The following is a 115,343-nucleotide window of genomic DNA, read 5'->3' as shown; positions in this document are numbered from 1 at the left end:
CCATTTGCCAGTAGCGTTGTTTGTTGCACATTACGCAGCAACACCCATAACAGCAGCAGAAACAAAATTTCGTACAGTGCTACCGGGTGGCGCAATTGCCCATCGCCCAAGTTCATGCCGGTGGGCATCTGTGTGGGCAGGCCATAAGTTTCTTCGTACACGCCCATGCTAAAGCAACCCAGCCGGCCAATGCACAAGGCAAGGATCATGGGAAAAACAAAAAGATCACCGGATGCACGGCGTTCACCCATTCGCTTTTTGGCCAGCTCCACACCGGCTATTCCTCCCAAAAATCCACCGAGCACAGTTTTGTTGGCATACAGGTACAGCAGCGGGTTGGCCGACTGCCACCACAACTCCGGCTGCTCCAGTGCCCCCACAATGCGGGAGCCCAACAAGGCCCCAAATATGGCCCCAATGATGATGAACATCCGGCTTTCCGAACTAAACACATCGCCCTGCTTGCGGCGCAGGTGCAGGTAGTAGCGGAAGCCCGTAAAAAATGCGGCCGCTTCCAGCACTGCGTGCAGCGGCAGTTGCATGCCGCCAATTGGTATGGTCAGGGGAAATTGCATGATCTAAGATGACTGGTGGTTGTGACGGCACTCCGCCCGGCAATTGTTGTTACCGGCACGGTTTTGCTGGTACCCCAATGTATAAAAAATGTACTGCAATGTTCTTGTTTGAACCCGTGAAATTGAATTGCGCTACAGGATGTGTTTCGGATGCCCGTGTGCCGGTAAATTTTATTGACAATTGTATTGCTTGGATGCGCAGGTACGCTTTGGCTGGGCCGCTTGTGCAGGCAATGCGCAGCGTGTTTTTCCCAAAAAAAATTTAACTTGTTAGGCATTCGCTGCCATCCTTTCTACTGACACACGAGTTTTTATACCGATCATACCTGCCCGATATTTTTTTTGTTTGCCCTTCCGCCCTAAGATAACAGCCGTCCATAACCGCTTTTATTCTTAACCTTAAATCAAGATTCATGGCTATCAATCTCCTTGCCTCGGTTCGGGATTTATTTACGCCAGAAGTTACTGAGCGTGCAGCAACCCAGTTTGGCGAAAGTTCATCGGGTATCTCCAAAGCTTTGTCGGGTGTAGTGCCCACAGTGCTGGCGGGTTTTGTTCAGCGGGCCGAAACCGGCCATGCCGACGAACTGCTGCAGGATGCACGTGCAGCCGACGACAACAATGTTTTGGATAACTTGGGCGGTATGTTTAGCAGCGCTGCCGGCGGAGCAGCAGGCGCTTCATTGCTGGGCGGCATTCCGGGCTGGCTGTCGCAATTGTTTGGCGACCGCAACAATTCGGTAAATACCAATATTGCACAGTTTGCAGGTGTGCGGGAAGGCACCGTGCAATCGCTTATTGGCATGATTGCGCCGCTGGTGCTGAGTTTTTTAGGCAGGGAAGCCAAACAAAAATCCTGGACGGGTGCCGATCTGCGCGGCTATTTGTCCAACCAAAAAGCATCCATCATGGGTGCATTGCCAGCTGGCCTTTCGGTGGGCAACTGGTTCCGGTCGGATAGTACGGTGGCCGATCCCGTTATTGCCGAACGCACTGTAGCCGAACCCGTTACCCGCACCGAACACCGCGAAACCGTGGTAACGCCAACCCGCGATGTGGAGCCTGCCCGCAAATCGAACTGGGTGTTGCCGGTGCTGCTGGGCCTTGGCGCCATTGCACTGATTGCCTACCTGGTAAACCGCAACGACGACGATGATGACGATGATGAAGTAATGGCAACCACCACCATGACCGATACATCAACCGCCGCAGCGCGGCAACCGGCAGCAGCGGCCACAACCCGATCGTACACCAAGGTGCGCCTGCCCAACAATACCGAGCTGGATGCATACCAGGGCGGTGTGGAAGACCAACTGGTGGCCTGCCTCAACGATGCGGCCTGCGAAGCAAACAAAGACCGCTGGTTTGATTTCGACAACATCAATTTTGAAACCGGCAGCGCCCGGCTCACTGCCGAAAGCAATGCGCAGATTGCCAACATTGCGGCCATTTTAAAAGCTTACCCCGATGCCCGCATCAAGATTGGCGGCTACACTGATAAAGTGGGCAACGCCGAAGCCAATGAAGAGCTGAGCGAGGACCGCGCCGAAGCGGTGATGGCTGCGCTGAAAGCGGCTGGTGCCGATAAACAGGTAACGGATGCCGAAGGTTACGGATCGAAGTTTGCCACTATGCCTGAGACTGCTACCGACGAGGAGCGCCGGGTGGATCGCCGCATTGCCGTGCAACTGCACAAGAAATAATGATTTGTGTTTTTAGTAAATAAAAATACCCGCTGCGGCATGTTGCTGCAGCGGGTATTTTGTTATAAAAAACGGTAGTAATCAAACTGTCGTAATCGCCTTTTATAAAAAAAGCCAAGGATTCATTTCAACATCAATGATAAAAGGGCGCCATTACTGTTTTACCCACAATTGATCGGGTGCAACGCGGTACGCAACCAGCCCATAGCCTATTGCAAAATAAGCTTCATACACCCTTTGGTCCATGATGCTGGCCGTATCTACCTGTAGCAGGTAAACATTAAAGAACTCCCTATTCCCCAATGTGACGGATGGAAGCTGCCTTGTTTGCGTTGCGTAATTATTGATGCTGGCAGTGGTAAATTGCTCCTCTGCCTTTGTATTCAATTCAATGTATGATCCTTCTATGTGTATGTTTACCGATCGCATAATCGAGGCAGCATTGCTACCCTGTATAGATTTGGATAAATTGACACGTAAGGCAGGAATACCATCAGGATCTTTCTCGTCGGAGGTAAAATTCTTTCGACCGATGCACAAATTCCCCCAAAATCCTCCCGATTCTTGATTGGGCGGCGTAGTAAAAGTATTTCGAAGGGTGAACTTTTTTGTTTGCGCTGCCGACCGGAAAGTTAGCACGGTGACATCTTCATAAGGAAACCAAGCCGGTAACATTTCGTCGCTAAAGGCGGAGCAAGTATAAGTTGGACCACCTAACGATCCCAGGGTACAGGCGCTGCACAATGCGATGGCTGGCGCCACCAGAAAATATAATACAACCCTTTTCACTTCGGGCGATTTGTACAACAAAATATATCGAACAGGCCGGCATTCAAACCCACATCTGGCAAATTGGTAAAAGAGGCTTTATACGATAATGCAGCACATCAAAAACGTAGGATCCTTGTTATTCACTTTTAAAAAATACTGCTTGATAAGCCATTATTTCTGTCAGAAAAATTATTCTGAACCCAATAAACCGCGTCAGGTTTGTTAACAGTTTTGCTACTAAAATTTTTAGGAAAAAGGGGTTATCTTTACACGTCTGGCCGGCGCCTGAAAACAACACAATTCATTAGCCCTGCCAGTTCTTAATTTTGAAGCAGTTATGGCAAATCCAAATCTTCTTTCCGGCAAGGAAACCTTAACGGCCACCGAGAAGGAATTTGAAAACAATATTCGCCCACAGGGCATCGACGAATTTACCGGCCAGGCGCAGCTGATCGAGAACCTGGTCATTTTTATCCGTGCCGCAAAGTTGCGTGGCGAGGCCTTGGACCATGTGCTGTTTCACGGCCCTCCCGGCTTGGGTAAAACCACGCTTTCCCGCATTGTGGCCAACGAGCTGGGTGTAAGCATTAAAGAAACTTCGGGGCCGGTAATTGAAAAACCCGGCGACCTTGCCGGACTGCTCACCAGCCTCGGCCCGCGTGATGTGCTGTTTATCGATGAAATACACCGCCTGAGCACCGTGGTGGAAGAGTATCTATACTCGGCCATGGAGGACTACCGCATCGACATCATGATCGACAGCGGCCCATCGGCACGCAGCATCCAAATCAACCTCAACCCGTTTACGCTGGTGGGCGCTACCACCCGCAGCGGCTTACTTACAGCACCGTTACTGTCGCGTTTTGCCATTAAATCGAGGCTGGAATATTACAATGCCGAAACGTTGAAAAATATCCTGTTGCGGTCGGCCGAAATATTGAAAGCAGCAATCACAACCGAAGCGGCCGGCGAAATTGCCCGCCGTAGCCGTGGCACCCCGCGTATTGCCAACGGTTTGCTGCGCCGGGTTCGTGATTTTGCACAGGTGCTCAACGATTCGCAAATAGACATGGGCATTACCCAGCATGCGCTGCGGGCCCTGAACGTGGATGAACATGGGTTGGACGAAATGGACAACCGCATTCTTTCGGCCATCATTGAAAAATTCAAAGGCGGGCCGGTAGGCATCACCACTATTGCCACTTCGGTGGGCGAAGAGCCGGGAACTTTGGAAGAAGTGTACGAGCCGTTCCTGATTCAGGAAGGCTTTATCAAGCGTACGCCACGCGGCCGCGAGGTAACGGAAAAAGCTTATGCGCATTTGGGTAAAACACCGCCGATGCATGGGGCTACGAGAACGTTGTTTGGATTGACCTAATGCTCTTGTTTGTTCAATAGTTCCAGTTGTTCAAATAGCTGATTTAAGCCATGGAGACTTTGTCCTCTATGGCTTTTTCTTTTGATGCTTGTTGATGGATACGGATTCATTCTGGTTTGTCATGCAGAGCGCAGCGAAGCATCTGAGCTTTGTAAAGTGAGGAACTATTGAGTAAAAGGCAGACTACTTGTTATTTCTATGTTTGGGCTGGTGCAGGCTCAGATCCTTCGCTGTGCTCAGGATGACAAGGGCAAGAGCATGATTAGTGGGTAAAAGCATTGGAAGAAAAAATCACAATAACAGCGGTGGTGTAGGCCACTTATTACAATCGGTGTCTGTCATGCCGAACTTGTTTCGGCATCTCCTCCATCTCGCAGAGTTTACAAAAGCACAAGGAGATGCCGAAACAAGTTCGGCATGACATTGCCTTAAGGGCAACGGTTTACTGCAGGCGCATGAGGAAAGCACAATAGCAATACAGAACGTACAAGTGTGCGACGCAACAGCAGCCCAATAGCGATACTACAGCCGGCTACATAAAAAAAGCCACTCCGATGGGAGTGGCTTTGCAATTGAAAAAGTATCGTTCAATGCAATGTTGCTATTGAGGAAACCGGAATACCGTGAGCACTTACGCAGTAGCACCTGCATTCTGCACCACCAGCCGGAAGCCGTTGCCATGAATGTTCACGATCTCGATATTCGGATCGTCCTTCAGGTATTTGCGCAGCTTGGCAATGTATACGTCCATGGAGCGGCCGTTGAAATACGTGTCCGAACCCCAGATTTTTTTCAGCGCCTGTTCGCGGGGCAGCAGGTCGTTGAGGTGCTCGGCCAGCATTTTCAGCAATTCGTTTTCCTTGGGCGAAAGCGTTTGCGTTTTACCGTCGTGCGACAGTTGGCGCAGCTTGGGGTTGAAATGGTAAGAAGCCAGGTCAAACTCGCGGTTCTCGCTTTCTTTATTCAGTTCCTCGTTGCGTTTGAGGATGGCTTTGATCTTGTGCAACAGCACTTCCGAATCAAAAGGCTTGGTAATATAGTCGTCGGCGCCCAGTTTATAGCCCTGGATGATGTCTTCCTTCATGGTTTTGGCGCTGAGGAAAAACAGGGGAATATCGGGGTCCACATCGCGGATCTCTTCGGCCAGCGTAAAGCCGTCCATGTTCGGCATCATTACGTCGAGCAGGCAGAGGTCAAATTTTTCGCGCTGAAAAGCAGCCAGGCCCAGGCGGCCGTCCCGCTCCAGCGTTACGTCGTAATCGTTCAGTTCCAGGTAATTCTTCAGTACAGAGCCCAGGTTGGTATCATCTTCGCACAACAGGATTTTAGGTTTCTTTCCTTCCATGACGATTGGTTTAAAGTGGTTTAAAATTAGTGGTTTTGCCCCAACCGGCTAAGCCCTTGCAAATCTCTTTCCGTTTTGCTTGCCTTAAATTTGCGGCCCCGCCCCTACCGGGCGGCCAAACCTAAATATTTTGTTTTTATGCTGATCACTCCCGATAACAAACTCAAAAAACTCATCATCATTGGCGACCGGGTGCTGGTGCGCCCCTCCCGCCCTACCGACCGTACCGACAGCGGCTTGTACTTACCCCCAGGTGTAGGCGAAAAAGAGCGGGTGCAGCAAGGCACTATAATAAAAACCGGGCCGGGATACGCTATTCCTAACCATATTGAAGAAGAGCCTTGGAAGGCTGCCGAAGAGCAGGTAAAATATTTACCGCTGCAGGCACGTGAAGGCGATACCGCCATTTTCCTGGTAAACGGCGCCACCCAAATACAGTACGCCGGCGAAAAATTTTACATCGTGCCGCAAAGCGCCATCCTGATGCTGGAGCGGGAAGAGGAATTATAGCTTTTGGCAAAAAAGCAAAATAGTGTACATCTATTCCAGAATCGTGTACACATGTTGGTAGCCCCGGGCTGCATCTTTGTGGGGCAAGCGGGCCTGTTAAAAAACGGGAAAGATGCAGGCCGGGGCGCAAACATGCGTTTTGAATCTTAATTTTGTAAAAGAAATGAAAAAACTGTTGGTCATAATGCTGCTGTGTGTGTACGGATTTTCCGCCACCGGTGCTACCCTGCATTTTCATTTCTGCTGTGGCAAACTCGACGATATATCACTGGTGCCTGCCGGTGAGGCTGCCTGCAAAATGAAGGAAGCCGAGCCGCAAAAAGCGCATTGTGCTAAAATGGCCAAGCCCGCCGAGAAAAAGAATTGCTGCGATGAAAAGCAGGTTTCTTTTAAGGTAAAAGACGTCCATGCACACAGCCAGGCGCAGGCCGTAAAAATGCTGGCCGCCGCCTACACCGTTCCCAAACCACAAGCCGGCTTTGATGCCGTAACGGAGCCATTGGCTTCCAGCTACATCGAGCCCACCATTTTTGCCCCGCCGCCCCTGCCGCGGCCCCTCCACCAGTTGTACTGTACTTATCTTATTTGATTGGTAAACCTTTTTGCTTAGGCCACGGCGCGGCGTGCCCCGTTGTGTGCTATTTGATGTTGCATTATTAGCAAGGTTTACAATCAATGAACAATGAAACAGATTAGCTCCATTATACTGATGCTGCTGTGCATCGCGTTTACCCCAAGTTTTGCCCAAACTTCCACTGCCGACAGTTCCACCACGTTCAAGGTTTCCGGTGCCTGCGGCATGTGCAAACAGCGCATCGAAAAATCACTGAAGATAAAAGGCATTTCCAAAGCCAAATGGGATGTGCCTACCAATATGCTTTCGGTAACCTACAACCCCGAAGAGATTTCGCTGGGCGCCATCCATAAACATATTGCCGGCATTGGCCACGATACCGAAAAAGAAAAGGCCGACCAAAAAACGTACGAATCCTTACCCGACTGCTGCCGCTACCGCGACCTGCAAGGTACCCACGGCGAGGATGAAGGCGCCGACGAACATGCCGAAGAAGGCGCCCCTGCAGTGGTGCGGGGCGTGGTGCTGGAAGAAGACAGCAAAGGAAATTTTAAACCGCTGGAAGGCGCTACCGCCATGTGGCTGGGCACCACAAAAGGCGTGGCTACCAATGCCGAAGGCGTTTTTGCGCTGCCCTACGAGCCCGGCCAGGACAAGCTCGTTATTTCATACGCCGGCCGCAAAGCCGATACCCTGCAGGTGGACGACCATGGGCAGGTAAAAGTGGTAATGGCTTCGGGCAAGGAGTTGAAAGAAGTAAAAGTAACAGCGGGCCGCGCCTCCACTTATATCAACGGCTACAACCCGTTTCGCACCGCGGTAATGACGCAAAAAGAATTGTTTAAAGCCGCCTGCTGTAACCTCAGCGAAAGCTTTGAAACCAACCCTTCGGTCGACGTTTCGTACAGCGATGCGGTGACTGGTTCCAAACAAATACAGTTGCTGGGTCTTTCGGGTGTTTATACGCAGCTTACGGTTGAAAACCTGCCTGGTCCGCGTGGACTGGCCACTTCGCTGGGGCTCAACTCCATTGCCGGTCCATGGGTAGAATCTATTGAACTCACCAAAGGCATTGGCTCGGTGGTAAATGGCTATGAAAGCATTGCCGGCCAGATAAACGTGGAACTGAAAAAGCCCGCCAATACCGACCGCCTGCACGTGAATGGTTATGTCAATACCATGGGCAAATCGGACCTGAACCTGAACTATGCCCAAAAGCTGGGCTCCAAATGGAGCACCATGCTGCTGCTGCACGATGATTTTTTATACAATAAAGTTGACCAGAACAAGGATGGCTTTGTAGATCTGCCCACCGGCAACCTGTTCAGCGGCGTCAACCGCTGGCAGTACCAGGGCACCAATCTGATGGGCCAGTTTGGTGTAAAAGTGCTCACCGATAACCGCATTGGCGGCTCAATAAACTATGATGAATCGAAGCACAAAGGCGGCACCAACGAGTATGGCCTGGGCATTGATACCCGCCGCTACGAAGCCTTTGGCAAACTGGGTTATATTTTCCCGGAGAAAAAATACCAGAGCATTGGCCTGCAGCTCTCGGCATTCAACCACAAGCAGGATTCTTATTTTGGCCTGACGCAATACAACGGCCGCCAGCAGAATTTTTACGCCAACCTGATCTATCAATCCATTATTGGCAATACGGCGCACAAGTTTAAAACCGGCCTCAGCTTTTTGTACGATAAATACAATGAGCAGCTGAATACAGCGAACTACCAGCGCAGCGAAGCGGTGCCCGGCGGCTTTTTCGAATACACATTTGAGCCGGTAGATGAATTTACCGTGGTGGCCGGTATGCGTGCCGACCACAACAGCCTGTTTGGCGCTTTTGTTACGCCACGCCTCAACGTTCGGTACCAGCCGGTGAACAACACTACCATCCGGGCTTCGTTCGGCCGCGGCCAGCGCACCGCCAATATTTTTGCCGAAAATAATGGCGCACTGGTAAGTGCCCGCCAAGTGCAGATATTAAACCCGGCTGCCGGTGGCGCTTACGGCCTCGATCCGGAAGTAAGCTGGAACAAAGGCATCAGCGTGGACCAAAAGTTTATATTGTTTGGCCGCAACGCCAATGTGGGTATTGATTTTTACCGCAACGATTTTCAAAACCAGGTGGTGGTGGATTATGAAAACCCACGCCTGTTGAAGTTTTACAACCTGGAAGGGAAATCCTTTTCCAATTCGTTCCAGGCCGAAATATCGATGATGCCGGTTGCACGTTTGGAACTGCGCTTGGCCTATCGCTATTTTGATGTAAAAACTGAGTACAGCAACCAGTTGTTGCAAAAACCGCTCACCTCCAAACACCGGGCATTTGCCAATGCGGCCTATGAGGTTTCGGGTTGGAAGTTTGACTACACCTTTAACCTGATCGGGCCGAAGCGGCTGCCCTCCACCGAAGGCAACCCGCATCATTATATGCTCATGAACGAGTCGCCATCGTATGTGCTGATGAATGCGCAGGTAAGCAAAACATTGGGTAAATCGAAAGCTGTCGACCTGTACCTGGGCGGTGAAAATCTCACCAACTTTATGCAGCACGGCGCGGTGCTGGCTTCGGATCAACCCTTTGGGCCTTACTTCGATGCATCCATGATTTGGGGACCGGTAAACGGCCGCCAGATCTATGCGGGGTTTAGATATACGATTAAGTAGTTTTTAGCCACAAAGGCACTAAGACAGGAAGATGCACCAAGTAAATTCTTTGTGCCGCTTTGTGTCCTTGGTGTCTTTGTGGTTACAACTTACTAAGGCATTTTCTTCAACCCTTCCCACCGCACTTTCCATTGGCCGTTTTTAGGAAGACCGGGTAATGAATCAGTTGCACCATCATAACCGGCCACCATCATTGCTATGGCTGCTAACAGCCCGCCGTTGCCAGGCAGGTATAAACGCAAACGGCTATCCTGGTAATTGTGTCCATTGCGCAGAAAAGTGTTGGTTGTTACATCCATCAGCAGCGCATCGATGGCTCTACCGGGCATGCCTAACCGAGTCGCGGTCATGGCCGTCATGGGAAAATCCCAACCCCAGGTTTCGGGCCAGTGCCATTTTTCCCAAATAAGATCAAAAGTGCGGCGCATGGCAGCCGTATCTGTGATGCTCATGTGCGGCAACATACCCAGTGCACCCAACACAGCAGGATGATCGGTCATAAATTCTTTTCGGGTGTACGAATCTAGCGCAGACTCAGTGGCGAGGTAAACGCCATCCTGCACCGGCAACGGCGATAGCTTTTGCAGTACGGCATCCCATTTTCTATCCCGAGGCATTTTTAGCCGCAGGCGCCATTGCTGCGCGGTTTGTAATGCCCAGTGCCAATACGCCAGTTCAAATGTTGGATTGATTGTTTCTTCCGGCTTAAAACGTTCCTGTGCCGGTATCAATGCAGGCCCTAAAATGGAGCGGCCTTTTGCGCTGTCGAAACAGGCATAGGATGCCATAAAATCGGCGGTGGCAAATAATAGGTCTTTGTATTGATTTAATGTTGCGGCGGTGGGATTACTGCGGTACATCAGCTCCGCGAAATAAATAAAATGCGGTTGCTGCCAAATCAAAAAAGCACCGATGGAAGAAGGCCCCTCGCGGCCATCGTGATCGGTCATTTTTTGCCAGCGTATGCCATCGAAGGCTTGTCGTGCAGCCAGAGCTTTTGCTTCTGCTGCTGCGTGTTTGTACCAGCCCAAAGTGTTTTGCAACAACTGCGGCCGGCCCCACAATGCATAATGAACGCCATGCCACCAGTGCATTTCGAGGTGCGGCTTGCCAAACCAACTATTGTAGGTTAAGCCGGTTTCCTGTGGCGGAAAAGACCCCGCACATTGAATGCGGGTTAGGTATTGCGACAATACAATGCGGCGCTCCAATTCCGCAGCCCGCGGATCGGTGCTGCCCGAAAAATCAATGGCGCCGCCGCTTTGCCAAAACTGCTGCCATCCTTTTTTACTACTACTCATTGTTTGTTTAAACGACGGCGTAACAGCTGGTTTTCGCGAAGAAAAGGTGCAGCTAAAAGAAAACTGGTTGCTACCGGAATTGGGCTGCAGCAAAAAATAATATGGCTCTTTTGTATGCACCGCAACTTTTCCATTCCAGGCAAGTGTAACCGAATATTGCGTCGTATCCAGCTTGCGTTGTATCACTGCAGTGTTTGCAGTTTGCGGTATCAGCAACGATGTGTGTTGTTCTGCATGTGTGTAAGTCGTGCCGGCATCCGTCCATTCACCGGTAGGATAAGGAAACTGCAGAAAAACTTGCAGCCGGCCTTCAGCCAACAGGGGCGATTCGACGGAAGCTGCAATGGCATCGATATCAGGATGTGCTGCGGTAATTACTGCAACCGGAACGCCTTCAATTGTAAACTTACTGGTGATGAAGCCGGTCCATGGATTGAGTTGCTGCGTTATATTTTGCAAGTCGTTTAACCCGGCTGGTGCTCCATTTTCTTTCAACAACAAAAAACCAACATTGCCCAATTGCAGCCGGTGAGGATTTGCACGAAACCAATTGGCAGCAGCGTGCTTTCTGCCTTCCTCCGGCCATTGTATGGCATAAGCTACTTTGCGGCCCCCCTGGTTGTATGCCTTAAATGTTTCTTCGAGCCGGTAACCAGCAGTATCCAGAAAGCTGTGCCAGCCCCACTCGGATTGTGTGCCTAATGGAATGCCCATTTCATATGCCTCCGGAAAACTTTGCAGCCCGGTAATATCCACCGTAAACGCAAAGCGGCCATTGCCCACCGATAGCGCACCAAGGCTATCGAAGGAAGTGTTGGTAACAACATGCCGCTCTACCAACGCTTTGCGGTTGATGGGTTGTGCCGGTAATGTAACGGTAAGCAGCAAGCTGCAAATAATAAGAAAGAGGCGCATATGGCAGGCGGAAGGTTATGAGCAGTTTTCCCAATCAATCGGGTCTGTTCAGGAAATTAAACACCTAATGCCATTGCACCAAAATGTACATGTGTTCACGTGTACATATGTTCACGCATGTAGGGTAGCTATACCAGATGTATTGGTTCAATCACTACTTACTCAATTACCCAGCACCATTTTACCTAAATGCCGCATCATCCTTTAATTTCTTAGTGCTCCTCGGTGCCATTAGTGTCTTCGTGGTTCAAAAACCTACTCCGGGAAAACGCGAATTGTTTTTACAAAGCGGCCCCGGTAATATCCATTCAGTGGCGTTTCCGTTACCCCCATTGCCTTGCCCGATGTGGCATGAATAAACTTCAGCGTATCGGTTGCCGGCGCTATCACAATGCCCATATGACCCACATTTCGATCGGCGCTATCAGTGCCGGTAAATAAGATCAGGTCGCCGGGACGGGCGGCCGTTTCCGGCACTTCTTTACCCACGTTGGTAAAATCAATGGACGACCGCGGCACCGCAATGCCAAAATGATTGAATACATAAGTGATGAACCCCGAGCAGTCGAAACCAATGGTTGGATCGGTAGCACCGTATTTATAGGGCACACCCATCTGGGTTTGTGCAAAAGCCACCACCTGCTCGGGTTTTACGCCGCGGGTATCAATGGCCTGCCCGGGCTTGGGCTGCGGCAACACCACCGGTGCTTTGGCTGCAATGCTGTCGGCTGCAATGGCTGCACTTTCCTCACCGGCGTCGGCATAGGCCGCCGAGCTGTCCACGCTGATCAATCCCTCGTCTTTTTGTTCCAGTTGCAGGTTGCAGGCGGCCAAAAATAATGCGGCACCTGCGCCCCAACAGTATCGTAGCTTCCTCATTACAGGCTTTTTCCCTTTCCCTGCAATTTTGAAGCTAAATTTGCACCCCAAAACCCTTTTAGTATGGAGTTCAGGATTGAAAAAGATACCATGGGCGAAGTGAAAGTGCCTGCCAATGCTTATTTCGGCGCACAAACACAACGCAGCATCGACAATTTCAAGATTGCGCAGGACATCAACCGCATGCCCAAAGAAATCATCCGCGCCTTTGCTTATCTCAAAAAAGCGGCAGCCATCACCAACTCCGAAGCAGGCGTGCTGCCCAAAGAAAAATCGGACTTGATTGGCCGCGTTTGCGATGAGATCCTGGAAGGCAAATTGGATGATGCCTTTCCATTGGTAGTATGGCAAACCGGCAGCGGCACCCAAAGCAATATGAACGTAAACGAAGTGGTTGCCTACCGCGGGCATGTGCTCAACGGCGGCCAATTGGGCGATAAAGAAAAGTTCCTACATCCCAACGATGATGTAAATAAATCGCAGTCATCGAACGATACCTTTCCTACGGCCATGCACATTGCTGCGTACAAAATGCTGTTGGAAGTAACCATACCCGGTATTGAGCAATTGCGCAATACGCTGGCGCAAAAAAGCAAGGAGTTCATGCACGTGGTAAAAATTGGCCGTACCCATTTTATGGATGCCACACCGCTTACGCTGGGGCAGGAATTCAGCGGTTATGTATCGCAGTTAGATCATGGACTGCGTGCCATTAAAAACACGCTGCCCCACCTGAGCGAGCTGGCACTGGGCGGTACCGCAGTGGGCACAGGCATCAACACACCCGAAGGCTATTCGGAAAATGTTGCCAAACATATTGCTAACCTTACCGGGCTTCCTTTTGTTACGGCCGAAAATAAATTTGAATCGCTGGCAGCACATGATGCGATTGTAGAAGCACACGGCGCATTGAAAACTGTTGCCGTTAGCCTGATGAAAATTGCCAACGATATCCGCATGCTCTCCAGCGGACCGCGCAGCGGCATCGGTGAAATTTTTATTCCGGATAACGAACCAGGTTCTTCCATCATGCCGGGTAAAGTAAACCCCACACAATGCGAGGCGCTGACCATGATTGCTGCGCAGGTATTGGGCAACGACGTGGCCATCAATGTGGGCGGCTCCATGGGCCATTTTGAACTGAACGTGTTCAAGCCGGTAATGATCTACAACTTTTTGCACAGTGCCCGCCTCATCGGCGATGGCTGCGTAAGCTTTGATGAAAAATGCGCCGTGGGTATTGCGCCAATTGAAGCCAACATCAAAAAACATGTGGACAACTCGCTGATGCTGGTTACTTCGCTCAACACCAAGATCGGTTATTACAAAGCAGCCGAAATTGCGCAGAAAGCACATAAGGAAGGCACCACGCTGAAAGAGATGGCCGTGAAACTGGGTTATGTAACTGCAGAGGAATTTGACCAGTGGGTGATCCCAGCCAATATGGTGGGTAAGATCGATGCATGATTATATTTTAATTGATACAAAAAGAGCAGCTCAAGGGCTGCTCTTTTTATTTAATTGCCATTCAACAATACCGGCAACTACGAATGCAAATTCAGTTCAGAAATAGGACAACACATAACCTACAACAGCACCGCCAACAATGATAAAAGCAGTGTTCCATTTTTTAAAATAAAAGGTAACAGCAAAGCTGGCCAGTGCAATGACCATTGTACGCCAATCCAATAAAACAGAACGGCCCATTTCAATGATCACCGATAAAATAATAGCCACCGAAACGATGTTTACCGTATCCAAAAAAGCACGCATCGCGCTTGACTTTTGCACCAATGGCAGCAACGGGCGGAGCAGTGCCACAAAAAGAAATGCAGGCAGAAAAATGCCAATAGTGGCAGCAACGGCACCCATTGCGCCGCCTATTTGCCAACCAATGAATGTGGCGGACGAAAACACTGGGCCGGGTGTAAACTGGCCCACCGCAATGGCATCCACCAACTGCTGTTTGGTAAGCCAGCCTTTGCTTACAAGCTCCGCATCCAAAAAGGCAAACAACACATAACCGCTGCCATAAAGTATAGCGCCGATCTTCAGAAAAACCCAGAATATTTTTGATTCGGTCAAGGGAACGTAAGCATTAGCAGCCTGCCAAAAAATAAATGGTGCAAACCCATTCAACTGCTTACCTGGTGGCCTCAACCAGTGCAGAACAACACCTAAAAAACCAGCACCAAACAACACATAAATTTCATTGAAGCCGGCCAAAACTGCGACAGCAGCCAGCATGCCAATAACGCCCAGCGTCACCGTCTTCAAAGCTTTTCGGCCGAGGTCAATCATTAGCGCAACCACCACTGCAATGATCGCTGGTTTGATGCCATAAATAAAGGGCTGTACCTGTGGCAACTGCCCGTATTGCTGGTACAGCCAGGCAAAAACTGCGGTGATGACTACTGCCGGGATAATAAAGCAACAACCCGCCACCACCAGGCCTTTCCAGCCAGCACGTTCGTGCCCGATGTGCATGGTCATTTCAGTGGAGTTGGGGCCCGGTATCAGGTTGGTGGCACCCACCAGGTCCAGAAAACGCTGGTCGCTCATCCAGGCCCTTTTCTTCACCACTTCCTCCTGCATCATCGCAATGTGTACAGCAGGGCCCCCAAAACCAAGCACACCCAGTTTCAGAAACAGCCTCGCTAATTCCGCCAGACTTGTGCTCCTATTCAGCCCTGTTTCTTTCGGTGAATTTTCATCCATGCATTGATGCATCAAATTATAAAAAAAGCTTGCTGAACAAATCATCCGTCACTACACTTCACCCCAATATTGATGCGACAGATGGATCCATTTGTCACAGTCATTTTTGACCGCACAAAAGTAAATAAGAATGGGTCGACCAGCAGTTAAAGGGCATAAACGAATGTTGTAACCAAAGTCAACAACACCAAAGAGGCAGCTGTATCAAAAAAGTAATCGACTTACAAATTTTCATCGAAACGTTGTATGCTGATCATCATCAATGCGTCATCTCGTTTGTAGAACCTGAAACACAACTGTGTGCAAATCACACCAATCTTTTATACCAGAGCTTATACAGAAGCCACATGGCAAACGCCGCCGGTCTTAGGTCAAATCGAATCACTTAAGGCAATTTTTGTAATTACCCAACCGGGTTGGAACATGACCGTAATCCGAAATCCTCAATAGTAAATCGTCAATTTCCCCAAAACAATTTATGCTTGCCTGTTAGTACAGCACAGCGGTTGCCAGGGGCTGGTCCAATTTTTATAACAGTAAAAAAAACTTCCACTAAAACCAAAGTGTATGAAAAAAGTGTTTACTCGCTTGCTGTTTCTGATGCTGTGCTTTTCCGTAATGCTGCCGCAAACATTTGCAGCCAGCCTCCCCGCACCAGCACGGCCAGCAACGTCCACACCAGATGAAGCAACTGTACAGTCGGCCCTGACTGAGTTCCGCAACCTGTCGGCTAAAGAAAGAAAAGAGCGCCTGAAAGACGCCAAGAAAGTAGTAAAGCAAATGAAAGCGCAAAAAGGTGCCGACCCCATTGTTGATAACCAACTGCTGCTGGTGATCATCACCATTCTGCTGCCACCACTGGGTGTGTACCTGCACGAAGGTGAGATCAACACCCGCTTCTGGATCAGCTTGCTGCTTACCCTGCTGTTCTACATCCCCGGCCTGATCTACTCGCTGATCGTGGTACTGGGTGCCTAATAATCTTTGCAATCACACAAACAATAAAAAGCTCCCTGCATGGCAGGGAGCTTTTTATTTGCGGCCATTTTTTACAACAGTTACCGGTACAACAAATCGTTATCTTTTTCAACCCATTAAACTTTTGCCCCCATTCCCTTTTTAATTAATGTGGGCACTGCCAAAACTCAGCCGCCGTACTGACGGCAATACCCGCAAAACGGCTTAGGCATTATAGAAATTTGCACTGCCCGTTGCCCGCCACCAGCTAAAAATGGCGCCGGCGGCCAACTTTAAGACAAATTATTGATGAGTTAAATAAAATAACTGTACCTTAAGCATCCTATTTTTTTGAACACTAAAAGTTCCGTCCATGAAACAGAACAACACAACACCAGCAGTGGCCAACGAGCCAAAACTGCAACTGGTTTACTCCAGTAAGCACGAGCTGGCTGCCGTACACCTGATCACACCCAACGGTATTATCAGCTACGCCAGCCTGGGCACTGTGCCCAAGCCTAAAAAGCAGGCTTCTTAAGCTTGCTGGCAAACCAGTAACCGCACCGGAACCCCTGGTTCCGCATTTAATAAAACAAAACGCACAGTTCAACACTGTGCGTTTTTTTATTGGAAAAAATCATTGAAGAAAAAGGACTAACTAAAGCATTAGCCGCGGTTCAGCTCCGCTAAAATACGCTGCTGCACCTTTTGGAGTGCTTCGTCGGCAGCGCGGGGTTTTGATTGGGTAAAATTCAGGTCGTTCGAATTGTTGATGGGCACCAGGTGCACATGTGCATGCGGCACCTCGAGGCCGATAACCGAAATGCCGCAGCGGTTGCAGGCAAAGGCCCGCTCAATGGCCTTGGCAATGGGCTGCGCAAATGCGAGGATACCCGAAAGGTATTCGGGTTCCAGGTCAAACAGGTTATCTACTTCCACCTTGGGTACCACCAGCACATGCCCGGTGCGCAACGGAAACACATCGAGGAAAGCAAAGAACCGGTCGTCTTCCGCAATTTTATACGACGGAATTTCGCCGGCAATGATCTTGGAAAAAAGAGTCATGGGAGTGTGCTTTTGAAAATGAATGCGGAGCATTTACGATGTACGATTTTGGATTGACGATTGTTGGGCGTACCCCTTAAAGGGCTGCGAATCCTGAAATCGTCAATCGAAAATCCAAAATCGTAAATCCCAAATCCCTAGATTGAAATTTCTTCCACTTTAAACTTCAGCACGCCGGCAGGCGCCGTTACCTCGGCTACCTCACCTACGGATTTGCCTAACAGACCTTTGCCAATGGGCGAACCCACAGAAATTTTACCGGCTTTCAGGTCGGCTTCTTTTTCACTCACAATCTGGTAGGTTACCTGTTTTTTAGTGGCGAGGTTGGTCACTTTTACCTTGGTCAAAATAGAAACCTTGGAAGTATCGATGGTCGATTCGTCTACTATACGGGCCGTAGCAATCTGGCTTTCCAGCAGGGCTATGCGGGCTTCCAGCAGGCCCTGGGCCTCTTTAGCGGCATCGTACTCCGCGTTTTCGCGCAGGTCGCCTTTTTCGCGGGCCTCAGCAATAGCGCGGGAAGCCGCCGGACGGTCCACGCCACGCATCTGCTGCAGTTCGGCTTTCATTTGCTCAAGTGTTTCCTTAGTCACGTACTGAACACTGCTCATATGGATGGGCTTTTGGGGGTATAATAAAATAACCGGCACCTCCGAGGCACCGGCAGCTTATATGGTCTTCATTAAGTTGTGCCCCCAGAAAAAACCGTTGGGGCATACACGAAAAAATAGCAACGCCCCAGAATTAACCGAAGCGTTGCCAGGCCGTAAAGATAGAAAATATTCTTTGCGAAAGAAATTAGTTACACGGCATGCAAAATATTTTTAATGAGTAGCGCCGGATACCGATAGCTTTTGCACCAGCCGGCCCGTGGCCGTTTCGGCCACCACCACGTAGCTACCCGGCACCCACTGGCCCGCCTCTGCAATAACGATGCGGTTTTGCCCCGGCACCACCGGCACGGTTTGCTGCCACACCTCAGCTCCAGCCATGTTGAGCACCTTTACCCTTGCGCTGCCTTTTGCGGCCACGGCCAGCCACAGTTGCGCCTCGCTTTTTACCGGGTTGGGGTAAATGTGCAGGCCTTCCTCAAGCGGCATGTGCACCTGCGCCACGGCACTATAAATGGCGCCGGCATCCAAGTTTACCCGTACCCGGTAATACACTTTTTGGCCTTGCCCCGCTACGGTGCTGTCGGTAAAATAATAGGTGGCTGTGGTGCTGCCCCGGCGGTTGTTGGGCTGGCGGTGCACGGTCGTAAAATGCACCCCGTTGGTGCTGCGCTGTACCTCGTAATGCATTGCTGCCCTGTTTTCGGTGCAGGTCCATTGCAGCTTCGGCCTGCGCTCATACAAGGCAGCTTTTATGTCAATGTTCTGCACGGCAAGCGTCGAACATTTGGTATCGTGGGTAATGTAAACGGTGTCCTGCGCATAGTTGCTGCAGCCCGCCATCAATTTTTGCGTAACGATGTACATGCCGTCCAGTTCGCCGTACACTTCAGGTCCTTCGGTAGTGCCCAGGATGCTGCCATCGGGTGTGCTCCAGGTGTACACCGATGTGGGCACCGGGTTGATCACCGACAGGCGGCTGGCACTGCCCCGGCCGCAAATTTCGGGCACTTCGGCGGCGGCCTGTACCCGCTGCGCCAGGAAAAGGTCGGTAGGTGCTACAAAGTCTTTTAATTCGGCGGTAAACGAAGCGGAAGCCCTTGTTTTTACCACCATCCGGTTGAACGGCGTGCCGCATACATCCGTGCCAAAAACAGTAACCGGATCGAGGCCCAGCTTGGTAAGGTTTACCGAGAACTCCATGAACTGCCGTGCCGTGAAATTGGTGGCGATTGAGTTGTCTTGCAACACCAGCCCGAACGGGCCCGCCCATTCGCTGTTGCCGCATTGCAGGCCGGTGTAAAATGCGCCGTTTGTTTTGGGCAAAATGCTGGCGTAGCCGTAAGTGGCACCCGATCCCGCGCCATCAAATTTACCCGACCAGGTAAACGCCACCGGGTTAGTGTTGAGTGCATCTTTATGCACCCAAATGCGGGCTTCAATGCTGGTGAGCGAAGCGCTTTGATATTCGGCAGAAAAAATAATATCGCCCGGTGAAATGACCCTGCCGGCCGCGTCGAATTTCCAGCTGGTATGTCCTGCATCGGGGCCGTAGCCGTACCAGCGTGCCGATGCACGGTCGTAATAAATATCGGTCTGGTACATTTCAAAATCGAAGTAGCGGTTGCCGGTTACGTTGTCAAGCGCCAGCCCGCCAAACATCCACAAAGAGTCGGTGCTGCTGGGCCCCGATCGGCGCACATGCATGTACATATCCAGAATATCGTTCTTGTCGGGAATGCTTTGTATGCCACCCGACCAACTTGCGGGGCTCATGCCATTTTTATCCGAACCAGCCACAAATACGGTGGTGTCGTTGCCATGATAATCGCGTACAAAAAGCGCATCGAGCCACAGCCTGCTGTTGACTACACTAAATGCAGGCTTGCTCATGGTGCGGTAAAAAGAGGCCATGCGCTTGCGAAAAGGTGATACATCGGAAGCATAACTGGCACGTATAGCCGCAGCTCCTGTAGTATCAATTACGGCTTGCCCGGTGCCGGCAGTGCTGTTGTTAAACCAATCGTCGCCGGGTTGCAGTTGCCCGTTGTAAGAGTTGGCCCGCAGGTCGCCGTCAACGCCAAAGTTGGCCCGCATTACAGGTGTGGTAATTTGCGCCGCAACGGGCAGCAAACAACAGCAAGTAATAAGTAGGAGTAGAAATGTTTTCATAAGCATGGATGAGGGTAGGGATTATAAAAGCATTGCTATGACGGCGTGATGATTGAAAAGTTTAGCGGCGCATTTAAATAAACAACAACCGGTGGCACACTGCAACTGACTATCTATATAAAATGGATACAATACAACACAACACTGTGCAACAACAAACCTGCTGTTTAAAAACAGGAATCATTACCGGGCAGCAAGGCACCGCCCGGTAATGATTAGGGGTTAGCCACGCTTCATGATGCGCACATCGGCCACTGCCGAAAACAACACTGCACCGCTTACATCGATGGCCGATACACGGTATACAATGGTGCCGCCAAATGCAGTTACATCGCGGTAACGGTTGGTGCCAGCATGCGCCGGTGCTGTTGTTACGGGTTCAAAAAACTCGCCGCCGTCATAAGATTTTTCTACCAGGAAATGGTCAATACCAGCAGTAGGTGCCGCCCAGCTCAATGCTGCATCAGGGCCCTGGCGGTGCACCCGCAAAAAATCGAATGAAGTGGTTTGATCAGTGCTTACGACGGTTGGTAACGCAGGTTTGCTAAACGAAGAAAAGGCAACAGTTGCCAATGCCAAAAAGGCCATCGTACGAAGTTTCATAAGGGTAGATTTTGATGCACAAGTTATGTGGATGCACAACCTTGCACAAGAGCAAATCTACCATTGCGGGCACCTATTTTCCGGAGGTGTGGATGGGGCTTTTTACGAAGGGGTAATACCTTTTTTTAATATGGAATATCCAATTTATCCAACAACACCTCACCCATTTTGCGGTAACCTTCCACGCTGTAACCGGCTATGTGCGGAGTAATTAAAACATTGGGCTGGCTGGTTAAAAAATCAAGCTGTTGTTTTTCGGCATCGGTGTATGTCTGCAGCTTTTCATTTTCTAAAACATCCAATCCTGCACCTGAAATTTTGCCTCCCTGCAATGCGTCGATCAAAGCGGCCGTATCGGTTACGCCACCGCGGCAGGCAGTCAGGAAAACCGGTTGCTGCTGCAGGCTGCTGAAGAACGAAGCATTGGCCATATGCTTTGTTTCGTGGGTAAGCGGCACATGAAAAGAAACAACATGCGCCTGCGCTGCAATGGCTTCCAGGGTTGACTCCTCGATATAACCGCCACCAAAGCCGGTGCGGTATTTATCGTATGCCAGCACTTTTACACCAAAGCCTTGCAGCAGTCGGGCAAACGCCTCGCCGTTGTTGCCAAAGCCAACAATGCCCACGGTTTTGCCGCGCAATTCGACGCCGCGGTTTTCGGCGCGGCGCCATTTGCCCGCTTTTACTTCGTCGAAAGAAGACGCGATCTTATTCAAAAGGCACAACAACATGCCTAGGACATGTTCGGCTACGGCATTGCGGTTGCCCTCCGGTGTGCTGATGCAGCGGATGCCTTTTGCTTCGGCATAAGCCGCATCAATCAGTTCCATGCCACTGCCCAACCGGCCAATCCACTGCAATTGCTCTGCAGCGTTCAGCATTGCCTTATCAATGGGCAGCCTTGTGGTAACCACCAACCCGTTTGCACCGGGAATGCGTTGCAACAATTCGGCGTAAGTGATATCGGGTGCATACTCCACTGCATAGCCTTCGCTTTTAAACGCTGCAATCAACATTTCGTGCACCGGTGCAGTGATCAGAACGCGGGTTTGTTCGGTAGCCATAAGTGGGCAAAAATAGGGAATCGTGCAAAGCACATGGGCGACAGGGCATTACTGCATCCTGAAAGTAAGGGCCGCAAAATCGTGCACCGAAAGTTGCTCAGGCCGTTTGTTGAATATTTCGTCCTGCAAAGTAGCCGCATCAAACAAGCCGCGGCAGGCATTGCGCAGGGTTTTGCGGCGCTGCTGGAATGCTGTTTTTACCAAATTGAACAACCGCTTTTCGCTGTGCATGGGCACGGGCTCTTTTTTCGGTAGTAAACGAATCACACCACTCTTTACTTTGGGCGGCGGGTTGAACGCACCTTCATCCACTGTAAACAGGTATTCGCCATCAAACCAGGCCTGCGCCAGCACCGAAATAACGCCGTATACCTTGCTACCTTCTTTGGCCACAATGCGCTCTGCCACTTCTTTTTGAAACATGCCGATCATACACTCTACACTGTCTTTCCACTCCAACACTTTGAATACAATTTGAGTGGAAATATTGTATGGAAAATTGCCCACCAGCGTAAACCGTTCAGCAAAAGGCGGCGTGATATCGAGCACACTTTGGTGAATGATCTTATCGCTCAACTGCGGGTATGTTTGCTTTAGGTACACCACCTTTTCATCGTCAATCTCAACAGCTAAAAAATCAATGCCTTTTAACTCCAGTAAGTGCTTGGTGAGTGCACCACCACCAGGACCCACTTCCAGCAACCGTTGAAACGGGTGCTGCTCCAATGCTGCCACAATGCGGCGGCAAACGGCCTCGTCTTTTAAGAAGTGCTGCCCAAGTGATTTTTTAAGCGTGTACATGGGGCAAAGGTAGTAAATGAAAAGGCGCCCGGTGGGGCGCCTTAAATTGAATTTTAGTTCTTGACAACTTTCTCTACCCATCGTTGCCTGTTGAACGTGGCCTCGAGGTAGTACACACCTTGTGGCAGGGATTGCAGATCGGAAAGATTGTAGTTGCTGGTGCCTGCCGGCAATGATGCCTGCACAGCCCGAATAACTTGGCCGGCATTATTTACCAACCGCAATGCAACTGTGCCCTTTTGCAACACATGAAACTGCAATGGGATTGTAGTTGTTACCGGGTTTACCAGCAAGGTCATTTTTTCGCCATTGCTTCGATTTAGGAAAATAACCGACGAATACTGATAAGTACCATCCAGATCAACAGACTTGATTCGATAATAAAATGAGCCACCAACCTGGTGATCTTTATATTCGTATACCTGAGTGCCATCCAAGTTTCTGGCACGAACGGTAGCCACTGTTTTGTAGGTGATGCCATCTGTGCTTTTCTCTACCTGATAACTTTCAAGTTGCGACTCTTCGGACACTGTCCACTGCAGCAAATTATTTTGTTGCTGTTTTTGGCCTTTGAAAGAATTGAATGTTACGGGCAGCGCGGAGAGTTCAAGGAGGGGTGAATCAAAAATGCCCTTGCCATGTGTAACAGCACGCAACTTTTTACTGTCGGCCGTAGCACCAGGTGCCACAACCAAATCAATTACATAAGTGGCATCCCAAAAGCCGTTTCCGTAATCAAGCCAGGTTGCACCCGCATCAGGGCTTACATATACACCCAAATCTGAACCAGCATAGATAATGTTTGGATTGTTGGGATCGAGCAGTACTGTATTGATGGGCACATCCGGCAACATGCCTGTGCCCAAAGGCGCCCAAGTTGTTCCACCGTTTTTAGTAACGTAAACATGATCCGTTCCAAAACCACCTACCGCAGCATACACGATCTCGTCGTTCGTAGGATGAATGGCGAAATCCATCACAAAGCGATCCGGAAGGTTGGAGGTTACTTTTGTTTTTGCAAAAGCTTGGGCAGTTTGTGATCCGTTCGTTATTTTCCAAACATTTGCTGGTGGATTATAATAAAGGTTGTCATCACCATAACTCACTTGCGCCAGAGGGGAAAGCGATATATAAAGCTTGTCTGCATTTGTAGGCGAAACGGCTAAGGCTAAAGCTGTTTTATAGTTCTGCTCAATAGGCTTCGTCATCGTAGTTGGTCCATCCCTATCGAAGGTAGCTCCGCTATTGATACTAACATGCAAATTATCGGAAGCCACATACATGATTGCAGGATTGGCAGCACTCACAGCCATTGGCGCCATGAAACCGGTACGGGCATCAGCATCATGCGTTTGACCAAGATTAGATAAGCGTGAATTAAACGCATGGCCTTTATTAGTAGATTGAAGAATGTTGCGGGCATCACGTGATGCTACAACGATGTCATCACCTCCAGGTTTAAACATACTCGGTCCGCCATCGCCAGTTATTACCCTTGCCCAGGCAGTTCCATTAAACCGGATGGTGTTATTATCCTGAAGCCCGCCAATAAATATCTGGCTTACCTGCGACTGAGCAGACGGTCCGTAAAACTGGTGTACCTGCAGGCCACCGTTACAAGAAGTAAAACTTGTTCCATTGTTCGTTGTACGGAAAATCCCTCCATCGCTGGCAACATAGAATTCTGTTCCACTTCCGGCTACATACTCTACATCATGTACATCGTCGTGAACATATGTGCTAGGACCTTCTTGGTCGCCAGCATTTTTGTATCCGTTGTTTGGGTTTGAAGTGGTTGAAGTCGTTGTATACATATAAGCCGCACCGTTGCCGATCTGTGTCATTGATGTACCGCCCAATGTATACTTGTACAATTGCACACCTGCTAATACAAACTGCGAAGTGGTGACCGGATTGATTTCAACATCGTGGGCAAACCAAAATTGATCACTTGGACCCGTAAAATTGGTGCCGGGTTGTGCGGTCCAGGTTGCACCAAAATCGGTGGAGGAATAAAGCTGCTGAGTTGATGCACCTCCAACGCTGGCAAGCAGCCTGCCACCACCTACATCAAATTTGATAAAGCCCCGAAATGTTGGTAGTCCACCAGTTGTTCCAGTAGACACTTTGGTAAAACTGGAGCCGCCATTTGTTGATCGCCAAACACCTTTATCCGTGTTTACCAAATTACCTGCTGCCACAACAATTGTGTTGCTATTAGCAGGGTCGATTGCAACGTCAGAAACATATATTTTATCCCAAATTTTCGCCCATGTTAATCCCGCATCCAACGACCGGTATAACCCATTAGTAGCACATGCATACACTTTACTAGGATTATTAGGATCAAACCTGATTTGTTGGATTCCGAACAGATCGTCCATATCGCTTGACAACACTTTGGTCCAGGTATTACCACCATCGGCACTACGCAATATGCCAATGCCGTAAGTGCCTCTTGACCGCCAAACGTTAAAACCTATGTTCCCCAACTGATTGTTCTGATAGCTGGTACTGCCAACGGTTTTCGACAGGCTTTGAACACGATAAACTTCTCCAGTGCCCGCCAGCAAAACCTGGGTATTTGTAGGATGATAAACTAATGCAGAAACGCCCAATACAGGAAAACCTGTGGGAACGGGCCGCCAAGCAGTGGCACCCTCTCCGCTAACATCAGTACGCCAGATACCACCACTTGCGCTTCCGGCAAATATAGTCCGCTTTCCATTGGCGTTTAAGTTTGGATTAATTGCCAGACACAGGACACGGCCACCGAAAATCTTTGGGCCAAATGCTGTCCAACTACCAAAACCACCTGTACCACTGACAGTTCCAGCAACTGTTTCTTGAACTGGAGACAAGCCTTTCAGCTTATTGCCCATCAATATTTCCTTAGCATTGTTACCGCTGGTTGATTTGCTTAGCAATTGTTGCGTGTAAGCTTTTAATGCCAGGTGCTGTTCCCAAGATCGCTCATATTTTTGCGCAAGCCCCTGCGGGTTGGGATAGCCTTTACTCAAAAACCAGGTGCCCAGTTGCTGATACACACCTGCCAATTTATTTTCATCCCGCTCTTCCTCATATTCTTCCTCATCTGATTCTATAGATTGTGACCATTGGTTCCACAAAAAGGCGCTGGAGGCCAACAACACAATTACGCTGGTTATACTTACGAACCGCACTACACTCCTGTTCATAGTTCTTCTTAGGATAATTTGGATTTGGATCTAACTAACAATAAACGATATAATATTCCTTACTGCTTTATCAACTTCATTTGTTTTATTTCAGTGGATGTTTGCAGTTTCACCATGTACATGCCCGGTTTCAAGCCGGCAATACCATCCAGAGCAATGCGGTTCCATCCCTTGTTCAGGGCAACCTGCTGTTTGCTGATCACACTTCCGTTAAGTTGGTGAATTGTTACGACTGCACCGGTTGCCTGGTGATATTTCAGGGATAATACCGCTTCATCCTTTGCCGGATTGGGAGTTAAATGTATGGCGCCGTCAATATCGGTGAGGTCAATGCCCTTTATTTCACTGTATTCATATTTACCTGAAACGTCTTGCATCAATAACCGGTATGTAACCCTGCCGGTGCCCGGCTGGCCATCTGTAAAACTATATTGCTTTGATGTTGCAGCCAATGCCTCATTTGCGGTCACTACACCAATATTGCTCCAGTTTTTCCGGTCACTGCTTCGTTCAACTACAAAGCGATACCAGCTTTTAATACCGTTTATGGTCCAATGCAAGCGTACAGACTGGCGCTCTTCCCTTTCCAATGAAAGTTTAGCAGCTGCAGACGACAACACCGTTTTGTCAACTGTTACCAGATAGTCCTCCACTTCACCATCAGGAAAGTAACCGGTGGCATTATTTACACCCATATTATTGGACTTCGAAGTAATCCGTATCCGCAAATAGGTCACCGCTCCATCTTGCAGCGTGTTAGACAAACCCTGCCAAAACAAACTCAGGCGCTGCATAGATGCGCTGCTGGGCACATCCTGCACAATTCCCTCTGATGGGTCGAATACATTATTCTTATTAAAGTCGAGCCACGCAACAATAGTGGCTACTGTTCCGGTGTTGTTAAACACATCAACCTCCGTAAGATAATTAGTACTTGTAGTGAGCAGCGTAACATACCGCAATCCATCTTCATCTCCTCCATCTGCATCTGCATTTACATAGGCATTTGCCGATGGTTCCTTAACCCATTCCAAGTCCAGAGTACTGCCAATGCGTAAGTTGGCCTTTACCTCATGGGCTGCCTGATTTCGATTGCTCCCTTCATACACAAAAGGCGCATCGCCAAAATCCATTTTCGGACGGAACGGTTCCGAAGCGTCGCCGGCACTACCCACCCAGGCTGGCCCGCTCAACACCGTAATGGTTTTAGCCTGTCCAAGTTTGCCGTTACCGTCGTAGCGAATCAAATTATTGCGCACAGCCCAAAGGTTTCCGTAATAATCCAATCCGGCCTGCCCAGAGTATACTGCTCCAACAGTTGTACCGGCCGGATTAGTATATTGAACCGTATCACCTGTTAATAAATTGATATGGTGAAATGCGCTGTTTGCATAGCGATAGGTCGATGTGGTTGTGCCAGTTCTAGCCGTATTAAAATCAATCAATACGCCATCTTTAATAAGAAAATCACCCCAATCGTGTGCAGCTGTATTGGTAGTACCTACATAGGCCGGCATGGCCCATACCTGGTATCCCCGGTAGCCGGCAAAGCTAGAAACAGCTGTATCTGGAATGTCAATTCGGTAAACTATGCTTTCCCTTGATGTATAAGTATCCGGATTTGTACTAAAGTTGGTATGATATCCACCTTCAACACCTAAATATAATGCTCCGTCATAAAAAGCCGCAGCACCCGATTGAATACCCTGTTCAAATGTGGGTATACCCATTAGGGTTTCTACATCGCCAATCGTTTGAATAACATCTGTATTAAAATTGTATCGTTTCAATGTTTTTACGGTACTATCAGAGCCGCTTCTTTCCGCTATGTAATACAACAACCGATGCTTGTGGTCATAAGCGAATGAATTGATGTAACCATTTGTACTATATTGTGCATCGGTGAACAAGTGCCAAGCTCTTCCCAACGTATCCATCATATATGCCGACTGGTTATCAGGGGTAACTAAAAAATACGGCAACTGGCCAGCTATTGGCTCCAACTCAGGCACTTGGTAATAATTCATTGGGAAATTGCCATCGGGAACACAGGCATTTACCCGTGACAACCAAAAAGAAGGGTCGGATCCGATTGTAGGAATCGTTAATACAATTTGCTTTACCGGCCCGTTGATATTTACCCTAACTGTGGCATTGTTTGTATTCGATGCAGCATTTGTGCTTATTGAGGTAACATATGCAGCAGTACCCCCATTACCCGACACTGGCGTATTGGTACCATTATTCGGTGTCAGGCTTACAGCTACCAGCGTATTTGCAGCATTCCTAGCTGCAAAGTTGATCCGCTGACCGCCATCAATATCGTACAGCACAAAAGCAACATTGCTGACTTCCTTATCAAAATTCAACGTAATTGTTTGATTGTTTGCAGATGGCGTAAATTGCGCATCGGCACCGCCAAAACCTGCCTGGTCGCCGGTATGGGATGTATTTTCACCTTTAACCATGCCAACAGCGGATGTTGTAAAAGTTAAACCCGTCCGGCCAATGGCAAAGCGTTGTACCGTTTCCTGCAAATCGTTGATATAGCCACCAGTCGGCCCATTGCTGTTGTGGCCATAAGGCGCCGAACGGCTACTACTAATGTAATAGTAATCACGCTGGTCCCAATTCAAAACAGAACTGGTGCACTGCGCATGCACCCCGATAAATCCAACAAGGCCCAGCAGCCCGGCAAGGAGGGTAAACAATTTTTTCATAAGATGGATACGGTTCGGTTTATTGGATATTTGGATAACTGATGGACACTAAACGTCACACATAACAATTAACAACAAATCCGGAAAGCATAAAGAGAAGGAATGTAACTAAAGAGGATAAAACAGGTAGTTACCACCTACAATTCATACGATAACGGATTCGGAATGCTAAAGTGCAACAAAATTAATGCACAGCCAAAACTTACATTAATTTTTTATAAGTTTTCCTGCTTATTACTAAGCACTTTTCCTTAAATACGGATAGGGGTAAGTAGCTTTACGCAGTGCACATCGTAAAACTGCGATTACCCGTTTCGAAAGCTTACGCACCACAATAAAAAATCATATCAAAGCGGTTATTACCGTAAATGCCGGAGCCACAAAAGCACTAATGCAAGCCAACATGCCGCCATTAATTGCCGCTCCTTAACTTTAACCCCAATACACCATACAATGAGCAAACCCATCATAGGCATTTCCTGCGGCGACGTTAATGGCATCGGGCCCGAAGTGATCATCCAGGCACTGAGCGATGTTCGCATCCTGGAGCATTGCACACCGGTAATTTTCGCCTCGCATAAGCTGATCAATTTTTACCGCAAGGCCGCAGGCGAGCACAACCTGAATTACCAGACCATCAAAGACTTTTCCCGCATCAATCCAAAGCAGGTGGCGGTGTTCAACTGCTGGGAAGAAGACATTACCATCACGCCTGGCCAGCTTAATGAAACCGGTGGCCGCTATGCAGTGCAATCACTGATGGCCGCAGCCGAGGCGTTAAAAGCAGGACACATTCACGGGCTGGTAACAGCACCCCTGCACAAAAAAAATGTGCAGTCGGAAGCGTTTAACTATACCGGCCATACACCGTTTTTGAAAGACGTTGCTGGTACCAGCGATGTGCTGATGTTGATGTATTCCGAAATGCTGCGGGTGGGATTGGTTACGGAGCATGTGCCCCTGAAAGATGTGGCGCAGCATATTACAAAGCAAAGCATCATTTCCAAACTCAATATGCTGCACGGCAGCCTGCGTAAAGATTTTGGCATTGATAAGCCGCGCATTGCCGTGCTGGGCCTTAACCCGCATGCAGGCGACGAAGGCCTGATTGGTGCCGAAGAGGAAACCGTGATCAAACCGGCCATTAAAGAAATGAAACAGCACATGCTGGTGTATGGGCCTTATAGCGCCGATGCATTTTTTGCACGGGGCAGCTACCGCCAGTTCGATGCCGTGCTGGCTATGTACCACGACCAGGGATTGATTCCTTTCAAAACACTCGCTGGCGGCGAAGGCATTAATTTTTCTGCAGGTCTTCCTTTTGTCCGTACCTCACCCGACCACGGCACCGGCTTTGATATTGCGGGTAAAAACGTGGCAGATGCCGGGTCTTTTATTGCCGCTCTTTTTGGCTGTCTGGACATCATTGAGCAGCGTGCAGGTTATGAAGAACGCAACCGCAACCCGCTGCGCAAAATAACCGCCGAAGTGCTGAAAAACGTTGAAGACGAAAAGATCGAGCAACAAGACTATTAGGAATAACGGACAGACGAACAAGGAACAGATGAATGTTGAAGTTGAGTGATGAATTATTGATTATGAATTATTAATTATCGGGATTTCTTCCAGATTCATAATTCATAATTCTCATTCTGCGGTTCATCATTCCTTGTTCCTTGTTCGTTATTCTCAAAATTCAATTAAACACCCTTTCGTCAACAGGTTTATTGATTGCGTAGTTGGCATAAACCACCGTAATCACACCTTTCTGGTCTTTGGGTGGTGCAGGCTTTTTGGTGCCGCCTTTATCATACTCCATAGCAATGCCCTTCGGCAATTTGTATTCCCGCGTATTGAAGGTAAATATCACTTTATCGGGCAGGCCCCAGGTAGCGTAGCGGCCGTAGCTCAGGTCCACTTCATAGCTGCCGTTGTTGCGGGTGGTTACCTGCGCTTTGTGCACCAGTTCCTTTTTTACATCAATATACAGTGTGCTCAAAACCACGTCGGAGTTGGCATCCAGCGGCAACAGTTTTACAATGCGCACCGGCGTGCCCCGCACCACTGCATTGCCCGCACCAATGGCGGTGGAGTTTTCATTACCCAACAGCGTTGAAAAATTAATGCTGATGCCGCCTTTAGGTAAAATAGAAAGCCCATCTCCTTTTTTAATCGCAAACTGGTCGGGCTTTTTAAAATAAGCCGTGATGCCCGATGCCGGCGCTTTGATGAATGCAGCATCAATGGTGAGTGTGCCGGTGGCCTGGTAGGTGTTTACCTGATCAAGCCTGGCTTTAACTGCACGGATCAGCGCCGCTTCATCCTGCGCATGCAACAGTGTGCAACAAAGAAGGAGTAAGGTTAACAATTGAAACTTTTTCATGTACATATTTTGCAGTCCCGCGTCTTTTACAACAACACCCAATGGCATAGACGATTGAAGATGATAAAAGGATTATCCACTTACGATAAAATATCTTTTTTCCGAAACACAAAGATCGTTATCGATACAAAGGCGATGATATGCCCCAGCAGCATCAGCGCCGACTTTAACAGTTCGCTGTAATCCACCGGGTCTTCAAAAAAACCTTTCCAGTTGAGCATATGGTTGGTAAACAAATAAGGTTTCAACACGTTGAAAAATGGAATGTCCATTGTGGTGAGAATGGTAAAAAGGATAATGATGCTCATGGTGGAAATAATGGGCCCAATGCTGTTTTCAGCAAACACCGATAGGAGAAAAGCCAGTGCCGCCACGGTGGTCATGGCCAGCACCGCAAAACCAAATGCACCGGCATAACGCCACATTACATCGTGCTGCGGCAGGATCAACAGCATGTCGCTTTTAAACACCATCAAATCGCTTTTACCAAATATCAACAGCGATACAAACAAGGACAGCACCGCCATAAAAAATAGGAGGCTTACCGTGTAAATAGTTGATGCAGCAAATTTGCTCAACACCAACTGTGTGCGGCTTACCGGCTTTGCAGCCAGCAGGCGCAGCGTGCCCATGTTTGCCTCACCGGCAATGGCATCGCCGGCCACCAGTGCAATGAGCAAGGGCACATGCACCAGCAGCGTTTGCAGTATGGTGTAGCAAACAAAATAGCCGTTGAGTTTTTTGCCTTCAATGGCAAATGTTTCGGCTACCGATTGCATCACAAACTGCAAATACGTTTCGCCATCTACATACAACGCAAGTTGCACCAGCGCAATGATGGCGGCAATGGCCGCAAACGAAATATAGGTACGCGGTTTTTTAAAAATTTTGAACAGCTCAATGCTGGTAAGTTGCCACATGCCTGTTTTCGGTTGTAAGGGAAAGGAAATAGTTTTCCAGCGAATGCTGTGCCTGCAGTTGCAATACTTCGATGCCTGCTGCCACCAGTGCGGCGTTCAGTGCCGGCACTTTTTGCCCGTGCATTTGCAGTTGTATGCCATCTGCGTTGAGCAACAAAAACTGCTGCCAGTGCGATGTTTGCAGCCATTGCAACGCCGCGGCATCGTTGGTGGTTTGCAGCGCCACAATGGTATCGGCGGGGTTGAGTAAACTGCTCACACTGCCTTCGGCCACTTTTTTACCGCGGTCGATGATCAGCATTGAATCGGCAATGAGTTCCACTTCACTCAACAGGTGCGATGACACCAGCACCGTTTTGCCTTCGTTTTTACTCAGGTGCAAAATAAGGTTGCGGATATCAGCAATGCCCTGCGGGTCGAGGCCGTTGGTGGGCTCGTCGAGTATAATGAGTTGCGGGTTGTGGATCAGGGCGCAGGCAATGCCCAGCCGCTGTTTCATGCCCTGCGAAAATGTTTTTACCCGGCTTTGTGCCCGCTGCGTTAAACCCACTTGCTCCAATTGCTGCATCAGTTGCTGCCGGCCGGCATGTACGCCACTGAGGCGGGCCATGATGCGCAGGTTTTCGTATGCCGTGAGGTACGTGTACAAATCGGGGCGCTCAATAACAGCGCCCACCTGGCGCAGTATGGCGTGGCGGCTGCTGGTCAGGTTTTGCCCAAACAATTGCATGCGGCCCGAAGTGGGTTGCACCAAGGTAAGCAACATGCGGATGGTGGTGCTTTTGCCTGCGCCATTCTGGCCCAAAAAACCATACACTTCGCCTTTGGGCACGGCAAAAGAAAGCCCGTCCACTGCCCGCAAGGTGCCGAATTGTTTTACCAGGTTTTCAACGATGATAATGTGTTCTGTCATGTTATAAAAAGGTCCAACAATCGGGACCGGTTATCGTTCAAATGGAAAAAGTGGTATGGGACCACAACTGCCTTTTCCTGCTTTTTAATACAGTCTTTTTTATTGAAAAACTTTGATAAAAAATAGTTTTCAGCTACCTGCACAAGATAATTGCAAGCAATTGTAACAAACCTGATTCCTTCATCGCCCTTTTGTTACTGTTCACCGGCAAATGCCCCTATTTAAACGAAGGTCAGGCATTTACACTTGATAAAGCGGCGGGCACCTTTAGTAATTAACAGTAAAATAAATAAGTGAAAACACCTGTTTTATGGTTGAGCTGGCCTATATTTGCACCATCCAACTGAATAACCACCCAACGATCCTTAGAAATCTACCACGGGTGTTTTAAGAATAGTTTCCCTGCATTGTACAACGGCCAGAAACTGCGCTCATTCCCGCCATTCCCTCTTTCCTGAAAGCCAAAGGTTTTTGCAATCATTAATTCTATCGCATGATAAAAACTTTACGCAATCTATTGGCATGCGCATGTGCAGCCACAACCCTCGCAGCTTCGGCACAAACCATCAACCCGCTGGCGCCAGCATTGGGATTTAATGTAATGACCAGTGGCGATGTTACTGCTACCAGGGGCGACACCCACGGCCCGGTGGCCATCGGCGGCAACCTGATACTGAATGGCCAGACCATTTTTACGATGAACAATTCAGGTACCTTTCCCACCGGTGCAGAAAATAATACGGAGAACTTTGGAATGGTGATTGGCGGTAAAATTGTTTACAACAACGGAAACCAATCCCAAATCAATAAAGGTGTACTGCGTATCCGTAATACCGAAGGTTCAAAGCTTTGGTACAAAGACAACAACGGTGCTAATACCAATCTTAAACTCAATAAAGATGGCGCCGGTTTTGATGCAAATCCCTCGCTGATAGTTCAACGGCAACAAGCAGAAGGAAGTGCAACCTTACCAAACGGAATTGACTTTGGAGGCACCTTTGAAGATTTCAAAGATTATTCGGATTGGATCAATAGTTGGAATACCAATACAACTGCTTTGATCACGGGTGTCCTTAATAAAGTCAATATTCCAGGCTCGCAAAACCCAAAAATCAACCTGGTAAAAGATAAAATAAACTACATCAATCTTACCGGCGAACAGCTGAACGCATTAAGAGATCGCGGTTCCATTGATTTCGATAACAAAGCACCTGCTGCAGATCGCATCCTGGTCATAAACGTTCAGGCCCCGGGTCATTTTGCCTGGAAGACACCGAACTTCGCTGGCGTACAGGAAAGCAACGGTAGCTATATTATCTGGAATTTTCATGGCACCACTTCGCTTACACTGGGTGTGGATGGTGGCGAATCGACCTACGGAACTTTGTTTGCGCCATTGGCTGTGATTAACAAGGTGGGTGGCAACAATACCAACGGGCAGGTAGTTGCAAAATCAATAGACATTGCCTATGGCGAAATCCACTACTGGCCTTTTAAAGGATTCTTGCCCGAACTGATTGAAGAAACAACTCTCCCCCTCCGCGGTATGGAACTCTCCGCTGGCTTGCAGGATCAAAAAGCAAAGCTGACTTGGAAAGTACTGGGCGAAGCGGACATGGATCATTACATCGTAGAACGCAGCACCGATGGTAAAAACTTTACCAATGCTGCCATGGTGTTCAGTGCCGGCAACAACGAGCAGTTTACCTACCGCTTCAACGACGATCTGAAAAACGCAACAGCACCGGTAGTGTACTACCGCATCAAAGCGGTGGAAAACGGTGGCAAACTGTACTACTCCAACTATGTTACCGTACGTCTTTCCACACCGGTTACAGCGGCTGTACAGGCTTGGCCCAACCCATTCAAAGATGGCATTGCCATCAGCTACACTGCACCGGCAGCAGGCACCGTACAAGTACGGCTTAGCGATGCATCGGGCAAGGTGGTAAAATCGGCTGTGGCTGCAGTAAGCAAAGGAGCCAATCAAATCTCTCTTTTAGAACTGGCACAACTGGCACCGGGCCTCTACCTGCTGCAATTGTGGGATGCGGCAAACACCAACATTGCTACGATCAAGATCATGAAATAAAACTCTATAGTTGCTTAAAAAAAAGCTTTTGACTGGTAAGCAATACGTCGAACTTTAAGAGGTGTCATGCCGAACTTGTTTCGGCATCTCCTTCTAATAGCAGGATTTATGAAAGCATAAGGAGATGCCGAATGGAGTTCGGCATGACAGACACTAAAGGTGGGCAACTATCACGTGTTGCATCATTCAAAAGAAATAGTACATCAATACCAGTTTATACAAATTAAAAACCCTGCTCCATGTAGCAGGGTTTTTAATTTATGTACCAGCAAAAAATATCAAAGTTATCGCACCATCATGCCCTTCCTAAATAACCTTTCAGATCTTCCACATATTGCGCAAATGCATCAATGCCTTTGGCGGTGATCTTGCACAGGGTTTGCGGGTAGTTATCTTTGAATTGTTTGACCACTTCGATATAACCTGCTTCTTTTAGCTTTTGCACCTGCACACTCAGGTTGCCTGCAGTGGCACCGGTCTTTTCTTTTAAAAAAGTAAACTCGGCTTCCTGCACGCCAATCAGTAGCGACATAATGGCCAGCCTCAACTGCGAGTGTAATATAGGGTCCAGGTCTTTAAACATCCAGTGCTGCTTTTTCCTTTGTGTATCTGCTGCGCAAAATTAAGCCAGGAATGAGCCAGTTGCAGATGGCCGCCAAACCGCTAAACAACAGGTCTGTTTTGGAATTGGTAAACAAGGATGCAGCAAAAAAACAATAACACAACACCGCACCAACGATCATGGGCTTGAAGCGAAACGTAAGCCCTGTAACCAGCGTAGGAATTGCATAGAGCAATAAGAGCAATGAGCTGCTGCTGGCAATAAAATACCGGAACGGCACCTCTATACCGGTGATGGGCTCCCGCTCCACCACCTGCCGGCCTTCCTGCAACAACATTCTCTCGGTTATACCCGGCACCGCGTTGAAATAAAACATCAGCGCAAAAATCGACAGGCCAAACACCAGCCATACATTGTTCATGGCAGCCTGCATATGCGTAACCACATTGCGCTGCCGCGCCTCTTTTACCGAAATAAAAATCTGCGGCACAATGGCTACCAGGGCCAGCAGCCACACATCAAAACCAATGTAAAAATTCCATTGCCGTTCGGCAAAAGCCACCAGGCCGCAAAAGCCAATAACGCTGCCCCACAGTATGGACGATGTGCCCCGTTCGTGCACATCTTTTTTAGCCTTCTGGATCATCTCGGTAATGAGTTGCAGGCTTTGCTGCTCACTAATGGGCTGGTCGTACATGGGCGTTTTCATTTTTCAGTAAATGTCCGGGAATAATATAACTCAGTAGCAGTGCCACAGCGGTCAACAGCATTTGATAATCGTACGGCAGCCACGGGCAAATAGCCGCCAGCACCCAGTTGGCAATGCCGCCCAACACCATTGGTTTGAACCGCAAAATGCGGCCCGATACAAATGTGCCCAAACCATACAGGAGGATAAAGAACGGGTATGAATTCATCCATCCGGCAGGGCTGCTGGTAATGATCACCGATAAGATAAAAAACGAAAAACACATGCCCGTCCACAGGTTCGACATGCTTTCGCCAATGAAGGTGCGGGCCGATTTGTGGCGGTGTTTATTGGTGTAAATAATTGTAATAACAATGGCAGGTATGGTGATGGTCCACACCAGGTAATGATAGCGGTACTCAAAGATGGCCTTTAAAATAAACTGGCCCAAAATGGCTGCAAATGCAAGCCATCCCCAAAACAAAAAGTAAATGCGGTTTTCATGCATATTGCTTTTTGTTTTGGCAATCATGGCCTCAATCAATTCCAGGCTCTGGAGCGGCGTCATGGGTTGGTTCATGTGTAAACGCTTGAATGGACTTTGGGCAACTTACAACTGTTCGCTGTTTGTTGCCCAAAGCCGGTTGACTATTTTGCAAATTGACCTAAAAAATACTGCGCTGCAGGGCGGCCCCAGTGCGGGTGAATGCTGGTTTGCGGCTTGTGTGCATCCAGCCGTTTTACCGTTTCTTCAAACAGCTTTTTGGCTTCATCTTTACTGCCGCCAAATTGCTCCGGCGTATAAAATTTATCCTGTGCTTCCAACAGGGTTACACGCGGGTTGGCCGGGTCCAGCTCTTTTGCTTTTGCCAATGCACGGGCACCTTCCTGTCCATAGGTCATGTAGCGGTTCATGGGGTCGGCCATCATGCGCAGGTTAGCAATCATCTTGCGCACCACGTGCAGTTCGGCGTTATCGGTGGTCAGTGCAGCAGCTTTGTTCAACAAGCTTTCGGCACGGTCGGCAATAGGATCTGTTTTCGATGCATCGCCACCATTCATGTTGCCACCGGTCATCATCATACCGCCGTTTACCTGCGCCAGTGCCGCATAATAATACGGCAGCCATTGTGTTTTTTCGGCGTCGGCAATGCGTTCAAAATCGTTGGCCAGTGCAGTGAGGCCGTTCACGCTAAACGTAGTATCAAACGCTGCTACTTTTTGCTGCATGGCAGCTATAAACCGATCGCTTTGTGCCTGCACGGCACCATAAAAAAACAGGAGGAGCAGCAAGGAATAAACCTTTTTCATGTTGGTATTTTTAAATGTGGTGATGTCAATTTTTATTTTATAAAAAGCAGTTCATTCGTGGTCGCGTTGGGCCAGCAGCTTTTGGTATTCGCGTTCTACATTGTTGGTTTTGGGCGCCACAAAAGCACCCATGTAGTGAAACAGCACGCCAATGCCCCAACCCAACATGGGCCATACCGGCCAAGGCAAACCGCTGTTGTACCGCGGGCCATTGGAGGCAAACCAAACTAGCCAGAAAAAGGCCGAAAAAATAAGGTAGGTAACTAAATGCCCGCGGAACGAAGCCCGGCGCTTGGCCAGTTCCCATAACTGCGGGTCGCGTGGCGTGTTGGTGTGTTGTGTTTCCATGTATGTATTTTTTGCTGGTAAAAAATGGAGGGTAAAAAATGTGGTTTACAAATTACTGTTGATCACTTCCTGGCTGCGGTCTACACCAAACGAAATGAATGCGCCGATAAAAATAAACCTGCGGCTGGGTGGCAGTATGGGCTCAAACCGCTGCCCGTTGAACGAATACCTGCGGCCATACTCCTGGTCGAAGCCGAACACATTGCTCACCGAAAGCACCAATACAGTAAACTTTTGCGCATTGGCCTTGCCCAGGTTGGGGAGGTAATTGAGGCTAAAGCTCACGTTGTGATACGGCGGTGTTTCGCCACGATCCACAAACTTCGTGTGCCCGGCGCCGTTAGGTGCAATAAAAAAGAAAGGCCGCGGGCTACTGAAATTATACGCTGCGTTGAAACCTGTTTTCCATGCCGTAACAAAACGTTTCATTACAACCGACGCCGTGTGCCGCGCTGCAAAATTGGGCTGTATGGAAGTGGGGTAATCGAGGAAATCACGCTTGGTGTCGAGGAAAGAATACGAGATCCAGTAATCAAGGTTGCGCACCGTTTTTTTATCGCGCCAAAATGCTTCAAAGCCTTTGGCATATCCAAAGCCGCCATTGCTGATAGCCATGCCGCGGGTTTGTTCCGTTCTTGTTTTCACCAGGTTGTCGTAGTCTTTGTAAAACACCTCCAGCCGCAACGTACGATCGCTGGCTATGCGCTGGTATTGCGCTATATAGTGCGTTGCTTTTGCAAACAACAAACTTGACGGACCATTGAGGTAACGCGTTTCGGGATTTTGATAAAATTGTCCATACGCCAGCGATGCTTGCCCGTTGGTGCCCACCTTGTAAGCCAATGACAAACGTGGCGCCCAATTGGTGCGTTGCAGCAGGCTGCTGTGCTCGGCACGGGCACCCATTTTTGCAGCCAGGTTGTTGGTGAGGTACATATCCGCTTCGGCAAAGGCTGCGGTTAACCCATCGGTAATGGCGCCGCCTAGTTTGTCGCCGTTGTACAATGTAAATTGCGGCTCTTCTTCGCTGCGGTTGTACTCGGCACCCATACGTAGTGCACTAAGCCCGCGCAGCTTTTTTTCAAACACCAGCTTGCTGTTGAAAAACCGGCTCCGGTTATTCCAGCCCATATTTTTATACTCCATGCCCTGCACCAGCACTTCCTGCTGCTTGCCGTTGGCAAGGGCCATTACTGCTGTATCACGGTTATAGGTAAACGAAGTGCCAATGTTTACTTTCCAGCCGTGGCCCAGCACCTCGCGATAAGACAGGTTGTGGTAGGTATTTTCATTGCGCAGCCGAAACAGGTCGTTGAACCCCAACGTATCGAGGCTATTGGTGGTAAAACCAAGGTCGCTCCAGTTGAAATAACCATAGTATTTCAGCATGCCCGTTGCCGATGTTTTAATTCGGAAGTTGGCATCGGCGTTGTGGAAAATGGGCATTTTAAAAAAGTCCTGGCGCTGTTTGATCACGGCAAATGCGGGCCGCAGGTCGCTGTAGGAATAGTTGCCGCCCCAGGACCATTTTTTATTCTTAGCCAGTTGCTGGTAACCGCCACTCAGGCCAATGGCCGAAATGCCCACAGTGGCGGATGTTTCCTCCGGCAGGTCGATGCTCTCGAGAATAAGTGCCGATGACAGTGCCTGCCCGTACAACGCCGAATAACCGCCGGTGCTGAACACAGTGCCTTTAAAAATAAACGGCGAAAAGCGGCTGCGTTGCGCCACGTTGGGCACCGATGAGAAAAAGAAATTATTCACCAGCGTGCCATCGATGAAGGTTTTGGTTTCGGCAGCGGTACCGCCCCGCACAAAAAGTCCTTCGCTTTCGCCCACCTGCTGGGCACCGGGCAGCGTTTTCAATGCGCCGGTTACATCGCCTTCACCCGATGCGGTAGTGGCAATATCAATGGCGCTGAGCACCGTGCCCTTTTTGCGGTCCGATGCTTCGAACGAACCGGCAGAAATCACCACGGCCGACAGTTCGGTGATGGCCTCTTTCAAAACAATGGCGATGGGCGCCTGCGAACCTGCCAGGTTCAGTTGCTTTTCGCCGGTTTTATAACCAATAGCGGAAACGGTAAGGAGATGTGCACCTCTTTCCGAAGTGGTAAATGAAAATGAACCGGTGCTGTCGGTGGTGGCGCCATCGTAGCTGTCTTTCAGCGAAACGCTGGCACCTGCCACCGGCCGCGATTTGGCGTCTTTTACGGTGCCGCTGAGCGTTGTTTGCGCAGCGGCTTGCAGTGTAAAAAAAACGCAGAGTAAGAGCAGCAGGGGTTTCATTTTAGTGCAATTGTAGAACAAACGTAAAGTAGTTTATTTTATAAACCAATTTTTATAAGAAATATTTTTTATGCTTCCGACCCCCAATTATTGGCGTGTTGCCTTTTCGAATTGTTGGAACGTCGTGCCGAATCCCATTACATTAAGGAAGCTCAGGAGGTCAATGGAGATGCCGAAACAAGTTGGGAATGACCTATACTTTTCAACAGGATGCAACATTAAATGCGCTTGGAGTAAATGCAGTGAAAAACAAAAAGCCACCCCGTGGGGTGGCTTTTCTATTGTGTCCTTTGCGTCGTTATTTGATCAATTTTACCTGTTGCTTTTTTCCATCCACTTCGGCCAGCAGCACATACATGCCTTTTGCAAATGGTTGCACCAGGTTGGCCGGGAGCACATTGCTGCCCTTTTGTACCTGCACTGTTTGGCGAGTTACCACCTGGCCTTTACCATCTACCACCACTAGTTGCACTTTTTGTGCCTGGCGGGCTTCCAGAACAATTACGGAAGCGGGTGTAACCGGGTTGGGATAAACCTGCAGTGCAGCCGGAGCAGCCGCGTTGTTGGCCCGCACCATTACCGTGGTGCTGTACATGGCTTTGCCATCAATATCAACCTGGCGGATGCGGTAGTAACGGGCCTGTTGTGCAGGTGATGCATCAACAAAGCTGTAGCTGTTTTCGGTTGTGCCTACCTGTTGGTATGCCACTGTACCTATTTTTTCAAAACGGCTTCCGTTGAAGCTGCGTTCCACTTCGTAGTGCAGCACATTTTGCTCTTCGGCTACCTGCCATTCAACCAGCGTACCGTTGCTGCGTTGTGCCGCCCGCACCGATACAAAACGAACCGGGAGTGCCTGTGCACTAAGGCTGAAGGCACTGTTGCGCCAGTCGCGTTCGGTGAATGAAGTTAGCGTACGCTGCGCGGTACTGAGGCCACCGGTGCCATTTCCAAATCCGGCAATGGTAACATTGGGCCCAACTGCATTGTCAAAGAAATCGAGCAGGCCGTCGCCATCGGTATCCAACGTAGTGTTGATGCCGGATAGGTCATCGGCACGAGCATTTTTGTTCAGGTCATTGCCTTCAATGCGGTCCGGGTCGCCATCGTTGTCGCTATCGGAGTCTAAATAATCGGGCTCATCGGTTAAATCGTGATTGTTGGGTGTAATGCCGTTGTTGGCACCACCACCAAAAGCTGCGTTGTTATTGTCGTAACGGCTGTCGATACCATCGCTATCGGGGTCGGTTACAAGCGGAGCCACATAGGTTTCTGTTGGTTGTCCTTCCACGTTATCAGTTATACCATCATCATCACTATCGATGTCGAGGTAGTTAGGCTTTCCTGTACCATCAGTATTGGTTAAGTTAAGTCCGCTTAATGCATCAATGGCATCGCTCCATCCATCTTTATTGACATCTGCATATCCTGCGTCATCGTTGAGCACACCATTGTTGTTGATATCGCCAGCTAAACCGCTCTCACGGGTATCCAGGATGCCATCGCCATCGCTGTCGAGGTCGCGGAAGTTGGGCAAACCGTCGCCGTCGAAGTCGGCAGCAGCCAAACCGGTTGCGCCAGCCGAATCGCGCAGGCCATCGCCATTGGCATCGGTGGTATTATCAATTTTACCATCATTGTCTGCATCCAACCCACCGGCTTCCACAACATCAGGAATGCCGTCGTTATCAGAATCCAGGTCGAAGGCATTGATGATGCCATCACCATCGCTATCAATTGAGCCTCCTTCAACGACATCGGTTATGCCATCATTATCGTCATCAATGTCTGTGGTATCCGGAATGCCGTCACCATCATTGTCGGCAACTTCTCTCCAATCCCGCTCAGGGGTGGCTGGCTTATCCATGTTGGGGTAGCTTGCCGGTGTAGTGCCGTTGGTTGAATTAAATCCTACTACATTGTCGTATTCATTAAGCAAGCCATCGCCATCAGTATCGGTGGTACCCACGTAAGCCTTTTCGGTTCCATCTATTACTTTGTTGCCGTTGGTATCCCATCCTTCCAGCCGGTCGCCATAGCCATCGTTATCGCTATCCAGGTCCAGGTAATCGGCTACATCCGCACCATCCGTGTTTACGGGTGTAAGACCCGTTGCACCAAATACCGAGTTGACGTCGTATGCATTGTCCACACCATCACCATCAGTATCGGTACCCGAAGGTGCTAAATATCCTGCAGTAGTTTGTGCTTCGATAGTATCAACAATACCATCATTATCCGAATCAATATCCAAGTAATTGGGTTTGCCGTCACCATCAGTATCCAGCCGTCCTTCCACACTGTCTAGAATACCATCATCATCGGAATCCAGATCAAGCATGTTGATCAGGCCTTTGCCATCAAAGTTGTCGCCGGTTGAATATACAGTGGGCAGTTTGATTGTTGCATCTGGCGTGCTGCTTGTGATCAATCCCGTACCGAGTGCTGCACCATTAGTGTTGTTTACCGGGTCGTATGTGTCTACAAAACCATCTTTGTCAACATCGGTTGTTGCATCTACTTTTCCATCGTTGTTGCTGTCGGTGCCGCCTTGTTCAATGATGTCGAAAATGCCATCATTATCACTATCAATATCCAGGTAGTTAGCAATGCCGTCGCCATCAAAGTCGAACACCAAACCGCCAGCAGTTGCACCATTTACATCCAGCGTTCTCAGGTTGATACCTCCTGCAACTGTAGGATCATAAGCATCTGTCCAGCCATTTTTATTGGCATCGGTTGCCCCATCAATTCGGCCGTCGCCATTGGCATCTACACCGCCTTGTTCAATCAGGTCCGGAATACCATCGTTGTCGCTATCGAGGTCCAGGAAGTTTGGCTGGGTATCGCCATCGGCGTTGGCTGTACCTAATGCCGTACCGCCGTTATTTGGATCGTAGGCATTGGCAAGTCCATCGCCATCGGTATCAGCAAAAGCGCCATCTACACGGCCGTTAAAGTCCGCATCGACGCCGCCTGTCTCAATAATATCAGGAATGCCATCATTGTCTGAGTCTAAGTCCAGGGAATTGATGATGCCGTCCCGGTCAAAGTCGAATACATCGGAAATGCCATCGTTATTTGCGTCAACAAATGCAGGTACGGATCCGCCGGGTATTCTATCGGTATAGTTAGGAATGCCATCGTTATCGGCATCGCCCAATGGATCTATGCCGCCCGATTCGGCCAGATCGGAAATACCGTCGTTATCATCGTCCGTATCGGTACCATCCGGAAGCGGATCGCCATCTGTGTTGATTGTTTCTCTCCAGTCGCGTTCCGGAGTGCCCGGCAAAACCATGTTGGGATAGCTGGCTGGCGCAATAGTAGTGACTGGATTATAGCCGGTAGCAGTATCGTATTCATCCAACAGGCCGTCGCCATCCGAATCAGTAGTACCTACGTAGGCTTTTTCAGTGCCATTGATGTTTCTGTTTCCATCGGTGTCCCAACCTTCCAGGCGGTCGCCAAAGCCATCGTTATCCGAATCCAGATCCAGGTAATCGGCAACATCAGTCCCGTCGGTATTTACCGGTACAATGCCCGGTCCACCAAATGCGCTGTTCGTATCATACGCATTACTAATGCCATCGCCATCGGTATCGCCACTGACAGGAGCAATGAATCCAGTTGTGGATTGGGCTTCTACATTATCCAGTATGCCGTCGTCATCGGCATCAATATCCAGATAATTGGCGCCGCCTCTTCCGTCTGTATTGGTCAAAGAAATACCTGCCAGGTTGTCTACTGCATCGGCCCAACCATCACTATTGGCATCAGCAAAACCTGTATCGCCAGAGCCGATGGTGCCACTGTTGTTTGTATCGTAATTATTGAAACCAGCTTCGCGGTTGTCAACAATTCCGTCGCCATCGCTGTCGAGGTCGCGGAAGTTGGGCAAACCATCGCCGTCAAAATCAGCGGGCGTCAATCCGTTAGCACCGGCTGCATCGCGCAGACCATCCCCATTCGTATCGGTGATATTGTCAATTTTACCATCGTTGTTGGTATCGGTGCCGCCTGCTTCTAAAATATCAGGGATACCGTCGTTATCACTATCAAGATCCTCAGAGTTGATAATACCATCAACATCGGTATCGAAAAAATCATTGATTCCGTCGCCATTGGCATCACGCCAAGCTGGTACTCCAGTTCCGGGAATAGTATCAAATAAGTTAGGTATACCGTCATTATCGGCATCTCCAAACGGATCGGTGCCGCCATATTCGGTTGCGTTAACGATGCCATCGTCATCAGCATCGATGTCGCAGATGGCATTCAAAGGTAACGCTGTCACAGGTACATTTTGTATGAACCTGCCCCCTGCGCCGGGAGTTGCTCCAAAAGCATCTTTTGTAGAAATCGTTGTTCCATTAGCTCCGCCTGCTACTGAACTGGCACTGTTCACTGCAGCATTGGAATAGATAACACCACCACCACCGCCGCCGCCAGGGCCATGCCGGTCGGCAAGAGCAGTTCTTGAAGGCCAGGCGTTTCCACCAGTACCGCCTATAGCTTGTACAGTAACGCCCGACAAACCACTAGTAGTAGTTGCACTAATATAAACCGTGCCCCCGGCACCGCCGCCGCCGGCACCATCCTGCTCTACCTGCCGGGTAGACTCACCATTGGCATTGATGATACCTGTGCCACTAATCGAGCCTGCATTGATCATTACCAGGCCACCACCTACGCCGCCACTGCTAGCTATCCCCGTAGAGCCACCTGTTGGTGTGCCCGACCCGTCATTTGTTGAGCCGGCCCCACCGCCGCCACCCATGATGAGGCGGGCAGAATTTGTAATCGCCACACCTCCGAAACCGCCGGTAGTAAGGCCGCTGCTCCAGGCATTGCCACCACGGCCACCGAAGCCACCATTACCACCACCACCGCCGCCGGCATTTTGCGAATTGCTTGCAGGTAAACCGTCTGTGCCGCCACCGCCAGCATTACCGGGAGCACCCATAGCATTACTGCCGTTTGGATAGGTTTCGGCCCCAGCATCGGTGGCGGTTATTGCACCTGCGGTAACTGTAAATCGGGGAGCTCCGGCAATGCCTTCTCCCTTTGAACCATGTGCCAGAGAGTTTGCCCGGAAATCGCCATTGGTAGGGCCTGTACTGCTGGAATACTGGCGGCCCGCACCACCGCGAAAGCCTTTAGCGCTAACATTTACAAAAGTTCCATTCACTGTCATATTACCTACAACATCAAACGCTACAACACCACCGGTGCTACCGTTCCAGGCGGCAGCTGTAATATTGGCACCAGTATTAAAGATGAGGCTTGAAAAACGGGGAACCCGCACTACCTGAAACCGGTATTGGCCGGCAGTAGTAGTTGCGCTGGCATTGGTATAGCCATTGGCTAACACACGGGTAAGGTATAGTGTACCGCCGCCAACAGGAACGCTACTTGCGGCTATTGCCAACTCGTAAGTTCCTGCAACCGAAGATGTGAAGCCGGAAGCCGTAGCACTTACAACGCCATCACCGTAAGCATCGGTATTGGTGGAGTTGATTTCGGAGCCCTGTACCTGTATGATCATCACCACATCGCCCTTTGCAATAGGAGTGGCACTGCCGGTAGCGGTACCAAGCGATAAGCTTTTGATGCCTGCGTTTGCTGTTGCCATGCCGGGGTAGTAAGTATTAACCACCAGATTGGCTGTGGTTACCGTGAATACGCCGGGATTACATTGTGCCCAAACAAACTGGCAAAACATCAAACACAGTAAGCTTACAACTACTGACTTTGCAGGAAAGGTTGGCTTTTTGGTGCCGGCGGAATCATGCCTTTGTATGGCGAGAAGAAAGCTTGTAGAGAAATGAGAAATGATACGCGGAAACAGGCTACCAAAACGGTGCAAATAATACGAAAACATAGTGTAGCGGTTGGCTTCTATTTTTAACAGGATTTGGATTTGCAACAACAAAGTAAGGGGCTACACTTATGATAAAATATGGGGCAAACGGTATTATCGCCGAAGGCGGTTAAACTTACGGTTGAGGCATAAAAAAAGGCGGTCAAAAAGACCGCCTTTCGGAATATACTAAACTGTTTTACTTGAATTGAGCTGCAAGGTTCTGCGCCAGTTCGGTCATTTTTTTCAGACCATCTTCAGGCAGGTTTCCTTTTTTGAACTCGGCCAGTACCTCAGGCAGTTTGTTTTCCATTTCCAGCAGGAACTGTTCTTCAAACTCCTTTACGCGGCGTACAGGCACATCGCGGAGCAGACCTTGGGTACCGAGGTAAATGATCGCTACCTGCTTTTCAACAGGCACCGGAGAATATTGTGGCTGCTTCAGTATTTCCACGTTGCGGGCACCCTTATCAATTACCGACTTGGTTGCCGCATCGAGGTCGCCACCAAATTTAGAGAAGGCTTCCAACTCGCGGTAAAGTGCCTGGTCCAGTTTCAGCGTACCGGCCACTTTTTTCATCGACTTGATCTGTGCGTTACCACCTACGCGGCTTACCGAGATACCTACGTTAATGGCAGGACGGATACCAGCGTTGAACAGGTTACCTTCCAGGAAGATCTGTCCGTCGGTGATCGAGATCACGTTGGTGGGGATATAAGCCGATACGTCACCAGCCTGCGTTTCAATGATGGGCAGCGCCGTCAGCGAGCCACCACCTTTTACCAGGTGCCGGATGCTTTCGGGCAGGTCGTTCATTTGCTTGGCCACTTCATCGTTGCCAATTACTTTGGCGGCACGCTCCAGCAGGCGGCTGTGCAGGTAAAATACGTCACCGGGATAAGCTTCGCGGCCTGGCGGGCGGCGCAGCAGCAGCGATACCTCGCGGTAAGCCACAGCCTGCTTCGACAGGTCATCGTAAATGATCAGTGCCGGGCGTCCGGTATCGCGGAAAAACTCACCGATGGCTGCACCCGAAAACGGAGCATAGAACTGCAACGGAGCGGGATCGGAAGCCGAAGCGGCAACGATAATGGTATAATCCATAGCACCGGCATCCTGCAGGTTTTTCATTACACCTGCAATGGTGGAGGCCTTCTGGCCAATGGCTACGTATATGCAGTAAACAGGATTTCCTGCCTGGAAAAACTCCTTCTGGTTGATGATGGTGTCGATGGCGATGGCGGTTTTACCCGTTTGGCGGTCGCCAATGATCAGCTCACGCTGGCCACGGCCGATAGGGATCATCGCATCAATGGCCTTAACACCGGTTTGCAGCGGCTCTTTTACCGGCTCGCGGAAAATTACACCGGGCGCCTTGCGTTCAATAGGCATTTCGTAACGTTCGCCTGCAATGGGGCCTTTGCCGTCGATCGGCTCGCCCAGGGTATTTACCACGCGGCCTACCATACCATCGCCCACTTTAATGGAAGCGATCTGGCCGGTACGGCGCACTTTCGAACCCTCCTGGATGGCGCCCATTTCGCCCATCAGTACCACACCCACGTTGTCTTCCTCGAGGTTGAGGGCAATGGCGCGAACGCCGTTTTCAAATTCTACCAGTTCACCGGCGCGAACATTGCCCAGTCCATATACACGGGCAATACCATCACCTACCTGCAGTACCGTACCTACTTCTTCCAGGTCAGCAGCAGCGTTGAAGTTGCTCAACTGCTGGCGCAGTATGGCACTTATTTCATCTGGTTTTATCTCTACCATATAATTGGTTTGTCTTGATTTGCGGAACTTGCTGGGTGGGCAAAAGGCCGGGCCATTACCCTCCAATTTTCAGGGTGCAAAAGTAGGCCTTCGCATCCGACTAACAAAAAAGAGATTTGTTTTTAACCGGCTTGTCAGCCGTCCGTTTAAAGTTTTATCATTTTGCCCCCTACGCCGCTATTGCACTACCAGTTTTTGCACCCATTTGGCCGCTCCGCTGCGCACCTCCACCAGGTACAATCCCGGTGTCAGCGCCTTCAGGTCGAGGCGGTGGCGGGTGCCCGCTGGCAGTGCCGCCCAATGCCGAACGGTTATGCCGCGGCCATCGGTAATCCACACACTGGCGCCTGCGGCTGGGGTGGGCAGGGTTATTTCGGTAAAACCGATTGCAGGGTTCGGCGCCAACGTCAAACCGCTGGTTGTGCTATCCAGCCGGGCAGTGCGATGGGGTGAAAATGAATACCGGCCATCCATATCCATCTGCCGCAGCCGGTAGGTGTACAACACGCCGGGTTGTACAGTTGCATCTACATACCCATACTGCGCCGATGTTGCGCCGCTTGCAGGTACCCAGGCCAGTTGTTCAAATGCAACGCCGCCACTGCTGCGCTCCACCCAAAAGCCCTTGTTGTCCTGTTCACTTTCGGTTTGCCAGTGCAGCTTGATGGCTGTGCCGTTGGGTTGGGCTTCAAAATGCACCAGCCGCACAGGCAGCACCGAGGCCTGCGATACCAGCATGAATTGCGAAAAGCCGGTAAAGTTGCCCGTAAAAGAATAGTAGCCACCCATAGCCGATCGGTCTTCCATCACCGGCGTGACCAGTTGTGCATCCGCCTCGTCAATCGGCATATTCAAATCTGCGCCTTCATTTATTTTCAGCAGCTTCAGGTTGCCTAATTCCGCCGCAGGCCAGGCGGCCAGTTCGGCAGCGGTAAAATAAAAAGTAGCAGTATAAGCCGTGGTGCTGTTGGGCACAGCAGGTTTTAAAGCAATAACCTTGGCACTGCGCAGGTACGATTTACCGCCTACCTGGATGGGTGCTGCACCAGCCCCGCTTTGTGCTAAACCAGCACTCAGGCATTCTACTTTTGTACCGGCGTTGGCAATGCGGGCCACCAGGTTTTTGCCGCCATCCGTAGCGATGTACGACACGGCATTGCCCTGCACAATATTTACCGTGTTGGTGCGGCCAGTGGTCGTTTCCACCGAAGCGCCTGCCCGGGTGGCCACCACCACTACATCATCTACCAGTAGGGGTTTGCCGTTTCCGGCAAATGCATCATTGAGCCAGCGGAGGGCCAGGTAAACGGTGGGTTTATTTTCCAACGTTGCCGGCAATGCCGCTGCAAACTGGGCCACATTGGCACCGTCGCCAAAAAGCACAAAAGGCATTTGTGTTGCGGGGTCGGTCAACAGGGTAAAACTGCTGCCATTGGTGCTGTACATTACCTGGGCGTAATCCCAGATTTCGGCGCTGCTGGTGCCGATGGCGTCAAACTCGCCGCCCACTTTATAATTAAACGACAGCCGGATGTTTTTTAAACCGGTGGTATTGATTGCCGGCAGCAGCAGCAGCCGGTTGGTGGGGTTATTGGTATCATAGGCAAAACCCTGGGTGGTGGCAGTGGCGTTGGAAATATAAGCGGCCCTACCGTTGATGCCCGCACCGCCATTGGCACCAATCATCCAGCGGTTTACCGATCCGCTATTGCTAAATGCAAGACCGGCCTGCCAACCGGCAGGGAAGGCGGTGCCCACTGGGCTGTTTTCAAAATTTTCCGCCACAAGCGTTACATCGGCAATGGGCGTAGCGGCAATGGACTGCGGTGCACCATCATCATTTTTCAGGTAAATAGTATGCTGGAAATTGTTGCCGCTTACGGCCGCATCGCCGCCATTGCTGTTTACCGTGTAGTTCAGGATGATTGTTTTGTCGGTGCCCGGCGTGGCGTTGTTTTTCAGGTAAATGTTGAGCGTAGCTACACCCGCTGAGTTAAAAGGCAGTTTCGTTTGGGCAACGGTGTAATCAACATTTTGCACGGCAGTGCCGCCAAAACTGAAAGCGATTTCCGCCGGTTTACTCGGTGCTGCACCCAGCTTTAATTGAATCGGCACATGCGTATCGGCGCAGTTGCCGGCAAGCCCTGCGCCTTCGCTAACGGTAGTAGCAATGGTTTCAAACTCCACCACTGGTAAACACGATGCGGTGCCGCCCACGCCTACTGCAAACCAGGCATTGGTTACCTGCACCACTTCGTTGGAGCAGGCGCCATACAAAAAGGCCGCTACGGCAATGGAAGTTTCCCTCGCATCGGCAAAAGTGGAATTGGGTGTCAGGGTCAGTTCGGTGAGGTAGGCAATATCTTGCGATTTCCCAAAACCCAGCCCCGACACCGCGTATCGGCTGCCCAAATCATTCACGCCGTTTTCGCCCTGTGTAATGATGTAAAACCATTTGTTGAGCACGCTGCTGTTGATGTGTACCCCGCAATAATCGTTCGTCTGATCGTTGGGGTTGGTACATCCACCCAGCGCCACCGTCCACCAATTGTTGCCGCCATATGTATCGGGGTAGCCATATGCATTGGGGTTTTGCATGGTGCGCAGCCCGTAGCCATCAGCGGTCAGCTCTTCACCCACCAGCCAGGGAGCCTTTCCCAGGTTGGCGTAAGCCTCTATACAAGCCGACCAGATATCGGAAAAACCCTCGTTGAGGGCGCCTGATTCGCGGCGATACACCAGATCGGCGGTGTACTGGCAAATGGCATGGCCCAGTTCGTGTGCCGATACATCCAGCGCCGCCAGGGGCTTAAAGCCATTGGCATTGGCCACCGCACCACTGCCATCGGTGCTGTAATACGAGCCATCGCCGTAATACATGGCGTAGCCATCCCAAAAAGCATTGTCGAAACCGCTATTGGGTGCACCCGGTGCCCGCACATGCAAAAAGCTGAACATCGCACTGGTATCATTGTCAAAACTGATGCGGTTGTGCACCGTTGCCCAGTAATCCGAAATGTATTGCATGGCCACGTGCACATCCAAGGCCGCATCGTCGTAGTTAAAGCTGTGCTCCGCCGAAGTCCAGTTGTTATCGTCGTCTACAAAATGCGTGTTGTAGGCGGTGTTGAAATTTGCACCATAATGATCATAAGAAAGCCGGCTGTGGTTGAGGGTAACAATGCCGTGGCTGTTGCGGGCCTGCTGCAGCCGGAACGGTTTGCCCGGCACGGTGCTGCCGTTGTCGGTTACCAATGCCATATTGCCCGAGTAACGCGTAGCTGCACTGCCCGTGCTGTTCACCGGCGGCAGCGGCGATTGCTCTTTTGCCTGCGGCGCACCTGCACCATGTTGATGGCCGTCGCCATCCAGGTGTTTGATGAGCGGATTGCGCAGCAGCAGCTTTCCGTTGTGTGCATCTACATACACCAGCGACCGGGAAAAAGGCTGCAGGGCGGTTATTTCAAAACGGTACGCCAGGCGCAGGGTGCCGGTGTCCTGTACAAAATCTTCAATGATCACCAATGTACCCACGGGCTTTTTGCCGGCGCTGTCGTGCCAAGCATAACGGGTAGCACCAACATGGGCGGCGGCCCGCTCCAAAGCTGCAGCCATGGTAAGCGACGGCGTGGTGCCAAAATTATCGGGGATGGGGTAAAATTCCAGTTGCACAGCCGCGAGCCTTCCGCCTTTGCCCGAAAGGTGCACGGTGCCATGTTCCACTGCGATGCCTTTGTAATACTGCCGCAGTTTTTCTACCGTAGCCCCGGAACGGTGCTGCACCGGTTTGCCTTTTGGTGTCAGGTCGTCTTTGCCGGGGCGCAGCCCCAGTTCTTTTGCAACCCATGCCCTACCATTGGCCTGTGGCGGGCGTTCGCTTTCCGAAAAGGAAATGGTGCTGCGGTTGGGGCCGGAAAGCTTTACCTGCCAGCCTTTTGCTTTGCCTTCTTTTTTCCATCTTTTTTCCAGGGCCTGCAATGATGGCTGTGCGTGGGCAGCATGGAAAAGGCAAAGAGCCGTTAACAGGATTAATATTCGAAACATGGAGGCGTGCAGTTTATTTAGGATTGGATCGGGAGCAGTTGGGGCAGATCAATGCCGCAAACAAGCAGCTGTGTGTTTATTAAAACGGGGAGGTGCACCTACATGCGGTGCAACGGAGAGGATCGGCGCAAAGCGGGCCGGGTACAGCGTTTTCATTTGCGGATTGGATTGAATACAAAAGTAATGGCTCTTAAATTTTTATGATATGGTATTTACCCCTAGCGGGTTAAAAAAGAAAGCGGCAATGCCGCTTTCTTAAATATCAACTTTTTAAACAAAATAAATAAATCACTATCCTCCCTTCTGTCAACTCCCCACTATCATCCATCATCTCGCCTAGTCCTTCATATTCATCAAATCAATCATCAGGTTAAAAGAATCCATCGAAGTACGGTTATTGAGCTTGAAAGGTTTCACCACATAGCCCGAAACGCCGAGTGCTTTGGCAGCCTCTTTATCAATACGGTCTTCCGATGTAGTGATGATAAAGCACTTAAGTTTTTTCCATTCTTCGCTATTGCGAACAATGCTCAAAAACTCCAGCCCATTCATTTTGGGCATGTTGATGTCGATAAGCACAATATCGGGACCTTTTTCGCCATCGCGGCGCATTTGCTCCAAAAGTGCCAGGCCGTCTTCGCCGTTTTTGGCCACCTGCAGCCGGTACAGGATGTTCATTTTATCGAGGGTACGCTGAATGTCAATGATGTCCAGGCTATCGTCTTCCAACAACAATATGTGCACAACCTTCATGATGCATTTTATTTTGACCAGGTGAATGAAAAAACAGAGCCTTTGCCCGGCTCCGAACTTATGATGATCTCTTCCTTTTTTGCGTCGAGTATTTTTTTAACAATAGCCAGGCCAACACCGGTGCTTTCCAGCGAATCGCGGTCCTGCAGGGTTTGAAAAATACCAAAGATTTTTTGGTGGTAATGCTGCGCAATCCCGGGCCCGTTGTCTTCCACAAAAAACTGGTGGTACCCCGAAAACTCCCGGTGGTACACTTTGATATAGCCATCCGGCTTGTCGTGGTATTTCAGCGCATTGCCCAGCAGGTTGGCAAAAACCTGGAACAGCGGGTATTTATCGGTATGGATCACGGGCAGGCCAGTGGCCAGCTCCAGCCGGATGCCGGGCTGCGGCGCCAGGGTATCGTACACCTCCTGCACCAGCATGCCCACGTCCACGGCCTCTTTCTGGCTTACCTCGCTGCCTGTGCGGGCATAGGTTAAAATGCCGTGGATCAGCGCTTCGCCGCGGCGTACCCGTCCTTTGATGGTTTGCAGGTACTGGGCCACCTTGGGCGAAATTTCGGTGCTGTGGTCTTCTTCGATCCAGGTAATCACGTTGTCGATGCCGCGCAGCGGACCTTTCAGATCGTGCGACACCACGTGGGCAAACTGGTCCAGCTCTTCGTTCTTTCGTTTTAGCTGTGTAATGCTTTCTGACAACACCTGCGCCATATGGTTGAGGGCACGGGCCAGGCGGCTCAATTCATCACTACCCGTATCTTTTGTTTGTACCTGGTAATTGCCCTGCGCAATGGTATCGGCCATGCGCACCATTTTCATGATGCGCCGCGAAATGCTGTAGGCCAACAGCCAGGCAATAAAAAAGCCCACAATTACGGAAAGCGAGGTAAACGTAAACGAAAGAATTCGAGTGCTGCGCAGGTCCTCGGCCAGTTCGGCAATGCGCACTTCACGGGCATTGTACTCGTAGTTACTGAACTGTTTGAACCGCTCCTGCAGGCTGTCGTTGAGGCCTTTTTCCTCGCCATTCACCATTTTTTCGAGGTACAGCTTGTTGTAAGCCGCCATGCTGCCGGCCGACTGTGCCGATTGCTGTTTGGCCCGCTTCAGCGGGTACGCGTAGTTGTTCACCCAGTCGTTGTTGAGTGCCACAATCCGCTGCAGCCGCTGCTTTTGAATATCACCTTCCGGTATCAGCATGGCCAGTTCTTTGAGGATGGTAGCATTTTCGTTTGCAGCCGAATCGAACGCCTGGAAAAAATAAGGGTCGGCGTTGAGTAAATAGCCGCGGAGGTTGCCCTGCATGCTCAGCACATTGCGCTGAAAACGGCTGGAGTTGCGCACTACCGTGCTCGACCGCAGTAGGAAGTCGGCATTGTCTTTTACATCAATCGACAGGCGGAAATTGAGGTAGGTGGTCAGCGAAAACAGCAGCAGTATGAACAGGAAACTAAAGAAAATATATTGCGATATTTTCATGGTCAAAGGGGTATAAAGGTGTATGCCGGGTGTAGCCGCGAAGAAAAGGAATTTTACCTAAGTGGCGAGGGAGAGATGATTGATGAAGGATGATGGATGATGGATGGTGGTGGGGAGTTGATAGTTGACAGTTGATAGTTAGAGAACTGGCAAACGATGCTGGCAGTGGCTAAAAGAGGAGCGGCATTTTTTAGCGCAAATAAAGTTTCAGCAATTAATAAAGCGGTTTTCAGTGAGCCGTGCTGCCACACTCCTGCTGAGCAAAATGCATCAGCCTAAAGTCTATCGTCTAAAATCTACAATCTTCTTTTTCCCCCTAAGCACAAAACTTCAAAATATCCCGGATCAGGGCTTCCAGTTCGATATAGCTCGATGGCTTGGTAAAATAGCCCTGGGCGCCCCGCTCCATGCAGGAAGCTTTGTAATAAGGCGAGGAGGAAGTGCTCAACACTACTTTTGGAATACCCTCGTAGCGTTGGTGGCGGGCCAGTGTTTCCAGCACTTCGGCGCCGTTCAGTTCGGGCATATTGTAATCCAGGATCAACAGGTGCGGCAATGAACCATCGGGGCAGGCCTCCAGGGCCTTGATTGCTTTCAGCCCGCTCGATACCAGCACCACCTCTACAGAAGGGTCTACCTCTTGCATGGTTTCTTTCAAAATCTCCTGGTCGTCACGGTCATCTTCGGCAATCAGCACACGCAGCGGGGCAGCAGTATCTCCTGGTTTTTGTAACACTATGGGTTTTTCTTGAGGGTTAAAAGTAGGCGCTTTTGTTGAGGTTTTACCCAAACTTTAGCCCCTTTACGTTTAAACCAAAGCTTTGCTTTTCCACGCATGCAAACTTTTTTTTACAAAACTGTTTTTATGTAGGTTTGGCTGTTACAATCACACCCTCAATGAGTACCATTAACGAAAATGCAGGTGCTGCCTCCGGCACGCCATTGCCTATAACAGTGCCCGATGTTGCGGCCACCGATGCAGCCCTGCCTGCAGATAAAAATCCCATTTTAAAGGAAGAGCTGATCAAAGCGGCGCTTACTGAAGACCTGGACAGTGGCATCGACAGCCGTGAGTTGCTGCGGGTGCTTTCGGAGGTGAAAAACGGCAACTTCAATGTGCGGATGCCCGTGGACCGGGTAGGCATCAGCGGAAAGATCTGCGATACCCTCAACGAGATCATTGCCCTCAACGAAATATTCATGCTGGAGCTTTCCGATGCCAACAAAACCATCGGCAAGGAAGGCAACCTTACCCACCGGGTAGAAATCCCGAAAAACAGCCGCGGCGCCTGGCGCACCGGTGTCGATTCGGTTAACTCACTCATCTCCGACCTCGTGCACCCCACCATTGAAATTGCCGCGGTAATTTCTTCGGTGGCCAAGGGCAACCTGTCGGAAGAAATGCCGCTGCAGATCGGCGACCACCGCCTGCAGGGCGAATTTGCCCGGATTGCCCGCGAGGTAAACGACATGGTAAAACAGCTCAACCTGTTTTCGATGGAGGTAACCCGTGTGGCCCGCGAGGTAGGCTCCGAAGGTAAACTGGGCGGACAAGCCCGGGTAAAGGGCGTGGCCGGTGTGTGGAAAGACCTGACCGACTCGGTAAACGGTATGGCCGGTAACCTGACTACGCAGGTACGCTCCATTGCGGAAGTGACTACGGCTGTGGCAAAAGGTGACCTCTCTAAGAAAATTACGGTAGATGCCCAAGGGGAAATCCTGCAGCTGAAAAACACCATCAACACGATGGTGGACCAGCTCAACTCATTTTCCTCAGAAGTAACGAGGGTGGCCCTTGAAGTGGGTACGGAGGGAAAGCTGGGCGGACAGGCCAAAGTGCCTGGAGTAGCCGGCACCTGGAAGAACCTGACCGACTCGGTAAACGGTATGGCCTCCAACCTTACGAACCAGGTGCGGAACATTGCGGAGGTAACGACCGCGGTGGCCAACGGTGACCTTTCTAAAAAAATTACGGTGGACGTTCGCGGCGAAATGTTGCAGCTCAAAAACACCATCAATACGATGGTGGATCAGCTGAACTCCTTCTCTGCGGAAGTTACCCGTGTGGCAAGGGAAGTAGGCTCCGATGGTAAACTGGGTGGACAGGCTACGGTAAAAGGCGTGGGAGGCGTTTGGAAGGATCTGACCGACAACGTAAACCAGTTGGCCGGTAACCTTACCGTTCAGCTTCGCGACGTATCGAAGGTAGCAACGGCCATTGCCAACGGCGACTTGACCCAAAAAATTACCGTGGATGTAAAAGGCGAGATACTCCAGATCAAGGATGTGATCAACACCATGGTGGACCAGTTGAACTCCTTTGCATCCGAAGTAACCCGTGTGGCCCTCGAAGTAGGGTCAGAAGGTAAACTGGGTGGACAAGCCAAGGTGCAGGGTGTAGGTGGTGTATGGAAAGACCTGACCGACAACGTAAACCAGTTGGCTGGTAACCTCACCACGCAGGTGCGCTCCATTGCAGAAGTAACCACCGCTGTGGCAAAAGGTGACCTGTCTAAAAAAATTACGGTAGATGCCCAGGGCGAGATCCTGGAATTGAAGAATACGATCAACACGATGGTGGATCAGCTCAACTCCTTCTCCGCCGAGGTGACCCGTGTAGCACTTGAAGTAGGAACAGAAGGAAAGCTCGGTGGGCAGGCAAAAGTGCAGGGTGTGGGAGGTACTTGGAAGGATCTGACCGACTCGGTGAACGGTATGGCCTCGAACTTAACCGGCCAGGTGCGAAACATCGCTGAGGTAACCACTGCGGTGGCGAAAGGCGACCTTTCCCGTAAGATCACGGTAGACGTTCGCGGCGAAATGTTGCAGCTGAAGAACACCATCAACACGATGGTGGATCAGTTGAATTCATTCGGTTCGGAAGTATTCAGGGTAGCCCGTGAAGTAGGTACCGATGGTAAACTCGGTGGACAGGCCGACGTACCGGGTGTGGAAGGCCTCTGGAAAGATTTGACCGATTCGGTAAATAAAATGGCCGTAAACCTGACGGCGCAGGTGCGGAACATTGCGGAAGTAACCACGGCCGTGGCCAACGGCGACCTTTCCCGCAAAATTGAGGTGGACGTAAAAGGCGAAATGCTGGAACTGAAAAACACCATCAATACGATGGTGGAACAGCTCCGCTCCTTTGCTTCGGAAGTAACCCGTGTGGCAAGGGAAGTAGGTACCGACGGTAAACTCGGTGGGCAAGCTTATGTACCTGGTGTGGGCGGCACCTGGAAGGATTTGACCGACTCGGTGAACGGTATGGCCTCGAACTTAACAGGCCAGGTGCGGAACATTGCTGAAGTGGCCATTGCGGTAGCCAATGGCGACATGAGTAAAAAGATTACCGTGGACGTTCGTGGCGAAATGCTGCAGTTAAAGGAAACGCTGAACACCATGGTGGATCAGCTCCGTGCCTTTGCATCCGAAGTAACGCGGGTAGCCCGTGAGGTGGGCACCGATGGTAAACTCGGCGGACAGGCATTTGTGCCGGGCGTTGCGGGTACTTGGAAGGATTTAACCGACTCCGTAAACCAAATGACCGGTAACCTTACCGCCCAAGTGCGGAACATTGCCGAGGTAACTAAGGCGGTGGCATCGGGTGACTTGTCGAAAAAAGTAACCATCGACGTAAAAGGCGAAATGTTTGACCTGAAAAACACCATCAACACGATGGTGGACCAGCTCAACTCCTTCGCGTTTGAGGTAACCCGTGTGGCTCGTGAGGTGGGCACGGAAGGCAAGCTGGGCGGACAGGCCGAGGTACAAGGCGTGGCCGGTACCTGGAAGGATCTGACCGACTCGGTAAACTCCATGGCCTCCAACCTCACCAACCAGGTGCGGGGAATTGCCAAGGTAGTAACTGCCGTAGCAACGGGTAATTTGAAACAAAAACTGTCGATTGTATCGCGGGGTGAAGTGGCCCAACTGACCGATACGATCAACGAAATGATTGATACGCTGGCGCTGTTTGCCGATCAGGTAACGAACGTGGCCCGCGAAGTGGGTGTAGAAGGCCGCCTCGGCGGGCAGGCATCGGTGCCGGGTGCATCGGGTATCTGGAAAAACCTGACCGAAAACGTAAACCAGCTGGCGGAAAACCTCACCATCCAGGTGCGGGCCATTTCCGAAGTGGCGCTTTCGGTAACCAAGGGCGAACTGACCCGTACCATCCGTGTGGAAGCCAAGGGCGAACTGGAAGAGCTGAAAGACACCATCAACCAGATGATTGCCAACTTGAAGGAAACCACCCTCCGCAACCAGGAGCAGGACTGGCTGAAGGGCAACCTGGCGAAATTTACGCAGATGCTGCAGGGCCAGAAAGACTTGCACACCGTAACCCGCAAGATCCTGTCTGAACTGGCACAGGTGGTAAATGCCCAGCAGGGTATGTTCTACATCTTGGAGCAGGACGAAAATTTTGAGAACCAAAAGCTCAAGCTATTTTCTGCTTATGCTTACGGCCAGGAGTTGGAAATGGCCAAAGAGTTTGGATTGGGCCAAGGCCTGATTGGGCAGGTAGCATTGGAAAAAGAACGCATTTTACTGACCAACGTTCCGAAAAATTATATCAAGATCGGTTCGGGCCTTGGCGAAGCGGCCCCAGTAAACCTGATCGTGTTGCCGGTATTGTTCGAAACCGAGATCAAGGCGGTAATCGAGCTGGCCTCGTTTGACACATTTTCCGAAACCCAGCTCGACTTCTTGGGCCAGTTGACGGATTCGATCGGTATTGTATTAAATACCATCGAAACCAACTCCCGCACCGAAGACTTGTTGGAACAATCACAGTCGCTGGCCGATGAGCTGCGCCGCACCAACGAGGAGCTGCAAGACAAGGCACACCTGCTGGTAAAACAAAAAGAAGAGGTGGAAGCCAAGAACAAGGAGGTGGAAGAAGCCCGCCGTTCGCTGGAAGAAAAAGCCGAACAGCTGCAGCTTACTTCCAAGTACAAGTCGGAGTTTTTGGCAAACATGTCGCATGAGCTGCGTACGCCGCTCAACTCGCTGCTTATTTTGGCCCAGCAACTTTTTGAAAACACCGAAGGCAACCTGACCGAAAAACAGGTGCGCTACGCCAAAACCATCCACTCTTGCGGCGATGACCTTATTCAACTCATCAACGATATCCTCGACCTGTCGAAGATCGAATCGGGTTACATTTCCACCGACTTTATCAAGGTGCGGTTCAACGAGATCACTTCGTTTGTAGAAAGCACCTTTAAACACGTATCGGAAAGCAAGAACCTGCGCTTTGGCATCGAGGTAGATAAAAACCTGCCCCATGCGCTGGAAACAGATATCCAGCGGCTGAACCAGATCCTGAAAAACCTGCTGTCCAACGCGTTTAAGTTTACCGAAAAAGGCGAGGTGAAACTCAAGGTGTACGAAGCGCACCGCAATTGGAAATCGGGCATACCCAGCCTCGATGGGGCCCGCCGCGTGGTGGCGTTTGAGATCAGGGATACGGGCATCGGCATTTCCAGGGATAAACAAAACATCATTTTCGAAGCATTCCAGCAGGCCGAAGGTTCCACTTCGCGCAAATACGGCGGCACCGGCCTGGGGCTTTCCATTTCCCGCGGCCTGGCCGACCTGCTCGGCGGCTCCATCGAGCTGCACAGCGAGCCGGGCAAAGGCAGCACGTTTACCTTGTTCCTGCCTATTGATTACAACCCCAACATGGTGAAGCGGGAAAAACAAAGCAACCTCACCATCACCGAATACAAGCTGTCCGACAGCGGCGAAAACCTGTCCATACAATCGGTGCCCACCATTAAGGTGGCCGAAACAAAGGACCTCGATGTACTCAACGAGATCATCAACGAAACCGGCGACGACCGCAACAACATTTCCTCCGATGACCGCGTGGTGCTGATTGTAGAAGACGACCTGCGTTTTGCCAAAATCATGATCGAAAAGGCACACGAACTGGCGCTGAAAGTGGTGGTGGCCACCAACTTCGGCGAAGTGTTTGAGCTGGCCAATAAATACAGCCCCATTGCCGTAACGCTGGATGTAAAACTTCCCGATGCCAGCGGCTGGCGGGTGCTCGACCTGTTTAAAAACGACATTAACTTCCGCCACATCCCGGTGCACCTGATTTCGGGTGAAGAAAACCGCCTGCTGGCCATGCAGCGCGGTGCCCGCAGCTTTAGCCTGAAGCCGCTGAAAAACGAGGCCCTGGCAGTGTTGTTCAACGACATTGACCAATACAACCAGCGCAAGCAGAAGAAAGTGCTGATTGTGGAAGACAATGAACTCGACTCATCGCAGATCGCGAAGATCCTCGACAACGGCGATGTGATTTCCATTGAAGTGGCCTCCACCGGAAAAGAAGGCCTGGAGCTGATTGCCCGGGAAATGTACGACTGCATTATTGTGGATTATATGCTGCCCGATATCAGTGGCATTGATTTTTTAACCCAGGTAAACAGCAGCAAGAAAGTGCAGCTGACCCCGGTATTGATTTACTCGGCCAAAGATTTTTCGGCACGGGAAAAAACACAGCTGAAGCAATATGCCAGCCGCATTTTGCTGAAAGATGTGGCCTCGCTGGAGCTGCTGCTGGAAGAAACCGTACTGCACCTGCACATCGACCACAAGGCACTGCTACCCGAAAAACGCAAGTTGATCGACAACCTGCGCTCCAGGGAAGATGTGCTGGCCAATAAAAATGTGCTGGTGGTGGACGACGACGTACGCAACCTGTTTGCTTTGACCACGGCTTTTGAGCGGTATGGCATCAACGCCATTACGGCCGAAAGCGGGCAGGAAGCCATCAATATCCTGGCCGATAACCGCAATATTGATATTGTGCTGATGGACATTATGATGCCCGAAATGGACGGCTACGAAACCACGCAAAAGATCCGCAGGGAACACAAAAACAACAACCTGCCCATCATTGCAGTTACGGCTAAGGCCATGAAAGGCGACCGGGAAAAATGTATTGAAGCCGGCGCTTCCGATTATATCACGAAGCCTGTAAAAATTGACCAGTTGCTTTCCCTGATGAGAGTGTGGCTGTACAAATAGGATACAAAGCAATGGAAGCAAAAAACATTAAAAAGTCGAACGTAAAAATTCTGGTGGTGGACGACCGGGAGGACAACCTCTTTTCGATCGAAACCATACTGGAGCGGGATGGCTATACGCTGGTGAAAGCAAATTCGGGGCGGGCTGCGCTGAAAATCCTGCTGCACGACCACGATTTTACCCTCATCCTGATGGATGTGCAGATGCCTAACCTCAACGGCCTGGAAACGGCTGCGCTGATCTATGAACGGGACAAGCTGAAGCATATTCCCATTATTTTCATCACGGCCAATAATTACGACGAGCACTTTATTTTCCAGGGCTACCAAACCGGTGGCGTCGATTATATCTATAAACCCATCAACCCCGAACTGCTGCGTCTGAAAGTGGGCATTTTTGTGGAGCTGTACCGCAAAACCCATGAGCTGCTGCAACAGGAAAAAAGCCTGATGGCGGCCAACATGCGGCTGGAGCAGGAAATTGAGGAGCGGCGCATTTCGGAAGAAAAAGTGCGGCTGCTGAACCAGCAGTTAATCGAGAAAAATGCGCACCTGAAATCGACGGTGGAGGAGCTGGACCGCTTTGCATATGTGGCCAGCCACGACCTGCAGGAGCCGCTCCGGAAGATCACTTTTTTCAGCGACCGTATTTCTAAAAAATACCAGGGCGCCATCTCCCCCGACCTGGACGGCGATCTGCAAAAGATCATCCGGGCATCGGAGCGGATGAACCTGCTGATCAACGACCTGTTGCAGTTTTCGAGGCAGTCGGCAGAGGCGAAGGATTTCACATTCATCAGCCTCGAAGACATTGTCCGGGATGTGCTTTCCGACCTGGAAGTGCATATTGAAAAAGCCGGCGCCAACATCGAGGTGCGCAGCCTGCCGGTGATCTGGGGCGTGCCCAGCCAGTTGCGGCAGTTGTTTCAAAACCTTATTTCCAACGCCATCAAGTTTTGCAAAAAAGACGCAACGCCGCAGGTGATCATTTATGCCGAAAAATCAAAAGGCTTTGGCCTTGAGCGGGACGGCGAACTGGCGCGGGACCGGTTTTATGAAATTCATGTAAAAGACAACGGCATTGGCTTTGACCCGCAATACGCCGAGGACATTTTCGTGATCTTCAAGCGCTTGCACTCCTACCACGATTTTGAAGGCACCGGCGTGGGTCTTTCCATTTGTAAAAAAATAGTGGAAAACCACAAAGGCATGATCCGGGCGGAAAGCCGGCCCGATGAAGGTGCTTTATTTTCGTTTTGCATCCCGGAGAAATTGGTGCGGGAAGCAGCGATGAAAGACCTTCGTCAACTGGGCCTGACCAGTTAAATGAGCTTTACTCTATTTGCATTTATTATAAAAACCGCTCCGCTCCGGCAGCGGTTTTTTATTGGGTAAAACATGGCGCTCTGAGCCAGCGCATTTACCTGCAAAAAAGAAAGGCCCCTCGAACGAGGAGCCTTTCTCAATATCAAGTAGCGTTTATCTTAATGCAGTTTGTACAAAAAGTCGTTGTTCTGAAACTGGCGGGCTACTTCGTGCAGCTGGTTGGCAACCGATGCATCTACCAGCTTATCGCCTGCCTGCAGGGTAAAACCACCAATCAGGTCGGGGTTTACCACCGTTTCCAGCTCTATTTGTTGCATGTCGCTGGTTTTGCGGATCTGGTCGATGATGGATTGCTTTACGCTTTCCGTTACCGGTGTGGCGGTGGTCAGCTTAACGGTGTGGATGCCTTTCAGCTTTTTGTATTGTGCTACAAATGCCACTGCAATTTCGGGCAGGTTGCTTTCGCGGCCCTTGGTTACCAGCAGGCGGTTGAACGCCGCAGTAAGCGGGGTAACGCGGCCCTGGCCTACCGCAGCCAGCACTTTTTCTTTTTTATCGGCCGGGATCACCGGGCTGCGCAGCATGGCCGCAAACTCGCGGTTGCCTTTGATCAGGCTTTGCAGCATCAGCATATCGTTGTACACCGCTTCCAGGCTGTTTTGCTCAACAGCCAGGTCGATCAGTGACTTGGCATAACGGGCGGCGAGACGTGGGTTGGGCATTATAGTAAGCTTTTAGCTGTTAGCTGCAAGCTGCAAGTAAAAAGCCAACGGCTTGAAGCTTGCAGCTTGTGGCTTGTAGCCGATTTTAGTTCAGTTTTACTTCGTTCACCAGGCCCTGGATATGGGCTTCCTGCGCAGCGGGGGTAGCCAGCTCTTTGCGCAGCACTTTTTCCGACACCTCGATTACCAGCTTGCCTACCTGGTTTTTCACCTCGGTAATGGCGGCCATCTTTTGTGCCTGGATGGCTTGCTGTGCATCGGCAATGATTCGGTTGGCTTCAATTTTTGCCTGCTCTTTTGCCTCGGCCACAATGCGGTCCTTGGTGTCTTTAGCTTCTTTCAGCATGGCTGTGCGCTCTTCACGGGCACGGGCCATCAGGTCTTCGTTTTCGCTTTTCAGCTGCGCCATTTCGGCTTTTACCCTTTTGGCGCTTTCCAGCGAATCGGCAATGCCTTTTTCCCGCTCGTTCAGCGAAGCAAGAATGGGTTTCCAGGCAAATTTCTTCAATACAAAAAACACAATCAGAAACGCCAGCAGCGTCCACAACAGGAGGCCGAAGGAGGGAGTTAACAGTTGCATATAAATTCAAAATTTAAAAGTCAAAAGTCAAAACTGTGTACGATGTACTTCCGGACTTTTGCCTTTTTACTTTTTAGTTGTTAGTTGTTAAAGAACTGCACCCGCCGCCCTGTGCTTTGGATGCAGTAACTTTTTTGTGTTGAGGCTTAAACGAACATCGCCAGGATACCTGCGATTACGGCAAAAAGGGCAACACCCTCAATGAAGGCCGCAGTCAGGATCATGTTAGCGCGGATGTCGTTGGCAGCTTCTGGCTGGCGGGCAATGCTCTCTACAGCACCTTTACCAATCTGGCCAATACCGATACCGGCAGCAATAGCAGCCAGACCAGCACCAATGGCACCACCTGCGTTAGCCCAGGGAACTGTGCTCAACAAAACAAATAACAAATCCATAGTTGTGGGTTTATATTGATGATTAAATCCGTGTTTGAATCGCTGATGGCTGATGGCCGGATTTCTGGTTTTTAAATCGGCGATCGTCACATCCTTAAATCCGCGATTAAATAATTACCGGTTCTGTGGGCGCCGTTGTATGGTCCACATGACCGTGCTGTAAATGGTCGTCTTCGTGGTGGTGCCCTTCTTCTACCGCCTGGCCGATGAATACTGCCGTAAGGTTGGTGAAGATGAACGCCTGGATAAAGGCAACCAGCACTTCGATAACATATATGAACGCAGCAAAACCAACCGAGATGGGCGAAAAGCCTACACCGGCAACCGTGCTGATAGAACCGAAAATAAAGATCAGCGAGATCAGACAGATGATGATGATGTGGCCCGCCAGCATGTTGGCAAACAAACGGATGATGAGGGCAAAGGCCTTGGTGAAGATTGAGAGGATCTCAACCGGCACCATGATGAATTTTACAAAACCCGGAACCGGCGGATTGAAAATGTGGCCCCAGTAATGCTTGTTGCCGCTGAAGTTTACCACGATAAAGGTGATCACACCCAGCACTATGGTAAAGGCGATGTTCCCGGTAACGTTGGCCGCACCTGGAATCAGGCCGAAGATGTTGTTGATCAGGATAAAGAAAAATACGGTGAGCAGGAAGGGCATGAACCGGGCATATTTATGTCCCAGGTTAGGCTTGGCCACTTCGTCTCGTACAAAAGTGATCACCGGCTCGATGGCGTTCTGAAAACCTTTGGGGGCACGGGTTACGCCTTGGCCTTCTTTATAACGTTTGGCTACGCCCAGCATCAGGAAAACCAGCAGGGCCAGCGCAATGAACATCTGCACCACGTTGCGGGTCAGTGACAGGTCGTATACTTTTTCGGAGGGATCAACCGGCAGGATGTGGTTGTCTACCAGCTTGTAGCCATTCACTTCTTTGTGGCCGTGCTCAAACGCCGACGACATAAAAGTGCTGAGGCCGCGGGTGGTAGAGTACAGGATCACAGGCAGCGGAATGGTAGCATGATGCTCGTGACCGTCGGCGCCTTTCCAGCTCAGGAAGTGGAACTCATGGGCGTCCATTACGTGGCCGAAGATCACCTTGTTGGCGTCGAATTTTTGCTCGCCGGCTTCTTCTGCACCTTCCAGGTGCACCTGCTCCTCGTGGCCGGTTTCGCCATCGTGGTGCTCCTGTGCAGAAGTTACATTAGAAAAAGTAAGGGTAAGAAGGCTGAAAGCCGCTACCAATAAGCCTTTTACGCGTCTGCTGATCATACTGTTCCCCAAATTTGGCGCAAAGATAAGGAGGCAACGGCAATATAGCGGACTGATTTTGGTCTTTAAGATTTTGGCCCATCGAGCCCCTCTTCTTCCTGGAGTTTTTTGATCTTCTCCAGTTCCTGAACGTCAAGCTGGTCCTTCAAGCGGGCTACCGCCTTTTTGTTTTGGAGCAGGTGGTTGATGTGGAGAAAAGGCACGCTTACATCGTTGATCTGGGCAATTGAAGCTAAATGGTAACACTCATCAAAGGAAAGTTCTCCGGATGGGCTTTTCATATTGGTCATTAGATCCAGCCGCACGCCGTTATTCAAATGAAAATAAGTCCAGCCTGGAATAAACGGCATCCGCTCCAGAGGCTCGAAATCGCCCATTTCACATTCAGCAAATGCTTTTCGAATGCCCTTCCTATTTTCAACTGTGTCTTTTATCCAAATATCTATATCTTCTGTAGATCGCTGATAACCATGCAAGTTGGTAGCAACGCCACCCACCATAATGTAAGCAACGGAGTTCCGGTTGAGTGCTGCCCAAAGGCTCAATAACTCCGCATCAAAAACATCCATTGATTATTTTTTAGCCGGCTGGTGAAAGACCGTTGCGTTTTTCAACATTAAACTGCGCTTCATAAGGGTAGTCATTACCAAAAATCGTTCGGTGTAGGAACGCTTCAGGGCTGTGCGGAGTAAATCCAATTCCGCTTTTTGGAAATCGGGCTGCGGCTCCTGCGGTATGGCGTTATTGTCTAGCTTTTTCATACAATAATCGATTTCTTCTCGCCCTGTGCTCCCTGCAATTTAGCATAAAAGCCGCCGCGCTGCATCAGTTCGGCGTGGCTGCCCATCTCTTTAATCTCGCCTTTATCCAGCACAATGATCTTGTCGGCACGCTGGATGGTGCTGAGGCGGTGCGCAATAATGATGGAGGTGCGGCCGGCAATGAGTTTTTGAATGGCCCGCTCAATCAGGAGTTCGCTTTCGGTATCGATGGACGAAGTGGCTTCGTCGAGGATCAGGATGGCGGGGTTGTACAAAAGGGCCCGTATAAAGGAAAGCAACTGCCGCTGCCCCAGCGACAGCGTGGCGCCCCGCTCCATTACATTATAGTCGTAGCCACCGGGCAGGCGCATGATAAAATCGTGCATGTCGATGAGGCGGGCGGCTTCCTCTACCCGCTCCTGCGGAATATCGGGGTTGCGCAGCGTGATGTTGTCGCGTACCGTGCCGGCAAAAAGAAATACATCCTGCAGCACCACGCCGATGTTTTTGCGCAGCGCATCCAGGTCCCAGTCCCGCACCGATACATCATCGATCAAAATACGCCCCTGCTGAATATCGTACAGCCGGTTGAGCAGGGAAATAATGGTGCTTTTGCCGCTGCCCGTATGGCCCACAATGGCCACGGTTTCGCCGGGAGTTACGGAAAAACTTACGTTCTTCAGTACCGGCGTTTGCTCCACATATCCAAAACTAACTTCTTCAAAATCGATCTTGCCCCGCACCAGTGGTGGGTTGAAAGCGCTTTTCGCCGAAGGCGGAATAAAATCATCGTTGTCCAGCACCTTAAACACCCGGTCGGAGGCAATGATGCCCATTTGCAGCACATTGAATTTATCGGCAATGATGCGCAGCGGCCGGAACAGCAGGTTGAGGTACATGATAAAAGCCACCACTTTGCCGTACTGGCTTTCGTTGAGGCCGATGGCTTCTTTGGAAGTCCACCACACCACCAGGCCCATGCTCAGCGCCAGCACAATTTCCACGATGGGAAAAAATACCGAGTAGGCAAAAATGGCTTTGATATTGGCGTTGCGGTGTTCTTTATTGATTTCGGTAAACTTCTGGTATTCCTTTTCTTCCCGTGCAAATGCCTGCACAATCTGCATGCCGCTGAGGTGTTCCTGAACAAAAGCATTGAGGTTGCTTACCGCATTGCGTACCCGGTGAAAAGACCGGTTCACGCTTTCCTTGAAATAATATGTCGCCACGATCATGATGGGGAACGGGATCAGGCAGATCAGCGTGAGCTGCCAGTCGGTCCAGAACATGATGCCCAGGATGCACAGAATGGAAAGCAGGTCGGCCACGATGGGAATAAGGCCGTCGGCAAAAATGTCGTTTACCCGCTCAATATCATCCACGGTGCGGGTGGTTAGGGTGCCGATGGGCGTTTTGTCAAATTGCCGCAGGTTCAGGTGCAACACTTTGTGGTACACTTTGGTGCGCAGGTCGTGCACCACCCGCTGGCCCAGCCAGGTGGTAATGTAGGAAAAATAAAACCTGAGGCCTGTTTCCACCAGCAGCAGCCCGATCTGGATGATGGTAATGGTAACCACCATCTGCGCCACCTGGTTGGTGATGTATTTATCAACCGTAAGTTGAATCAGATAAGGCCGCACCGGCGCAAAAGCAGCCAGTACCACCGACAGCACCAGCGACTGAACAAACCGGCCCCGGTAAGGATTGGTAAAACGAAGCACCCGCTTTAAAAGGGCCACATCGAAAGACGGCTTTTTGCCTGAGGTGCTGCTCAAAATGGAAATGGTTTTAGAATGCAAATCTAAGTGAAGACAGGAAAGTCCGAAAAGACGGAAAAGTCAGGAAAGATAGTTGTTGCATGAATCAATCCGCAACAACTGTGCAAAGTGTACCTAAAAAGATAATCAGCAGGTTTTACCCCATATCTCTTTTCAGTCTTTGCAGTCTTTTCTGACTTTTCGGTCTTCTCAGACTTCCAACTACTCTTCCTCCTCGCCCATAGAAGTGCGGTAGGCTTTTATAAAAATGGCACCCAGGTTTTTGTGGGGCGGAATATAATCTTCAAAACCTTCGGCGCCGCCGGCAGTGCGCTTAAACTCGTTCCAGAATGGGATCCAGTCGATGTTGTTACCGTTGCGCATTTTTTCGGTGAGCAGGTTAAAAAACGGTTGGTTGATCACCGTGCGGCCAATTTGTTTGGAAGCAATAATATGCGCATCCGGCGAATGCTTCAGCACATCGTGAATCAGGTGATAGCCGCCGCAACTGCCCATGAACACAATTTTTGCCGAAGGCTGAATATGCTCAATGGTACTGTTGGCGTAATAGCTGTGCCCACGGTGAATAACGATGGAAGGTTCCATGCCTTTCTCCGATAAAAACTGGGTCAGCTCGGCCTGTGCTTCTTCGTCCTTGCCGGTTTCTTCGGGCAGGGGTTTGTTGGCAAAAATGAGGATGGGCTTGCCTTTAGTGGATGTGATTTGCACCCACTTGTCGGAATAGGTTGTTTTCCAGTTGGCATTGTTGTACTGCCGCAAAAAGCCCTGGTAAATGTTCATGCCGTCTTCATCGCCATAAAAAAACACCTGCATCACCACGCGGTTGTTGCTATCGGCCAGCGAGCCATAACTTACATTGTACACGGGCGGTATGCCAAACTCTTCCGACAGGTTGATGTTGCTGGTGGTATCGGCCGAAAGAAACAGCTTATACAACAGGTTGTACATCACCATGCCGCGGCGGTTGTTGGCCGACAGGTTTTTATCGTAGTTATGCTTCGACAGGTCCAGCACGTAACGGGCCAACTCGGGGTTGCCTTCCGAAATGCTCACGTAAGAATCGGCCACATCCACGCCGTCTTCAAGGCCGCCGCTGCGTTCGAGGTTGTTGACAAATGCCGCCATCAGCGCCTTCGACTGCTCGGGTCCAGACAGTGTTTTCAAAAACGGGTTGAGGGTATTAAAGCCTGCGGCAATTTTGATGAATTTGCGGAAACGATCAAATTTCACCGACATCAGCAAGGAGTCGCCGCGGTTGCCGATCTTCTGCATCATGATGGGAAATACACCGCGGGTGTAGCTGGAGGTGTAAATTTCGTTTTCGCCGGAAACAATGAGGTAGTACAACTCCTGCGGCGTTAGCTGGTGCAGTATGCGAAACCGCACCCCGTCCGACTCGTTGTGCAGGGCGTTGATGGTTTTAATAAACACATCCTTGGCCCGTTTTTCCAGCATGGCGGTTAGCGCAGCCAGTTCCAGCACTTCCTCTTTTTTCTGCATCCGCTGTATGTAATCGAGCCGCGTTTGCACCAGCAGGCGGTAAAATTTTACATCATCGGCTTTTACCGCATCAATCTCGGCAAGCGTCATGCGGCCTTTGAGCAGGTTGTCGAGGAACGCAAAATAGATTTGCCCCGAGCCGCCGCTGGTCGCCATTTTGGAAACGGTTTGCACCAGCGGATCGTCGATTTTGCGAATAGCATAACCAAGCTTGTTGTTGGCCGCGGCATAATCGTACAGCAGGCGCGGGTAACGGCGGCCCGCAGCCAGTATCAGGCTATCCCGGAAAGGTACTTCCACATTATCCTTCAACATCTCGAACGACCGCTGCGGATGGAGGTGCACGTACTTGCGGAGCAGTTCCAGTTTGGCAGCATAAAACCCTTTATTCTGGTCAAATGCGCCGCTGCCTACCACCAGGTCGCCCACGGGGTAAGCGGCACTGCGCACCAAGCCTTCAATACTTTCATTTTTCCGGCTGGCGGCAATGGCGTTTTCGTACAACAAAATTGCTTCGGGCATATGGCTGGGCAAAAATCGCCTGCTGCGGTAGCCGGTATTGAAGCGTTTGAGCAACACCTCCAGCCCACGGATATAGGCCACTTTTTGTGTATGGGTAAATGCCGAATCCTGCTCGATCTGCTGCTGCAGCCGGTCGGTGGTGGTAGTGAGTGCTTCGGTTACCAGGTAGTTGATCTCGTCATCGGCCGAGGCTGCCAGCAAGGCATCGGCCTTGCCATCGGCGGCAAGTGCAGCCTTTTGTTCGCGGTCTACATAATCGTGAAACAACTGCCGTTTGATGTCGGCTTTAAACTTCTGTGGCGGAGCGGCGCTGCCTTGTGCATCTGCAATATTTGCCCACACAATCAATCCGCACACAGCAAGGGTTCGTACTAACATGCGCATAGGCCTCATAAAGCAAATTTAATACCCATAGCCCAACCGCATGTTCAACAGAATGCAAAAGCCTGTGGCAGAAGGGGATATTTTATTTGCTCCTAAGTGGTTTGGGGGATTAAAAAGGCTGTTTGGCGGCTTTGCTTTTTGGCAAATTTTGCTGAGCAAAAGACTTACTCAACCCTCGGTCTTGTCATGCCGAACTCGTTTCGGCATCCCCTTGTGGTTTATTTAAACTCCGCGAGATGTAGGAGATGCCGACCTGCGTCGGCATGACAACTCCGGGAGTTACAATTTTTCCTAAATAAACCTAGGAAAAATACAGCCATAAAAAAACCTCCCGGCTCTGGGAGGTTTTCAGTTATATCAAAATGCAGTTCAATTCAATTGCGCATTCACCATTTGGAACAGTTGCTTGTCTTCTTTGAGGCGCAGCTCCCATTTCCAGGCGGTGTCCATCATTTCTTCGAGGCCGTATTTTATTTCCCAACCCAGGCGTTCTTTTGCCCGGTCGTTGTTGGCATAAATGGCCACCACATCGCCGGGACGACGTGGGCCGGTTACATAGTTCAGTTTCTGGCCGCTTACTTTTTCAAACATCTGGATGGCTTCCAGCACGGTTACGCCGTTGCCGGTGCCCAGGTTCAGCACTTCGCAGCCGCCGCCGTTGCGGCCTTCCTGCAGGTAGCGGATGGACAGCGTGTGGGCATGGGCAATATCGCTTACGTGGATATAATCGCGAACACAGCTGCCGTCGCGGGTGTCGTAGTCGGTGCCGTGCACGGTCATTTGCGGCAGCTTGCCAATGGCGGTTTGCGTGATGGCGGGCACCAGGTTCATGGGGCGGCCAATGGGCAGCTCACCAATTTGTATCGACGGATGCGCACCAACCGGGTTGAAATAGCGCAGCAGGATCACCGAGGTTTGCGGGCAGGCCTTTTGCCATTCGCTCAGGATCTGTTCGCCCATTTGCTTGGTATAGCCATAAGGCGATGCAGCCGGCTTGGGTGGCGTTTCCTCGGTTACCATCTGCTCGTCGGGGTTGCCGTACACGGTGCACGAAGAGGAGAACACAAACCAGGGCGTGTTGAATTCCTGCACGCATTTCAGCAGGTTCATCAGCGAGCTCAGGTTGTTTTCAAAATACATCAGCGGCTTCTCCACCGATTCGCCAACGGCTTTGTATGCGGCAAAATGGATGATGCCCTGGATGTCGGGGTTTTCCTGGAAAATGGCATGGGTATCGTCGAAAGAGCACAGATCGACTTTATAGTTTTTTACCGTTTTGCCGGTAATGCGTTCTACGCCCTGCAAAATGTTGGGGTTGGAGCGGGAGTTGTTATCCACGCACACCACGTCGTATCCGTTTTCGATGAGGTCTACCAGCGTATGCGAACCAATGTAGCCGCAGCCACCGGTGACAAGAATCTTGGCCATGAGGTAAAGGTTGAAGGGCAAAAGTAGGAGTTATGCCACATTTTTAAACTATTCGGGCCAATGCTGCGCAACTGAGCTCAGGCCGGTGGCGTGGCAGGCAGGTCGCCGGCACGGTGCGCCTCGGATAGATATTGTTTTTTCAGGCGGTCGTAAAATGAGTGTTTGTCAATAAAAATGGCAGCAAGGTTGGCCACCATGGCAGCCAGCAACAGGTGAAAGATCACACTGTGGCGGTCGGTCATTTCCAGCACCAATATGGCCGATGTAAAAGGTGTGCGGGTAACGCCGGTTAAAAAGCCCACCATGCCGCCCAGTACCAGTATGTTGGCATTGGAACCTACAAAGTCCATCAAACCCGCCACCAGCGCACCAATGCCGGCACCCGCTGCCAGCGATGGCGCAAACACGCCGCCTGCCGCACCGGTAGTAAACGATATAACGGGACCGGCTACCCGCATTAGCACGGCATGCCATTCGGCGTCTTTGTTTTCGGTAAACAACAACCGCGTCATCAGCTCTTTACCCGAGCCCATGATCTCGTAGCTCACAAAGTTGGCCAGCGCAGCCACCACCAAACCACAAGCCACCAGGTAGGCCACGTTTTTGTTGCGCAGCCCGCTGCGCCATTGCATTAGTTGTAAAATAAGCCGGCTCATGCCGCTGCCCGCCAGCCCCGAAATAATGGCTACCAGCATCACTGCAAAAAATACAGAAAACTTCAGGTGGCTAACATCGGGGTAGCCCAGATAGAGGTAAGGGCCCAATATGCCCTGTGCCGTAAGGCCAGCAATAATAACGGCGGAAAAAAGCGCGGTGCGGAAATAACGGACATGAATACGTGCCAACTCCTCCACCGCAAACACCAACCCGCCCAGCGGTGTATTGAAGGCCGCGGCCAAACCGGCTGCTGCACCGGTGAGGATAAAGCTTTGCCCCGACAGCCGTGGCCAGCTGGCGGGTATGCCGCGGTTTACAATGCGAAAAACCGAACCCGCCAATTGTATCGTTGGACCTTCGCGGCCAACGGCGCCGCCGCCCAATACCATTACCAGGCTGGAGCAGATTTTTACGACGATGATGCGCAGGTTGAGCAGGCTGTCTATTTTATGCTGGTGGCGTGGCGTGGATAGTTCCAAGGCAGCCATTACCTGCGGAATGCCGCTGCCCCGTGCATTGGACGCCCATTTTTTTACCACCCACCAGGCTGCTACAAAACACAGCGGCGTGATGATAAAAAAAGCCCATTTATAAGCATGAAAAATGCTTTCCGACAGTTTTTCGGCGTAACTAAACAACTGCGCATAGCCCACCGCCAGCAGGCCGGTAAGTATGGACGCCACCCAGAAAGGAACGCCCTGCAGAAAAGTACGCTTCAGGCTTTCGCTGCCAATCCGATCGAACAGGTACTTGGCCCGGCGCCGCAATAGTCGAAATACGCGTCCTTTCATACTGCAAAGTAAGGGGGCTGGGCCGGCGGCCCTTGAATTGATTTGCGCAGCAGGCTAAAGTTCATCTTCCATTTGGCTTTTTTAAACCAGTAATAGCCGTTGCATTTTTACTTAAAAAAACAAAAGGCATTTTGCCACGGCCGTGCAAAATGCCTTTCTATAAAACAGTATAAAAACCTGCAGCAAGCCTTTTGGGCACGCAGCAGGCGGCGGTTATAAAATCATATTCGCGATCCAAAACACAAACGCCGCCAGCAACGCACTAACGGGGATGGTCAGGATCCAGGCCCAAAGCAGGTTGATAGTTACACCCCAGCGAACGGCGCTCAGGCGCTTGGTGGCACCCACGCCAATGATGGCACCAGTAATGGTATGCGTGGTGCTCACGGGTATTTTCAACGCCTCGGTGGTGAACAGGGTAATGGCACCGGCCGTTTCGGCAGCTACACCTTCAAACGGGGTAACCTTGGTAATGCGGGTACCCATTGTTTTTACAATCTTCCAGCCGCCACTCATGGTACCTATGCCAATGGCTGCATAACAGGCCAGCGGCACCCAGGTAGGCATTTCTTCAAATGTTGTAATGCTGCCGTGGGCAATGAGTGCCGCAGTAATGATCCCCATTACTTTCTGCGCATCGTTGCCGCCGTGGCCAATAGAAAATGCCGCGGAAGAAACCAGTTGCAGGCGCTTGAACCACACGTTTGCTTTAGCAGCATTCAGCGTGCTGAGCCAAAGGGTAAATACCGCCAGCACCACCACTATAAAAGCGAGCAGGATCCACTTAAAGTTTTTGGAGTAAAAAATCACCTTCATGGCATACGACTCGTAGTGCGACTGCAGCTTGGCCGGGTCGGTTTCGAGGTGGGTGGCCAGGAACCAGCTGATTAATCCAAGTATCACCAGGGAAACCAATTTGGGCGCAGCCCCTTTGCGGAAGGAAAAAATAAACCACAACGAAATAACAAAGGCAAAAAGCATCCCCACAAACGGCGCCAGCAAAATGAACGCAGCGGTGTTGAGTACCACCGGCGCATTTACGGCATCGAAACCACCGGCAGCAATACCGGCACCGGCAAAGCCACCAATAAGTGTATGCGAAGAAGAAGACGGAATGCCAAACCACCAGGTAAACAGGTTCCAGGTAATGGCGGCCACCAGCCCCGAAAAAACAACGGTGAGCATGATGGTGGGCGCTACATGATCGGGCTTAACGGTTTTGGCAACGGTATCGGCTACGCCGTGGTCTTTAAAAATAAAAAAGGCTAAGAAGTTGAACAGCGCTGCCCAAAGTACCGCCTGGAACGGCGTGAGCACTTTGGTAGACACCACGGTGGCGATGGAGTTGGCGGCATCATGAAAGCCGTTGATATAATCGAATATCAGTGCCAGCGCAATGATGACAATCAAAAAGGTCATGGTAGGAATGTGATTATATAAAAATGCAGTGTTGCTTGAAGTGTAAGAGAAACCAAGATTATTGATTATTTATTATTGATTATTGCAGATGAACTGCTACACCAAATAATGAATAATAAATAATCAATAATACCAACACACTACTAACAGCAATGCTTACGCGTATTTTACAATAATGGATTCGATCACATTGGCCGCATCTTCGCATTTGTCGGTTGCGGTTTCCATTACCTGATAAATTTCCCGCTTTTTGATCACCTCTTTTGCATCGGGCTCGGTGGCAAACAGACGTTCAATGCTCATGTCGAACATGTCGTCGGCCTGATTTTCCAGTGAGTTGATCTTTACCAGCGACTCGGTGATGAGGCGCATGTTCTTCATGTTGCGCAGCTCGCCTACGGCTTTGCGCACCTCGCAGGCACTTTGCTGGATGATCTCGGAAAGTTTGAGCAATCCAATATCGTTTGGATTAACGCGGTAGAAGTTGATTTTTTTGGCCGATGCATAAATGTAATCGGCAATATCATCAAGTGAAGAAGCGAGGTAGTGAATGTCTTCGCGGTCGAAAGGCGTGATAAAGTTGCGACCGAGTTCGGTAAAGATGCGGTGGGTTAATTCGTCGTTGGCATGTTCCAGATCTTCCATCTGGGTGATGAGTTGCTGTCGCTGGTCAAAATCGGGCTCATTGATCGACTGGCAAAGCAGCTTTGCCATTTTTTCTACATTATCTGCACATTCTTCGAACAGACTGTAAAAGATCTTATCCTTTGGCATGAACAACTTCATGAAGGAATTTAACGCCATAGAGTAATATTTTATAAAAGGTGCGCAAAGTTATGCCACCTTTTAGTGGCAACATTTACAATGCCAAACTTAATGATTTGGTAACATAGCTTTCTGCCCAAATTTTCAGCATCGTGCCAACTTCGCATACAGAAAAAATGAAATAGGGCTCTTTGGGTCCCATACATCGATTCATGAGAAGTATTTTTTTGGCCATATTATGTTGTGGTGCCCTGTGTGCCCTGCCCGGTAGTGTGCAGGCACAACGATACCTTACAGAGTACGACTCTACGCTGTTTATACGCGATACAGTGCGGCCTGTGGTGAAGCGTTTTGAGAACCTGCATTTTTCCGGCTACATCCAGCCGCAGTACCAGGTGGCAGGCTCGGAAGGGGCTGCTACATACGACGGCGGCAATTTTTCTGAATACTCCAGCAACCGGTTTATGCTGCGCCGGGCCCGTGTAAAACTCGATTACATTTTTCGCGATAAAGCCGGTCATGCACCGCTGGGCCTGTTTACTTTCCAGATCGACGCTACCGAACGGGGCGTGAATGTACGGGATATGTTTGCACGCCTTTATGAGCCCAAAGGACAAAATCTTTCGCTTACCATGGGCCTTTTTGCACGGCCATTTGGTTACGAGGTAAACCTTTCATCGGCATTCAGGGAAACGCCCGAGCGGGGCCGCATGTCGCAGATACTGATGCCCACCGAACGGGACCTGGGCGCCATGATCAGCTTTGAACAACAAGGGAAAAAGGCAAAAAAATTACCGCTCCGGCTCGACGTGGGCCTGTTCAACGGGCAGGGCCTGGCGGCTGGCGGCATCACTGATTTTGATTCGTACAAAGACCTGATTGGCCGCCTGACGGTGAAGCCCATTAAGGTAGGCCCGGTAAATGTTTCCGGCGGTCTGTCGTTTTTGAACGGCGGCTGGCGGCAGGCCACCCGCTACCAGTGGGAAATGGAAGAATCGGCGGATAAATACAAGTTTGTGGTGGACTCGAGCCTCGATAATATTGGTGCAAAAGCCCTGCGCCGCTACCATGGCGCCGATGTGCAGGTGGCCTACAAACACCGTTGGGGTAAAACCGAAATCAGGGGCGAATACTGGCGGGGCACCCAGCCCGGCACGGCACACAGCACGGCCAACCCCGGCATTTTACCGCAAGGGCCCACGTACCTCCGGCCTTTTGACGGCGCATTTTTTTACCTGCTGCAAAACCTGGGCAACCCTAAAAACGAGCTGATGCTCAAGTACGACTGGTACGATCCAAACCGCAAGGTAAAAGGTGCGGAAATTGGTGGTGCCAATGCGCAGTACACATCGGCCGACATCCGCTACCATGCGTTTGGCGTTGGGTTTACCCGGCATTTTACCGACAACCTGAAGTTTTTGGTGTACTACAATTTTGTCCGCAACGAAGCCACTTCCCTTTCTAAATTCAACTCCGATCTCGACGACGATGTGTTTACTGCCCGTTTCCAGTTGCGTTTTTAAGGGGTGATACCCAACCCCCTGCGAATCATTTGCCTGAATGAGTAGCGTTACCTGCCGGTACTATATTTTTACCATTCTTTGCGGCGCCACTCAAGTCATTGCATATGCTTACAGGCAAACAACAAAACAATGATGTGCGGGAATTGGGCAACCTGCTGCTCGAAACCGGCTCACTGCTGCTGGCCTCCGGCGCCAATACCGAACGGGTACGCACCACGTTGCTGCGCATCAGCACGGCGCTGGGCCACCATACCGAGGTACTCATTTCCTACCGGTCCCTGTCCATCACCATTACCAGCAGCAACCACGAACACCTGTTCAATTCGGTGCGCCGCACATCACACCACGGCGTTAATTTCCGCACCGTATCGGGCATCAGCCGCATGAGCTGGCGGGTAGTGGAAGAAGGCTGGAACATCGCACAAATCAAGGAAGAAATGGCACGGATTAAAGCATTGCCGCATTTCCCGCGTTGGGTAACGCTGGCCATGACGGGGCTGGCCGGCGCCGGCTTTTGCCGCTTTGCAGGCGGCAGCCCCACCGACCTGCTGATTGTTTTTACCGCCACCGTGGCGGGCTTAACGGCCCGGCAGGAGCTGACCAAAAAGAAATACAACCCATACCTGTGTATTTATGCAGCCGCTTTTGTGGCATCGCTACTGGCCGGACTGCCTGCATGGCTGGGGCTGGGCAGCAGCCACGAAATTGCATTTGCAACCAGCGTGTTGTTCCTGATTCCGGGTGTGCCGCTGATCAATTCTTTTTCCGATGTTATTGATGGCAATTTGCAAAACGGGATCATCCGTGGTGTGAACGGGCTGGTGATTTCTTTTTCCATTGCACTGGGCATGCTTACTTCAATGATGTTGTATCAATTGTATTAAAAAATGGACTGGACGCTCATCGAAAAAGTAATTTGGTTTGGCATTGCAGCCATGGGTTTTTCCGTGTTGTTCAATGTGCCGGCCCGTACGCTGCCTTCCATATTTTTGATTGGTGCCATGGGCGGAATGACCCGGCTGTTGCTGTTGCAGTTTAATACAAATTTTATCATTGCTTCTTTTCTGGGTGCCATTGTTATTGGGCTATTGAGCATCCCGTTCGCACACAGCAAACATGCACCACCATTGGTTTTTTCCATACCTGCTGTAATCCCCATGGTGCCGGGGCTTTTTGCATACCGTATGATGCTGGGGCTGATCCGTCTTGCGGGTGATGTGCCGCCCGAAGCATTTACACAAACCCTGTACGAAACCGTTAGCAACGGCCTCAAGGTGATGTTTGTACTAATGAGCCTGGCTGGTGGTGTTGCCGTTCCCATGCTGGTTACCCGCAAGCAATCAGCCAAACATTTGCGGTTTGGAAAAAGGGGCCATTAGCCACAAAGCAGCAATGAAAAAAGAAAAGATCATTGGCAACCATTGCAAAACACAATGCCTGCTGTTTTGATGAATAGCGATAAAATGTACTTCACTACAGTACCACCAAAGCCAAATCAAGGCGTTATCCCGAAATCAGGCTGTCATTTGATTTCGGGCCTGCTTTTTTGTTACTTTTTTGCAGGAGCAAAAAAGTAAAAGCAATCAGAACAACTTTCGAAAGCAGATGGCATTTTCAAAACACTTTAATATATCAAGAGGTGTAAGTTACCTTTATCGTTTACTCCTACACGTTATAACACACCACCCAACACCCAAAAGCCCCATTTAGATTTCCTTGCGCAACGCCAACCCATAATACCCCGGTAACAATTCGTTCACATTCCCTTAATCTTGCCGTAACGCCGGGGTAACATTGCGATAATAGTTTTGCGTCCAAACGACATTTAGGTGAAAGTATTATTTGCATTATGCTGCTCTTTGATGATCTGCACTTCATTGTATTCGCAAAACGGAACCCTTGCCGGCCGCATTCTGGACGGTAAAACCAACACACCCATGGCCGGCGTAACGGTAAGCATTGCTGCAGATAAAAGCAAGGCTTCCGACCTCGAAGGCAGGTACCTGTTCAATTTACCCGCAGGCACCTACTCAATCAGCTTCCGCTCGGTTGGCTACAACACCAAAACCATCAGCGATGTAGTGGTAAAAGCCAACAGCACCGAAGAACTCAACATTGTAATGGAACAGCAGGCACAGGAAATGGCTGGTGTAGTGGTTACTGCATCATCGCGCCGCGAGTCGGTGGCTTCCATGCTTACACTGCAACGCAACAATGCCGCCATTTCCGATGGCATTTCGATTGAAGCCATCCGCAAATCACCGGACCGCAACATTGGCGAAGTGCTGAAGCGTGTTAGCGGCACTTCCATCCAGGACGATAAGTTTGTGGTGGTGCGTGGTCTTTCCGACCGCTACAATGTGGCCCTCATCAATGGTGCGCTGCTGCCCAGCACCGAGCCCGACCGCCGCGCATTTTCGTTTGATATTGTTCCCTCCAACCTCATTGATAATATCCTCATCAACAAAACGGCATCACCCGATCTGCCCGGCGATTTTTCCGGTGGCATTGTGCAGGTAATGACCAAAGACATCCCCTTCCGCAACTTCTTTAATGTGCAGGTTGGCGGCAGTTACAACTCCATTTCCACCGGCAAGCACTTCGATATTGGCCTGCTCGAGGCCACTGATTATTTGGGCTTTGACAACGGCACCCGTGCACTGCCCGGCAAGTTTCCCAGCCGCCGCCGCTACCTGAGTTATAATGCCGATGCAACGGCTGATCGCCGCATTGCTGCATCGCGCCTCATGCGCAACAACTATGGCAGCCGTTATGATGGCAATGCACTGCCCGGCCTCAACTTCCAGGCAAACTGGGGTGGCCGCAAAGAGCTGAACAACGGCGGTACACTGGGCGCTGTGCTGGCACTTATTTACCGCAACAGCCAAAGCATCCAGTTCAACGAACGCCGCGATTACCAAACACCCGATAAAACAGAACTCACTCCGGGCAACCTGTTCTTCAACTATCGCGATACGCAGTATTCGTTCAACACCAACATTGGTGTGCTGGCCAATTTTGCATACAAAAAAGGCAACACTAAGATTGTGTTGAAAAACATTGTGAACCGCTTGTTTGAAAACAACAACCTGGTACGCAGCGGCACCAATTACGACAACCAACAGATAGTAAATGCAAACGCAGCCATTGCTGTTGAAAAGTCGCTTATTTCATCGCAGCTGGAAGGCGAGCACCTGCTGAGCAACCGCAACGACCGCCTGCGCTGGAACGTAAACTACGGCCTTACCATGCGCAACCAACCCGACTATCGCGTATTGCCTTATGCCAAAAGTTTGTCGGAAGAAAACAACAAAGCGGAGCCGATGAAAATTGTGTTGCGCGACACGTATCGCTTTTGGAGTGAACTGCTGGAAAACGCATTTGGTGCAAACGTGAACTACAGCATCCCGGTTACATTTGGCGGTCAAAAACAAACCTTTAAAGCAGGTGGTTTTGCACAGTATAAAGTACGTGATTTCAGTACCCGCATTTTCCGCTACGAGCAGGCATCAGCAACATTGAATCCTGCACTGCCTTCATTGCCGCCCACCAAGATTTTTAATGATGGCAATATTTACCGCGAAGGTTTTGTGCTGGGCGAAATCACCAACAACACCGATAAGTACGATGCAACTTCGGGCTTGTATGCAGGCTATGCCATGATTGATGGCCGCATTGCCGAAAAGCTGCGTGCTGTGTACGGTGTGCGGGTTGAGGCGTTTAATTTTAATGTAAATACCGCCGACTTCTCAGGCCAGGCTGTAAGCGTTAACCGCAACTACCTTGATGTCTTGCCCTCGTTGAACCTGACCTACAACCTCACTGCAAAAAGCAACCTGCGTTTTTCCGCATCACGTACGGTATCGCGTCCCGAGTTTAGAGAGGTAGCCAACTTTGCTTACTTCGATTTTGTACGCAATGCACAATTAAAAGGCAACACCGATTTGAAGCGTAGCCAGAACACCAACCTGGACCTGCGTTTTGAAACATATGCCAAAGCGGGTGAAGTGATCTCGGGATCCGTTTTTTACAAACACTTTAAAAACCCCATTGAGCAGGTAGTGGTAAATGGATCGACGCCGAGCAACCTGCTGCTTTCGTACACCAACCCCAACGCGGCCACCACGTATGGTGTAGAAGTTGAACTGCGCAAAAACCTGGGCTTTGTGGGCGCTTCGTGGATGGAGAACCTGATGTTCAACCTGAACGCGGCATACATGAAATCTAAAGTGGATTTCAATGAAACTTCAAACCCTTTTGATCCCAACAGGCCATTGCAAGGTTTGTCGCCTTGGTTGTTTAATGCAGGCCTGCAATACGCACTGCCCGAAAACAAAGTAACCTTCAGCGCATTGGTGAACCGCATTGGCCAACGCATTGCCGCGGTAGGTTTCCAGGGCTATCCCGATATTTATGAGAACGGCCGCACCGTAGTGGATGTGCAAACTGCAGTGAAAGTGCTGAAAGGAAAAGGCGAAGTAAAACTGAACCTATCCGACCTGTTGAACCAGCGTGCCGTGTTTTATCAAAACGTAGACCCCAACGACAGCAGGGCATATAACAAAGGCACCGATCGTGTGCAGTACAGCTTTTTGTATGGCCGCAACATTTCGGTTGGATTTACTTACAACTTTCAATAGCTCAAACCGATCCTTATTTATCCAGCCCGGCTTTGCAGCCGGGCTTTTTTGTGCACAACAATCATGCACCAAAAACATACACCATGTACACCACGCATTGCTTAACGATAGCTTAATCTATACATAACATTGGGGTCATATTACACTGGTTGTTTTGCAGCATAATAAATACGAAGCAATATGCTGTTACAGAAAAAGTTTTTTCAATTACTGGTTGTTGGTTTTGCAGCCCTTACCCTTACTGCATGTACCAAAGACGAAGATGAAGATGAAGACCTGATTGACCCACCCACCAACAGTGTGCTTACCGGTTCGCTTACCGAAAGCAGGACACTGACCGCAGACAAAAAATGGACCCTGAAAGGATATGTGTATGTACCCAATGGCGTTACCCTCACCATTGAGCCGGGCACTACCGTTGTAAGCGATGTAACTGAAAAAGGCGCACTGTGCATTGAACGTGGCGGCAAGATCATTGCCAACGGCACTGCCGATAAACCTATTGTATTTACTTCCGGAAAAGCAGAAGGATCAAGGGCTCCCGGCGACTGGGGCGGTGTTGTGATCCTGGGCCGTGCTACTACAAACAGAACTTCTACGCCGGTTATTGAAGGCGGCCTCGACCGTCCTTATGGCGGCAACGATGATAACGACAACAGCGGTTCGTTGAAATATGTGCGCATTGAATATGCCGGTGTTGCCGCATTTGCTAACTCCGAGATCAACGGCCTTACACTGGGTGGCGTAGGCAGCGGCACTACGCTGGAAAACATCCAGATTGTATACGGCAACGATGACGCGTATGAGTTTTTTGGTGGCACTGTAAACGCTAAATATCTGGTAGCATATGCCACTGCCGATGACGACTTTGATTTTGATTTTGGCTACCGTGGTAAAATACAATTTGGCGTAGCAATGCGTGATCCGCAGTTTGTAGACAATGGCGATGCGGGCAACGGTGTTGAAGCCGATAACGATGGCACCGGTTCTACTGCAGCTCCGTTTACCAAGCCTGTACTTTCCAACTTTACCTGGATCGGGCCCAACAATGCATCGGGCACATTGGCCAACCACAATTTTGGCAACCGCTGGCGCCGTGCAGCACAATTTGTAGTGCGCAACTCGGTGCTGTTGGGATGGCAGAAAGCCGGCTTGTCAATTGAATCGGATGCTACTGCACAAGCCTATAAAGATGGTGCTGCTGAATTCAAAAACAACGTAGTTCATTCCAACGCAGCTGCTGATATTTTCAAAAGCAATTCGTCGGTAATGACTGCTGCTGCCATGGAAACAAAAGCACTTGCTGAAGGCAACGTGAAGCTCACCAGCCCTGATGGTGTGCTGACTGCACCTTTTAGCCTTACTAGCCCCAACCTGGCCCCGGTAGCAGGCGGCGCAGCAGCCGCTGGTGCCGACTTTGCTGGCCTGGATGCATTCTTTACACCTACTGCATATAAAGGTGCTGTAGGTGCTACCAACTGGCTGCAAGGCTGGACCCGTTTTCCTGCAAAAGGCCAATAACCATTGCACACCGTCCATACCTTTTATACGTTTGCCCCGGGTTATCCCGGGGCATTTTTATAATATTGAATACCTAAACTATTTATGCACAAACTATTTATTTCCATAGCACTCATTGGCCTGTTTACTGCTTGTAAAAATGCATCCCATCCGGAGCAAAGTATTGGTGCCGACACAACAAAAAATGCAACTGCAACTGCGCTGCAACTGGACGGCGTTGACCGCATTGAATTGTTTTTTTATCCCGATCCTGCGGATCGTAAAAACTTCCAGCAGTTGGATGTTACCGACACGGCCATCATCCATGCATTGACGCGAAATGTGGAGCAGGAGCCCATTACGCAAACTGAATGCCCGCATGATGTAAAGATGTTTTTGGTGCGCAATGGCGAGGTGTTTAAAACGGTGTATGGCGCTACAGCCGATAGTTGTAATTACCTGGCGTATGCCATCAACAGCAAGCCGTTTTATACAAGGCTCGATAAAGATGCAAAGACATTGCTTGACTCATTGCGGGAAGGCGCCAAGTAAAATAGTACCTGTGTATTCTTTCAATAACGCTTTTTTCCAAAAGCGTTTACAATTTGCTTGTCATGCTGAGCACAGCGAAGCATCTGAACGTTGTAGCATGAGCAACTAATAAATAAAAGGCAAACTCCTTGATGCTTCCACGTTCGTACTGGTGGGGGCTCAGATCAACGCGCTACACTCAGGATGACAAGCAAGCGGCTACACGTAATGAAAATCGTGATTGTAATAGTTGTAATGTTTGCTGAAAGTAAATCCAACCGCACAAGTGTGCGACGCAAGTAAAGCCCAATAGATGTACAATAGCCGGCTACATAAAAAAGATTCCAGCTTTTCAAAAGCTGGAATCTTTACATACCATCCTTGATCAATTCACCTGCGAAGCAATAGGTGATGGTGCAAACGCGGTGCAATCTTTATTTCAATCAATGCCCCGGCTTGTACGCATACGCAATTTCATATGCCTGGTTCTTCAGTTCAGGCAGCATTTGGCCCACTGATAAATCCAGCCGTTGCGGGCTTGGCTCACACACCGAATACTTCATGCCGTTGTACTCAATAGTATTGCCAAAAGGCTTGTCAAACTGCACGGCCACTGTTACATGTTTGGGATAGGTGATCACCAGCATCGGCAGGTTGTAAATTTCTTTTACCAGGAAAAAGAACAACGCTGCACGGTCTTCGCAATCGCTGAACTCCGATAGCAATGTTTGCTCCGCCGACATGCGTTTTTCGCTGCCAAATATTTCGCTGTCGTTCTTGAATAAAAAAGCATAGCGGGTAAAGCGCATCAAAAAGTCCACGCCTTCTTTTGGCTTCAAACCTTTTACCTCTTTTTGCAACGATGGTATAAGCGATTGATAGGTGGGGCCGCTCAGCGGAATATTGAATTGCAGACTGTAATCGACCACCGGGTAATTGGTGAACAGCGTTTTGATCTGCGGGTTTACTTTGATGCGAAACCGGTAGCGGCTGCCGCCGTCTTCATACTCCACCTGCCGCTCTGTATAATCGGTGCTGGCAAACTGCGGCAGGCGCACCACTTTGTAAGAAAATGGCCGTGCATCGGCAACTACGTGCACCGGGATTTGATGAAACCGGTTTTGCGCAAAATCAATCGAACCGTAATCGTGGTAGTTGAGGCAAACATACTGTTTGCCTTCCTGCATGCGGTAGGGGATATTGTAAATGCTTTCGTTGCTCTGCACATACAGCAACAAATAATTGCTTGAATAAGTAAGCCGTGCATCGTAGCCCGAGTGCAGCAGCAACCAGTATTTGTAAATGGTGTAGCGGTAATAGTTGGCAGCCTTCGGGCTGAGTTGTTGGGCCACCCGCCGCACCAGCTGATAATAAGGCCAATCATCGGTTTCGGCTTTTTGCGTGTATGCTGTCAGCGCATCGAGGTAGGGCTGCATCTGCTCTGTGTTTATTGCAGCTACCGCAGCTTCAATGGTTTGTTCGGATAGTTCATTAAATGCAGGTGTTGGCGTATGTGCGGGCACGGCAATGCTTTCGCCAAAAAAGTCGATGTGGATGCTTTTTTGCTGCGCGGTTACATTCAACGCAAGCAGGAGCAAGAGGGAAAATAATATGCGGTGCGGTGCTTTCAACAGTAGCTAAAGTTACCGAAATAACTTAACCATAAGATAACATTGAAAGCCCGATGCGTATCAGCTGACAAACATCATTTAAGCTTTTGCTTGGTGCTGTCCAGCGTAAAACCAAAGGTGGTGCCGATGCCTTCCTTGCTGCGCACATGCAGGCTATGGCCATGCGCTTCAATAATGTGCTTGCAAATGGACAGGCCCAGGCCGCTGCCTTTTACATCGCGGCCGCGGCCCTCGCGGGTACGGAAAAAGCGTTCAAAAACGCGGATCAGGTGCTTTTCGGGGATGCCCATGCCGTCGTCGCTGATCTCTACCAGTATGTGCCGCCCGTCGGTGTTGTACACCGATGCCACGGTGCTGCCGTTGGTTTTGCCATATTTTACGGAATTATCTACCAAGTTCAGCACCACCTGCCGGATGCGGTCTTTATCGGCATATACCACCAGTGGCTGCTCGCAGCCTTTTTTAATGGAAAAAGAAATGTTTTGTTGTTCGGCTTTTAGCGCCAGCGTTTCAAATGCTTCGCGGATTACATCCTGGATCACAAAAGGCTGCGGATGAATCTTCAGCTCGCCGCTTTCGAGGCGGGAAATTTCATCAAGGTCCTGCAGCAACCGCGACAGGCGGGTAACGTTTTGCGCAGCTTTTTCTAAAAAACGCCGGGTCAGTTCGGGGTTTTCCATGGCGCCTTCCAGCAGCGTATCTACATAACCCTGTATGGCGAAGACCGGTGTTTTAAATTCATGCGACAGGTTTTGTAAAAACTCCTTGCGGAACTCGTCGTTCTTTTGGAGCACTTCTATTTCGCGGCTGCGCTGGCGGGCCCAGGCTTCCACGTCTTCCCGCACCTCGTCGATGCTTTTTTGGGGCAGTATGTATTTGTTGTAGGTCTCTTCTTTTTTGGAGGCTTTGGTTTGGTAAATAAACTTGTAGATCAGCTTGATCTTGCGGTAAATAAAGTATTGGAAAATGTATTGGATGAGCAGGTAGCTGCCGAGGAAAATGAGCACAAACGCCACCGCGGCCACCTTCCATTTTTGCTCCATGAAATAGATGCCCACGCTGATGGGTATGGCCAGTACCGCAGCGGTAAACGCCGAAAGCTGCCGGGGAGTGAGGTTTTTTGTTTTAAACATAATGAAGTTGGAAGACGGAAGTCCGATGTCCGAAGATGTGTTAAGCGGGCGGTGTTGTGAAATTTAAATAAATCCTTTGACCTGATTTCAAATCAGTTGTATTGCGCCTGGTCTTCCGACTGCGGACTTCCGTCTTCGGACCTCCTCACAACTCAAACTTATACCCCACGCCTTTCACTGTAGTAATACAATCAACGCCCATTTTCTGGCGGATCTTGCGGATGTGCACGTCGATGGTGCGGTCGCCAACAATCACATCGTTGCCCCATACCTGGCTCAGGATCTCGTTGCGCAAGAAAACGCGGCCGGGTTTGGAGGCCAGCAGGTGCAGCAGCTCAAACTCTTTTTTTGCCAGCACAATTTCCTTGCCTTCGTATTCCACCAAAAATTTTTCGGGATCGATGGTGAGGCTGCCGATGGTAATGGCGTGCTGCACTTCGGGGGAGGGCAGGCGGCGCAGCAGGGCAGCCACTTTGCTTAAAAAAACCTGCGGGGAAATGGGCTTGCTCACATAATCGTCGGCGCCTGTGGTGAGGCCTTTGATCTGCGTGGCCTCGTCGCTGAGGGCGGTTAAAAACAGGATGAGCGTGTTTTTAAATTGTGGCTGTGCCCGCAATATTTCGCAAACCTCTACGCCGTTTTTGCGGGGCATCATAATGTCCAGCACCACCAGGTCGGGGCTAAACCGGCGGGCCGCATCCAGCGCGTCGTCGCCATCTTTGGCGGTAGCCACTTCGTAGCCGGCTTTTTCGAGGTTGTATTTCAGGATTTCGAGAATGTCGGGCTCGTCGTCGGCAATCAGTACTTTTCTTGCCTTTGTGCTCATGTAAGGGGCTTTTTCGTTGGGGGCAAACCTACTCAATTCCATTTGGTAACGGCCTGTTTACGCAGAGTTAATAATTACTTAACCAACGGGGCAGCTGCTAACGGCCCCGCTACTATTTCCATAAAAATCTATCTTTGGCGCCCTAAATAGTCCAATACCTGCCAAACCAAACCCCGCTCATGCCGATGAACGAACTTACTGATAGCGAACTGTTGGCGCAGTTTCGGCAACCCCAAAGCAGGGAGGCCGCTTTTACCAAGATCATCAAAAAATACCAGGAGCGCCTGTATTGGCACATCCGCCGGCTGGTGGTAACCCACGACGATGCCAACGATGTGCTGCAAAACGTATTTATCCGGGTATGGAAAGGTCTGGACAATTTCAAGGAAGAATCACAACTCTACACCTGGCTGTACCGCATTGCCACCAACGAATGCCTTTCGTTTTTGGAAGGCCAGAAAAAACGGGCCGCCGTATCGCTCAGCGATGTGGAAAGCGGTCTCAGCAATACACTACACGCCGAAAAAGGCTTCGACGCCAACAAACTGGAATGGAAACTGCAACTGGCCATCCAGCAACTGCCCGAAAAGCAACGGGTGGTGTTTACCCTGCGGTATTACGATGAAATGCCTTACGAGGAAATGAGCCGGGTGCTGGACACCAGCGCCGGGGCGCTTAAAGCCAGCTATCACCACGCAGTAAAAAAAATTGAGGATTTTATACAAAACCGTTAAACCACGGAGCACTAAAAGGGTCTTAGGAACGCAAACATGAATAGCCGTATAGACATACACAGAGAACTTGAACAACTCAACAGCAGTTTGCCCCTGAATGCAAAGATGCCCGTTTTTGATCTGCCCCAAGGTTACTTTGAAAACTTTGCCTCTGCTGTACTGGCTATTGTGAAAGGCAACACTGCTGAAAGTGCCTCTGAAGAACTGGCTGCCCTGTCACCCCTGCTGGCGGGCCTGCCTAGGCAAACACCCTTTGCTATACCCGAAAACTATTTCCATGAAAACTTGGTGCCGCCGGTAACTGCAGCGGAAGAGTTACCGGCATGGATGCATCAGGCCCGTACCATGCCCCATGCTGTGCCCGCAGGCTATTTCGACAACTTTAGCGCAGCTGTGCTGCAACAGGTGGCCCCGAAAAAAGAGCAGGCCCGCGTGGTTTCGATGTTTTCGCGCAACTGGGTACGCTACGCAGCCGCGGCTGTGGTTACAGGCGCCATCGTGCTGGGCGGATTTTTGTTCTCCGGTAACAATGGGCCCAGCCTTTCCAGCCAGCCCGAAGCATGGCTGGAAAATAAGCTCCGTAATGTAAGCAGCGAGGAACTGGACGACTTTATTGAAGTAGTGGAAATCGCTGGCACAGAAACTGCCTTACAAAAAGGCGCCAGCCGCCCCGAAGTGCGGCGTATGCTGAAGGATGTGCCGGTTAGTGAGCTGGATGCGTTTTTGGATCAGCTGCCTGCCGACACGGAGCAATTAAACTAACAAAACCTATGAAAAAATTTTTATACAGTATCATTCTTTCCCTGCTCTTTTCCACGGCCGCCCTTGCGCAAGACGATGATGGGCCCGGCGGACAGGTACGGGAACGGATGACCGAATATATTCAGAAGAAGCTGGGCCTGAGCAAACGCGAAGCCGACCAGTTTGGACCCGTTTTTCTCAACTACTTCAACGACCTGCGCAAGACCACGCAGGACAACCGCGGCGACCAACTGGTGCTGCAGCAAAAGGTAGCCGAGCTGCGCCTCAACTACCGCGGACAGTTTAAAAATATTGTAGGCGATAAACGCAGCAACGACGTGTTCAAACATGAACGCGACTTTGTGGACGAGGTAAAACGAATGCGTGAAGAACGTGCAAGGGAGCGCACAAACAACCGACCCAACAATCGCCCAAATAAAAGAGGAAACGAGCCGTTGTAGAAAAACACTTTTTCCCCTATATTTGAAACTGGTGTTTTTCATAGGTTAGCAACGGCCGGCTCTTTTCAGGGCAGGCCTTTTTTTATGCCCGCACTTTTCTACAACACGTGATTTTGTTTTTGGTTGCGCTTGCACGTCATCACATATAAAATGCTCTTCCGGGTAAATAGCGCAGCAGCAATATTTTAGCCCAAATAAAGCGGTGACGATGCGCTACTCGCTATAACAGGCAATGGGCAACGCATAACTACAGCCACGCGGCGAATTCAATCTTTCACTTTCGCACAAACGGTCATCAGCATTTGTAAAAACATGCCTAACCCGCTGCACGAAGCATTTTTGTGATGTACGCAATCTGGCCCAGGTGGTAAATATCGTGCTGAACAATGCCGTGCAGCAAGTGCCTGAATGTATAATTGCGCCCCGCCACCAATTCATCGAGCAAACTATCTTCTAAGGTTTGCAATGTCCGCAGCAGTTCGGCTTGCGATGTTTCCAATTCTTGCAATCCTTTGGTAAAGGTATATTCCGAATCGGGTGCTGCAGGGCGCCAATCGGCCGTTTCAAAAAGCGACACATCCGGGCTACTGTTGGGTTGCAGCCGGCTGATTGTAAACTGCCGCCAGTTGGCCATATGCCAAACCAGTTGCGCAATGCTGTGCTGGCCCTGCGGTTGTTCGTATGCTTCCTCTTCAGTAATACCTGCCAGCAATTGTTGGGCAGGTTTGCCAAACCAGGGGTCGCCGGCCCAGGTATCTTTCAGTTGCTCCGCAATGATCTGTATTTCGCGGTTATTCATGGTTGTGGGTTTGTGGTTGGGTGAATACAATAATTGAATGGCGTAAAATTAAGCGCAGCCACCGTGCTGCTTTTTTCAAAATGATGAATGGCGACATTAAAGACCCGCTAACCAGCAGAGTTGTCATGCCGACGCATGTCGGCATCTACTTGTGCGGTAGTAGACACTGATAAAAGAAGGAGATGCCGAAACAAGTTCGGCATGACAGACACTATAGCTTTAAAATTATATCGCTTAAGCCAGAACATAGCACAACAACACTGTGCAGCAACAAAACCTACTACAACAAAAAAAGCCCGCGGCAACTGCCGCAGGCTTTCCATATTAATCATATTCAATCTAAATTTTCCTAGTTCTTCCTATTTCGACAGGTACATGCTCCGGTCTTTATACAACTGGCGGAAATAAGGATCCCTCAGGTCTTTAATGAAGCGGATGGCCTCGCCGGTCGATTTCATCTCAGGGCCCAGCTCTTTGTTTACGCCTGGAAACTTGTTGAACGAGAACACCGGTTCTTTGATGGCAAACCCGTTCAGTTTTTTCTCAAAGGTAAAATCGGTGAGCTTGGCAGCTCCCAACATGATCTTGGTGGCGATGTTGAGGTACGGGATATCGTACGCCTTGGCAATGAACGGCGTGGTACGCGATGCACGTGGGTTGGCTTCAATTACATACACTTTGCCGTCTTTAATGGCAAACTGGATGTTGATCAAACCTTTGATGTTGAGTGCCCGTGCAATTTTTTCGGCGTAGTATTCCATGGTGGTAACGGTGAGCGGCGGCAGGTTAAATGCCGGCAGCACCGCGTTGGAGTCGCCGCTGTGGATACCAGCCGGCTCAATATGCTCCATCACACCCATTACATGGAAATTCTCGCCGTCGAATAGGGCATCAATCTCGGCCTCCTGGCAGCGGTCCAGGAAATGGTCGATCAGGATTTTGTTGCCTGGAATGTGTTTGAGCAGGGAGATCACCGCTTTTTCCACTTCGTCGTCGTTGATCACAATCCGCATCCGCTGACCGCCCAATACATAGCTGGGGCGCACCAGCACGGGGTAGCCCACTTTGTTGGCCACGGCCACGGCTTCATCCACATCGTATGCAGTGCCGTACTCAGGGTACGGAATTTCCAGTTCTTTTAGTTTATCGGAAAAACGGCCGCGGTCTTCGGCCAGGTCCATGCTGTCGAACGAAGTTCCGATGATCTTGATGCCTTTCTCGGTCAGCTTTTCAGCCATTTTCAGGGCCGTTTGCCCACCCAGTTGCACAATCACGCCTTCGGGCTTTTCATGCTCAATGATCTCCCACAGGTGCTCCCAGAATACAGGCTCGAAGTAGAGCTTGTCGGCAATGTCGAAATCGGTGGAAACGGTTTCGGGGTTGCAGTTCACCATGATGGATTCATACCCGCATTCACGCACTGCCAGCAGGCCGTGCACACAGCAGTAGTCGAACTCAATGCCCTGCCCAATTCGGTTAGGACCCGAGCCCAGCACAATGATTTTCTTTTTATCCGTCACCTTGCTTTCATTAGCACCGCCTTCTTCAAACGTGCTATAGAAATATGGGGTTTTGGCGGCAAATTCCGCAGAGCAGGTATCTACCATTTTAAACACCCGGGTAATGCCTGCAGCTTTGCGCTTCTCGTACACTTCTTCCTCGTTGCCACCGCGGCTGATGCGGGCAATCTGGTCGTCGGAAAACCCATTGACCTTGGCTTCTTTCAGCAGGTCCATCGGGATGTCTTCAACGTAATATTTAGCCAGTTCCTTTTCAATGTTTACGATCTTTTGGATCTCGTACAGGAACCAGCGGTCGATGCCGTTCGTTACTTTGGAAATGGTTTTTACACTCACACCCAGCATCAGCGCATCTTTAATGCGGAATATGCGGTCCCATTTCGGTGTTTTGATGTACTCGATGAGCTCTTCGGCGTGCATCTGGCTTTTGCCATAATAGCCCAAACCAACGGCGTTGTTCTCCAGGCTCTGGCAGGCTTTCTGGATGGCTTCGGTAAACGAGCGGCCGATGCCCATCACTTCACCTACGCTTTTCATTTGCAGGCCCAGCGTATCGTTGGCACCTTTGAATTTATCAAAATTCCAGCGTGGAATTTTTACAATCACATAGTCCAGCGCGGGCTCGAAATAAGCCGAAGTGGTTTGAACAATCGGGTTGGTCAGCTCGTCCAGCGTGTAGCCAATGGCCAGTTTGGAAGCGATCTTGGCAATGGGGTAACCCGTGGCTTTGGAAGCCAGCGCCGAAGAGCGGCTTACGCGGGGGTTGATCTCGATAGCAATGATCTCTTCGGTATCGGGGTTGAGGGCAAACTGCACGTTACAGCCGCCGGCAAAATTGCCCAGGTCGCGCATCATCATGATGGCGGTGTTGCGCATTAATTGAAACGCGGTATCGCTCAGCGTCATGGCCGGCGCCACGGTGATGGAGTCGCCAGTGTGCACGCCCATGGGATCGAAGTTTTCTACCGTACAAATGATTACCACGTTGTCGGCGGCGTCGCGCAGCAGTTCCAGCTCGTATTCTTTCCAGCCCAGCACGGCCTGCTCCACCAGCACCTCGTGTATGGGCGATGCCTGGATGCCACGTTGCAAGGCTTCGTCGAGTTCCGAGGCATCGTGTACAAAACCGCCACCGGTACCACCCAGGGTAAACGAAGGGCGGATAACCAGCGGAAAACCGATTTCCTGTGCAAACTCTTTTCCTTCGAGGAAGGAGTTGGCCGTTTTTGCACGGGCCACCTGCACCCCCAGTTGAATCATCCACTGGCGAAACTTTTCGCGGTCTTCGGCTTTATCAATGGCTTTGATGTCCACACCGATCAGGCGTACGCCATATTTTTCCCAAATGCCCAGGTCCTCGGCTTCTTTGGCCAGGTTGAGGGCGGTTTGGCCTCCCATAGTGGGCAGCACGGCATCGATCTGGTTTTCTTCCAGGATCTGTTCAATACTTTCCACGGTCAGGGGCAACAGGTACACCCGGTCGGCCATCATGGGGTCAGTCATAATGGTGGCGGGGTTCGAGTTGATCAGGATCACTTTGATTCCTTCCTCGCGGAGGCTGCGGGCAGCCTGCGTACCGGAGTAATCGAATTCTGCGGCCTGCCCAATTACAATGGGACCGGAACCGATGATGAGCACTGTCTTTATGGAGTTGTCTTTAGGCATCAGCGTTGAAGAAATTTAACGGGTTCTAAAGTTCGAAAGTTCACCAGTTCACGGGTTCACAAGTTGTTGTGTATAGGGTTCAATAAAACGTTGAACCGCTGAACACCGGAACTTGCGAACGTTCCTTATTGGGCATAAAAAAACCGGGTTTATGCCCGGGGTGCAAAAGTAAGGGAAAAGAAAAACCAGCAGCATAGAAATTAAGGCATTCGCCAAACTTTATGGAAATGGCGCCGGGGGCAACTTTTTTGGCGCCTGTTTTTCCCCAATAATCAAACACACCTGTTGCTTAATATTGTGCTATGGGAAGCCGACCATTTTTCCGCTGCTTACAAATTACCGCTGGTCTTTTTTGGGTCCTGATCATTGCTAAGAGCATCGCAGGCTTCGTGATACCTGTTGGAATCACTTTGGCGTTCTTTGGATTGATGCTGTTGTTCATGACCCTTTCCCATTTCACGGAGCGGAAGTTGGCAGCTTACTATCCTTCACTGTTCATGGCCGCTTTAGTTGCCGCGGTGTTTGCCTGGATACACTTGGGGCAGGCGCAATAAAAAAGGGCCTTTCGGCCCATTTAATTACATCTGCGAAAAACCATCGGTTCCGCCGTTGTAGTTGCCGCCAGTAGCGCCGGCAGTTTGGTGGTGTTGGCCACCTTGCTTGCCATTGATCATGTCGCGAACATTTTGCGGAACATTGTCTTCATACACTTTCATTGCCTTTTGCTTCAGCTGATCTTTCTCGGCTGCGGTCATTTTGGAGTACTTATAATATCCAAAAGCAGCGGCGCCGGCCAGCAGCAGGGGGCCTAATCCAAGACGTGCCATAGTAATGCGGTTTAAAAAGGTTTATAAAATATGGTTAAGTCAGCCTTTAGGGGCTTGCATCATTACGTTATAAAATATCATACCGGATTAGGCAAACGGGTGGCCGGAAATGGTTGGGCGTAAAAAATATACTTTTGCTGGCCTTTGTTGGGCCCAATTGCCGCATTTGCCGGCGGGCCGCCCTAACCTGTGGAATAAAGATTGCTGCCCTTTATACACTTAAAAAAAATGTGATCCCTGATGAAGAATTGCAGCCGTGCCGCCATTGCCCTTTTTTGCCTACTGCTTTCCTGCCCTGTTTTTGCCCAAAACAAGTATCCACAAAATTACTTTCGGCACCCGCTGAATATACCCATGGAACTGGTGGCCAATTTTGGCGAACTCCGTTCCAACCACTGGCACATGGGGCTCGACATCCGCACCCAGCAACGCGAAAACCTGCAGGTGTTTGCATCGGCCGAAGGTTATGTGGCCAAAATAAAAATAGAGCCCGGCGGCTTTGGCCGTGCCCTTTACATCAATCATCCCAACGGGCTCACCACGCTGTATGCACACCTCAACGACTTTGCGCCGGCTATTGAGCAATGGGTGAAGGCAGAACAATATAAACGTCAGTCGTGGGCTGTGGAGCTGCAGGTGCCGCCCCAGCTTTTCCCGGTTACCAAAGGGCAGTTTATTGCTTACAGTGGCAACACCGGTGGCTCGCAGGGGCCGCATGTGCATTTCGAGATCAGGGACACCCGCACCGATAAATGCCTCAACCCGCTCTTATTTGGTTTTCCGCTGCCCGATGCGGTGCCACCCACCATCAGCAGGCTGGCCCTGTACGATCGCAACCGCAGCGTATACCACCAAACGCCGCAAGCTCTTTCGCTGAAAAAAACCGGTGCGTTTTTTAGCCTTGCTACAGGCGGCGTGTTGCGCAGCGCATCCAACCGCATTTCGTTTGCCCTTACGGCCATCGACCGATTTACCGGCTACACCAACCCCAATGGCGTGTATTGCGGCCGCATTTGGATGGACGATGTGCTGCAATCGGAGTTTGTGCTGGACAGTATTGATTACAACGAAACGCGGTACATGAATGCCCACACCGATTACCGCTACAAGGCCGTGGGCGGGCCATGGCTGCAGCACCTGAGCCGCATGCCCGGCGATACCACCAATGTTTACCACCGCACACCTGGCGATGGCGTGCTGTACCTGCAGGACACCGCTACACACCCGGTGCGCATTGAAGTGCTCGACGCCGCGGGCAACGCTACGGTGGTGCAGTTTTCGGTGCGCTACGATCCGCTGTTGCAAAAGCAGTACGGCACTGCCCCGGAGCAATTGGTACCCGGCGAAGTGAATGTATTTGAGCGGGATTCATTTGAACTGTACACGTCGGAATTTGCGCTGTACGATACGGTGAATGTGAGTTTTACCCAATCGAACGGTGGTGCCACTGGTGGCCTTTCGCCACTGTATACTTTTTTGAGCAGCAGCATTCCCACCCACGATTCGGTTACGGTGCGCATTCGGGTGCCGCAGCAGCTACCGGCGGCGCAGCTGAACAAACTGGTAATCAAAAGCGTTGCAGGTACCCGTACCGTGGTAGAAAAGCCACGGGTATTGGCCGGCTGGGCGGTTGCCAAGTTCCGGCAGTTTGGCACGTTCCAACTACTGGCCGATACCTTGCCTCCTACCCTTCCGGCTCCGGGCCCAGGTGCGGTTGTGGATGCCCGTAAGTTGAAGCGCATTTTGTTTACACCCAAAGACAATATGGATAAAATTGCATCATTTAGGGCCGAAGTAAACGGACAGTGGCTACGTTTCACCAACGATAAGGGCCGCACCTGGATCTACAATTTTGATGAAAAATTTCCAGCGGGCGAAAGCACACTTCGGGTAGCCGTTACCGATATTGCCGGCAATGAAACAGTGAAGGAGTGGCGGATTTTGCGGTAGCAAAATGTGATCAATGAATTTTGCAAACCGATATGGCTCAAAGAATCGCGATCACCCTTTTTGACTTTTGCCTTTTGAATTTTGACTTAAAATAAAAGACTATGGCTACAACACTTAAGGCTGGCGATGCGGCACCGCAGTTTACCGCAAAAGATCAGAATGGCATTGATGTATCGCTGAAGGATTTCCGCGGCAAAAAGTTGGTGCTTTACTTTTACCCGGCTGATGATACGCCAACCTGCACCCAGCAGGCTTGCAACCTGCGCGATAATTTTTCGGCGTTGAAAGCGCAGGGCTACGAAATTATTGGCGTGTCGCCGGATGATGTAGAAAGCCACAGCAAGTTTAAAAACAAATACCAACTGCCGTTTACGCTGCTTTCCGACCCCGACCGTAAGATCATTAATGCCTATGGTGTGTGGGGGCCGAAGCAAATGTTTGGCAATAAATACGACGGCTTGCACCGCACTACGTTTGTGATTGATGCAGATGGTGTGATTGAGAAAATATTGCAGCGGCCAAAGAGTAAGGAGCATGCAGCGGAGATTATGAAATAAAGCCGCGGTTTTATACTACTAGGCTATGAATTTGTGTTGTTGAATAAGTTCGGCATGACAACTCCGCTAAATCCGATTTTCTTTTGAAAACAGCTTGATGTTAAAATTCGTTTTTCTCCAGTTGTTGTAAAATAAAAAGGCCGCTTACAATGTAAGCGGCCTTTTTATAAACTATATCGTTTACCAATTAACGTTCGTAACCTGGGTTCTGAACGGTCAGCGGGTTGGCATCCAGTGCAGTTTGCGGGATGGGCAACAAGAAACGGAAATTGTTTGCGGGTAAAGTGGTAGCATTTGCGTTGGGCGCATCTGCTGCCAGACGGGTTATCGGCAGGCCGCGGCGCTTCAGGTCCCACAGGCGATGACCTTCAAAAGGCAGCTCGATAAAACGCTCAGCAATGATGGCATTGATGGCCTCGTCTTTCGAAGCGAAAGTAACAGCCGTATTGCCGGTAATACGGGCATTACGCAGTGCATTGTAATCGGCAGCAGCGCCGGCCAGATCGCCGTTCTCAGCTTTTGCTTCGGCACGGATCAGGATCATTTCACCGGTGCGGAATACTTTGGCATCAGCTACGTTCTCGCCAGGAGTGCCATAAGCAGTACCGGCATACTTGTTCACCAGGCGCGATACACGACCTGCAGCAGACAGCAGTGGCTCGTCTTTGATATAAGTGGTAAAACGAATGTCGTTGGTTTTGTCATACGCATTGTACAACTCATCCGAAGGCGACCAGGTTACGGTACCGATGGCAGAAGCACTTGCAGAAGTTGCATCATAGAGGCTACCAATACGGCCACCGATTGATGGCGTTCTGCTCAATTTAAAAGCAACTTCAGCCTTGTTTGCATCGGTCCAGATTCCAGGGAAATCGGCACGTGAAGCCAGCGGAATAGCGTTGATGTATTCGGTGCTGTAAGTGATGGCATCCTGCCAGTTGCGCATGTACAGTGCTACACGAGCCTGCAAACCGGAAACTGCCAGCTTATTTGCACGGTAAATGTCGGTCAGGTTATCAGGCAGCAGCGTTTTTGCTTCAGCCATGTCTGCCTTCATTTTCTCGTAATAAGGGCCCATGGTGATGCGGGCTACCGGCTTGATGGAAGGAACTTCCATGTAGGCCATAGCCAAACCAGCTGCATCATAGTTGCCGGCATAATAGCGGGCCAGCTCAAAATGACAGAAGGCACGCAGAAACAGGGCTTCGCCACGCAACTTTGCACGCAGGGCCTCATCGCCTGCACGCAGTGCTTCGGCAGTTGGCAGCGCCTGCAACACACGGTTGGCGCGGTCGATAATACGGTAGTACAATGAAATAGCAGTAAAGTTATCGCGAATGGTTACATCGGTTGATGCAAACTGCCACTCGTGAACCGTTGCTGAGTTGTAAAACTCGCCAACTTTTACTTCGTCAGACATTACCGAATTGAGCAAAATGCCCATTTCGGTATTCATGGCGGCATAAGCGCCAATGATTCCCTGCTCGTTGTTGTTTACCGTTTTCAGGGCAACGTCACCACCGATAAAATCGGTTTCCTCTATCTCAATCAATTTTCGGCAAGATGCTAGGGTCAGCAGCAACAAGCCGATGGATAATAAACGAAAATGCTTCATGCTAACTTATTTTTTCAATCCTCCCGGGCAACAGAACGCTGCTGCCCGGAGGATTATTTTGAATTAGAAGTTGATTTCGACACCGCCAACAAACATGGTTGGGTTGGGGTATTCGTTCAAGCTGATGTTGTTGTTGTCTTCAGGATCTACACCTCTCCATGGGCTCCAGATCGCCAGGTTCTGGCCTTGGAAATAAATCCGTGCTCCTTTGATGATTTTGTTGCCATTGCCAAAGTTGAAACCAGGCACCTGGTATGATACCAACAGGTTACGGAAGCGGAGAAACTTAGCATCTTCTAGGTCAGAAGAGGTAAAGTCACGGTCGTAAATAACGGCTTGGAATTCTGCAATGTCACCAGGTTTTTGCCACTGGTTGGTCAGCAACTCACGGGAACCGTTAACCGAAGCATGATAACCTGCAGTACCGCGGGTGATCCAGTTGCGGGTGTTGTTGCTGCGCACCACGTCAAATTGGTACGAGAACAAAGCACTTACACTGAAACGCTTGTAGCGGATGTCGGCGTTGAAACCACCAACATGTTTGGGCAGGTAGTTGCCAAACTTGGCGAAACGGCCGGCCTGGGCCAGGTTGTTGGTTGTTTTGCCATCGGCAGTTTCGTAAATGGGGCGGCCGGTTTGCGGATCAGCACCCAGGTAATTGAAGGTATAGTGCGAACCGTAAGACAAGCCTTCACGGATGATGAAAGTACCCGATACATATTCAAATACGCCACCAAGGTTTTCAATGGTGTTTTTGTTATATGCATGGTTGGCGCCCAGGGTCAGGGTAAAGTCGCGGCTGCGTACTACATCAACGTTTACAGTAGCTTCAATACCCTTGTTGCTCATTACACCAGCGTTGAGGTCCTGGCTTGCAAAACCAGATTCTGCAGGTAGGTTCTGGCGTACAAATAGGTCAACGGTTTTATTGTAATAGCCATCAACGGTGAATCGAGCACGGTTTTTCCAGAAACCGAAATCGAAACCAAGGTTGGCTTTACGCACATTCTCGATTTGATAATCGGGGTTGCCCGGAGAAGATGGAGCCAGGCCGGTAAGCGGAGATCCTGCATAGGTAGTAGTACCAAAGCCAGGAATCTGCGGACCGGTGTAGTTGGTGATGCTCGTTAAACCAGCCAATCCATATGTAAAGGTGGCCAAGCTTCCGATGTTGGGAACGATTCCGTAAGAACCACGAACACGCAGATCGGTCAGTACATTCTGGTTTGCCAGGAATTGCTCTTTCATTGCATTCCAGATAAAACCAGCCGACCATGTTGTGATCTGACGGTTATCATCGTTGGCAATGCGTGATGTACCATCGCGACGGATGTTAGCAGTTACAGTGTACCTGTCGTCATAGGTGTAACGACCGGTAGCAAAGTAAGAACGGATACCAAAGCCTGATTTGGCGCTGGTAGCGTTTTGTGGGTAAGTAGCAGCACCGTTGGTAGGCAGTGTGCCTGCACCCTGGCCGGTTTCGGTCAGGCGTGGATCGAGGTTATACAGAGTAAAACCATTGCCACGCTGATAACCACGTACCGCTTCAAAGTATGCACCTACTTCCACTTCGTGGATGTCGGCAAACTTCTTATTGAAAATAGCAGAAGAAGTGTTGATCAATTGAGCCGAACGGCGGCTGGCTTCACTGGCAATACCTGCCTGGAACGACTGCAGCGAACCGATATAAGAAGCCGGGTTTACATAACGGGTGTTGTAATCATAAGAAAGGTCAACACCAGATGTATTGCGCAGGTTCAGGAAAGGCAGCAACTCGTAGTTGAGGGTAAGACCAGCGTTCGATTTCAGCTGGTCCTGGCGCCACTGCGAGTTTTGGATACCTTCCAACAGATTACCTACCTGCTTCAGGGCCAGGTTGGTGCTGGCGCCAAAGTTTGGCGAGCCGTCAGCAAGGAAAGGATTCTCGTAAGGCTTGGCACGATACACCATCTGGAATGGGTTACGTGCACTGTTGCCCAGCCACTCACCTTCCGACAGGCGTGTTTGCGAATAACCAACAGTACCATTCAGGGCTACAGTCAGTTTATTGGTAGTGTGCTCAATATTGAAACGGGTGGTATAACGGGTAAGCGATGAACCACGGTCGATACCTTCCTGGTCGAAATAGCTACCGGAAAGGAAGAAACGGGTTTTGTCGCTGCCACCACTCAGGTTTATTTCATGTGTTTGCGAAGTTCCTTGGCGGAACAGGATGTCGCGCCAGTTGCTGTTGATACCGCGGAGGCTATCCAGGATAAAATTGTAACGTGCCTGGCTGGGTGCAAACGGGTTTGCATCGGTAGCAGGCAGGGTAGCGTTTGCCGGGTTCTTCAGCGAGTAGCGCCAGCCTGGAGTGGCTGTAGGCGCACCTTGCAAGCCCATGCGCTCTTCATATTCCAGGATCTCCGAAGAGTTCATCAGGTTGAGGCGGTCGAAGTTGGGAGGAGTAGTGATACCGTACTGGCCACGGTAAGTAATGTTGGTAGCACCTGCGCGGCCTTTTTTGGTAGTAATTACAATTACACCAGTACCGCCACGGGCACCATACAAAGCTGCAGCACTTGCATCTTTCAATACAGTGATTGACTCAAAGTCGTTGGGGTTGATCGACTGCATGTCGAACGAAGGCATCGGCACACCGTCGATAACATACAGCGGCTGCGCACCTGCACCCTGGATCGATTGTACACCACGGATGGTGATTTGTGCACTGGCACCAGGCTGGCCCGAACCAGAGTTTACCAGCATACCGGGAGCACGGCCCTGAAGCGCCTGGTCGAACGAACCAACCGGAACGTTCTCTACTACCTTGGCACTCAGTACGGTGGCAGCACCAGCAAACTGGCTGCGGCGTTCACGGGTGTAACCAGTGTTCACCACTACTTCCTGCAGGCTTTGTTCGGCAGCATTCAGGGTAACGTTCACCGTGGTTCTGTTACCGATGTTTACTTCCTGTTCGGCCAGGCCTACTGAGGTAACCAACAAAGTGCGGGTGTTTGGTCCAACTGAAATGGTGAACTTACCATCCGCATTGGTGGTAGTACCGGTGTTGGAGCCTTTTACTAGGATAGATGCGTTAGGGATGGGGTTACCCTTGTCATCTGTGATCGTACCGGAGATGGTACGGTTCTGTGCGAATAGCTGTACACAAACGAACAGCATACCCAGCACCAAGCAGAGCAGTTTTCTCATGTGATTGTGTTGTTTTTTGCCTGGATGGTTCGTCCTGATGAAATGCTAAAAATGCGGGGCATTTGTCAACATTTGCACCAAGTCTCATTTTCAAGACGGCGAATATATTTCTAAAAAAGACAAAACCCTTTGCTCATCAGGTTTTTTTTCACATTTATTTTTTTATAATCAAAATGCGGTTTGTTTAAAAAATATCTATTAAACCTGTTCTATCGTCGGTCAAATCCATCATTTATCCAAAAAAGGCTGCTATTTCGAATTATTTCTTCACTTGTAAATTTTGAAAAATCGCTGCCTATTTTCGGTTCATTTCTACAGATTTCTGAAGTGTGCTGTATAAATCCGACAGCCCATCGTTGGTTAACCATTGTTTTTGGCAGGCCATTTTTACCCATAAAAAAAGGCCACTGCAGAAGCAGCGGCCCACCATTAAAAGGCAGAGAAAACAAAACAGGTTTACCTAATTCTAGTTATCCTCCATCAATGGATTTAATAAAAGCTCAGTTGAAGAAATTGGCCATATATATTGCTGGCTATTGGGCTCTACAGCGGTAGTACCAGGCTTTGCCGGCAGGGCCAGGCCCAGGCGGGTCAGGTCGGTACCAGCGAGACCTTCGCCCAGCAGTTCAATGCGGCGCTCCGTAAGGATCAAATTGATTAGGGCATCGGCCGATGCCGGGGCAAATGTGGTAGTGGGATCCGAGCGGCGGCGTACTGCATTGAGCAGGTCCACAGCACGCTGATCCAATCCGTTTACCCGAGCCAAGGCTTCGCTCAGGTTGAGCAACACTTCGGCATAGCGAATCACCGGTGCAAAGTCAACGAATAAGCCGCTCTTATCGGCATATTTAGCCAGCCATGTTTTGCTGCCCACCACGGTAGTGAGTGCACGGCGTGCATCGGTAGCTTTCCAATCAGCATTACCAAGGATGCCGGCAGGATTCAGCGAATACTCACCGTTGCCGCCATTAAAGGCCGAAGGACCATAATAGTATCCCAGTTGGTTTTGCGTTCCCGGCGCTTCTGCCGATGAAAACGGCATCGACAAGATGTTTTCGTTGGTGGTAGATGCAACGCCAAACAAGGAAGCAAAAGCTGGCTCCAATGCATGGGGCACACCCGTTTCGGCACGGAACGGCGCAGCAGCACTTACAATTTTATTGGCTTCTGTAATCACATCTGCATAGCGGCGCATGCTCAGGAGCACCCGTGTTTTCAGGGCAATGGCTGTATTGCGGTGTGCACGGGTTGTATTGAGCACAGCAGATGAATAATTCAGCGGCAGGTTTTGCTCCGCAAAATTGAGGTCGTCCAGAATCTGGTTGTACACTTCGCCAACGGTGGCGCGGGCCAGTGCATAATCGCCAGAGCCGGTATTTCCTTTCAGGCGCAGCGGCACACCAGGCTTGCTGCCATTGCCATCCCAATAAGGACGTGCATACAGCTGCAGCAACGAGTAATAACTCATGGCCCGCAGCAGGCGTGCTTCGCCCTGGAAGTTTTTGCTCAAGGCTTCACCTACAACCGGTGTGCCTTTGCTGGCCATACCGTCCAAAAACACGTTGGCCAGGTTGATGACATAATATGCCCTTGACCAATGGTTTTGCACACTGTTGGTAGAGGAGTTGCTGGGTGTGTAGTTCCACACATCAAAGCCGGTAACCACGTTGGTGCGTTCGTTCAAAAAGTCGCCACCGCGGATGTCGTTGAAAATCTGGTAGCGCCCACCATACATGCCCGAGTTTTTAATGCTGGCATAAATGGCCCGTACTTGTCCTTCGATGCGCAACCGCGAATCAAAGGCAGAAGCCTCGGCAATGCTGTTGGTGGGTATCGGGTTGAGCCGGTCTTTTTCGCAGGCCGTTAGCTGCAGCAGCGCCGCTGCCGATGCTATATATAAAAAGCTTTTTTTCATTGTAATACTTTAGGGTTCTTTAATTATAAACCTACGTTCAAGCCAAATGTGATGGTGCGCTGGTTGGCAACGGTGTTACGGTCGATACCAAAGTTGGTAGTGCCGTTACCATTACTTGAAACCTCGGGATCAGGACCGGGGTAATCGGTGAAGATCAGCAGGTTATTGCCATTCACATAAAAACGCAGACTGCTCAGGCGGGCTTTGCTCACCAGGCTGCTGGGCAGGCTGTAGGCCAGCGTCAGGGTGCGTAGTTTGATGAAGTCGCCTTTGAACACATTCATGTCAAGCGGGAACGAAGAACCATTGGAAATGTTATCGCCAAAAATGGCTTTCGGAACGTCGGTTTGGTCACCGGCTTTTTGCCACCTTCTCAATACGTCGGTTGAGTTGTTCCAGAAACGCTGGTCGCGCAGACCGGCATTGGTACCAAAATAAATGTAGTTGCCGCCCTGGAAGGTAAACAAGGTACTGAGCTCAAAGTTTCCATAGCGGAAAGTGTTGTCGAATCCACCGTAAAACTTAGGCTGCGTGTTGCTGTGCACTACGGCATCGGCCGAGCTTACTGCAGGGGCAACCGAACCATCGGCATAAGCCCAACGTGGTTGACCAGCAGGTGCGATGTGCTGGAAGTACACTTCGCGGCCGGCTTTGTTGATAAAGATCCGGCGGCCAGTGGCGGGATCCACACCATTGGTGCGGGTTACAAACAGGGAAGCAATAGGCTCACCCACAACGGTGATGCTGGGGCTTTCCAAACCGCCGGTGGTACCAATTACGTTGGTGATGCCCGGTGCCAGTGCAGTTACTTCGTTTTTATTAAAGGAAATATTGAAGTTGGTATTCCAGGAAAACTTTTCGCGGTTGATTACCTGTGCACCCAGGTCAATCTCAACACCTTTGTTGTACATGGCACCAATGTTCTGTGGAATGTTGGTAGGCAAACCGGCAGAAGGCGGCTGCGGCACAAACAGCAGCAGGCCATCGATGTTGTTGCGGTAGTAGGTAACCTCACCGGTAATGCGGTCGTTCAGGAAACCAAAGTTCACCCCGATATCCAGCTTTTTGCTGGTTTCCCAGGTCAGGTCGTCGTTACCAGCCTGGTTAAAGGCCACGGTACCATTGCCGCCATACAAACCGGAACCAAAAGTAGACAGGGAAGCAAAGTTGCCCAAGCCACCAATGTTGCCCACTTTGCCATAGCTACCGCGCAGCCTGAAGCTGCTGAAAATGCGGTCGAGGCCGGCACCCTGCCAGAAATTCTCACGGGTAATTTCCCAACCCAATGATGCACCCCAGAAGGTACCATATTTGCTGTTGGCACCCAGTTGCGAAGCACCATCGCGGCGGAGGTTTCCAGAAAGGAAGTATTTGTTGTTGTACGTGTATTGAGCACGAGCAAACTCAGAGTAGAGGTAGCTTTCGCCAATAAACAAACCGGCATTGTTAGGAGTAGACCAGCCACCCTGGATGTTGGTAAAAGCAGGGTCGTTTACGCTGGTGCGCTGCAGGCCATAGCCCGAACCATCGGTTTTTTGCTCTTCCACACCCAGCAACAAGCTTGCGTAGTGTTTTTCTGCAAAAGTGTTCCGGAATTCGGCAGTGTTCGTCCAAACAGTGCTTTTGTTTTTACCCAGCTGGCTCAGGGCTAAGCCATTGGATGCAAAACCTTCACCGGAAATAGGGCTCCAGTAAATTTCGTTGTCGGTCCAGATGTTGTCAATGCCATAAGCCGAACGCAGGGTCATCCACTCAAACGGCTTTAATTGTACATAAGCATTGGTCAAAATGCGCTGGTTCACCGCGTTACTGCGGTTTTGATCCAACTGGATTACCGGGTTGTTGAAACCCACCTGGCCTTGCAGGTTGTTCATCACACCAATGAGGGCGCCGGAGTAGTTGTAAGAACCATCGTTGTTGTATGGCGAAATGTTCGGCGCAGTTACCAGGGGCACACGGCCCAGGCCTGCAGTAGAAAATGCATCGCCCAATGCACCCGAGCTGGTAGCGGCCAGGTTATCTTCATTGGAGTACTGCACTTTACCACCCACACTCAATACTTTACCTACACGGTGGTCGAGGTTGGCCAACAGGCTCAGGCGCTTGAAGTCGTTGCGCTTGATAATACCCTGCTGGTTGGTAAAACCACCCGAGAAATAATAAGAGGTAGCATCGCTGGCACCGGAAACGCTCAGCGTGTTGCTGTGCTGCACACCCTGGCGGTATACGTAATCGTACCAGTTGGTGTTAATGGGCTGTCCATCGGGGCCGTTGGTGAGCCTGAACTGGTTGGTAGCGCTAAACGTACCTGCATTGCGCAGGGCTTCGTTTTTATAATCTGTGTATTGGAATGCATCGAGCAACTCGGGCAGGCGCTGCACGTTGCTGAAACCAACCCAGCTATCCAGCGTTACACGGGCACGGCCCGATTTGCCTTTTTTAGTAGTTACAAACACTACACCGTTGGCAGCACGGCTACCATAAATGGCGGTAGCGGCAGCGTCTTTTGCAATGTCGATGCTTTCAATGTCGTTGGGGTTGATGCTGGCCAACACGTTGCTGGCAGCGTTGGTGGCGCTTACGTCGCCGGTAAATGTGGGCACACCGTCAATTACTACCAGCGGGTAAGACGACAGTGAAATAGAGTTGGTACCACGTACCCGGATTACCGGGGGCTGGTTCAGCACACCACTTGGAATGGTGATTTGCACACCGGCTGCGCGGCCACCCAGTGCCTGCTCAAAGCTTTGTACCGGCTTGTTGGCAATTTCACCGCCTTTGATGGTAGCAATGTTGCCGGTAACATCACGCCGGCGTTGGGTACCGTACCCCACCACTACCACCTCGTCGAGGCTGCGGTCGGCAGGTTGCAAGCTAACATTGAACGAAGTGTTGGTGCCAATGGTCAGTTCCTGCGCGGTGCGGCCTACCGAGGAAAACACAAGTATCCGGGCATTGGCCGGTACACTGAGTGTAAATGTGCCATCGGGGCCCGAAACGGTACCCTGATTGGAGCCACGAACCTGAACTGAAACATTGGGAAGCGGGTTGCCCCGGTCATCGGTAACCGTACCAGAGACGGTGCGGGTCTGCGCTAAAAGCAGGAGGGAATGGCATAGCAATGCCACCAGCATAAATAGCAGTTTTCTCATGTGCATTCAATTGTTTAGTTACACCTAATTGACATCTGCCATGGTACAACTGCTGCATCCGGATGATAAACACAGGCGCAATACCCTATGCACGAATAAACCGTTGGGCATGCAAGTTGGTGGCAGAACGCACATCAACTTGCTGCTTTTGATCCGGAAACAGAAGGAGTACACGGGGCAGCGATCAGATGACCAATTTACAACTCAACAACACATTTTCCATCAAAATGTTAATTATTTTTTATTTTTTGAAAAACTAATAAGAAGCGCCGGCAGCAACACAAGGTTGGTAATAGTGGCCACTACCAGCGTTAGCGAGGTGAGCCAACCCAACGCCTGCGTACCGCCAAACCCGCTGAAGCAAAAAATCACAAAACCCGCCACCAGCACGATGGAAGTGTAAATAATGCTCAGGCCCGTGGAGTGAATGGTTTGCACCACGGTTTCTTTGGGTGATTTTCCGGCTTGCAGGTCTTGTTTATAATTGACCAGGAAACGAATGGTAATATCGATGGCAATGCCCAGCGCCACGCTGAAAATAAGTACCGTGGAAGGTTTCAGCGGCACGCCGACCCAGCCCATAACACCAGCGGTAATCACCAATGGCACCAGGTTGGGTATGAGTGAACACAGTAAAATGCGCCCCGAACGGAACAGGTACAACATACAAAGCGCAATGAGCAAAAACGCCCAGAAAATGCTTTCCTTCAGTCCTTCGATGATAAAAGTGGTGCCTTCCAAAAATGTAACCGAAGTGCCGGTGAGGGACACTTTATACCGCGAAGAATCGAAGAGCTGGGAAGTGCGCTGTTCAATACTGTCGAGGATCAGCGGCAGTTGTGCACTGCCCACATCCTGCATGTTTACCGAAATACGGGCCACCTGCCGGGTACTGTCCATAAACGAAGCCACCAGTTTGCCCAGCGATGCTCCCTGCGCATCGCTTCCACCCTTCATGGACAAGTAAGGCTGCAAAGCAGGCAGGTCGTACTCAGAGGGTACCGAGTAGTTGACGCTGTCACCTTCAAAAAAGGCCTGTTTTACAAACTTCAATCCTTCTACAAAAGAAATGGGTTTACCGATATATGGCTTGGCTGCCAAAAACTGCGTTAGCGAATCAATACCATTAACGGTGCGCAGCATGCCTTTGCGGATGCCGTTTTTTTCTTTTGTATCGATGGTTATTTCCAACGGCATCACGCCGCGGAAATGTGTTTCAAAAAACTTCAGGTCAGTAACCAAGCGGTCGGTAGCGGGCAGGTCATCTACAATGTATCCCACGCTTTTTAACCGGAAAATGCCCATAACAGCAGCCACCAGCAACACGGCCGTAGCGGCATAAATCAATTTGCGGTGGTTGAGCGACCAGCGCTCCAGCCGGTCCAGCCAGCGCTGCAGGCCACGGTTATCAAGGTAGCGCACATGCTGTTCTTTGGGTGGCTGCATCAGGCTCAGCACTGCCGGAATCAGGATGAGCGAGATAAAGAACAGCATCATGATGTTGATGCCGGCCACGGCACCAAACTCTTTCAGGATGGCGCTTTCGGTAAGGGCAAACACCGCAAAGCCAATGGCCGCGGCAATATTGCAAAACAGGGTAACCACGCCCATTTTTGCAATCATCTGCACAATGGCTTTTTCGCGGTTGCCGGTACTTCGGTAAGCCGTGTGGTATTTATTTAGAAAATAAATGCAGTTGGGTATGCCGATGACCACCACCAGCGGGGCAATCAGCGCTGTTAACAGCGTAATGCGGTAGCCCATCAGCTCGAGGGTGCCAAAGCTCCAGATAACGCCAATGACCACCACCGCCAGCGAAAGCAGCATGGCACTGAACGACCGGAAAAACAAAAAGAGAATAATGGCCGACAGCGCAATGGAGCCAAACGTAAACCATTTCATTTCGGCCGAAATGCGGTCGGCCAGCACGGTGCGGATCAGCGGCAGGCCGCTCAGGTGCACTTCCATGTTCTGTTTGCTGCCAAATGCTTCGGCTTCTTTGGTAATAGCGTTTACAATTTCGGAGCGGGCTTTAGAGGCCAGCAACTGGCGGTTGATGCGCACCCCCATCAGGTAAGCCTTAGAGTCGGGGTTATAGAGCAGGCCCTGGTAAAAAGGCAGGTTTAAAAACACATCACGGGTACTGTCAATTTCAGCTTGCGTTAGCGTGCCTTCGGGGAAAATGGCCGCGGCCTGCAGCTTTTCGGTTTCCCAGTTTTTTACCAAGTTAACAGCGCCGGGCACCGACAGGATATCTTCTACCCCTTTTACCGCTTTTATTTTTTGCTGCAGCAGGCGGTAATCGTTGAATACTTTTTCGGTAAAAAACCGGTCGGTTTCTATGCCAATCACCAGCATGTTGCCATCCTCGCCAAAGCGCTGCTTGAACTGCTGGTAGGTTTGGTATTTGGGGTTATCGGTTGGAATGGCTTTAGCAAACTCGTAGCTGAGTTTTACTTTGCTGGCCTGCCAGCCCATAAGACCGGTAAGCACCAACAAAATTGCCAGCAAAATCATTCGATTGCGCAACACCCAGCCGCCTAAAGCTTGCCACATAGAAAAAGGAATTAGGTGGGCAAAAATAGGAACCGCAGATTTGTATGGTTTAAAATGATTTTTTGGAGCTGGCGCATCGCTTTAAATGCACCGCGATTTATCGGCGTATGAGTAGTGGCTCGCTATTTTTGTACAATGCCAGTTAAGCTGTCATCAATTGGAGCAATTGGGAGAACATTGGTTCGATCCCTTTTTTGAAAAAATCACTTTAATCTTTCTACACCACACAAATCCGCGGTTTTGATTGCAAAAACAAAAGGCATTGTACTGCGCTCCGTGAAGTTTGGCGAAACCAGTTTGGTGGTAAACATATACACCGAACTGTTTGGGCTGCAATCGTACCTGGTAAATGGCGTACGCACCGCCAACCGCCGTGGTAGCGCCAAAGCGGCCTTTTTTCAGCCCGCATCCCTGCTCGAGCTGGTGGTATACCACAACGATTTCAACAACCTGCAGCGCATCCGCGAGTTTAAGTGGGCGGTGTTGTACAACGCCATTCTTTCGGATGTGATCAAAAACGCGGTGGCGGCTTTTATGATCGAGCTGCTGAGCAAATGCGTGAAGGAACCGGAGGCCAACCCCGACCTGTTTTATTTTGTGGAAGATGTGCTGCTGCACCTCGATGAAGCATCACCGCAGGCTACGGCCAATTTTCCGCTGTTTTATGCCCTGCACCTGGCTTATTTCTTTGGCTTCCGCATTGGCGATGAATATTCGGAAGAAAATTCTTACCTCGACCTGCAGGAAGGCGTGTTTGTGCCGGTACAACCGCGCCACCAGTTTTACCTGCACGACCGCGAAGCGGAAGTAACCTCGCATATTTTAAAAGCACAGCACCCCTCCGAGCTGGAAGACCTGCACCTGAACCAGGAATTCAGGCGGCGCCTGCTGCAGGCCTACGAGCAATATTATGTGCTGCACCTGCCGGAGTTTGGCGCCCTTAAATCGCTACCGGTGCTAAGGGAGATGATGGGGTAAAAAACAAAATATCGAACAGACGAACAAGGAACATCGAACCGAAGAAGTTGATCAGCCAATGTATATTGAACATCAATAAACATTCTTATCTGACTTCGACATTCATCTGTTCCTTGTTCGTCGGTTCGATATTCTTTTAAAGCACTTCTGCCAATTTCTTCGACAGGTCTTCGCCGCGCAGGTTTTCGGCAACCACCACGCCTTCTGGGTTTACCAGCACATTGTACGGAATGCCTTCAATGTTGTACATCGGCACCACGGCGCTTTCCCAAAATTTCAGGTCGCTGGCGTGTGTCCAAGCAAGGCCGTCGGCTTTAATAGCTTCTTCCCACTGGTCTTTTTGTCCGGGCCGGTCAAGCGATACGCCTAGCACCGTAAAGTTTTTGTTTTTAAATGCATGAAATGCCTTTACCACGTTGGGGTTTTCCATGCGGCAGGGGCGGCACCAGCTGGCCCAGAAATCGACCAGCACCCATTTGCCTTTAAAAGAAGAAAGCGAAACGGGCTGGCCGTTCAAACCGGGCAGGGTAAAATCAGGCGCGGGTTTGTTGAGCAGCGATGCAGCGCCTGCCTGCGGTGTGCCAGCGGGCTGTTGCAGGCTTTTGTTGATCTGCGCCAAAGCTTCGTGCTTTGGATGCGCAGCCGAAGCCTTGCCAATCATGGCTTTTATTTCGTCCGGCGAAAAAGGCTCCACGCCCAGCGCCGGGTTTTGCGACATGCTTTGGTACGATCCCAGCGCGAACACCGTCAGCGAGGGGCTTTTGCTTTTGCCGATAAAATCGGCGGTATAGTTTTTCAGGTCCGTGATCTTGAGGCTGCGTTGCGCCAGGCGCAGGTTTACCAGCGAATCGGAACTGCCGGTTTGCTGCATGCTGTCGATGGAGCGGCCTTCGTTGAACAAGGCACCCAGTTTTTCGCCGGAGGTAAAAAAGTAGCTGCGCAATGCCTCGCTGGCGTCGGAGCCTTTTACTGTATATACATCTTTTGAAGTAGGATCGATGTTGATGGTAATGTCCGACTCATCGTTGATAACGGTAGCCACAGGGTACTCCTGGTTGTTGAGGCGCAGGTTGTACACCGATTCGCCTTTCGACAAGGCGCTCAGTTCGTATTTGCCGTCCTTATCCACCGTAGCCGAATCAACGAGCACCGGTGCACCGTTGTTCAGCGGCGTTTCTTCGAGGTACACTGTTTTGGCACTGGTGTTTTTTATGGTACCCGAAACGGTAAAACTGCCCTGGCCCGACTCTTTACAACCGGCCAGCAACAGGATAAAAGCAGGAACAAAGATTTTTTTCATGAATCGATTTTTGGAATTGAACCACGGAGACACAAAGGCACAAAGCACCACGAAGTAAAACCGTGCTCCTCTGTGTTCGCCGTATCTCCGTGGTTTAAAACTGCTGCAAACTACAGCAAGCGGTTAAAATATGGCTTTGGCAAAAGCCCGAATTAACGGGTCTTTACCAGAAATTAAGCCTTTAGTTTTTCGGTAAATTTTTCAGTGATCAGTTGTGCATCGGCTTTGCCGCGGGCCATGCGCATGGCTTCGCCCACAAAAAATCCGATGAGGCCTTTCTTGCCTTTGCGAAACTCGGCCACTTTCTGCGGATGCTTGTCCAGCACGGCCTGCACCCACTCTTCCACTTCGCCCTTATTTTCCGTAAGCAATAAATTATTGGCCGCTAAAAACTGGTCCACATCCAGCGCACCCTGCTCAAATAAGGCCGGCAGCACTTGTTGTACCGCCATGCCGTGGGTGGTCTTTTTTGCCTCAATGGCATTGACCAGCGCAGCCATCGATGTGGGTTCTATTTGTAAATCATCCGATGATAATTCCTGCTCCGTCATCCGGTTGCGAATGGGGTTTAGCACCCAATTGGCCACCGCTTTTGCGTGGGTGGTGTGTGCACAGGCGGCGCGGAAAAGTCCTTCCAGGCCGGTGTCGGCAGCCAGCGCTTTTGCATCGTATTCGGGCAAACTAAACTCCGACATCAGGGCTTCAACCCGCTGTTTTCGGCTGGGCGGCATCGTTAGCCTGATGCTGTCGATCATTTCATCGGTAATAGAAAAAGGCGGCAGATCAGGGTCGGCAAAATAGCGGTAATCGTCGGCATCTTCCTTGGTGCGGATAGCGTATGTGGTGTTGGTTACTTCGTCGTAGCCACGGGTTTGCTGCAGCACGGTGCCGCCGCTTTCAATCAGCGCAATCAAGCGTTCTCGTTCCACTTCAATGGCTTTGCGAATAAAGCGCACCGAGTTGAGGTTTTTGATTTCCACCTTGGTGCCCAGTTCCTGTTCGCCCCATTTGCGCACCGAAATATTCACGTCGCAGCGCAGGCGCCCCTGCTCCATATTGCCATCGCATACATTGAGGTAGCGCAGCAGGCTGCGCAACTCGGATACATACGCATACGCCTCGGCACTGCTGCGGATATCGGGCTCTGTTACAATCTCGAGCAGCGGGATGCCGGCACGGTTAAAATCCAGCCCGGTATAGTTTTCAGAAGCATCGTGCACACTTTTACCGGCGTCTTCCTCCATATGAATGCGGTTGAGCCGGATGGTTTTCACCGCTCCGCCCACTTCCACATCGAGATGGCCGCCCTGGCAAATGGGTGCGGTGTGCTGCGAAATCTGGTAGCCTTTGGGCAGGTCGGGATAAAAATAATTTTTTCGGGCAAAATAGTTGTGCCGCACAATGGTGCAATTGAGTGCCAATCCCAGTTTAATGGCCAGCTGTATGGCTTCGCGGTTCATTACCGGCAGCGTGCCGGGGTGCGCCAGCGATACAACGCTAACCTGCGTGTTGGGCGCTTCGCCAAACAAGGTGCTGTCGGCACAAAAAAGCTTGCTTTGTGTGGTCAGTTGGGCGTGTACTTCAAGGCCCACCACCATTTCATAATTTTTATCCGCACTCATGGGCGGCAAAGATAGAGAAATTGAAGGCCGGCACCGGTTTTAGCAAAACTGGCGCTGGCAGCGAACAGCACATTGCACCAACAAAAAACCCGCGGCATCACTGCTGCGGGTTTTTATATATCCAACTCAAGCTTGTTACAGGTCGGCTGTTTTCAGTTTTTTGGGTGTTTTTATTTCCACGGTCTGCTCTTTGCCATTGCGCAGCATCTTTATTTTGTTCGATGCGTTCTCGCGGTTCTTGGCCAGTTCGCGGCGCATTTCGGTTACATCGTTTACAGCTACATCGTTGAAATGGGTGATGATGTCGCCTTCTTTAACGCCGGCTTTTGCGGCAGCGCCATCTTCTTCTACTTCTTTTACGGCTACGCCTTTTCCATTTTCAGTGTCTTGGATGGAAATGCCCAGGCGTGGACGCCCACCGGCAACCGACAGGTTGAAATCGCGAAAATCAAACGACTCGTTGGGGCCAAAAGGCGCTACACGACCGGGCACCATCACCCTGAAATTGTCGCCGTTGGCATTGATGCGCAGGCCTTTCCACTGGCTTAGTTCGGCAGTGGTTTTTTGCTCTTTGCCATCGCGCAGGTAAGTAATGGCAACTTTATCGCCGGGTTTGCGTTTGCGTACCTCGGTGGTTACGTCGCTGGCATCATCAATTTTGGCATCGCCAATGCGGGTAATTACATCGCCTGCTTTCAGGCCGGCCTTTTCGGCACCACTGCCCAAGTTCACGCTGGTAACCAGCGCACCCTTTTCATCTTCGGATGTCATTACACCCAGCATGGCGCGGGTGGAGTCTTCTGAGAAAAAGGTAAATGCATCTTCATTCATGCGGAAGTTGAAGTTGTTGCCGGCACGGGGCGGCATAGGCGGCTGTCCCGGGGCCATTACCAGCGCATCCACATCGCGGAGGCGGTGGCGCTGCACCGACACAGCCCCTTTCAGTTCCTTCACGTTTTTACCATTTACCGTAATTGCCTCTCCGTTGATCTCGATCACGGTTTTTTCGTTGCGGTCGCCGGTGCGGGTAATAATGATCTGTTCGCCTTCCTTACGGGCCAGCGCCTTTTCTTTTTTAGCCAACTCTTTTTCTTTGTTGGCCAGTTCTTTTTCGCGCTTCACCAGGTCATTGTCATTCTGGGCCAAAGCCGCTGTGGGCACGGACAGCACCAGCATACCGGCAATAAATAGGTATGGGTTAAAAACACGTTTCATAAGTTGATATTTTATCTACGTTAAATTTCGTAGTTCAAATATAATGAGGTTTTCCAAAATACGAAGCTTTTCGCAAATGTTAAAATAGGCGGTCCGGGATGTGTGGGAATGCGGACGGATGGAGGGTGAGAAAAGGGCGGTGGGAATGGGAAAATGTTGGAAGGGCATGCTTGCTGTTCCGCTTTTGCAGCAGTTCGGTTTTTGTGTTTGTCATCCTGAGCGCAGCGAAGGATCTGAGCCTGCACATTCAGTGAAGTGGCCAAATGGCAGAATCAGCCTCATAGACAGACGGCTGTTTATACGAAGTTCAGATCCTTCGCTGCGCTCAGGATGACAAAGGCAAAGCCTACAACAAACACAAAGGAGCAAGCAGCAGGCTTCCCTGTGAAGAGAAGCCTACGATTATTGAAATTTGTATTTTAAAACCTATCCGGCAATCTGCGAACGCACTGCTTCAATTACATCGGCCAGTTGCGCCACGTTTTGCCCGCCGGCTGTCGCCAGGCTTTTTTGCCCGCCGCCACCGCCTTTAATAAGCGGCGCCACCGTTTGTTTGATCAGGGCACCGGCATCCAGGTTTTTAGCCGCTACCTGTGCCTCATCCAGCAAAATAACCACTTGCGCTTTGCCGGCTATGTCAGCGGCAAGCACCACCAGCGGATTGGGCACCGCAGCTTTCAGTTCAAAAGCCAGCTTTTTCAGCGCATCGGCCGAACCCACCGATACCACGGCACCAATAAACTGGGCATCGCCCATCGGCTGCGCCTGGCTTTTCAGTTCGTTGCGCAATTGAATCAGCTGCTCATTTTCAGCTAACTCGATTTTCTTTTTCAGCACCGCCGATTCTTCTTTCAGCGAGGCTATGGATTTTAAAATGTCCTTTGGATTGTTCAGGGCTTCTTTTGCGGCAGCCAGTTGCACCAACTGCTCGTTGATAAAGTTTTCGGCAGCAGCGCCACACAAGGCTTCTATGCGGCGTACGCCTGCAGCCACGGCCGCTTCCGAAGTAATTTTGAAAAAGCCCAGTTCGCCGGTGGCGCCCACATGCGTACCGCCGCACAGTTCCACAGAATATTCGGGGTCCATGGTTACTACCCGAACGGTGTCGCCGTATTTTTCGCCAAAAAGCGCCATGGCGCCCAGTTTCAGGGCTTCATCTTTGGGCATTTGCCGGATGGCAACGGGTATGTTTTCGCGGATCTTTGCATTTACCAACACCTCTACCTGCGCTGCCTCTTCCGCCGTCATTTTACTAAAATGCGAAAAGTCGAACCGCAGGTAATCGGCAGCTACCAGGGAGCCTTTTTGCGCCACATGGCTGCCCAGCACTTTGCGCAGCGCCGCATGCAGCAGGTGTGTAGCGCTGTGGTGCAATGCCGTAGCCTTGCGTTTGGCCACATCCACTTCGGCACGTACTTCGCCACCGGCAAACCCTTCCGGAATGCGGTCCA

General features: G+C 50.4%; 81 protein-coding genes (2 of these 81 only partly in view). 25 read left to right on the top strand and 56 right to left on the bottom strand.

From position 1 onward, the window contains the following. On the bottom strand, positions 1-575 hold the 5' portion of the coding sequence (locus tag DRJ53_RS11210) for a prolipoprotein diacylglyceryl transferase (protein ID WP_114235721.1). 190 nt of this gene lie to the left of the window's left edge; 575 of the gene's 765 nt are visible here — the first part of the coding sequence; its start codon is at positions 573-575; its stop codon lies beyond the left edge, outside the window. A gap of 413 nt (positions 576-988) precedes the next feature. On the opposite strand from DRJ53_RS11210, the gene DRJ53_RS11205 reads away from it, so the two are divergent. Then, a complete protein-coding gene (locus tag DRJ53_RS11205) occupies positions 989-2,278 on the top strand; it encodes an OmpA family protein (protein ID WP_114235720.1) in 1,290 nt (429 codons plus the stop codon). Between the two features lie 153 nt (positions 2,279-2,431). Here the strand turns inward: DRJ53_RS11205 and DRJ53_RS21115 are convergent, their stop codons facing one another. Continuing rightward, a complete protein-coding gene (locus tag DRJ53_RS21115; RefSeq protein WP_123893518.1) occupies positions 2,432-2,707 on the bottom strand; it encodes a hypothetical protein in 276 nt (91 codons plus the stop codon). A gap of 679 nt (positions 2,708-3,386) precedes the next feature. On the opposite strand from DRJ53_RS21115, the gene ruvB reads away from it, so the two are divergent. Continuing rightward, the gene (gene ruvB / locus DRJ53_RS11195) at positions 3,387-4,427 is read left to right on the top strand and encodes a Holliday junction branch migration DNA helicase RuvB (protein WP_114235718.1); all 1,041 of its coding nucleotides are present in this window, start codon (positions 3,387-3,389) and stop codon (positions 4,425-4,427) included. Positions 4,428-5,058: 631 nt separating this feature from the next. On the opposite strand, the gene DRJ53_RS11190 is transcribed toward ruvB, so the two are convergent. Then, positions 5,059-5,772 (bottom strand): response regulator transcription factor, encoded by a 714-nt coding sequence (locus tag DRJ53_RS11190; protein WP_114235717.1) that lies wholly within the window; start codon positions 5,770-5,772, stop codon positions 5,059-5,061. 138 nt (positions 5,773-5,910) lie between these two features. Between DRJ53_RS11190 and DRJ53_RS11185 the strand changes: the two genes are divergently transcribed. From DRJ53_RS11185 to DRJ53_RS11175, 3 genes are all read left to right on the top strand, one after another. Next, positions 5,911-6,282, top strand: a complete 372-nt coding sequence (locus DRJ53_RS11185) for a co-chaperone GroES (RefSeq protein WP_114235765.1) — start codon at positions 5,911-5,913, stop codon at positions 6,280-6,282. A gap of 163 nt (positions 6,283-6,445) precedes the next feature. After that, complete coding sequence (locus tag DRJ53_RS11180) at positions 6,446-6,871, top strand: HYC_CC_PP family protein (RefSeq protein WP_123893516.1); 426 nt, start codon at positions 6,446-6,448, stop codon at positions 6,869-6,871. 93 nt (positions 6,872-6,964) lie between these two features. After that, positions 6,965-9,529 (top strand): TonB-dependent receptor domain-containing protein, encoded by a 2,565-nt coding sequence (locus DRJ53_RS11175; protein ID WP_175580746.1) that lies wholly within the window; start codon positions 6,965-6,967, stop codon positions 9,527-9,529. Positions 9,530-9,621: 92 nt separating this feature from the next. Here the strand turns inward: DRJ53_RS11175 and DRJ53_RS11170 are convergent, their stop codons facing one another. Both DRJ53_RS11170 and DRJ53_RS11165 read right to left on the bottom strand, forming a co-directional pair. Continuing rightward, on the bottom strand, positions 9,622-11,745 hold the full coding sequence (locus DRJ53_RS11170) for a hypothetical protein (protein WP_114235715.1): 2,124 nt from the start codon (positions 11,743-11,745) through the stop codon (positions 9,622-9,624). Between the two features lie 255 nt (positions 11,746-12,000). Beyond that, entirely contained in the window at positions 12,001-12,624 is a 624-nt protein-coding gene (locus DRJ53_RS11165; RefSeq protein ID WP_114235714.1) for a C40 family peptidase, read from the bottom strand. A 63-nt stretch (positions 12,625-12,687) separates the two neighbouring features. Here DRJ53_RS11165 and fumC point away from each other — a divergent pair, with 63 nt between their 5' ends. Further along, complete coding sequence (fumC, locus tag DRJ53_RS11160; protein WP_114235713.1) at positions 12,688-14,091, top strand: class II fumarate hydratase; 1,404 nt, start codon at positions 12,688-12,690, stop codon at positions 14,089-14,091. Positions 14,092-14,187: 96 nt separating this feature from the next. Here fumC and chrA read toward each other — a convergent pair whose 3' ends face one another. Then, positions 14,188-15,342 carry a chromate efflux transporter gene (gene chrA, locus DRJ53_RS11155; protein ID WP_114235712.1) on the bottom strand — a complete coding sequence of 385 codons (1,155 nt, stop codon included), beginning with the start codon at positions 15,340-15,342 and terminating at the stop codon, positions 14,188-14,190. A 567-nt stretch (positions 15,343-15,909) separates the two neighbouring features. On the opposite strand from chrA, the gene DRJ53_RS21710 reads away from it, so the two are divergent. Beyond that, a complete protein-coding gene (locus DRJ53_RS21710; protein WP_241558523.1) occupies positions 15,910-16,320 on the top strand; it encodes a YqaE/Pmp3 family membrane protein in 411 nt (136 codons plus the stop codon). A gap of 352 nt (positions 16,321-16,672) precedes the next feature. Beyond that, positions 16,673-16,837 (top strand): hypothetical protein, encoded by a 165-nt coding sequence (locus DRJ53_RS21305; RefSeq protein ID WP_155523210.1) that lies wholly within the window; start codon positions 16,673-16,675, stop codon positions 16,835-16,837. 128 nt (positions 16,838-16,965) lie between these two features. On the opposite strand, the gene DRJ53_RS11145 is transcribed toward DRJ53_RS21305, so the two are convergent. From DRJ53_RS11145 to DRJ53_RS11105, 8 genes are all read right to left on the bottom strand, one after another. Continuing rightward, positions 16,966-17,364 carry an HIT family protein gene (locus DRJ53_RS11145; RefSeq protein ID WP_114235711.1) on the bottom strand — a complete coding sequence of 133 codons (399 nt, stop codon included), beginning with the start codon at positions 17,362-17,364 and terminating at the stop codon, positions 16,966-16,968. A 137-nt stretch (positions 17,365-17,501) separates the two neighbouring features. Continuing rightward, positions 17,502-17,975 carry a transcription elongation factor GreA gene (greA, locus tag DRJ53_RS11140; RefSeq protein ID WP_114235710.1) on the bottom strand — a complete coding sequence of 158 codons (474 nt, stop codon included), beginning with the start codon at positions 17,973-17,975 and terminating at the stop codon, positions 17,502-17,504. 213 nt (positions 17,976-18,188) lie between these two features. Beyond that, positions 18,189-20,147: a T9SS type A sorting domain-containing protein gene (locus tag DRJ53_RS11130; RefSeq protein WP_162303857.1), complete on the bottom strand. Its 1,959-nt coding sequence runs from the start codon at positions 20,145-20,147 to the stop codon at positions 18,189-18,191. A gap of 222 nt (positions 20,148-20,369) precedes the next feature. After that, on the bottom strand, positions 20,370-20,750 hold the full coding sequence (locus tag DRJ53_RS11125) for a hypothetical protein (protein WP_123893514.1): 381 nt from the start codon (positions 20,748-20,750) through the stop codon (positions 20,370-20,372). Between the two features lie 125 nt (positions 20,751-20,875). After that, positions 20,876-21,817 (bottom strand): NAD(P)-dependent oxidoreductase, encoded by a 942-nt coding sequence (locus DRJ53_RS11120; protein WP_114235706.1) that lies wholly within the window; start codon positions 21,815-21,817, stop codon positions 20,876-20,878. Between the two features lie 48 nt (positions 21,818-21,865). Then, entirely contained in the window at positions 21,866-22,618 is a 753-nt protein-coding gene (rsmA, locus tag DRJ53_RS11115; RefSeq protein ID WP_114235705.1) for a 16S rRNA (adenine(1518)-N(6)/adenine(1519)-N(6))-dimethyltransferase RsmA, read from the bottom strand. Positions 22,619-22,671: 53 nt separating this feature from the next. Beyond that, complete coding sequence (locus tag DRJ53_RS11110; RefSeq protein ID WP_114235704.1) at positions 22,672-25,815, bottom strand: T9SS type A sorting domain-containing protein; 3,144 nt, start codon at positions 25,813-25,815, stop codon at positions 22,672-22,674. 59 nt (positions 25,816-25,874) lie between these two features. Continuing rightward, a complete protein-coding gene (locus DRJ53_RS11105; RefSeq protein ID WP_162303856.1) occupies positions 25,875-28,451 on the bottom strand; it encodes a T9SS type A sorting domain-containing protein in 2,577 nt (858 codons plus the stop codon). A gap of 537 nt (positions 28,452-28,988) precedes the next feature. On the opposite strand from DRJ53_RS11105, the gene pdxA reads away from it, so the two are divergent. Further along, on the top strand, positions 28,989-30,071 hold the full coding sequence (gene pdxA / locus DRJ53_RS11100; RefSeq protein ID WP_114235702.1) for a 4-hydroxythreonine-4-phosphate dehydrogenase PdxA: 1,083 nt from the start codon (positions 28,989-28,991) through the stop codon (positions 30,069-30,071). A gap of 160 nt (positions 30,072-30,231) precedes the next feature. On the opposite strand, the gene DRJ53_RS11095 is transcribed toward pdxA, so the two are convergent. From DRJ53_RS11095 to DRJ53_RS11085, 3 genes are all read right to left on the bottom strand, one after another. Then, positions 30,232-30,918 carry a LolA family protein gene (locus tag DRJ53_RS11095; protein ID WP_123893512.1) on the bottom strand — a complete coding sequence of 229 codons (687 nt, stop codon included), beginning with the start codon at positions 30,916-30,918 and terminating at the stop codon, positions 30,232-30,234. Between the two features lie 80 nt (positions 30,919-30,998). Next, complete coding sequence (locus DRJ53_RS11090) at positions 30,999-31,838, bottom strand: ABC transporter permease (protein ID WP_114235700.1); 840 nt, start codon at positions 31,836-31,838, stop codon at positions 30,999-31,001. Further along, on the bottom strand, positions 31,816-32,751 hold the full coding sequence (locus tag DRJ53_RS11085) for an ABC transporter ATP-binding protein (RefSeq protein WP_114235699.1): 936 nt from the start codon (positions 32,749-32,751) through the stop codon (positions 31,816-31,818). The genes DRJ53_RS11090 and DRJ53_RS11085 overlap by 23 nt, the downstream gene beginning before the upstream one ends. A 493-nt stretch (positions 32,752-33,244) precedes the next feature. On the opposite strand from DRJ53_RS11085, the gene DRJ53_RS11080 reads away from it, so the two are divergent. Continuing rightward, entirely contained in the window at positions 33,245-34,843 is a 1,599-nt protein-coding gene (locus tag DRJ53_RS11080; protein ID WP_114235698.1) for a collagen-binding domain-containing protein, read from the top strand. A gap of 295 nt (positions 34,844-35,138) precedes the next feature. Here DRJ53_RS11080 and DRJ53_RS11075 read toward each other — a convergent pair whose 3' ends face one another. The 12 genes from DRJ53_RS11075 to DRJ53_RS11020 all read right to left on the bottom strand — a co-directional run bounded on the left by DRJ53_RS11075 (position 35,139) and on the right by DRJ53_RS11020 (position 54,695). Then, positions 35,139-35,426, bottom strand: coding sequence for a winged helix-turn-helix domain-containing protein (locus tag DRJ53_RS11075; protein ID WP_114235697.1), 288 nt, complete (start codon positions 35,424-35,426; stop codon positions 35,139-35,141). Continuing rightward, complete coding sequence (locus DRJ53_RS11070) at positions 35,419-36,114, bottom strand: hypothetical protein (protein WP_114235696.1); 696 nt, start codon at positions 36,112-36,114, stop codon at positions 35,419-35,421. Before DRJ53_RS11070 ends, DRJ53_RS11075 begins: the two co-directional genes overlap by 8 nt. Then, positions 36,083-36,673: a hypothetical protein gene (locus DRJ53_RS11065; protein ID WP_114235695.1), complete on the bottom strand. Its 591-nt coding sequence runs from the start codon at positions 36,671-36,673 to the stop codon at positions 36,083-36,085. Before DRJ53_RS11065 ends, DRJ53_RS11070 begins: the two co-directional genes overlap by 32 nt. 68 nt (positions 36,674-36,741) lie before the next feature. Further along, complete coding sequence (locus DRJ53_RS11060) at positions 36,742-37,404, bottom strand: hypothetical protein (protein ID WP_114235694.1); 663 nt, start codon at positions 37,402-37,404, stop codon at positions 36,742-36,744. 51 nt (positions 37,405-37,455) lie between these two features. Beyond that, positions 37,456-37,752, bottom strand: coding sequence for a 2TM domain-containing protein (locus DRJ53_RS11055; protein ID WP_114235693.1), 297 nt, complete (start codon positions 37,750-37,752; stop codon positions 37,456-37,458). 45 nt (positions 37,753-37,797) lie between these two features. Then, positions 37,798-40,041 (bottom strand): TonB-dependent receptor, encoded by a 2,244-nt coding sequence (locus tag DRJ53_RS11050; protein WP_114235692.1) that lies wholly within the window; start codon positions 40,039-40,041, stop codon positions 37,798-37,800. Positions 40,042-40,339: 298 nt separating this feature from the next. Beyond that, positions 40,340-45,676: a T9SS type A sorting domain-containing protein gene (locus DRJ53_RS11045; protein WP_123893510.1), complete on the bottom strand. Its 5,337-nt coding sequence runs from the start codon at positions 45,674-45,676 to the stop codon at positions 40,340-40,342. A 427-nt stretch (positions 45,677-46,103) separates the two neighbouring features. Continuing rightward, entirely contained in the window at positions 46,104-47,681 is a 1,578-nt protein-coding gene (gene atpA / locus DRJ53_RS11040; RefSeq protein ID WP_114235762.1) for a F0F1 ATP synthase subunit alpha, read from the bottom strand. Positions 47,682-47,858: 177 nt separating this feature from the next. Next, positions 47,859-51,725 carry a M4 family metallopeptidase gene (locus DRJ53_RS11035; protein ID WP_114235690.1) on the bottom strand — a complete coding sequence of 1,289 codons (3,867 nt, stop codon included), beginning with the start codon at positions 51,723-51,725 and terminating at the stop codon, positions 47,859-47,861. Between the two features lie 336 nt (positions 51,726-52,061). Further along, positions 52,062-52,478: a response regulator gene (locus tag DRJ53_RS11030; RefSeq protein ID WP_114235689.1), complete on the bottom strand. Its 417-nt coding sequence runs from the start codon at positions 52,476-52,478 to the stop codon at positions 52,062-52,064. Between the two features lie 8 nt (positions 52,479-52,486). After that, complete coding sequence (locus tag DRJ53_RS11025) at positions 52,487-53,959, bottom strand: sensor histidine kinase (RefSeq protein WP_114235688.1); 1,473 nt, start codon at positions 53,957-53,959, stop codon at positions 52,487-52,489. Positions 53,960-54,275: 316 nt separating this feature from the next. Beyond that, on the bottom strand, positions 54,276-54,695 hold the full coding sequence (locus DRJ53_RS11020; RefSeq protein ID WP_162303855.1) for a response regulator: 420 nt from the start codon (positions 54,693-54,695) through the stop codon (positions 54,276-54,278). 161 nt (positions 54,696-54,856) lie between these two features. On the opposite strand from DRJ53_RS11020, the gene DRJ53_RS11015 reads away from it, so the two are divergent. Beyond that, positions 54,857-61,003, top strand: a complete 6,147-nt coding sequence (locus DRJ53_RS11015) for a HAMP domain-containing protein (RefSeq protein ID WP_114235686.1) — start codon at positions 54,857-54,859, stop codon at positions 61,001-61,003. 11 nt (positions 61,004-61,014) lie between these two features. After that, positions 61,015-62,328: a sensor histidine kinase gene (locus DRJ53_RS11010; RefSeq protein WP_114235761.1), complete on the top strand. Its 1,314-nt coding sequence runs from the start codon at positions 61,015-61,017 to the stop codon at positions 62,326-62,328. A gap of 158 nt (positions 62,329-62,486) precedes the next feature. Here DRJ53_RS11010 and atpH read toward each other — a convergent pair whose 3' ends face one another. The 12 genes from atpH to DRJ53_RS10950 all read right to left on the bottom strand — a co-directional run bounded on the left by atpH (position 62,487) and on the right by DRJ53_RS10950 (position 75,330). Beyond that, on the bottom strand, positions 62,487-63,050 hold the full coding sequence (gene atpH / locus DRJ53_RS11005; RefSeq protein ID WP_114235685.1) for an ATP synthase F1 subunit delta: 564 nt from the start codon (positions 63,048-63,050) through the stop codon (positions 62,487-62,489). A gap of 85 nt (positions 63,051-63,135) precedes the next feature. Beyond that, positions 63,136-63,630 carry a F0F1 ATP synthase subunit B gene (atpF, locus tag DRJ53_RS11000; protein ID WP_114235684.1) on the bottom strand — a complete coding sequence of 165 codons (495 nt, stop codon included), beginning with the start codon at positions 63,628-63,630 and terminating at the stop codon, positions 63,136-63,138. A gap of 146 nt (positions 63,631-63,776) precedes the next feature. After that, positions 63,777-64,115 carry an ATP synthase F0 subunit C gene (atpE, locus tag DRJ53_RS10995; protein WP_241558522.1) on the bottom strand — a complete coding sequence of 113 codons (339 nt, stop codon included), beginning with the start codon at positions 64,113-64,115 and terminating at the stop codon, positions 63,777-63,779. Positions 64,116-64,131: 16 nt separating this feature from the next. Beyond that, positions 64,132-65,304 carry a F0F1 ATP synthase subunit A gene (atpB, locus tag DRJ53_RS10990; RefSeq protein ID WP_114235683.1) on the bottom strand — a complete coding sequence of 391 codons (1,173 nt, stop codon included), beginning with the start codon at positions 65,302-65,304 and terminating at the stop codon, positions 64,132-64,134. 65 nt (positions 65,305-65,369) lie between these two features. Next, positions 65,370-65,873: a hypothetical protein gene (locus DRJ53_RS10985; RefSeq protein ID WP_114235682.1), complete on the bottom strand. Its 504-nt coding sequence runs from the start codon at positions 65,871-65,873 to the stop codon at positions 65,370-65,372. Between the two features lie 3 nt (positions 65,874-65,876). Continuing rightward, positions 65,877-66,065: a hypothetical protein gene (locus DRJ53_RS10980; protein ID WP_114235681.1), complete on the bottom strand. Its 189-nt coding sequence runs from the start codon at positions 66,063-66,065 to the stop codon at positions 65,877-65,879. Next, on the bottom strand, positions 66,062-67,840 hold the full coding sequence (locus DRJ53_RS10975; protein WP_114235760.1) for an ABC transporter ATP-binding protein: 1,779 nt from the start codon (positions 67,838-67,840) through the stop codon (positions 66,062-66,064). The genes DRJ53_RS10980 and DRJ53_RS10975 overlap by 4 nt, the downstream gene beginning before the upstream one ends. A gap of 204 nt (positions 67,841-68,044) precedes the next feature. Continuing rightward, on the bottom strand, positions 68,045-70,249 hold the full coding sequence (locus DRJ53_RS10970) for a hypothetical protein (RefSeq protein ID WP_114235680.1): 2,205 nt from the start codon (positions 70,247-70,249) through the stop codon (positions 68,045-68,047). Positions 70,250-70,618: 369 nt separating this feature from the next. Further along, positions 70,619-71,677 carry a UDP-glucose 4-epimerase GalE gene (gene galE / locus DRJ53_RS10965; RefSeq protein WP_114235679.1) on the bottom strand — a complete coding sequence of 353 codons (1,059 nt, stop codon included), beginning with the start codon at positions 71,675-71,677 and terminating at the stop codon, positions 70,619-70,621. Between the two features lie 77 nt (positions 71,678-71,754). Continuing rightward, positions 71,755-73,125 carry a chloride channel protein gene (locus DRJ53_RS10960; RefSeq protein WP_114235678.1) on the bottom strand — a complete coding sequence of 457 codons (1,371 nt, stop codon included), beginning with the start codon at positions 73,123-73,125 and terminating at the stop codon, positions 71,755-71,757. A gap of 213 nt (positions 73,126-73,338) precedes the next feature. Further along, on the bottom strand, positions 73,339-74,544 hold the full coding sequence (locus DRJ53_RS10955) for an inorganic phosphate transporter (RefSeq protein WP_114235677.1): 1,206 nt from the start codon (positions 74,542-74,544) through the stop codon (positions 73,339-73,341). Between the two features lie 156 nt (positions 74,545-74,700). After that, positions 74,701-75,330 carry a DUF47 domain-containing protein gene (locus DRJ53_RS10950; RefSeq protein WP_241558521.1) on the bottom strand — a complete coding sequence of 210 codons (630 nt, stop codon included), beginning with the start codon at positions 75,328-75,330 and terminating at the stop codon, positions 74,701-74,703. A 191-nt stretch (positions 75,331-75,521) separates the two neighbouring features. Here DRJ53_RS10950 and DRJ53_RS10945 point away from each other — a divergent pair, with 191 nt between their 5' ends. The 6 genes from DRJ53_RS10945 (at position 75,522) to DRJ53_RS10920 (ending at position 83,524) form a co-directional block, all read left to right on the top strand. Beyond that, on the top strand, positions 75,522-76,832 hold the full coding sequence (locus DRJ53_RS10945; RefSeq protein ID WP_114235675.1) for a porin: 1,311 nt from the start codon (positions 75,522-75,524) through the stop codon (positions 76,830-76,832). 104 nt (positions 76,833-76,936) lie between these two features. Continuing rightward, positions 76,937-77,716 (top strand): threonine/serine exporter family protein, encoded by a 780-nt coding sequence (locus DRJ53_RS10940; RefSeq protein WP_114235674.1) that lies wholly within the window; start codon positions 76,937-76,939, stop codon positions 77,714-77,716. A gap of 3 nt (positions 77,717-77,719) precedes the next feature. Continuing rightward, on the top strand, positions 77,720-78,211 hold the full coding sequence (locus DRJ53_RS10935; protein WP_114235673.1) for a threonine/serine exporter family protein: 492 nt from the start codon (positions 77,720-77,722) through the stop codon (positions 78,209-78,211). Positions 78,212-78,661: 450 nt separating this feature from the next. Further along, positions 78,662-81,472, top strand: a complete 2,811-nt coding sequence (locus DRJ53_RS10930; RefSeq protein WP_123893508.1) for a TonB-dependent receptor — start codon at positions 78,662-78,664, stop codon at positions 81,470-81,472. 180 nt (positions 81,473-81,652) lie between these two features. Further along, a complete protein-coding gene (locus DRJ53_RS10925; protein WP_114235671.1) occupies positions 81,653-82,993 on the top strand; it encodes a T9SS C-terminal target domain-containing protein in 1,341 nt (446 codons plus the stop codon). 84 nt (positions 82,994-83,077) lie between these two features. Further along, a complete protein-coding gene (locus tag DRJ53_RS10920) occupies positions 83,078-83,524 on the top strand; it encodes a hypothetical protein (protein WP_114235670.1) in 447 nt (148 codons plus the stop codon). Between the two features lie 422 nt (positions 83,525-83,946). Here DRJ53_RS10920 and DRJ53_RS10915 read toward each other — a convergent pair whose 3' ends face one another. The 3 genes from DRJ53_RS10915 to DRJ53_RS10905 all read right to left on the bottom strand — a co-directional run bounded on the left by DRJ53_RS10915 (position 83,947) and on the right by DRJ53_RS10905 (position 87,093). Then, positions 83,947-85,134 carry a hypothetical protein gene (locus DRJ53_RS10915; protein WP_114235669.1) on the bottom strand — a complete coding sequence of 396 codons (1,188 nt, stop codon included), beginning with the start codon at positions 85,132-85,134 and terminating at the stop codon, positions 83,947-83,949. 74 nt (positions 85,135-85,208) lie between these two features. After that, on the bottom strand, positions 85,209-86,267 hold the full coding sequence (locus tag DRJ53_RS10910) for a sensor histidine kinase (RefSeq protein ID WP_114235668.1): 1,059 nt from the start codon (positions 86,265-86,267) through the stop codon (positions 85,209-85,211). Between the two features lie 145 nt (positions 86,268-86,412). Beyond that, positions 86,413-87,093: a response regulator transcription factor gene (locus tag DRJ53_RS10905; RefSeq protein WP_114235759.1), complete on the bottom strand. Its 681-nt coding sequence runs from the start codon at positions 87,091-87,093 to the stop codon at positions 86,413-86,415. 185 nt (positions 87,094-87,278) lie between these two features. Here DRJ53_RS10905 and DRJ53_RS10900 point away from each other — a divergent pair, with 185 nt between their 5' ends. From DRJ53_RS10900 to DRJ53_RS10890, 3 genes are read left to right on the top strand one after another with little or no spacing between them, the layout of a single operon-like run. Next, positions 87,279-87,827 carry an RNA polymerase sigma factor gene (locus DRJ53_RS10900; protein ID WP_114235667.1) on the top strand — a complete coding sequence of 183 codons (549 nt, stop codon included), beginning with the start codon at positions 87,279-87,281 and terminating at the stop codon, positions 87,825-87,827. A gap of 36 nt (positions 87,828-87,863) precedes the next feature. Next, entirely contained in the window at positions 87,864-88,589 is a 726-nt protein-coding gene (locus tag DRJ53_RS10895; protein WP_123893506.1) for a hypothetical protein, read from the top strand. 8 nt (positions 88,590-88,597) lie between these two features. Then, positions 88,598-89,029, top strand: a complete 432-nt coding sequence (locus tag DRJ53_RS10890) for a hypothetical protein (RefSeq protein WP_114235665.1) — start codon at positions 88,598-88,600, stop codon at positions 89,027-89,029. A 316-nt stretch (positions 89,030-89,345) separates the two neighbouring features. Here the strand turns inward: DRJ53_RS10890 and DRJ53_RS10885 are convergent, their stop codons facing one another. Continuing rightward, positions 89,346-89,828: a DinB family protein gene (locus DRJ53_RS10885; protein ID WP_114235664.1), complete on the bottom strand. Its 483-nt coding sequence runs from the start codon at positions 89,826-89,828 to the stop codon at positions 89,346-89,348. Positions 89,829-90,187: 359 nt separating this feature from the next. Beyond that, entirely contained in the window at positions 90,188-93,013 is a 2,826-nt protein-coding gene (gene carB, locus DRJ53_RS10880) for a carbamoyl-phosphate synthase large subunit (RefSeq protein ID WP_114235663.1), read from the bottom strand. A gap of 302 nt (positions 93,014-93,315) precedes the next feature. Between carB and DRJ53_RS10870 the strand changes: the two genes are divergently transcribed. Further along, a complete protein-coding gene (locus tag DRJ53_RS10870; RefSeq protein ID WP_114235661.1) occupies positions 93,316-93,567 on the top strand; it encodes a hypothetical protein in 252 nt (83 codons plus the stop codon). 24 nt (positions 93,568-93,591) lie between these two features. Here the strand turns inward: DRJ53_RS10870 and DRJ53_RS10865 are convergent, their stop codons facing one another. Further along, positions 93,592-93,840 carry a hypothetical protein gene (locus DRJ53_RS10865; RefSeq protein WP_114235660.1) on the bottom strand — a complete coding sequence of 83 codons (249 nt, stop codon included), beginning with the start codon at positions 93,838-93,840 and terminating at the stop codon, positions 93,592-93,594. Between the two features lie 240 nt (positions 93,841-94,080). Between DRJ53_RS10865 and DRJ53_RS10860 the strand changes: the two genes are divergently transcribed. Both DRJ53_RS10860 and bcp read left to right on the top strand, forming a co-directional pair. Next, a complete protein-coding gene (locus DRJ53_RS10860) occupies positions 94,081-95,790 on the top strand; it encodes a peptidoglycan DD-metalloendopeptidase family protein (protein WP_114235659.1) in 1,710 nt (569 codons plus the stop codon). 101 nt (positions 95,791-95,891) lie between these two features. Next, on the top strand, positions 95,892-96,347 hold the full coding sequence (gene bcp / locus DRJ53_RS10855) for a thioredoxin-dependent thiol peroxidase (RefSeq protein WP_114235658.1): 456 nt from the start codon (positions 95,892-95,894) through the stop codon (positions 96,345-96,347). Positions 96,348-96,534: 187 nt separating this feature from the next. Here bcp and DRJ53_RS10850 read toward each other — a convergent pair whose 3' ends face one another. The 5 genes from DRJ53_RS10850 to DRJ53_RS10830 all read right to left on the bottom strand — a co-directional run bounded on the left by DRJ53_RS10850 (position 96,535) and on the right by DRJ53_RS10830 (position 108,777). Then, positions 96,535-97,962, bottom strand: coding sequence for a RagB/SusD family nutrient uptake outer membrane protein (locus DRJ53_RS10850; protein WP_114235657.1), 1,428 nt, complete (start codon positions 97,960-97,962; stop codon positions 96,535-96,537). A 63-nt stretch (positions 97,963-98,025) separates the two neighbouring features. Then, complete coding sequence (locus tag DRJ53_RS10845; RefSeq protein WP_114235656.1) at positions 98,026-101,154, bottom strand: SusC/RagA family TonB-linked outer membrane protein; 3,129 nt, start codon at positions 101,152-101,154, stop codon at positions 98,026-98,028. A 466-nt stretch (positions 101,155-101,620) separates the two neighbouring features. Next, positions 101,621-103,069 (bottom strand): RagB/SusD family nutrient uptake outer membrane protein, encoded by a 1,449-nt coding sequence (locus tag DRJ53_RS10840; RefSeq protein WP_114235655.1) that lies wholly within the window; start codon positions 103,067-103,069, stop codon positions 101,621-101,623. 23 nt (positions 103,070-103,092) lie between these two features. Next, entirely contained in the window at positions 103,093-106,221 is a 3,129-nt protein-coding gene (locus DRJ53_RS10835) for a SusC/RagA family TonB-linked outer membrane protein (RefSeq protein ID WP_114235654.1), read from the bottom strand. A gap of 234 nt (positions 106,222-106,455) precedes the next feature. Beyond that, positions 106,456-108,777: an efflux RND transporter permease subunit gene (locus tag DRJ53_RS10830; RefSeq protein WP_114235653.1), complete on the bottom strand. Its 2,322-nt coding sequence runs from the start codon at positions 108,775-108,777 to the stop codon at positions 106,456-106,458. A 240-nt stretch (positions 108,778-109,017) separates the two neighbouring features. Between DRJ53_RS10830 and recO the strand changes: the two genes are divergently transcribed. After that, positions 109,018-109,755, top strand: coding sequence for a DNA repair protein RecO (gene recO / locus DRJ53_RS10825; RefSeq protein WP_114235652.1), 738 nt, complete (start codon positions 109,018-109,020; stop codon positions 109,753-109,755). A 136-nt stretch (positions 109,756-109,891) separates the two neighbouring features. On the opposite strand, the gene DRJ53_RS10820 is transcribed toward recO, so the two are convergent. From DRJ53_RS10820 to alaS, 4 genes are all read right to left on the bottom strand, one after another. After that, entirely contained in the window at positions 109,892-111,055 is a 1,164-nt protein-coding gene (locus DRJ53_RS10820; protein ID WP_114235651.1) for a TlpA disulfide reductase family protein, read from the bottom strand. A 173-nt stretch (positions 111,056-111,228) separates the two neighbouring features. Next, the gene (gene gatB / locus DRJ53_RS10815; RefSeq protein WP_114235650.1) at positions 111,229-112,677 is read right to left on the bottom strand and encodes an Asp-tRNA(Asn)/Glu-tRNA(Gln) amidotransferase subunit GatB; all 1,449 of its coding nucleotides are present in this window, start codon (positions 112,675-112,677) and stop codon (positions 111,229-111,231) included. A gap of 135 nt (positions 112,678-112,812) precedes the next feature. Continuing rightward, complete coding sequence (locus tag DRJ53_RS10810) at positions 112,813-113,892, bottom strand: PDZ domain-containing protein (RefSeq protein WP_114235649.1); 1,080 nt, start codon at positions 113,890-113,892, stop codon at positions 112,813-112,815. A 426-nt stretch (positions 113,893-114,318) separates the two neighbouring features. Beyond that, positions 114,319-115,343, bottom strand: partial view of an alanine--tRNA ligase gene (gene alaS / locus DRJ53_RS10805; RefSeq protein ID WP_114235648.1) — the final stretch only. Its footprint extends 1,642 nt past the window's final position; only the last 1,025 of its 2,667 coding nucleotides appear in the window; the start codon falls outside the window, past its right edge — the gene reads right to left on this strand; it ends in the stop codon at positions 114,319-114,321.

The sequence above is a fragment of the Paracnuella aquatica genome (assembly GCF_003332885.2).
GTDB lineage: Bacteria > Bacteroidota > Bacteroidia > Chitinophagales > Chitinophagaceae > Flavisolibacter > Flavisolibacter aquaticus.
This window is presented reverse-complemented; position numbering and strand designations above follow the sequence as displayed.

Coding starts and splice junctions, on each gene's coding strand:
- DRJ53_RS11090 (WP_114235700.1), bottom strand. CDS start 31,838: ATGTGGCAACTTACCAGCATTGAGCTGTTCAAAATTTTTAAAAAACCG.
- rsmA (WP_114235705.1), bottom strand. CDS start 22,618: ATGTACACGCTTAAAAAATCACTTGGGCAGCACTTCTTAAAAGACGAG.
- DRJ53_RS11110 (WP_114235704.1), bottom strand. CDS start 25,815: ATGAACAGGAGTGTAGTGCGGTTCGTAAGTATAACCAGCGTAATTGTG.
- fumC (WP_114235713.1), top strand. CDS start 12,688: ATGGAGTTCAGGATTGAAAAAGATACCATGGGCGAAGTGAAAGTGCCT.
- DRJ53_RS11190 (WP_114235717.1), bottom strand. CDS start 5,772: ATGGAAGGAAAGAAACCTAAAATCCTGTTGTGCGAAGATGATACCAAC.
- DRJ53_RS11050 (WP_114235692.1), bottom strand. CDS start 40,041: ATGAAACCCCTGCTGCTCTTACTCTGCGTTTTTTTTACACTGCAAGCC.
- DRJ53_RS11145 (WP_114235711.1), bottom strand. CDS start 17,364: ATGACTCTTTTTTCCAAGATCATTGCCGGCGAAATTCCGTCGTATAAA.
- DRJ53_RS10940 (WP_114235674.1), top strand. CDS start 76,937: ATGCTTACAGGCAAACAACAAAACAATGATGTGCGGGAATTGGGCAAC.
- DRJ53_RS11095 (WP_123893512.1), bottom strand. CDS start 30,918: ATGAAAAAGTTTCAATTGTTAACCTTACTCCTTCTTTGTTGCACACTG.
- DRJ53_RS10865 (WP_114235660.1), bottom strand. CDS start 93,840: ATGGCACGTCTTGGATTAGGCCCCCTGCTGCTGGCCGGCGCCGCTGCT.
- DRJ53_RS10945 (WP_114235675.1), top strand. CDS start 75,522: ATGAGAAGTATTTTTTTGGCCATATTATGTTGTGGTGCCCTGTGTGCC.
- DRJ53_RS11130 (WP_162303857.1), bottom strand. CDS start 20,147: ATGAAAACATTTCTACTCCTACTTATTACTTGCTGTTGTTTGCTGCCC.
- DRJ53_RS10905 (WP_114235759.1), bottom strand. CDS start 87,093: ATGAGCACAAAGGCAAGAAAAGTACTGATTGCCGACGACGAGCCCGAC.
- DRJ53_RS10850 (WP_114235657.1), bottom strand. CDS start 97,962: ATGAAGCATTTTCGTTTATTATCCATCGGCTTGTTGCTGCTGACCCTA.
- DRJ53_RS11030 (WP_114235689.1), bottom strand. CDS start 52,478: ATGAAGGTTGTGCACATATTGTTGTTGGAAGACGATAGCCTGGACATC.
- atpB (WP_114235683.1), bottom strand. CDS start 65,304: ATGATCAGCAGACGCGTAAAAGGCTTATTGGTAGCGGCTTTCAGCCTT.
- DRJ53_RS10900 (WP_114235667.1), top strand. CDS start 87,279: ATGAACGAACTTACTGATAGCGAACTGTTGGCGCAGTTTCGGCAACCC.
- DRJ53_RS11080 (WP_114235698.1), top strand. CDS start 33,245: ATGATAAAAACTTTACGCAATCTATTGGCATGCGCATGTGCAGCCACA.
- DRJ53_RS11075 (WP_114235697.1), bottom strand. CDS start 35,426: ATGTTTAAAGACCTGGACCCTATATTACACTCGCAGTTGAGGCTGGCC.
- DRJ53_RS10955 (WP_114235677.1), bottom strand. CDS start 74,544: ATGACCTTTTTGATTGTCATCATTGCGCTGGCACTGATATTCGATTAT.
- DRJ53_RS21115 (WP_123893518.1), bottom strand. CDS start 2,707: ATGCGATCGGTAAACATACACATAGAAGGATCATACATTGAATTGAAT.
- galE (WP_114235679.1), bottom strand. CDS start 71,677: ATGGCCAAGATTCTTGTCACCGGTGGCTGCGGCTACATTGGTTCGCAT.
- atpH (WP_114235685.1), bottom strand. CDS start 63,050: ATGCCCAACCCACGTCTCGCCGCCCGTTATGCCAAGTCACTGATCGAC.
- pdxA (WP_114235702.1), top strand. CDS start 28,989: ATGAGCAAACCCATCATAGGCATTTCCTGCGGCGACGTTAATGGCATC.
- DRJ53_RS10890 (WP_114235665.1), top strand. CDS start 88,598: ATGAAAAAATTTTTATACAGTATCATTCTTTCCCTGCTCTTTTCCACG.
- DRJ53_RS11035 (WP_114235690.1), bottom strand. CDS start 51,725: ATGTTTCGAATATTAATCCTGTTAACGGCTCTTTGCCTTTTCCATGCT.
- atpF (WP_114235684.1), bottom strand. CDS start 63,630: ATGCAACTGTTAACTCCCTCCTTCGGCCTCCTGTTGTGGACGCTGCTG.
- DRJ53_RS10950 (WP_241558521.1), bottom strand. CDS start 75,330: ATGAAGTTGTTCATGCCAAAGGATAAGATCTTTTACAGTCTGTTCGAA.
- chrA (WP_114235712.1), bottom strand. CDS start 15,342: ATGGATGAAAATTCACCGAAAGAAACAGGGCTGAATAGGAGCACAAGT.
- DRJ53_RS11085 (WP_114235699.1), bottom strand. CDS start 32,751: ATGACAGAACACATTATCATCGTTGAAAACCTGGTAAAACAATTCGGC.
- DRJ53_RS10980 (WP_114235681.1), bottom strand. CDS start 66,065: ATGAAAAAGCTAGACAATAACGCCATACCGCAGGAGCCGCAGCCCGAT.
- DRJ53_RS11055 (WP_114235693.1), bottom strand. CDS start 37,752: ATGGAAACACAACACACCAACACGCCACGCGACCCGCAGTTATGGGAA.
- DRJ53_RS11165 (WP_114235714.1), bottom strand. CDS start 12,624: ATGAGGAAGCTACGATACTGTTGGGGCGCAGGTGCCGCATTATTTTTG.
- DRJ53_RS10840 (WP_114235655.1), bottom strand. CDS start 103,069: ATGAAAAAAAGCTTTTTATATATAGCATCGGCAGCGGCGCTGCTGCAG.
- DRJ53_RS10845 (WP_114235656.1), bottom strand. CDS start 101,154: ATGAGAAAACTGCTCTGCTTGGTGCTGGGTATGCTGTTCGTTTGTGTA.
- DRJ53_RS10810 (WP_114235649.1), bottom strand. CDS start 113,892: ATGAAACGTGTTTTTAACCCATACCTATTTATTGCCGGTATGCTGGTG.
- gatB (WP_114235650.1), bottom strand. CDS start 112,677: ATGAGTGCGGATAAAAATTATGAAATGGTGGTGGGCCTTGAAGTACAC.
- DRJ53_RS10910 (WP_114235668.1), bottom strand. CDS start 86,267: ATGTTTAAAACAAAAAACCTCACTCCCCGGCAGCTTTCGGCGTTTACC.
- DRJ53_RS10960 (WP_114235678.1), bottom strand. CDS start 73,125: ATGAAAGGACGCGTATTTCGACTATTGCGGCGCCGGGCCAAGTACCTG.
- DRJ53_RS21710 (WP_241558523.1), top strand. CDS start 15,910: ATGAAAAAAGTGTTTACTCGCTTGCTGTTTCTGATGCTGTGCTTTTCC.
- DRJ53_RS10895 (WP_123893506.1), top strand. CDS start 87,864: ATGAATAGCCGTATAGACATACACAGAGAACTTGAACAACTCAACAGC.
- DRJ53_RS11175 (WP_175580746.1), top strand. CDS start 6,965: ATGAAACAGATTAGCTCCATTATACTGATGCTGCTGTGCATCGCGTTT.
- bcp (WP_114235658.1), top strand. CDS start 95,892: ATGGCTACAACACTTAAGGCTGGCGATGCGGCACCGCAGTTTACCGCA.
- DRJ53_RS10820 (WP_114235651.1), bottom strand. CDS start 111,055: ATGAAAAAAATCTTTGTTCCTGCTTTTATCCTGTTGCTGGCCGGTTGT.
- DRJ53_RS11060 (WP_114235694.1), bottom strand. CDS start 37,404: ATGAAAAAGGTTTATTCCTTGCTGCTCCTCCTGTTTTTTTATGGTGCC.
- carB (WP_114235663.1), bottom strand. CDS start 93,013: ATGCCTAAAGACAACTCCATAAAGACAGTGCTCATCATCGGTTCCGGT.
- DRJ53_RS11070 (WP_114235696.1), bottom strand. CDS start 36,114: ATGAAAACGCCCATGTACGACCAGCCCATTAGTGAGCAGCAAAGCCTG.
- DRJ53_RS11205 (WP_114235720.1), top strand. CDS start 989: ATGGCTATCAATCTCCTTGCCTCGGTTCGGGATTTATTTACGCCAGAA.
- DRJ53_RS11015 (WP_114235686.1), top strand. CDS start 54,857: ATGAGTACCATTAACGAAAATGCAGGTGCTGCCTCCGGCACGCCATTG.
- DRJ53_RS11180 (WP_123893516.1), top strand. CDS start 6,446: ATGAAAAAACTGTTGGTCATAATGCTGCTGTGTGTGTACGGATTTTCC.
- DRJ53_RS10860 (WP_114235659.1), top strand. CDS start 94,081: ATGAAGAATTGCAGCCGTGCCGCCATTGCCCTTTTTTGCCTACTGCTT.
- DRJ53_RS11185 (WP_114235765.1), top strand. CDS start 5,911: ATGCTGATCACTCCCGATAACAAACTCAAAAAACTCATCATCATTGGC.
- DRJ53_RS11045 (WP_123893510.1), bottom strand. CDS start 45,676: ATGGCAACAGCAAACGCAGGCATCAAAAGCTTATCGCTTGGTACCGCT.
- DRJ53_RS10835 (WP_114235654.1), bottom strand. CDS start 106,221: ATGAGAAAACTGCTATTTATGCTGGTGGCATTGCTATGCCATTCCCTC.
- ruvB (WP_114235718.1), top strand. CDS start 3,387: ATGGCAAATCCAAATCTTCTTTCCGGCAAGGAAACCTTAACGGCCACC.
- DRJ53_RS10935 (WP_114235673.1), top strand. CDS start 77,720: ATGGACTGGACGCTCATCGAAAAAGTAATTTGGTTTGGCATTGCAGCC.
- DRJ53_RS11010 (WP_114235761.1), top strand. CDS start 61,015: ATGGAAGCAAAAAACATTAAAAAGTCGAACGTAAAAATTCTGGTGGTG.
- DRJ53_RS10985 (WP_114235682.1), bottom strand. CDS start 65,873: ATGGATGTTTTTGATGCGGAGTTATTGAGCCTTTGGGCAGCACTCAAC.
- DRJ53_RS10885 (WP_114235664.1), bottom strand. CDS start 89,828: ATGAATAACCGCGAAATACAGATCATTGCGGAGCAACTGAAAGATACC.
- greA (WP_114235710.1), bottom strand. CDS start 17,975: ATGAGCAGTGTTCAGTACGTGACTAAGGAAACACTTGAGCAAATGAAA.
- DRJ53_RS10830 (WP_114235653.1), bottom strand. CDS start 108,777: ATGTGGCAAGCTTTAGGCGGCTGGGTGTTGCGCAATCGAATGATTTTG.
- DRJ53_RS11120 (WP_114235706.1), bottom strand. CDS start 21,817: ATGGCTACCGAACAAACCCGCGTTCTGATCACTGCACCGGTGCACGAA.
- DRJ53_RS11170 (WP_114235715.1), bottom strand. CDS start 11,745: ATGCGCCTCTTTCTTATTATTTGCAGCTTGCTGCTTACCGTTACATTA.
- DRJ53_RS21305 (WP_155523210.1), top strand. CDS start 16,673: ATGAAACAGAACAACACAACACCAGCAGTGGCCAACGAGCCAAAACTG.
- DRJ53_RS10970 (WP_114235680.1), bottom strand. CDS start 70,249: ATGCGCATGTTAGTACGAACCCTTGCTGTGTGCGGATTGATTGTGTGG.
- DRJ53_RS11065 (WP_114235695.1), bottom strand. CDS start 36,673: ATGAACCAACCCATGACGCCGCTCCAGAGCCTGGAATTGATTGAGGCC.
- DRJ53_RS10925 (WP_114235671.1), top strand. CDS start 81,653: ATGCTGTTACAGAAAAAGTTTTTTCAATTACTGGTTGTTGGTTTTGCA.
- DRJ53_RS10870 (WP_114235661.1), top strand. CDS start 93,316: ATGGGAAGCCGACCATTTTTCCGCTGCTTACAAATTACCGCTGGTCTT.
- atpA (WP_114235762.1), bottom strand. CDS start 47,681: ATGGTAGAGATAAAACCAGATGAAATAAGTGCCATACTGCGCCAGCAG.
- DRJ53_RS11125 (WP_123893514.1), bottom strand. CDS start 20,750: ATGAAACTTCGTACGATGGCCTTTTTGGCATTGGCAACTGTTGCCTTT.
- DRJ53_RS11025 (WP_114235688.1), bottom strand. CDS start 53,959: ATGAAAATATCGCAATATATTTTCTTTAGTTTCCTGTTCATACTGCTG.
- DRJ53_RS10920 (WP_114235670.1), top strand. CDS start 83,078: ATGCACAAACTATTTATTTCCATAGCACTCATTGGCCTGTTTACTGCT.